Annotated in this window: 72 protein-coding genes, 1 tRNA gene and 7 pseudogenes; 34 read left to right on the forward strand and 46 right to left on the reverse strand. The window is 52.7% G+C overall.

What is annotated here, in order from left to right; genetic code table 11:
- Positions 1–60 precede the first annotated feature (60 nt).
- Positions 61–375, forward strand: a pseudogene (locus CJP72_RS19315) (tyrosine-type recombinase/integrase); the annotation flags it as partial.
- Between the two features lie 340 nt (positions 376–715).
- Here the strand turns inward: CJP72_RS19315 and CJP72_RS19320 are convergent.
- From CJP72_RS19320 to CJP72_RS19335, 4 genes are all read right to left on the reverse strand, one after another.
- A complete protein-coding gene (locus CJP72_RS19320; protein WP_162382950.1) occupies positions 716–1,255 on the reverse strand; it encodes a hypothetical protein in 540 nt (179 codons plus the stop codon).
- A 41-nt stretch (positions 1,256–1,296) separates the two neighbouring features.
- Entirely contained in the window at positions 1,297–1,881 is a 585-nt protein-coding gene (locus CJP72_RS19325) for a recombinase family protein (RefSeq protein WP_162382951.1), read from the reverse strand.
- Between the two features lie 778 nt (positions 1,882–2,659).
- The gene (locus tag CJP72_RS19330; protein WP_162382952.1) at positions 2,660–3,310 is read right to left on the reverse strand and encodes a hypothetical protein; all 651 of its coding nucleotides are present in this window, start codon (positions 3,308–3,310) and stop codon (positions 2,660–2,662) included.
- Between the two features lie 847 nt (positions 3,311–4,157).
- Positions 4,158–4,242 (reverse strand) — tRNA-Leu (locus tag CJP72_RS19335).
- A 293-nt stretch (positions 4,243–4,535) separates the two neighbouring features.
- Between CJP72_RS19335 and CJP72_RS19340 the strand changes: the two genes are divergently transcribed.
- From CJP72_RS19340 to CJP72_RS19355, 4 genes are all read left to right on the forward strand, one after another.
- Positions 4,536–5,549 (forward strand): HNH endonuclease, encoded by a 1,014-nt coding sequence (locus CJP72_RS19340; protein ID WP_162382953.1) that lies wholly within the window; start codon positions 4,536–4,538, stop codon positions 5,547–5,549.
- Positions 5,549–6,130: a class I SAM-dependent methyltransferase gene (locus CJP72_RS19345; protein ID WP_162382954.1), complete on the forward strand. Its 582-nt coding sequence runs from the start codon at positions 5,549–5,551 to the stop codon at positions 6,128–6,130. The genes CJP72_RS19340 and CJP72_RS19345 overlap by 1 nt, the downstream gene beginning before the upstream one ends.
- A gap of 72 nt (positions 6,131–6,202) precedes the next feature.
- Positions 6,203–7,222 (forward strand): NADPH-dependent aldehyde reductase Ahr, encoded by a 1,020-nt coding sequence (gene ahr / locus CJP72_RS19350; RefSeq protein ID WP_162382955.1) that lies wholly within the window; start codon positions 6,203–6,205, stop codon positions 7,220–7,222.
- A 134-nt stretch (positions 7,223–7,356) separates the two neighbouring features.
- Positions 7,357–8,859, forward strand: a complete 1,503-nt coding sequence (locus tag CJP72_RS19355) for a helicase HerA-like C-terminal domain-containing protein (RefSeq protein ID WP_162382956.1) — start codon at positions 7,357–7,359, stop codon at positions 8,857–8,859.
- A gap of 42 nt (positions 8,860–8,901) precedes the next feature.
- On the opposite strand, the gene lptG is transcribed toward CJP72_RS19355, so the two are convergent.
- The 3 genes from lptG to CJP72_RS26130 all read right to left on the reverse strand — a co-directional run bounded on the left by lptG (position 8,902) and on the right by CJP72_RS26130 (position 11,191).
- Complete coding sequence (gene lptG, locus CJP72_RS19360) at positions 8,902–9,984, reverse strand: LPS export ABC transporter permease LptG (RefSeq protein ID WP_162382957.1); 1,083 nt, start codon at positions 9,982–9,984, stop codon at positions 8,902–8,904.
- Positions 9,984–11,084 carry an LPS export ABC transporter permease LptF gene (gene lptF, locus CJP72_RS19365; protein WP_162382958.1) on the reverse strand — a complete coding sequence of 367 codons (1,101 nt, stop codon included), beginning with the start codon at positions 11,082–11,084 and terminating at the stop codon, positions 9,984–9,986. Before lptF ends, lptG begins: the two co-directional genes overlap by 1 nt.
- 62 nt (positions 11,085–11,146) lie before the next feature.
- Entirely contained in the window at positions 11,147–11,191 is a 45-nt protein-coding gene (locus CJP72_RS26130; RefSeq protein ID WP_342212333.1) for a hypothetical protein, read from the reverse strand.
- A 160-nt stretch (positions 11,192–11,351) separates the two neighbouring features.
- Here CJP72_RS26130 and pepA point away from each other — a divergent pair, with 160 nt between their 5' ends.
- The 4 genes from pepA (at position 11,352) to CJP72_RS19385 (ending at position 17,063) form a co-directional block, all read left to right on the forward strand.
- On the forward strand, positions 11,352–12,863 hold the full coding sequence (pepA, locus tag CJP72_RS19370) for a leucyl aminopeptidase (RefSeq protein WP_162382959.1): 1,512 nt from the start codon (positions 11,352–11,354) through the stop codon (positions 12,861–12,863).
- A gap of 222 nt (positions 12,864–13,085) precedes the next feature.
- Positions 13,086–13,529 (forward strand): DNA polymerase III subunit chi, encoded by a 444-nt coding sequence (holC, locus tag CJP72_RS19375; RefSeq protein WP_162382960.1) that lies wholly within the window; start codon positions 13,086–13,088, stop codon positions 13,527–13,529.
- Positions 13,529–16,384, forward strand: a complete 2,856-nt coding sequence (gene valS / locus CJP72_RS19380) for a valine--tRNA ligase (RefSeq protein WP_162382961.1) — start codon at positions 13,529–13,531, stop codon at positions 16,382–16,384. The genes holC and valS overlap by 1 nt, the downstream gene beginning before the upstream one ends.
- Before the next feature lie 175 nt (positions 16,385–16,559).
- Positions 16,560–17,063 (forward strand): GNAT family N-acetyltransferase, encoded by a 504-nt coding sequence (locus tag CJP72_RS19385; protein ID WP_162382962.1) that lies wholly within the window; start codon positions 16,560–16,562, stop codon positions 17,061–17,063.
- Positions 17,064–17,098: 35 nt separating this feature from the next.
- Here CJP72_RS19385 and miaE read toward each other — a convergent pair whose 3' ends face one another.
- On the reverse strand, positions 17,099–17,857 hold the full coding sequence (gene miaE, locus CJP72_RS19390; RefSeq protein ID WP_162382963.1) for a tRNA isopentenyl-2-thiomethyl-A-37 hydroxylase MiaE: 759 nt from the start codon (positions 17,855–17,857) through the stop codon (positions 17,099–17,101).
- Positions 17,858–17,916: 59 nt separating this feature from the next.
- Complete coding sequence (gene rraB, locus CJP72_RS19395) at positions 17,917–18,333, reverse strand: ribonuclease E inhibitor RraB (RefSeq protein WP_162382964.1); 417 nt, start codon at positions 18,331–18,333, stop codon at positions 17,917–17,919.
- A 98-nt stretch (positions 18,334–18,431) separates the two neighbouring features.
- Here rraB and argL point away from each other — a divergent pair, with 98 nt between their 5' ends.
- From argL to CJP72_RS26380, 3 genes and pseudogenes are all read left to right on the forward strand, one after another.
- A complete protein-coding gene (gene argL, locus CJP72_RS26375; protein WP_407649620.1) occupies positions 18,432–18,527 on the forward strand; it encodes a putative translational regulatory protein ArgL in 96 nt (31 codons plus the stop codon).
- Positions 18,497–19,501 (forward strand): ornithine carbamoyltransferase, encoded by a 1,005-nt coding sequence (gene argF, locus CJP72_RS19400; RefSeq protein ID WP_162382965.1) that lies wholly within the window; start codon positions 18,497–18,499, stop codon positions 19,499–19,501. Before argL ends, argF begins: the two co-directional genes overlap by 31 nt.
- A gap of 6 nt (positions 19,502–19,507) precedes the next feature.
- A pseudogene (locus CJP72_RS26380) lies at positions 19,508–19,591 on the forward strand (hypothetical protein); the annotation flags it as partial.
- 10 nt (positions 19,592–19,601) lie between these two features.
- Here the strand turns inward: CJP72_RS26380 and CJP72_RS19405 are convergent.
- Together CJP72_RS19405 and CJP72_RS25630 are read right to left on the reverse strand one after the other, a co-directional pair.
- Positions 19,602–20,054 (reverse strand): YhcH/YjgK/YiaL family protein, encoded by a 453-nt coding sequence (locus CJP72_RS19405; RefSeq protein WP_162383009.1) that lies wholly within the window; start codon positions 20,052–20,054, stop codon positions 19,602–19,604.
- Between the two features lie 191 nt (positions 20,055–20,245).
- Positions 20,246–20,335, reverse strand: a pseudogene (locus CJP72_RS25630) (hypothetical protein); the annotation flags it as partial.
- Between CJP72_RS25630 and pyrL the strand changes: the two are divergent.
- The 5 genes from pyrL to CJP72_RS25875 all read left to right on the forward strand — a co-directional run bounded on the left by pyrL (position 20,315) and on the right by CJP72_RS25875 (position 22,931).
- A complete protein-coding gene (gene pyrL, locus CJP72_RS19410) occupies positions 20,315–20,416 on the forward strand; it encodes a pyr operon leader peptide (RefSeq protein WP_162382966.1) in 102 nt (33 codons plus the stop codon). The pseudogene CJP72_RS25630 and the gene pyrL overlap by 21 nt on opposite strands.
- Positions 20,417–20,451: 35 nt before the next feature.
- Positions 20,452–21,387, forward strand: a complete 936-nt coding sequence (gene pyrB / locus CJP72_RS19415; protein ID WP_162382967.1) for an aspartate carbamoyltransferase — start codon at positions 20,452–20,454, stop codon at positions 21,385–21,387.
- Between the two features lie 11 nt (positions 21,388–21,398).
- Positions 21,399–21,860: an aspartate carbamoyltransferase regulatory subunit gene (gene pyrI / locus CJP72_RS19420; RefSeq protein ID WP_162382968.1), complete on the forward strand. Its 462-nt coding sequence runs from the start codon at positions 21,399–21,401 to the stop codon at positions 21,858–21,860.
- 109 nt (positions 21,861–21,969) lie between these two features.
- Complete coding sequence (gene ridA, locus CJP72_RS19425) at positions 21,970–22,356, forward strand: 2-iminobutanoate/2-iminopropanoate deaminase (RefSeq protein ID WP_000047541.1); 387 nt, start codon at positions 21,970–21,972, stop codon at positions 22,354–22,356.
- 122 nt (positions 22,357–22,478) lie between these two features.
- Positions 22,479–22,931, forward strand: coding sequence for a transposase (locus CJP72_RS25875; protein ID WP_162382969.1), 453 nt, complete (start codon positions 22,479–22,481; stop codon positions 22,929–22,931).
- A gap of 72 nt (positions 22,932–23,003) precedes the next feature.
- On the opposite strand, the gene mgtA is transcribed toward CJP72_RS25875, so the two are convergent.
- Entirely contained in the window at positions 23,004–25,691 is a 2,688-nt protein-coding gene (gene mgtA / locus CJP72_RS19435) for a magnesium-translocating P-type ATPase (RefSeq protein WP_162383010.1), read from the reverse strand.
- Positions 25,692–26,075: 384 nt separating this feature from the next.
- On the opposite strand from mgtA, the gene treR reads away from it, so the two are divergent.
- The 3 genes from treR (at position 26,076) to treC (ending at position 30,291) form a co-directional block, all read left to right on the forward strand.
- A complete protein-coding gene (gene treR, locus CJP72_RS19440) occupies positions 26,076–27,023 on the forward strand; it encodes a trehalose operon repressor TreR (RefSeq protein WP_162382970.1) in 948 nt (315 codons plus the stop codon).
- A gap of 143 nt (positions 27,024–27,166) precedes the next feature.
- A complete protein-coding gene (gene treB, locus CJP72_RS19445) occupies positions 27,167–28,585 on the forward strand; it encodes a PTS trehalose transporter subunit IIBC (RefSeq protein WP_162383011.1) in 1,419 nt (472 codons plus the stop codon).
- 50 nt (positions 28,586–28,635) lie between these two features.
- A complete protein-coding gene (gene treC, locus CJP72_RS19450; protein ID WP_162382971.1) occupies positions 28,636–30,291 on the forward strand; it encodes an alpha,alpha-phosphotrehalase in 1,656 nt (551 codons plus the stop codon).
- A gap of 464 nt (positions 30,292–30,755) precedes the next feature.
- Here treC and CJP72_RS19455 read toward each other — a convergent pair whose 3' ends face one another.
- Genes CJP72_RS19455 through CJP72_RS19475 form a run of 5 tightly spaced genes read right to left on the reverse strand, consistent with a single transcriptional unit; the run spans position 30,756 to position 35,936 of the window.
- Positions 30,756–31,181: an ion channel gene (locus tag CJP72_RS19455; RefSeq protein WP_162382972.1), complete on the reverse strand. Its 426-nt coding sequence runs from the start codon at positions 31,179–31,181 to the stop codon at positions 30,756–30,758.
- 1 nt (position 31,182) lies between these two features.
- Positions 31,183–32,205: a DUF2955 domain-containing protein gene (locus CJP72_RS19460; RefSeq protein WP_162382973.1), complete on the reverse strand. Its 1,023-nt coding sequence runs from the start codon at positions 32,203–32,205 to the stop codon at positions 31,183–31,185.
- An 11-nt stretch (positions 32,206–32,216) separates the two neighbouring features.
- On the reverse strand, positions 32,217–33,311 hold the full coding sequence (locus CJP72_RS19465) for an HlyD family secretion protein (RefSeq protein ID WP_162382974.1): 1,095 nt from the start codon (positions 33,309–33,311) through the stop codon (positions 32,217–32,219).
- Positions 33,308–34,831 (reverse strand): efflux transporter outer membrane subunit, encoded by a 1,524-nt coding sequence (locus CJP72_RS19470; protein WP_162383012.1) that lies wholly within the window; start codon positions 34,829–34,831, stop codon positions 33,308–33,310. Before CJP72_RS19470 ends, CJP72_RS19465 begins: the two co-directional genes overlap by 4 nt.
- Positions 34,821–35,936 carry an AI-2E family transporter gene (locus tag CJP72_RS19475; protein WP_162383013.1) on the reverse strand — a complete coding sequence of 372 codons (1,116 nt, stop codon included), beginning with the start codon at positions 35,934–35,936 and terminating at the stop codon, positions 34,821–34,823. Before CJP72_RS19475 ends, CJP72_RS19470 begins: the two co-directional genes overlap by 11 nt.
- Before the next feature lie 1,055 nt (positions 35,937–36,991).
- Here CJP72_RS19475 and nrdD point away from each other — a divergent pair.
- Positions 36,992–39,130, forward strand: coding sequence for an anaerobic ribonucleoside-triphosphate reductase (gene nrdD, locus CJP72_RS19480; RefSeq protein WP_162382975.1), 2,139 nt, complete (start codon positions 36,992–36,994; stop codon positions 39,128–39,130).
- Between the two features lie 268 nt (positions 39,131–39,398).
- A complete protein-coding gene (nrdG, locus tag CJP72_RS19485) occupies positions 39,399–39,863 on the forward strand; it encodes an anaerobic ribonucleoside-triphosphate reductase-activating protein (RefSeq protein ID WP_162382976.1) in 465 nt (154 codons plus the stop codon).
- Between the two features lie 9 nt (positions 39,864–39,872).
- Here the strand turns inward: nrdG and CJP72_RS19490 are convergent.
- The 5 genes and pseudogenes from CJP72_RS19490 to pmbA form a co-directional block, all read right to left on the reverse strand.
- Positions 39,873–40,156: pseudogene (locus CJP72_RS19490) on the reverse strand (type II toxin-antitoxin system RelE family toxin).
- Positions 40,146–40,388, reverse strand: a complete 243-nt coding sequence (locus tag CJP72_RS19495) for a type II toxin-antitoxin system RelB/DinJ family antitoxin (protein ID WP_162382977.1) — start codon at positions 40,386–40,388, stop codon at positions 40,146–40,148. Before CJP72_RS19495 ends, CJP72_RS19490 begins: the two are co-directional and overlap by 11 nt.
- A 147-nt stretch (positions 40,389–40,535) precedes the next feature.
- A pseudogene (locus CJP72_RS19500) lies at positions 40,536–40,700 on the reverse strand (glycine dehydrogenase); the annotation flags it as partial.
- Positions 40,701–41,113: 413 nt separating this feature from the next.
- Complete coding sequence (gene cybC, locus CJP72_RS19505) at positions 41,114–41,503, reverse strand: cytochrome b562 (protein WP_162382978.1); 390 nt, start codon at positions 41,501–41,503, stop codon at positions 41,114–41,116.
- A 57-nt stretch (positions 41,504–41,560) separates the two neighbouring features.
- Positions 41,561–42,913 carry a metalloprotease PmbA gene (gene pmbA / locus CJP72_RS19510; protein WP_162382979.1) on the reverse strand — a complete coding sequence of 451 codons (1,353 nt, stop codon included), beginning with the start codon at positions 42,911–42,913 and terminating at the stop codon, positions 41,561–41,563.
- A gap of 95 nt (positions 42,914–43,008) precedes the next feature.
- Between pmbA and yjgA the strand changes: the two genes are divergently transcribed.
- Positions 43,009–43,560 (forward strand): ribosome biogenesis factor YjgA, encoded by a 552-nt coding sequence (yjgA, locus tag CJP72_RS19515; protein WP_162382980.1) that lies wholly within the window; start codon positions 43,009–43,011, stop codon positions 43,558–43,560.
- A gap of 40 nt (positions 43,561–43,600) precedes the next feature.
- On the opposite strand, the gene CJP72_RS19520 is transcribed toward yjgA, so the two are convergent.
- The 4 genes from CJP72_RS19520 to mpl form a co-directional block, all read right to left on the reverse strand.
- The gene (locus CJP72_RS19520; RefSeq protein ID WP_162383014.1) at positions 43,601–44,125 is read right to left on the reverse strand and encodes a GNAT family N-acetyltransferase; all 525 of its coding nucleotides are present in this window, start codon (positions 44,123–44,125) and stop codon (positions 43,601–43,603) included.
- 57 nt (positions 44,126–44,182) lie between these two features.
- Positions 44,183–45,526: an APC family permease gene (locus CJP72_RS19525; RefSeq protein ID WP_162382981.1), complete on the reverse strand. Its 1,344-nt coding sequence runs from the start codon at positions 45,524–45,526 to the stop codon at positions 44,183–44,185.
- A 282-nt stretch (positions 45,527–45,808) separates the two neighbouring features.
- Complete coding sequence (locus tag CJP72_RS19530; protein WP_162382982.1) at positions 45,809–47,539, reverse strand: amidohydrolase; 1,731 nt, start codon at positions 47,537–47,539, stop codon at positions 45,809–45,811.
- Between the two features lie 124 nt (positions 47,540–47,663).
- Positions 47,664–49,031 (reverse strand): UDP-N-acetylmuramate:L-alanyl-gamma-D-glutamyl-meso-diaminopimelate ligase, encoded by a 1,368-nt coding sequence (gene mpl / locus CJP72_RS19535; protein WP_162382983.1) that lies wholly within the window; start codon positions 49,029–49,031, stop codon positions 47,664–47,666.
- Between the two features lie 175 nt (positions 49,032–49,206).
- Here mpl and fbp point away from each other — a divergent pair, with 175 nt between their 5' ends.
- Positions 49,207–50,205 carry a class 1 fructose-bisphosphatase gene (fbp, locus tag CJP72_RS19540; protein ID WP_162382984.1) on the forward strand — a complete coding sequence of 333 codons (999 nt, stop codon included), beginning with the start codon at positions 49,207–49,209 and terminating at the stop codon, positions 50,203–50,205.
- 86 nt (positions 50,206–50,291) lie between these two features.
- Here the strand turns inward: fbp and yjfF are convergent, their stop codons facing one another.
- From yjfF to ytfQ, 4 genes are all read right to left on the reverse strand, one after another.
- Positions 50,292–51,284, reverse strand: a complete 993-nt coding sequence (gene yjfF, locus CJP72_RS19545; RefSeq protein WP_162382985.1) for a galactofuranose ABC transporter, permease protein YjfF — start codon at positions 51,282–51,284, stop codon at positions 50,292–50,294.
- Positions 51,271–52,293 (reverse strand): galactofuranose ABC transporter, ATP-binding protein YtfT, encoded by a 1,023-nt coding sequence (gene ytfT, locus CJP72_RS19550; protein WP_162382986.1) that lies wholly within the window; start codon positions 52,291–52,293, stop codon positions 51,271–51,273. The genes yjfF and ytfT overlap by 14 nt, the downstream gene beginning before the upstream one ends.
- Before the next feature lie 13 nt (positions 52,294–52,306).
- Entirely contained in the window at positions 52,307–53,809 is a 1,503-nt protein-coding gene (gene ytfR, locus CJP72_RS19555) for a galactofuranose ABC transporter, ATP-binding protein YtfR (RefSeq protein WP_162382987.1), read from the reverse strand.
- Between the two features lie 143 nt (positions 53,810–53,952).
- Positions 53,953–54,909 carry a galactofuranose ABC transporter substrate-binding protein YtfQ gene (gene ytfQ / locus CJP72_RS19560; protein WP_162382988.1) on the reverse strand — a complete coding sequence of 319 codons (957 nt, stop codon included), beginning with the start codon at positions 54,907–54,909 and terminating at the stop codon, positions 53,953–53,955.
- Between the two features lie 308 nt (positions 54,910–55,217).
- Here ytfQ and ppa point away from each other — a divergent pair, with 308 nt between their 5' ends.
- The gene (ppa, locus tag CJP72_RS19565; protein ID WP_162382989.1) at positions 55,218–55,748 is read left to right on the forward strand and encodes an inorganic diphosphatase; all 531 of its coding nucleotides are present in this window, start codon (positions 55,218–55,220) and stop codon (positions 55,746–55,748) included.
- Between the two features lie 852 nt (positions 55,749–56,600).
- Here ppa and CJP72_RS19570 read toward each other — a convergent pair.
- The 3 genes from CJP72_RS19570 to tamA are packed head-to-tail and all read right to left on the reverse strand — an operon-like array spanning position 56,601 to position 62,457.
- Entirely contained in the window at positions 56,601–56,945 is a 345-nt protein-coding gene (locus tag CJP72_RS19570) for a gamma-glutamylcyclotransferase family protein (RefSeq protein ID WP_162382990.1), read from the reverse strand.
- A gap of 2 nt (positions 56,946–56,947) precedes the next feature.
- Positions 56,948–60,727, reverse strand: a complete 3,780-nt coding sequence (tamB, locus tag CJP72_RS19575) for an autotransporter assembly complex protein TamB (protein ID WP_162382991.1) — start codon at positions 60,725–60,727, stop codon at positions 56,948–56,950.
- Positions 60,724–62,457 (reverse strand): autotransporter assembly complex protein TamA, encoded by a 1,734-nt coding sequence (gene tamA / locus CJP72_RS19580; RefSeq protein WP_162382992.1) that lies wholly within the window; start codon positions 62,455–62,457, stop codon positions 60,724–60,726. The genes tamB and tamA overlap by 4 nt, the downstream gene beginning before the upstream one ends.
- 214 nt (positions 62,458–62,671) lie before the next feature.
- Here tamA and msrA point away from each other — a divergent pair, with 214 nt between their 5' ends.
- Positions 62,672–63,310: a peptide-methionine (S)-S-oxide reductase MsrA gene (gene msrA, locus CJP72_RS19585; RefSeq protein ID WP_162382993.1), complete on the forward strand. Its 639-nt coding sequence runs from the start codon at positions 62,672–62,674 to the stop codon at positions 63,308–63,310.
- A gap of 334 nt (positions 63,311–63,644) precedes the next feature.
- Complete coding sequence (locus CJP72_RS19590; protein WP_162382994.1) at positions 63,645–64,982, forward strand: hemolysin family protein; 1,338 nt, start codon at positions 63,645–63,647, stop codon at positions 64,980–64,982.
- 82 nt (positions 64,983–65,064) lie between these two features.
- On the opposite strand, the gene CJP72_RS19595 is transcribed toward CJP72_RS19590, so the two are convergent.
- A complete protein-coding gene (locus CJP72_RS19595) occupies positions 65,065–65,271 on the reverse strand; it encodes a DUF1107 domain-containing protein (RefSeq protein WP_032616223.1) in 207 nt (68 codons plus the stop codon).
- Between the two features lie 320 nt (positions 65,272–65,591).
- Between CJP72_RS19595 and CJP72_RS19600 the strand changes: the two genes are divergently transcribed.
- Positions 65,592–66,149, forward strand: a complete 558-nt coding sequence (locus CJP72_RS19600) for a YtfJ family protein (RefSeq protein WP_162382995.1) — start codon at positions 65,592–65,594, stop codon at positions 66,147–66,149.
- Here CJP72_RS19600 and cysQ read toward each other — a convergent pair.
- Positions 66,139–66,879 carry a 3'(2'),5'-bisphosphate nucleotidase CysQ gene (cysQ, locus tag CJP72_RS19605; protein WP_162382996.1) on the reverse strand — a complete coding sequence of 247 codons (741 nt, stop codon included), beginning with the start codon at positions 66,877–66,879 and terminating at the stop codon, positions 66,139–66,141. The two genes, CJP72_RS19600 and cysQ, sit on opposite strands and share 11 nt — an antisense overlap.
- 188 nt (positions 66,880–67,067) lie before the next feature.
- Here cysQ and CJP72_RS19610 point away from each other — a divergent pair, with 188 nt between their 5' ends.
- Positions 67,068–69,011 (forward strand): bifunctional 2',3'-cyclic-nucleotide 2'-phosphodiesterase/3'-nucleotidase, encoded by a 1,944-nt coding sequence (locus tag CJP72_RS19610; protein ID WP_162382997.1) that lies wholly within the window; start codon positions 67,068–67,070, stop codon positions 69,009–69,011.
- A gap of 71 nt (positions 69,012–69,082) precedes the next feature.
- Here the strand turns inward: CJP72_RS19610 and CJP72_RS19615 are convergent.
- Positions 69,083–69,166 (reverse strand): annotated as a pseudogene (locus CJP72_RS19615) (winged helix-turn-helix transcriptional regulator); the annotation flags it as partial.
- A gap of 135 nt (positions 69,167–69,301) precedes the next feature.
- On the opposite strand from CJP72_RS19615, the gene CJP72_RS19620 reads away from it, so the two are divergent.
- Both CJP72_RS19620 and CJP72_RS19625 read left to right on the forward strand, forming a co-directional pair.
- Positions 69,302–70,126, forward strand: a complete 825-nt coding sequence (locus tag CJP72_RS19620; protein WP_162382998.1) for an AraC family ligand binding domain-containing protein — start codon at positions 69,302–69,304, stop codon at positions 70,124–70,126.
- Positions 70,127–70,201: 75 nt separating this feature from the next.
- Positions 70,202–71,167 (forward strand): annotated as a pseudogene (locus tag CJP72_RS19625) (DMT family transporter).
- A 66-nt stretch (positions 71,168–71,233) separates the two neighbouring features.
- Here the strand turns inward: CJP72_RS19625 and CJP72_RS19630 are convergent.
- On the reverse strand, positions 71,234–72,805 hold the full coding sequence (locus CJP72_RS19630; protein ID WP_162382999.1) for a methyl-accepting chemotaxis protein: 1,572 nt from the start codon (positions 72,803–72,805) through the stop codon (positions 71,234–71,236).
- Positions 72,806–73,048: 243 nt separating this feature from the next.
- Between CJP72_RS19630 and ytfE the strand changes: the two genes are divergently transcribed.
- Positions 73,049–73,711, forward strand: coding sequence for an iron-sulfur cluster repair protein YtfE (gene ytfE / locus CJP72_RS19635; protein ID WP_162383000.1), 663 nt, complete (start codon positions 73,049–73,051; stop codon positions 73,709–73,711).
- 87 nt (positions 73,712–73,798) lie between these two features.
- Here ytfE and cycA read toward each other — a convergent pair whose 3' ends face one another.
- A complete protein-coding gene (cycA, locus tag CJP72_RS19640) occupies positions 73,799–75,208 on the reverse strand; it encodes a D-serine/D-alanine/glycine transporter (protein ID WP_162383001.1) in 1,410 nt (469 codons plus the stop codon).
- 319 nt (positions 75,209–75,527) lie between these two features.
- Positions 75,528–76,148, reverse strand: a complete 621-nt coding sequence (gene fklB / locus CJP72_RS19645; RefSeq protein WP_162383002.1) for an FKBP-type peptidyl-prolyl cis-trans isomerase — start codon at positions 76,146–76,148, stop codon at positions 75,528–75,530.
- A 219-nt stretch (positions 76,149–76,367) separates the two neighbouring features.
- On the opposite strand from fklB, the gene CJP72_RS19650 reads away from it, so the two are divergent.
- On the forward strand, positions 76,368–77,021 hold the full coding sequence (locus CJP72_RS19650) for an OapA family protein (RefSeq protein ID WP_162383003.1): 654 nt from the start codon (positions 76,368–76,370) through the stop codon (positions 77,019–77,021).
- 41 nt (positions 77,022–77,062) lie between these two features.
- Here the strand turns inward: CJP72_RS19650 and CJP72_RS19655 are convergent, their stop codons facing one another.
- The 6 genes from CJP72_RS19655 to CJP72_RS19680 all read right to left on the reverse strand — a co-directional run bounded on the left by CJP72_RS19655 (position 77,063) and on the right by CJP72_RS19680 (position 80,505).
- On the reverse strand, positions 77,063–77,995 hold the full coding sequence (locus tag CJP72_RS19655; protein ID WP_162383004.1) for a DMT family transporter: 933 nt from the start codon (positions 77,993–77,995) through the stop codon (positions 77,063–77,065).
- 138 nt (positions 77,996–78,133) lie between these two features.
- Positions 78,134–78,583, reverse strand: a complete 450-nt coding sequence (gene rplI, locus CJP72_RS19660; protein WP_162383005.1) for a 50S ribosomal protein L9 — start codon at positions 78,581–78,583, stop codon at positions 78,134–78,136.
- Positions 78,584–78,622: 39 nt separating this feature from the next.
- Positions 78,623–78,850 carry a 30S ribosomal protein S18 gene (rpsR, locus tag CJP72_RS19665; protein WP_002210155.1) on the reverse strand — a complete coding sequence of 76 codons (228 nt, stop codon included), beginning with the start codon at positions 78,848–78,850 and terminating at the stop codon, positions 78,623–78,625.
- Between the two features lie 4 nt (positions 78,851–78,854).
- Positions 78,855–79,169, reverse strand: a complete 315-nt coding sequence (priB, locus tag CJP72_RS19670; protein WP_042321531.1) for a primosomal replication protein N — start codon at positions 79,167–79,169, stop codon at positions 78,855–78,857.
- A gap of 6 nt (positions 79,170–79,175) precedes the next feature.
- Positions 79,176–79,571 carry a 30S ribosomal protein S6 gene (gene rpsF / locus CJP72_RS19675; protein WP_162383006.1) on the reverse strand — a complete coding sequence of 132 codons (396 nt, stop codon included), beginning with the start codon at positions 79,569–79,571 and terminating at the stop codon, positions 79,176–79,178.
- Between the two features lie 169 nt (positions 79,572–79,740).
- Entirely contained in the window at positions 79,741–80,505 is a 765-nt protein-coding gene (locus CJP72_RS19680) for a TSUP family transporter (RefSeq protein ID WP_162383007.1), read from the reverse strand.
- Between the two features lie 302 nt (positions 80,506–80,807).
- Between CJP72_RS19680 and yjfY the strand changes: the two genes are divergently transcribed.
- Entirely contained in the window at positions 80,808–81,083 is a 276-nt protein-coding gene (gene yjfY / locus CJP72_RS19685) for a DUF1471 family protein YjfY (protein ID WP_162383008.1), read from the forward strand.
- 139 nt (positions 81,084–81,222) lie between these two features.
- On the opposite strand, the gene CJP72_RS19690 is transcribed toward yjfY, so the two are convergent.
- Positions 81,223–81,489 (reverse strand): class II aldolase/adducin family protein (locus tag CJP72_RS19690; protein WP_193568802.1); only part of this gene is annotated, 267 nt, incomplete at its 5' end.

Below are 81,489 nucleotides of genomic sequence, written 5' to 3' on the forward strand. Positions count from 1 at the left end.
CGGAACAATTTGAAAACCAGAATCTCGCTTAGGGTTGTGTCCACATTACGTGGGTAAGATCATGATGGCTTCCTGTTCTATCACGCATCCATAACAGACCGTGCAGACGGCAAGCGTTCAACGTGGCATACACAGCGTTTCACGAGGTTTAAGCGGAAAGCATTGGGTGAAGCTGGGAACGAGAAGAAAGTATTCCACTCATTACGCCATGCCTTCGCGCAGCAGCTCGACCGCAACAAAGTACCTGAAGACAGAATAGCTCTATTGATGGGACACGAGCGAGGAAGCACGGAAAGTTTCAAGACATACTCAAAGAATGCCGCATCACCTGTAGAGCTGGCTGGCTACATTGAGTTAATTAACTACGACATTTAGCCAATTCGAAAAAAAGCCCCTACTGCGAGCCTCTCGGCAATGAGACGTTCACAGCAGGGGCTTTTGCGTTGCTCGTGGTTAGGAGGCTGCAAGTTCAGGCTACGCGCTCAGCTAAACAGGGAGCAAGGCACAATCAGCTATTCGTAATCGTTCATTCCTCCTATGGTCAGGGTTTATTCGAGTGATGGGTAAATGATTGATGGAATGGGGGGAAAAGAAGCTGGTGGCTGTGGAAAAGATGATAGGGGATCTATGGCAATGACTGCGATTCAGTGCGCTACGTGCATTCTGATAATCCAGTAGGGTAATTCCCGCCGTACATCCACGTAGCACAACCAATTCAGGCAGCTATTTGTTCAAGGTAATCGAGGCAAGTAGCTTCAATCTCATCATCGTTCACCGCTTCCACTGCTTCCAATCGCTCAAGCCAGAAGTCGATAGACTTGCTTGCTGACATTACGGCATTGGTCACCTGGTGGATGTATTGTTTGCTATAAGACTGGAAGCTTCGTCTGTTCATCCATTCCCCGACATTAGCTGATGAGATTACGGGTAATTCTCTCAACATCTTCATCATCGTTCCACGGTTCATGGGCAATCCAGTGTACTTAGCCGAACCATTCAACCTTGCCGCGCCTGTGACTACATCATTAACCCATGATGGATAATTGCTCAGTAATGAACCTTCGTTGTCTGCATCAAAGTAGCCCAATCCATCCAGTTCAAAGCTCATGTCTTCGGCTGATGCTGGACAACGCCTGAGTAGCCATGTACGGGTGAAAGTGTTGTCCCAGATAATAGGGGGACGGCCTGCTTTCTTCTTTGGTATTTCTGGGTCGTTAGCTGCATCCGGTATTGAATGCAGGTCAATCATTGTCATTCGTTTAACTCCATTTAGGTTATCTGTCCTATGGTCAGGGTTTATTCCGACTTCTCTTTCCAGTGACGTTTAACTGTACTCACGTCCACGCTTAGCGCCTCTGCTACTTTGGATTGTGATAGCCCTTGAGCCTTCAACTCCTGCACTTTCTGGTACGTTTTCACCGCTACAGGACGGCCAATAATCTTGCCCTCTTTTCTCGCTCGAGCTTGCCCTTCCAGTGTACGTTCACGAATACGCGCCTTCTCGAACTCAGCAAATGAAGCGATGAGCTGGAGCATTAACTGCCCTTCTGGTGTGGTTAAATCCTTAACAGGCAAGTCCAGACAAATGAGGTTAACGCCCTTGTCGGTTAAAAGTTTAACGGTCTGCTGTACGTCGATGTTGTCACGGCCTAAGCGGTCGAGCTTGAGCACAACCAGCTTGTCGCCGGGTTCCAGCTTGATGAGCAGCTCTTTGAAGCCGGGACGCTCTACCGCCACAACACCACCTGAAATAGTCTCAGAGATTACACGGTCAGGGCGAACGTCATAGCCAGCCTTGCGCATAGCCAGCACCTGATTCTCAGTATCTTGCTCACCAGTTGAGACACGGCAGTAAGCGAAAGTACGGTTGTTCTGATTCATGGTTACTTCCTTGTCGAAGATGAACGGTGTGCTCATCAAGTGTCATTATCCTATGACACCAGCTCAACAAGTGTCAACCCCCACTTAATAAACCCACATGTGAGACTAAATCACTAAGGGCATTAAACGGTCGTTTGTTGCCACCACCACCAGCAAAGGCAAGGATTGAGAAGATGATAGGGCAAACGCATCAAGTCAGGTAGCATGAAACGCCCCTCGATTGGTTACTTTTTAATTAGTCTGACAGTTATAAGAGAACTTTAAGACCACAAGATCAGGTAGACACGACCAGCTTTCTTCCTTGTATTAACCGTAATTGTAATCAATGAAAGATAAATGAAGGATGAGCATGCTTCTTATCTGACAGTTCCTGCCTGACATCTGACAGACCCGTAAGCTTTACAGGCAGAAACTGTCCGGGACTACAAAATGTCTTAGATGTAATTACTACCAATGACAAACAATAGATGTCACTTACAAGATGTCATAAAGATAGTCCGTTTTATCTGAACCCCTATGGGTAGGGGAAATTATGCACTCACTCACCTCATTGCCTATAGAGAACAACAGGTGACAGCAGGTCTACCCAGCAGGAAAACGAGAGGGATACAGCAAGAAATCAGCAGGCCAACAGCAGGGGGGTACGGGGGGGAGCACGGGGTCACGCAGCTTCTTATAAGCCCCCTCACAGTTTTCTCAAATTTACCGAGAGGTCCCAGTTAGCACATTAACGAGCGTCCTTATCTACTTATTCTATAATGCACTGTGGTCACTCCAATCAACCCCACATCATGCGCTGAATGGCTGCCACGTCTTCCCGTATCAGGTGACTGCGCGATTGCATCGAGAGAAGAAAGTCTTCGTCAAGCTCGCACTCTCGAATCATCTCAACACGCCTGATTCTCACTGTTTTTAGCTCACTGACGAATTCAAGCGCTGACACCTGCGTAGAGCGACAGGCTTCACCATGTCCCTGTGCTTCCATAACCATGCGTGCCGTAAGCGAGGTGGCAATTATGCGACAAAGTGCCAGCTCTAACTCTAAATAACTTTCCAATGCCGTAGCGGAACATTGGCGCTTGCCGTCATTTTGCCCTTCTAGAAACTGAGCATTGAAGCCCCGCGAAAGCAGGCTCACTAATGGCTCTAGCTCACCTACAATAGCGCAGTACCGGTCAATCGTTTCTGCAATTCTCTTTCCTCTCAGGCTGGACAGCTTTGTGCGCGTGCTGAGTACAGTGGCAAGATTTGCGGTCTGCGAAATTGCAGTATCTATGTTGGATTGATCGGTTCCCTGCCCGGCGTTCGCTGTGGCAAGCTCCGTTATCATGGTGAGAGCGATTGCACCAGACAGTAGGCGCTCTACTTCATGGGATAGATGGATGAGCGCTTCAAGTTCGCGGGTTGTAGGCTTCTTTTGCCAGAACATTCGTTATCTTCCTTTATAGTTACTTATGATGCGAGGGCGCCCTAGGTATGCTTCCCACTTGCTTATGTCGATGCCCGGAGCATGTCACCTAACTTCTTGTCTTCATTGTAACTATACAAGAGATAAGAGCGTGGACGATTGATGCTGTAACCCTACACTCTACCCGTGATGATACAAAAAGGGACCAGCAAGCATCTTAACGATACCTACCAGTCTCTAGAGAATAACACCATGTCCACGAGCATCGCTGTAGTACGCCTTATTCACCGTCGCCCGTATGAAGTCATGACGTGCGCCTTGAAGTAATCTGGTCTTCTCCGTATCGCGCCGCCTGCCCCTCTCAGCAGGTCGTTGATAACTTCCGTGCCTTCCAGCTCAACCATGCTCACTACAACCTATTTGTTGTTCAGCAGGAATTTAGGCAATAGAAACCATAAAGCACCAGAATGGGTACTTACAGATAGGCCGTCAGGCATCGTTAGATTGTCGCAGTGATACGGTCAGTGAGTCAGGTACACATTATCGTATGCGTGATACGGGGTAGAGCCAGTTACTTTCCCGAACTGGTTAGGAATCCCATTACTTGCCTGTTTGTCCCGTGCTTAAAGGTCGCCGTTAGCGTCACTGCTTCAAGGAGTGTTTAGAGTCGTTGGCTCGACATTAGCTTCAAATTGATTTACTGATACGTGATTGAGCGTAGCAACTACACGCCGCTATGAGTTAGAATCCTTATTCGCCACTACTAACTACAGCGGCAACTTCAGATACTGTGGGATGTACTTTTCTCCCCTACAAGAAAGACAGATTTACTTGTCTAACTCACGGATTTCTAAGGGAAAAAAGTGATTGGTGCCGAAGGCCGGACTCGAACCGGCACGTATTTCTACGGTTGATTTTGAATCAACTGCGTCTACCGATTTCGCCACTTCGGCACTGAAGAGGTATGCGGAAAACGTTGTGGATTATACCTGTCGCACGCCACCATGCAAGCGTCAGCTAACGATTGTCACTCTAAGTGTCGAAAAAAGCAGCGTCATTCCTGTCCTGATGCTCTCCTTTCCTGGATCCTACTGACCATCTCAAATCAGACAGGATTTTTAACCAGAATCTTCCTCGCAGAAAAAATGCAACTTGATCTGGTCGGTTTACATTTACGATTGTTTGATATGAGATATCGTTACAAAATCTAGTAATAGTCATTGCTAACCGTTCTCAGGACATCGTTATGCGTTTTTATCAGGTTGAGCCCACGCTGGAGAACTACTGGCGTGGGATTATCCTCTTCGGCAAAAATGTTGCTTCCTACAAATTTGCACTAGCCCACGCCTTATACGACCTAAAACCTGACGGTAACGATCTGATCCTGCTGGAGGATTTGGCCGTACCATTCAGTGCCCATTTATGCCGCCATCTGAAACATGCGCCAAAGCAGATTACCTCTCGTAGCAGCCAGTTTATTGCCACTTGCTCACAATTCAATAACGGCGAAATCACCCGCGATGAGCTCACTACAATTTCCGTTCGGCAAGGGTTCAATAATGTCATTGATGCCTTTCATAATGTAAATCAAGGGGAGATCGAGAAACGCTTTTTTATTGATGAACGCAAAACGCATAAGGGCATTCGGCTGACCGAAAACTTCTACTACCTGAGGGAGCGCCAGCAGTACCGGAATCTTAGCTTTGAGACGGACGCACGCTGGAACCTGGTAGAGCAGGCCTGGGCAATGAACATATCCAGTCAGCTTATTAACGTCGAATACGATAGCAACGAGCAAATGCTTTTCAGCAAAAACAATGAGCGTCGCGTGTCCATCTCCAGTTGTCGTGACAGTCTGAACGGTTATCAGAAAGGGCGTTGCTTCTACTGTTTCGCACCCATTGGCTTACAGCCTGGTGACGATAACTTTGCCGATGTCGATCATTTCATCCCCTGGAAAGCACGAGGGCATGTGGCAAATATTGATGGCGTCTGGAATTTGGTGTTAGCCTGCAAGGAATGTAATCGCGGGGAAAAAGGTAAGTTTGCACAACTCCCCTCTGCCAGATTACTTCAGCGTTTGCGGGACAGAAATGAATACTTCATCAGCAGCCATCTTCCTCTGCGTGAAACACTGATTCGCCAGACTGGCGCAACGAAAGCTCTCAGAGAGACATTTCTGAACGACAGCTGGAATGAGGCAATTAAAATACTCTTTCACCAGTGGGAACCCATTGCACAAGGAATGGATACATTTTAATGACAATCGAATATTACCAGCAACACGCACAGAAATTCTTCAGTTCAACAGTTAATGTCGATATGGATTCGCTGTACCTGCCCTTTCTCAAAAACATCCCCGCAGGTGGACGTATTCTGGATGCCGGGTGCGGTTCAGGACGCGACAGTAAGGCATTTTTACAGAAAGGGTACCAGGTTGAAGCCTTCGATGCCTCGCCGGAAATGGTTAACCTGGCCAGTCAATATGCGGAGATCCCCGTTGTACAGATGACATTTAGCGATGTAGACATCGCTGAGCGATTTGATGGCATCTGGTGCTGCGCCTCTTTGCTACACGTTAGTGCAGAAGAGCTACCTGACGTGATGAATAAACTGGTTCGAGCGCTTAAACCCGGTGGGATCTGGTATGTATCATTCAAATATGGTGAAACTGAACGGGTGAAGGATGGCCGTCATTTTACCGATCTCAATGAGCAGAGGCTTGATAAACTGCTCGCGTCGCTAACTGACATCGTTCTTGATAGCCGTTGGAAGACTGTAGATAAGCGCCCCGATCGCGATGAAATGTGGTTAAACGCGATATTGCAGAAAAAACCTTAATCCCCCTTCTGCAAAGCGCCCCTGCCGACCATGCTCTACACTTCCAGTTCAACACCTACCGAGGGAAACACGATGTCCATTATAAAAAGCTATGCCGCAAAAGAGGCGGGCAGCAAACTCGAATTGTATGAATATGATGCCGGTGAACTCAGGCCGGAAGATGTTGAGGTGCAGGTCGACTACTGCGGTATCTGCCATTCCGATCTTTCCATGATCGACAACGAATGGGGATTCTCTCAGTATCCGCTGGTTGCCGGGCATGAAGTGATTGGCCGCGTAGCGGCGCTCGGTAGCGCAGCTCAGGGAAAAGGGTTGCAGGTCGGGCAACGTGTGGGCGTTGGCTGGACTGCTCGCAGCTGCGGGCATTGTGATGCCTGTATCAGCGGTAATCAGATTAACTGTCTGGAAGGAGCCGTAGCCACCATTCTCAACCGTGGTGGTTTTGCTGAGAAGCTGCGGGCAGACTGGCAGTGGGTTATCCCGCTTCCACAGAATATAGATATTGAGTCTGCAGGCCCGCTGTTATGCGGCGGTATCACCGTCTTTAAACCTCTGCTGATGCATCACATCACCGCGACCAGTCGCGTGGGGGTGATCGGTATCGGCGGTCTTGGGCACATCGCCATTAAATTGCTGCACGCGATGGGTTGTGAAGTGACCGCATTCAGCTCGAATCCGTCGAAAGAGCCGGAAGTGCTGGCGATGGGAGCCGATAAGGTAGTGAACAGTCGCGATCCGGAAGCGTTAAATGCGCTCGCAGGCCAGTTTGATCTCATTATCAATACCGTTAACGTCGATCTCGACTGGCAGCCCTATTTCGAAGCTCTGGCCTATGGCGGACATTTCCATACTGTCGGCGCAGTGATGAAGCCGCTACCTGTTCCGGCATTTACGTTGATTGCAGGCGATCGCAGTATCTCCGGTTCGGCAACCGGTACGCCCTATGAACTGCGCAAGCTGATGAAGTTTGCCGGGCGCAGCAAGGTCGCGCCGACCACAGAGTTGTTCCCAATGTCGCAAATCAACGAAGCCATCCAGCATGTTCGCGACGGCAAAGCGCGTTACCGCGTGGTGCTGAAAGCCGACTTCTAATCCCCTCTTACGGGTGGCGTTGCCGCCCGTTTATCCCTGTCGCTTCGGAATCCGCTTCGCAAAGTCAGGAATTTCGCGATGTGGAACGCCCGGTGGTTGCCTATACTCCAGGCAGGATAAATGGAGGAAATCTCATGAGCGCACCTTTATTAATTGCCCGCACGCCAGACACCGAGCTGTTCTTACTGCCAGGCATGGCCAACCGTCACGGGCTGATCACCGGCGCGACGGGGACCGGTAAAACGGTCACGTTGCAAAAGCTGGCCGAATCGCTGTCGGAAATCGGCGTTCCGGTGTTTATGGCGGATGTGAAAGGCGATCTGACGGGCGTTGCGAAAGAGGGGGTAGCCTCGGAAAAACTGCTTACCCGGCTAAACAACATCGGTATCACCGACTGGCAGCCACACGCCAATCCGGTAGTAGCGTGGGATATTTTCGGCGAAAAAGGCCATCCGGTACGGGCGACCATCTCCGATCTCGGGCCGCTACTGCTTGCGCGCCTGCTCAACCTGAATGAGGTCCAGTCCGGCGTACTGGATATTATCTTTCGTATTGCCGATGACCAGGGGCTATTACTGCTGGATTTCAAAGACCTGCGGGCCATTACGCAATACATTGGCGATAACGCCAAATCCTTCCAGAATCAGTACGGCAATATCAGTAGCGCATCGGTCGGGGCTATCCAGCGTGGCCTGCTGACCCTTGAGCAACAGGGCGCGACACACTTCTTTGGCGAGCCCATGCTTGAGATCACAGACTGGATGCGTGTGGACGCCAACGGTAAAGGGATTATCAACATCCTCAGCGCAGAAAAGCTTTACCAGATGCCAAAACTGTATGCCGCCAGCCTGCTCTGGATGCTCTCCGAACTTTATGAGCAGTTGCCGGAAGCGGGCGATCTGGAGAAACCGAAGTTGGTTTTCTTCTTCGATGAGGCGCATCTGTTGTTTAACGATGCGCCACAAGTGCTGCTGGATAAAATCGAACAGGTTATTCGTCTTATCCGCTCAAAAGGCGTCGGCGTCTGGTTCGTCTCACAAAACCCATCCGACATCCCCGACAACGTGCTCGGGCAGTTGGGTAATCGCGTGCAACATGCCCTGCGCGCCTTCACACCGAAAGATCAGAAAGCGGTAAAAACCGCAGCGCAGACAATGCGGGCGAATCCGGCATTTGATACTGAAAAAGCCATTCAGGAGTTGGGTACTGGCGAAGCGCTAATTTCGTTTCTTGATGCTAAAGGCAGTCCGTCGGTGGTGGAACGTGCAATGGTCATTGCGCCCTGCTCGCGTATGGGGCCACTCACCGACGACGAACGTAACGGGTTGATTAATCACTCGGCACTGTACGGCAAGTATGAGGAAGAGGTGGATAGCGAATCCGCATACGAGAGGTTGCAAAAGGGCGTACAGGCCAGCACTGAACAGCAGAACAATCCAACAGTGAAAGGCAAAGAGGTCGCGGTTGACGATGGTATTCTCGGCGGGTTGAAAGACATTCTGTTTGGCAGTACCGGACCACGCGGCGGTAAACGTGATGGTGTCGTGCAGAGTGTTGCCAAAAGCGCGGCACGTCAGGTCACCAATCAAATTATACGCGGGATGTTGGGTAGCTTACTGGGCGGGAGAAAACGCTAAGGTGAGACAAGTGCCCTCCCGTGTCATGGGAGGGCAACAGGATTACGATCTTCGCAGCATCAACCAGAGGCTAATCAGGAAGAACGAGGCGCTCGGCAACAGTGCGCCAATAATCGGCGGAATACCGTAAACCAGCGTCAGTGGACCAAAGATCTGGTCAAGCACGTAGAAGACAAAACCAAAGCTGATACCTGTGACAACACGTGCCCCCATCGGAACGCTACGCAGCGGGCCGAAAATGAACGACAGCGCCATCAGCATCATGACAGCCACAGAGAGCGGCTGGAACACTTTACTCCACATATTGAGCTGGTAGCGTCCGGCGTCCTGACCACTCGATTTCAGATACTTCACGTAGCTGTGTAAACCACTAATGGAGAGCGCATCAGGATCTAACGCGACCACCCCGAGTTTGTCCGGTGTCAGGTTGGTTTTCCAGGTACCGCTCACCGTCTGCGAACCGGTGATTTGTTTCGGATTGGTCAGGTTGGACTCATCGACCTGCGACAGACGCCATACTTTGTTCTCAGCATCAAATTTCGCAGAAGCGGCGTAACGCACCGACTGCAAACGGCGCTGCTCGTTGAAGCCATAGATACTGACCCCACCCAGCTCTGAATCACCTTTAACCCGTTCGATATACACAAAGCTGTTGCCGTCTTTTGCCCACAACCCTTGCTGAGTTGAGAGCAGCGAGCCGCCATACATTTGCTGAGCACGATAGTTACGCGCCATCTGCTCGCCCTGCGGAGCAACCCACTCGCCAATTGCCATCGTCAACAGCACCAGTGGAATAGCTGTTTTCATGACCGACAGCGCCACCTGCATGCGGGTAAAGCCAGAAGCCTGCATCACGACCAGTTCGCTGCGCTGCGCCAGCATCCCCAGCCCCAACAACGCGCCTAACAGCGCCGCCATTGGAAAGAAGATCTGCACATCTTTTGGCGCGCTGAGCAGGGTATATATCCCTGCGCCCATCGCATCGTAGTTCCCCTGCCCGGCTTTTTTCAACTGGTCGACGAACTTGATGATGCCCGAGAGCGATACCAGCATGAATAGCGTCATCATGATGGTAGTGAAAATGGTTTTACCGATATAGCGGTCAAGTACACCAAATGGCTGCATTACACCGCTCCTCTATGCAGAAAACGAGCACGCAGACGGCGTACTGGCACCGTATCCCACAAATTCAGACCAATCGCTAACGCCAGATATGACAGGTTTACCACCCACATCCAGAGAGCCGGATCCAATTTGCCTTTTCCGCCATTGGATTTCAGGGAAGTCTGCACAAGGAAGAACAACAGATACAGCAGCATCGCAGGGAGCATCGACAGGACACGCCCTTGTCGTGGGTTTACCACGCTCAGCGGCACCACCATCAACGCCATCATGAATACGGTAAATACCAGCGTCAGGCGCCAGTGCAGTTCCGCCCTGGCACGATCGGTCTTGGCCGACCACAGCGAGCTCATATCCATCTGATCGGAATCATTGGGATCCAGTGCAACCGCCTGATGCCCGATAATTGCCTGATAGTTCTGGAAATCGGTAATGCGGAAATCACGTAACAACGCGGTCCCTTCGAAGCGTGTTCCCTGATTCAGGGTCACTACCTGAGAACCGTCGCGCATCTGCGTCAAATGCCCAGAATCAGCCACCACCACGGAAGGACGGGCGTTGCCTTTCGGGCGGATTTGCGCAAGAAACACCTCTTTGAAGTCGCTGCCATCAACACTTTCGATAAACAGGACTGAGCTACCATTGGTTGCCTGCTGGAATTGCCCCTGCGCAAGCGCAGCCATACCGGGGTTGGCTTTCGCCTCCGCCAGCACTTCATCCTGATGTCTGGATGATAATGGACCCGCCCACATGACGTTGACCGCAGCGACAATACCAGTAAACAACGCCAGTACCATGGCGGCTTTTACCAAAACGGCTTTGCTCAACCCGCAGGCGTGCATGACCGTAATTTCACTTTCAGTATACAGTTTACCCAGCGTCATCAGCAGCCCGAGAAACAGGCTGAGAGGCAAAATGAGCTGCGCCATTTCAGGCACGCCCAGCCCCAGTAGCGAGAGCACCAGATTTGCCGGAATATCACCGTCAACCGCCGCACCGAGGATCCTCACTAACTTTTGACAAAAGAATATCAAAAGCAAGATGAAAAGGATCGCAAGTTGGCTTTTGAGCGTCTCCCGTACCAGATATCTTATGATTATCACTTTAAATACGCCCGTAAAAACTCGTCTTTTGCAGGATTTTAGCTTGTTTCATGGCTTAAACGTCATTTATTCTCTTGAGTCGTCGAAATCGTCGCTAAGACTATTATACTTAACGGATTCGCCTCTCAGAAATTTGTTCTGACGTGCCAATACCGTAATAACGTTAAGATTAACACGAAGTCACCGCAACAGCGGACATGAGTTACGAAAGCTTGCAATTCTATCCGTAGCCACCGCCGTTGTCTTTAAGAATCAGGAGTGTAGTGCATGGAGTTCAGTGTAAAAAGCGGTAGCCCGGAGAAACAGCGGAGTGCCTGCATCGTCGTGGGCGTCTTTGAACCGCGTCGCCTCTCTCCGATTGCAGAACAGCTCGATAAGATCAGCGACGGGTACATTAGCGCACTGCTGCGCCGTGGCGAACTGGAAGGAAAACCAGGGCAGACGCTATTGTTGCACCATGTACCGAACGTGTTGTCCGAGCGAATTCTCCTTATTGGTTGTGGCAAAGAGCGCGAACTAGATGAGCGCCAGTACAAGCAAGTCATTCAGAAAACTATCAATACTCTGAATGATACTGGCTCAATGGAAGCCGTCTGCTTCCTGACCGAGCTGCACGTCAAAGGTCGTAATAACTACTGGAAAGTGCGTCAGGCGGTCGAGACTGCCAAAGAGACGCTGTACAGCTTCGATCAACTGAAAACCAATAAAAGCGAACCGCGTCGTCCGCTGCGTAAGATGGTCTTCAACGTGCCGACCCGCCGTGAACTGACCAGCGGCGAACGCGCGATCCAGCACGGTCTGGCGATTGCCGCCGGTATCAAAGCGGCAAAAGATCTTGGCAATATGCCGCCGAACATCTGTAACGCCGCGTACCTGGCCTCTCAGGCACGCCAGCTGGCAGACAGCTACAGCAAAAACGTCATCACCCGCGTGATCGGCGAGCAACAGATGAAAGAGCTGGGTATGCACTCTTATCTGGCGGTGGGTCACGGTTCACAAAACGAATCGCTGATGTCTGTTATCGAATACAAAGGCAATCCGTCCGAAGACGTGCGACCGATTGTACTGGTCGGTAAAGGGCTGACGTTTGACTCCGGTGGTATCTCCATCAAACCTGCCGAAGGCATGGACGAGATGAAGTACGACATGTGCGGCGCGGCGGCGGTGTACGGCGTGATGCGGATGGTGGCGGAACTTCAGTTGCCGATTAACGTCATCGGCGTGCTGGCGGGCTGCGAAAACATGCCGGGCGGGCGCGCTTATCGTCCGGGCGACGTGTTAACCACCATGTCCGGTCAGACTGTTGAAGTGCTGAATACCGACGCCGAAGGCCGTCTGGTGCTGTGCGACGTATTAACCTACGTTGAACGTTTTGAGCCAGAAGCGGTGATTGACGTAGCGACCCTGACCGGGGCATGCGTGATTGCTCTGGGCCATCACATTACCGGTTTGATGTCGAACCATAATCCGTTGGCACATGAACTGATTGGCGCGTCCGAACAAGCGGGCGATCGCGCATGGCGTCTGCCGCTGGGCGATGAGTTCCAGGAGCAACTGGAGTCCAACTTTGCCGATATGGCCAACATCGGTGGCCGTCCTGGCGGGGCGATCACTGCAGGTTGCTTCCTGTCGCGCTTTACCCGTAAGTACAACTGGGCACACCTGGACATCGCAGGAACCGCATGGCGCTCCGGCAAAGCGAAAGGCGCAACCGGTCGTCCGGTCGCATTGTTGTCGCAGTTCCTGCTGAACCGCGCGGGTTTTAACGGCGAAGAGTAAGTTTGTTTGCCGGATGGCGCCGCGCTTATCCGGCCTACAAGCCGTAATTTGTCGATGAATGAAATACGATTGTAGGCCTGATAAAACGCGTTAGCGTTGCCATCAGGCGAGGGGTTTATGTCGGATGATGGCATATAGGCCTCATCCGGCCGACTCACGGCATTTGATCGTTTGCCGGGCCATCCGGCTTTGCATTTAAATCCACCACAAGAAGCCCCATATATGAAGAATGCAACGTTCTACCTTCTGGACAACGACACCACCGTCGATGGCTTAAGTGCCGTCGAACAACTGGTGTGCGACGTTGCCGCAGAACGTTGGCGCAGTGGCAAGCGCGTGCTGATTGCCTGTGAAGATGAGCAACAGGCTATTCGTCTGGATGAAGCGCTGTGGGCTAGACCGGCTGACCGTTTTGTGCCACATAATCTGGCGGGTGAAGGCCCGCGAGGCGGCGCGCCGGTTGAAATTGCCTGGCCGCAAAAACGCAACAGCAGCCCGCGAGATATTTTGATCAGCCTGCGAGCAAACTTTGCAGATTTTGCCACCGCTTTCACAGAAGTGATAGACTTCGTTCCTTACGAAGATTCTCTGAAACAACTGGCGCGTGAACGCTACAAAGCCTACCGCGTGGCTGGTTTTAACCTGAATACGGCAACCTGGAAATAATGGAAAAGACATACAACCCGCAAGATATCGAACAGCCGCTTTACGAGCACTGGGAACAGCAGGGCTACTTCAAGCCAAACGGTGATGAAAGTAAAGAATCCTTCTGCATCATGATCCCGCCGCCGAACGTCACCGGCAGTTTGCATATGGGTCACGCCTTCCAGCAAACCATCATGGATACCATGATCCGCTACCAGCGCATGCAGGGTAAAAACACCCTCTGGCAGGCGGGGACCGACCATGCCGGTATCGCCACCCAGATGGTGGTTGAGCGCAAGATTGCCGCTGAAGAAGGTAAAACCCGTCACGATTACGGACGCGACGCGTTCATCGACAAAATCTGGCAGTGGAAAGCGGAATCCGGCGGCACGATCACCCGTCAGATGCGCCGTCTCGGTAACTCCGTGGACTGGGAGCGTGAGCGCTTCACCATGGACGAAGGTCTTTCCAATGCCGTGAAAGAAGTTTTCGTACGCCTCTACAAAGAAGACCTGATTTACCGTGGCAAACGCCTGGTCAACTGGGACCCGAAACTGCGCACCGCCATCTCTGATCTGGAAGTGGAAAACCGCGAGTCCAAAGGCTCAATGTGGCACATCCGCTATCCGCTTGCCGACGGCGCGAAAACCGCAGACGGTAAAGAGTATCTGGTGGTCGCGACGACCCGTCCGGAAACCCTGCTGGGTGATACTGGCGTCGCCGTGAACCCGGAAGATCCGCGTTATAAAGATCTGATTGGCAAATTCGTGGTGCTGCCGCTGGTTAACCGCCGTATCCCGATCGTGGGTGACGAACACGCCGACATGGAAAAAGGCACCGGCTGCGTAAAAATCACTCCGGCGCACGACTTTAACGACTATGAAGTCGGTAAACGTCACGCTCTGCCAATGATCAACATTCTGACCTTTGACGGCGACATCCGTGAAAGCGCTCAGGTGTTCGATACCAAAGGCGAAGAATCTGACGTCTACGCCAGCGATATCCCGGCGGAGTTCCAGAATCTGGAGCGCTTTGCCGCCCGTAAAGCAGTAGTTGCGGCGGTTGATGCTCTCGGCCTGCTGGAAGAGATTAAACCGCATGACCTGACCGTGCCATACGGCGACCGTGGCGGCGTGGTTATCGAACCGATGCTGACCGACCAGTGGTATGTGCGTGCTGACGTACTGGCGAAACCGGCGGTTGAAGCGGTTGAGAATGGCGACATTCAGTTCGTACCGAAGCAGTACGAAAACATGTACTTCTCCTGGATGCGCGATATTCAGGACTGGTGTATCTCTCGTCAACTGTGGTGGGGTCACCGTATCCCGGCATGGTACGACGAAGCCGGTAACGTCTACGTTGGTCGCACCGAAGAAGAAGTGCGTCAGGAAAACAACCTGAGCGCGGACGTTGCGCTGCGTCAGGATGAAGACGTTCTCGACACCTGGTTCTCTTCCGCGCTGTGGACCTTCTCCACCCTCGGTTGGCCGGAAAACACTGACGCCCTGCGCCAGTTCCACCCAACCAGCGTGATGGTTTCTGGTTTCGATATCATCTTCTTCTGGATTGCCCGCATGATCATGATGACCATGCACTTCATCAAAGATGAAAATGGCAAGCCGCAGGTGCCGTTCCATACCGTCTACATGACCGGTCTGATTCGCGATGACGAAGGCCAGAAGATGTCCAAATCCAAGGGCAACGTTATTGACCCGCTGGATATGGTCGACGGGATCTCGCTGGCGGACCTGCTGGAGAAACGTACCGGCAATATGATGCAGCCACAGCTGGCGGAGAAAATCCGTAAGCGCACCGAGAAGCAATTCCCGGACGGCATTGAGCCGCACGGCACCGACGCCCTGCGCTTCACCCTGGCCGCACTGGCCTCTACCGGTCGCGATATCAACTGGGATATGAAGCGTCTGGAAGGCTACCGCAACTTCTGTAACAAGCTGTGGAACGCCAGCCGCTTTGTGCTGATGAACACCGAAGAGCAGGATTGCGGCTTCAACGGCGGCGAAATGACGCTGTCGCTGGCGGACCGGTGGATTCTGGCGGAGTTCAACCAGACCATCAAAGCGTACCGCGAAGCGCTGGATAACTTCCGCTTCGATATCGCTGCGGGCATCCTGTATGAGTTTACCTGGAACCAGTTCTGCGACTGGTATCTGGAGCTGACCAAGCCAGTGATGAACGGCGGTTCTGAATCTGAACTGCGCGGCACCCGCCACACGCTGGTGACGGTACTGGAAGGTCTGCTGCGCCTCGCGCACCCGATCATCCCGTTCATCACGGAAACCATCTGGCAGCGCGTGAAAGTGATTTGCGGCATCACCGCCGATACCATCATGCTGCAACCGTTCCCGCAGTACGATGCGTCTCAGGTTGATGAAGCCGCGGCTTCTGACACCGAATGGCTGAAACAGGCAATCATTGCGGTCCGTAACATCCGTGCGGAAATGAACATCGCCCCAGGCAAACCGCTGGAGCTGCTGCTGCGCGGTTGCAGCCAGGACGCGGAACGTCGTGTGAACGACAACCGCAGCTTCCTGCTGAACCTGGCGCGTCTGGAGAGCATCACCGTGCTGCCAGCCGATGACAAAGGCCCGGTATCGGTCACTAAAATCATCGACGGCGCTGAGCTGCTGATCCCGATGGCTGGCCTCATCAACAAAGACGATGAGCTGGCGCGTCTGGCAAAAGAAGTGGCGAAAATCGAAGGTGAAATTAGCCGTATCGAAAATAAACTGTCCAACGAAGGCTTTGTGGCGCGCGCACCGGAAGCGGTGATCGCCAAAGAGCGTGAGAAACTGGACGGTTATGCGGAAGCGAAAGCGAAACTGATAGAGCAACAAGCGGTTATCGCCGCGCTGTAATCAAATGCCGGGTGGCGCGACGCTTACCCGGCCTACAGTCCGTTGCAATATCAATGCATTGTGCGCTTTATCAGGCGCACAATGCATCCGTTCCTGAATTATCCTCTCTTGCACTCCCCTGCCTTGCGGTGTTATTAACTGCGTATATCCGTCACTATTTATTTCGAGTTTCACTATGAGTGTTATATCTCCGGTCGCGGCGACCCTGCGCCTGATCACCGCAGACGACAATCCCGCAGTGGCCAGCGTCATCCGTCAGGTCTCTGCCGAATACGGCCTGACCGCCGACAAAGGCTATACCGTTGCAGACCCTAATTTGGACGAACTATTCCAGGTTTATAGCCAGCCGGGCGCGGCTTACTGGGTGGTTGAGCAAAACGGGAAAGTCGTGGGCGGCGGCGGCGTTGCGCCGTTAGGTTGTAGCGAGCCGGATATTTGTGAATTGCAGAAGATGTATTTTCTGTCGACGGTGCGCGGCCAGGGGCTGGCGAAAAAGCTGGCGCTTATGGCGCTGGATCATGCCCGCGAGCAGGGCTTCAAGCGCTGCTATCTGGAAACCACCGCGTTTTTGCGCGAAGCCATCGGCCTGTATGAACATTTAGGCTTTGAGCATATCAACGAACCGCTGGGCTGCACCGGTCATGTGGATTGTGAAGTGCGGATGCTGAAAAATCTGTAAATTAGCCCGACGCGGTACGCGTACCGGGCAAGACATTACACCGGTACGCCGCTGTGAAAACGAAACTCGTCATCCGGCGACGTGATTAACGCCGCCTCCACTTCACCAAAGAAACGCACGCGCGGCGTGATATTCGCTGTCGACACCTGCTGCGCCAGCGCCAGGTAATCCTGATAGTGACGCGCTTCTGAACGCAGCAGCGAGAGATAAAACTTCTGTAACGGCTCATCGAGATACGGCGCCAGTGCGGCAAAACGCTCGCAGGATCGCGCTTCGATATACGCCCCGCAAATCAGTTTATCAATCAGCGTCAGCGGTTCGTGAGTACGCACCTCTTTCAGCATCCCTTTAGCATAACGGCTGGCGGTGATCTTCACGTACGGGATCTGGCGCGCAGTCATGGCTTCACGCACCTGCCAGAAGTGATGCAACTCCTCTTTGATCAACAACACCATGCTGTCGATCAACGCCTGCCCCCACGGATCGTCCGTCTGCGGCATCGCGCTTTTGCCGATCTGTTTGTGCAGCTCGACGAAATTTGGTTCCGGCCCTTCGCGGAAGGCAAACGCTTCGTAGGGCTGCAACCAGGCAAGCAGTGCCTCAGCCCCCTGTTTATCCGCAACATATTTACGCACCAGTAGCATCGCCGTTTGCGCCGCTTTTAGCTCGCACACCAGATGGTCGGTCAGCAACAGAGGAAGATTTTTCGGATCGCGGGCTTTATCGAGCCAGGGCTGCGGCGTTGGACATTGCAGAAAAGAAAGAACCGGAGAGAGTATTTGCGGGTAATCCATTGGCAACCTGTCAGTGGGGTACGACAGCAGGCGCTGTCGTACCGAATCGCATCTGGAACTTAGTGACGTACACCGTCATCGTCTTCATCGACGTAGTCTTCATCGTCGCCGTCTTCGCCGTTAGGGTCTTCAAAGTACGTTCCCCAACCGTCGTATTCCACTTCATACTTCTCTGCCAGATTCATCAGTTGCTCTACCTGAGCATCAATGAGTTCGGCGTTCAGCGCACATTCGCTGAGAATATCGCAGCAGATGACCGTGTCGCCTTCTTCCACTTCCAGCTCTTCCGGCTCGGTGACTTCATAGCCCAGCTTGAATGCTTCTACGGCGGCTTTTTCCAGCGTTTCGAAGTCATCTGCGGAAAGATGATGCTCAATGGTGTACAGCGCGTCGGGATCGCTACCATCCTCAAGTAATTCTTCAATAATCAAACGCGTCTCTTCACGCTGCTCTTCCAGTAGTTCCGGGTTTGCCATGGCTGATTCCTCATAATGTCCTGCCGATACTCTTATTGTCACATACCGCTGACATTGCCTCCACCTTTCCAGCAAAGATTTGTTAAACAGGGTTGCAAATGAATAATCATCCATATAAATTGAATTTTAATTCAATAAGTGGTCTTGACCATGTGAGGGAACCATGTCTGCGTTTTATCAGAAGCATTTCTTGAAGTTGCTTGATTTAACCTCCGCTGAACTTACCACTCTGCTGCAGCTCGCAGCGCAGCTGAAAGCCGATAAGAAAAACGGTAACGAGACGCCAAAACTGACCGGTAAAAATATCGCGCTCATCTTCGAAAAAGACTCGACCCGTACCCGTTGCTCTTTCGAAGTTGCCGCATACGATCAAGGTGCCCGCGTGACTTACCTCGGCCCCAGCGGCAGCCAGATTGGTCATAAAGAATCGATCAAAGATACTGCGCGCGTGCTGGGCCGCCTGTACGACGGCATCCAGTATCGCGGCTACGGCCAGGAGATTGTCGAAACGCTGGCAGAATATGCAGGCGTACCGGTGTGGAACGGCCTGACCAATGAATTTCACCCGACGCAACTGCTGGCAGATCTGCTGACCATGCAGGAGCATCTGCCGGGCAAGGCGTTCAATGAAATGACGCTGGTGTATGCAGGCGATGCGCGTAACAACATGGGCAATTCGATGCTGGAAGCAGCAGCATTAACGGGGCTGGATTTACGTCTGGTGGCACCAATGTCCTGCTGGCCGGAAGCGTCCCTGGTGGCAGAATGCAAAGCGATGGCGCAGAAACACGGTGGTAATATCACGCTGACCGAAGAGATTGCGACAGGCGTAAAAGGCGCGGACTTTATCTATACCGATGTGTGGGTGTCGATGGGGGAAGCCAAAGAGAAATGGACAGAACGAATCGCGCTGCTACGTGATTATCAGGTGAATAGCGCAATGATGGCGCAGACCGGTAACCCGCAGGTGAAATTTCTCCACTGCCTGCCTGCATTCCATGATGACCAGACCACACTCGGAAAGAAAATGGCGCAGGAGTATGGTTTGCATGGCGGAATGGAAGTCACCGATGAGGTGTTTGAGTCTGTGGCAAGCATTGTCTTTGATCAGGCGGAAAACCGTATGCACACCATTAAAGCGGTGATGGTGGCGACGTTAAGCCAGTAAGTTGAGTTACCGGATGGCGCTGCGCTTATTCGACCTACGGGCAGTGCGCTCTGTAGGCCGGATAAGGCGTTTACGCCGCCATCCGGCAAATGTGGGAAAATTACGCCACCAGCATTTTCACGACAGCCTTACGTACTGTCGCCGGAGCGCCCACTGCGCACAGCGGCTTATGCACTTCGCCCGGATAAAACACCACGAAATCACCTTCGTTCAGCACAACGGTTTTTTCCTCAATACCTTCGGGTAAAAACGCGATGTCTTTGTCCGCCAGCCAGTCCGTCTCCGGTGCACCCGCAGGTTGCGTACTGAACGTCATCCCTTCTTGTCCCTTTAACACGATCTGAATATCAAGATAGCGGGCATGGAATTCGGCACGGCGCTGCGCAAAGGGTTCCGTCATATCTTCTGAGATCAGGAAAAACAGACGGTTACCATCGATATCATGCTTACCCTTTTCGGTCGCTTCCGTCACATGCGTTTTGATATGCTCAATAGCCTGGCGCAGCTCTTGCGGTAGCCAGGATTGCAGATTGTGGATATTGCCAACGATCATCATACACCCCATTAATTAAAACATTGTTTCATTTTAATGGTTATACGAAAAAAACAACGACCATACCATCGCTATTTCCTCATGTTTTGCGACAGCGCATGTTTTTTGTGACAATCGGCCACCGGGCGCATAACGAATAAGAATTCAATAAAAACGCCACTTCACTCACCTCAATCGTTTTCCTTATCAGAATTGTGCATTAATCGCTTGATCCCATAACGGAGCTGAGTATAATCGCGGACAATTTGCCGGGAGGAAGTATGGTCCAGTGTGTTCGACATTCTGTCTTACCGCGTCTGAAATCAGACGCCGGACTGCCGTTTTTCTTTCCGTTGATCACCAATTCCCAGCCCCTCAATTGAGGGGCTTTTTTTTGCCCAGGCGTCAGGAGATAAACATGGCTAACCCGCTATATCAAAAACACATCATTTCCATAAACGACCTTAGTCGCGATGACCTTAATCTGGTCCTGGCGACGGCGGCGAAATTAAAAACCAACCCGCAGCCGGAGCTGCTGAAGCACAAAGTGATCGCCAGCTGCTTTTTTGAGGCTTCAACCCGTACCCGTTTATCCTTCGAAACCTCAATGCACCGTCTGGGCGCCAGCGTGGTCGGATTCTCCGACAGCAGCAACACCTCTCTGGGTAAAAAGGGCGAGACGCTGGCAGACACCATTTCCGTCATCAGTACCTATGTTGACGCTATCGTCATGCGCCATCCGCAGGAAGGCGCGGCCCGTCTGGCCACCGAGTTTTCCGGTACAGTACCGGTTGTGAATGCGGGTGACGGCTCTAACCAGCATCCGACGCAAACGCTGCTGGATTTGTTCACCATCCAGGAGACACAAGGCCGTCTGGATAACCTGAACATCGCGATGGTCGGCGACCTGAAATATGGCCGTACCGTGCACTCTCTGACGCAGGCGCTGGCAAAGTTTGAAGGTAATCGCTTCTACTTTATCGCCCCGGATGCGCTGGCCATGCCGCAGTACATTCTCGATATGCTTGATGAAAAAGGTATTGCCTGGAGCCTGCATGGCAACTTCGAAGAGGTAATGGCAGAGGTGGATATTCTGTATATGACCCGCGTGCAGAAAGAGCGCCTTGACCCCTCTGAATATGCCAACGTCAAAGCGCAGTTTGTCCTGCGCGCCAGCGACCTGAACGGCGCGCGTGAAAACATGAAGGTTCTGCACCCGCTGCCGCGTATTGATGAGATCACCACCGACGTCGACAAAACGCCACACGCCTGGTACTTCCAGCAGGCGGGGAACGGCATTTTCGCTCGCCAGGCGTTACTGGCACTGGTTCTGAATCGCGATCTGGCACTGTAAGGGGAAAAGAGATGACACACGACAACAAACTTCAGGTTGAAGCAATCAAACGCGGTACCGTGATTGACCACATTCCCGCCCAGGTCGGTTTTAAGCTGCTGACCCTGTTCAAGCTGACCGAAACTGACCAGCGCATCACCATCGGCCTTAATCTGCCGTCGGGTGAAATGGGCCGCAAAGACCTTATCAAAATCGAGAACACGTTCCTGACCGATGAGCAGGTAAACCAACTCTCTCTGTACGCCCCGCAAGCCACGGTGAACCGTATTGACGATTACGACGTTGTGGGTAAATCCCGCCCCAGTCTACCGGAGCGTATTGACAGTGTGCTGGTCTGCCCGAACAGCAACTGCATCAGCCATGCAGAACCGGTTTCTTCCAGTTTTTCAGTGAAAAAACGCGTAGACGACATTGCGCTCAAATGCAAATACTGTGAAAAAGAGTTTTCTCATTATGTGGTGCTCGCCAACTAATTGGGGTTGGTTATGGATTCCCGGCTCCCTATAATAACCGGGAACATGAGGCTGCATCCCTCAAATGGATTGATGCAGCCTCAATTACCGCTGTAAATCAGGAGATATCATGAGCAAAACTATCGCGACGGAAAATGCACCAGCAGCTATCGGCCCATATGTTCAGGGCGTAGACCTGGGCAGCATGATCATCACTTCCGGTCAGATCCCGGTTGATCCAAAAACCGGCAGCGTACCGGAAGACGTGTCAGCTCAGGCGCGTCAGTCGCTGGAAAACGTAAAAGCTATCGTCGAAGCGGCGGGACTGAAAGTTGGCGACATCGTAAAAACCACCGTGTTCGTTAAAGATCTGAACGACTTTGCCACCGTGAACGCCACTTACGAAGCGTTCTTCACCGAGCATAATGCGACCTTCCCGGCGCGTTCCTGCGTTGAAGTGGCGCGTCTGCCGAAAGACGTGAAGATTGAAATCGAAGCGATTGCTGTTCGTCGCTAATCTCCGTCAAAAAATAATCCAGGATTAATGCCTGGATTATTTTCTTGAATTTACATTATTATTGTTATTCAATCAGCAACTGGAAACGGAGACCTATTATTCTTAGCCATGGAGCCCAGACAATGGCAAAAGCACGCTTTACTGAGGAACAAATTGCTGATTTTCTTCATCAGGCTAAAAACGGTGTACCAAACAAAGTATTGTGCGAAAAATATGAATTTAGCATAAGCACGCTCCGACGCTGGCAAGAGTTGCATGCCGAAAGCGTGCGCTGTGAGTTAAAACAAATAGAATCCACTGCATCAATGGTATTTTTGTGCTTCTTCATTGTAGCCATAATAGCTGGACTGGCGTTCCCTGACCTCACCGGTGTGTTAATCATTCCTCCCTTCTTGCTTTACTGTGTTAGCTACATCCGTCGCTTCCGTAAGATATCAGAAAAACATATTAAGGAAGAAAATATTTTCATTTCTCGCTCTGGGAAAGCGGCGAATAATGTATTTTATAATCTTAGCTGGGCATTCATTATTCTTTCTATTTTTTCTCTCGGGTATATTACCACCCATCTTTTTTGAAATATTATCGGCCCTAAGGAGACTTATTTCAGGCCGATATTTATCCAGAAATACCTTAATAGAAGTAAAAAATTACTGCCAGCCGTAACGCCGGCTATAAAATCCCTTCACCCACTGCGTCAGCGTCATATATCCCACCAGAATGGCCACCAGCCACGGGAAATAGCTCAGCGGCAACGCCTGCAATTGCAGATAACTTGCCAGCGGTGAAAACGGTAATGCGATCCCCACAACCATCACCAGTAATGTCATCAGCATTAATGGCCATGCGGCGCGGCTCTGGATAAACGGCACGCGGCGAGTACGGATCATATGCACAATCAATGTTTGCGACAGCAGTCCCACCACAAACCAGCCTGACTGGAACAAGGTTTGCGCTTCCGGCACATTGGCGTGGAAGACCCACCACATTACACAAAACGTCAAAATGTCAAAGATTGAACTGATCGGCCCAAAGAACAGCATAAAGCGCCCAAGATCGGCAGGATTCCAGCGCTGCGGCTTTTGGATCTGCTCATCATCAACGTTATCAAACGGGATGGCCACCTGGGATACATCGTACAGCAGGTTTTGAATCAGTAAATGTAGCGGCAACATGGGCAGAAACGGCAGGAAGGCGCTCGCTACCAGAACGCTGAAGACATTACCGAAGTTAGAACTGGCGGTCATCTTGATGTACTTCAGCATGTTAGAGAAGGTACGCCGTCCCTCAATTACGCCCTCTTCCAACACCATCAGGCTTTTTTCCAGCAAGATGATATCGGCGGTTTCACGGGCAATATCCACCGCGCCATCAACAGAAATACCAATGTCCGCAGCCCGCAATGCTGGCGCATCATTGATACCGTCACCCATAAACCCGACCACATGTCCTTCGCGTTTGAGCAGCGTGACGATGCGCTCTTTGTGCATCGGCGTCAGGCGCGCAAACAGCGTAGTACGCAGCGCCAGCTTCGCCAGTTCATCATCGCTTAGCCCTTCGATATCGCTGCCGATGACCGCTTCCCCCGCATCCAGCCCAACGTCGTGACAGACTTTTGCCGCCACCAGTTCACTGTCTCCGGTGAGGATTTTTACGCTGATCCCGCTGGCTTTCAGCGCATTCAGCGCGGGTGCAGTGGTCTCTTTTGGGGGATCGAGAAACGCGATATAGCCTTCGAGGATCAGGCAGGACTCATCAATACGTTGATAATCCCCTTCACGCGCGGGCAGGTATTTCGTCGCAACTGCCACTACACGTAGTCCCTGTCGGTTCAGGGTATCGGTGACCCGCTTAACCCGCCGCAACATATTGTCATCCAGCGGCACAATCTCTCCGTTGTATCGAACCTGGGTGCAGACAGTGAGGATCTCCTGCAAAGCCCCTTTGCACACCAATTGATGCACACTGGCCTCTTCTGCCACCACCACCGACATCCGGCGGCGTTCAAAATCAAACGGGATTTCGTCAATTTTCTGCCAGCGGCCGGAAAGCTGCCGTGCAGTGGCTTCATCCACACCTTCCAGCACGGCGGTGTCGAGTAAGTTCTTCAGTCCGGTCTGGTAATGGCTGTTCAGCCAGGCGGAATGCAACACGCGTTCGCTGGGTTTTCCCGAGATATCGGTGTGATTCTCCAGCACAATTTTATCCTGCGTTAGCGTGCCGGTTTTATCGGTGCAGAGAATGTCCATCGCGCCGAAGTTCTGGATGGCATCGAGATGTTTGACAATGACCTTCTGCTTTGAAAGCTTCACCGCCCCACGCGCCAGCGTAGAGGTGACAATCATCGGCAGCATCTCCGGCGTTAAGCCAACGGCTACCGACAGCGCAAAAAGCGCCGCTTCCCACCAGTCGCCTTTGGTGTAGCCGTTAATGAGCAGAACAACAGGCGCCATCACCAACATAAAACGAATCAACAGCATACTGACGCGGCTAATGCCTTTTTGAAACGCGTTCTGCTCGCTTTCCTGTTCGGTGACTCTTCCCGCCAATTGACCAAACCAGGTGTTGGCGCCCGTCGCCATGACCATCGCCAGCGCCGTGCCGCTCACCACATTGGTGCCCATAAAACACAGCGTATCGCACTCAAGCGGATTGCTTTGTTGCGGGTCACGCGTTACCGCCACTTTCTCAACAGGCAGCGACTCGCCCGTCAGCGAGGCCTGTGCGACAAACAGATCACGCGCCTGAAAAACGCGCAGGTCCGCCGGGATCATATCGCCGGCCGCCAGTTTGATGATATCGCCCGGCACCAGTTGGTCGATGGGCAGCTCCAGCCAGCCGTTCTTTCCGCTGTCGTTTATCACACGCAGCACCGTCGCCGTATTACTGACCATCGCTTTCAGGGCATCCGCCGCTTTCGTCGAGCGTGCCTCCTGCACAAAATTCAGCAGCGTGGAAATAATGACCATCAGAGCGATCACGCTGGCGGCGAACAGATCCTCCGTGGCATAGGAGATCCCCCCCAAAATGGTGAGCAAAATATTGAACGGGTTGCGATAACACGTCCACAAATGTCGCCACCACGCAGCGGGCTGCTGAGCCGGGAGCTGATTCTCACCGTATTTTTCACGCGCGCACTCAACCTCGGCATGATTCAACCCTTCCGGGTGCGCGTCAAAGGTACGCCAGAGCGCCTCTTCTTCCATCACGGCGACCTTCAGACAGCGCTCGCGTAATGAAGGGGAGATTGGCGTACTGGCCACTGTCTGCGCGTTGGGCAACGGATCACGCTGCACCAGGCGATAAGGCAAATGGCGGTTCAGTCGAACAAAAAGCATACGGGTTAGATTTTTAAACACAGGCAGTCCCTCCGCGCCCTGTAAATCAGGCGCAGAAAATCCGTCAGGCGCGGCAATGCCTTACCTGAGGGTAATGTAAAAAGAGAACAGGGACGTCAGAACGTCACTGTCTTACGCCACCGGTAAGACAGTGAAAAGCAGGCTTACCGGAAAGGAATACGTCGCCCTCGCGAGAGAGGGGTGGGATCAGGATCCATACAGCCTCCGGTAAATGAATGATGCGCAATGCGCAGAAAACCATAAGGTTTGTCTCTATTATGGCGGTATGATAACTGAAGGTGACTAAACCAGACTTTGCCCATTGCCTTTCACCTGAGTAAAGTGATTCCTTTTCAAAGACCAGACGTACCACGGGAAAACAGGATGCAACATCGGCTGACCATTAAAGACATCGCCCGCTTAAGCGGCGTCGGGAAATCAACCGTTTCTCGCGTGCTCAATAACGAAAGCGGAGTGAGCGAACGGACCCGTGAACGCGTCGAAGCGGTGATGAATCAGCACGGATTTTCGCCTTCGCGTTCTGCGCGCGCCATGCGTGGACAGAGCGACAAAGTGGTCGCCATCATCGTCACGCGTCTGGACTCGTTGTCGGAAAACCTCGCGGTACAAACCATGCTTCCCGCCTTTTATGAACAAGGCTATGACCCGATTATGATGGAAAGCCAGTTTTCCCCTGCACTGGTAGAAGAACATCTGGGTATGCTCAGGCGGCGGAACATTGATGGCGTCGTGCTCTTTGGTTTTACCGGTATTAGTGAAGAGACGCTGAATCCCTGGCAGCCTTCTCTGGTTCTGTTGGCCCGTGATGCCAAAGGTTTTGCCTCCGTGTGTTATGACGATGACGGTGCCATTAAAACCCTGATGCAGCGTCTGTACGATCAGGGTCACCGGCATATCAGTTTTCTGGGGGTGCCCCATAACGACATCACCACCGGCAAACGTCGCCATGACGCGTATCTGGCCTTCTGTAAAAAACATAAACTGCATCCCGTTGCGGCTCTGCCAGGTCTTGCCATGAAGCAAGGCTACGATCATGCCGTGGATGTCATCACCCCGGACACCACCGCGCTGGTCTGCGCGACGGATACGCTGGCGTTGGGCGCCAGTAAATATTTGCAGGAACACCGCATTGAGGCACTGCAACTGGCCAGCGTCGGCAATACGCCGCTGATGAAATTTCTCCACCCGGAGATCGTCACCGTCGATCCCGGCTATGCCGAAGCGGGACGACAAGCGGCATTGCAGTTGATCGAGCAGATCAACGGACGCAGCGATCCCCGCCAGATCGTGATCCCCTCCGTCCTCTCCTGAAGGCCATCCAGGTGCTTTTTTGCACGCTAATTTGTGATCTTCGCTGCGTTTCGGGAACGTTCCCATTTTAGAAAATGTAACGAGGATATACTCTTGCGGCAGGTTACTTCACAACACCACTTCATCTGCCACGGGGCTCTATGATGAGTAAAGTTAAACAAGCTGATATCGACCAGCTGATAGCGTTGGTTGGCGGGCGCGATAACATCGCCACGGTAAGCCACTGTATTACTCGCCTGCGCTTTGTCCTCAATCAGCCAGCAAATGCTAAACCGAAAGAAATTGAACAATTACCGATGGTTAAGGGCTGTTTTACCAATGCGGGTCAGTTCCAGGTCGTGATTGGCACCGACGTCGGCGACTACTACAAAGCCCTGCTGGCGACCACCGGGCAGGCGAGCGCCGACAAAGAGCAGGCGAAAAAAGCCGCCCGTCAGAACATGAAATGGCACGAACAGCTGATCTCCCATTTCGCCGAGATCTTCTTCCCTCTGCTGCCAGCATTAATCAGCGGTGGTCTGATCCTCGGTTTTCGTAACGTGATTGGCGATCTGCCGATGAGCAACGGTCAGACGCTGGCGCAGATGCATCCATCGCTGAAAACCCTTTACGACTTCTTGTGGCTTATTGGCGAAGCGATCTTCTTCTATCTGCCGGTAGGGATCTGTTGGTCCGCCGTGAAGAAAATGGGCGGCACGCCAATCCTCGGGATCGTGCTCGGCGTGACGCTGGTTTCTCCCCAACTGATGAATGCCTATCTGCTGGGACAACAGGTTCCGGAGGTGTGGGACTTTGGCATGTTCAGCATTGCAAAAGTGGGCTATCAGGCGCAGGTGATCCCGGCGTTACTGGCAGGTCTCGCGCTCGGATTGATTGAAACACGCCTGAAGCGCATTGTGCCGGACTACCTCTATCTGGTGGTCGTGCCTGTGTGTTCACTGATTCTGGCGGTGTTCCTCGCGCACGCCTTGATCGGTCCGTTTGGTCGCATGATTGGCGACGGCGTGGCGTTCGCCGTGCGTCACCTGATGACCGGCAGCTTCGCCCCCATTGGCGCGGCGCTGTTCGGCTTCCTTTATGCTCCGCTTGTGATAACGGGCGTCCATCAGACGACGCTGGCTATCGACATGCAGATGATTCAGAGCATGGGCGGTACACCCGTCTGGCCACTGATTGCGCTGTCGAATATCGCTCAGGCGTCTGCCGTTGTCGGCATCATTATTTCCAGCCGCAAACACAACGAACGTGAGATTTCCGTTCCTGCCGCGATCTCCGCCTATCTTGGGGTAACTGAACCGGCAATGTACGGCATCAACCTGAAATACCGGTTCCCGATGCTGTGCGCCATGATTGGCTCCGGTCTCGCCGGATTGCTGTGTGGCCTGAACGGCGTCATGGCGAATGGTATCGGCGTCGGCGGCCTGCCGGGAATTCTCTCCATACAACCGAGCTACTGGCAGGTGTTTGGTATGGCGATGGTGGTCGCGATCGTCATTCCAATGGTGCTGACGTCTGTTGTCTATCAGCGCAAGTACCGTCAGGGTACGTTGCAGATCGTCTAATTTTTTTGGGGCGCCGTTGCGCCCCATCGCATTTGTTCCAGGAAAAAATAATGAACACCCTTCCCCACTGGTGGCAAAACGGCGTTATTTACCAGATCTATCCCAGGAGTTTTCAGGACACAACCGGAAGCGGCACGGGCGATTTACGCGGTGTGACGCAGCGCCTCGACTATCTGCAAAAATTGGGGGTAGACGCCATCTGGCTGACGCCGTTCTACCTTTCTCCGCAGATTGATAATGGTTATGACGTAGCCGACTATATGGCGATTGATCCCGCCTATGGCACACTGGATGACTTCGATGAACTGGTTGCGCAGGCCAAAACTCGCGGCATCCGCATTATTCTGGATATGGTGTTTAACCATACGTCGACGCAACACGCCTGGTTTCGCGAAGCGCTCAATAAAGAGAGCCCGTATCGCCAGTTCTACATCTGGCGTGACGGAACGCCAGATGAGCGGCCCAACAACTGGCGCTCAAAGTTTGGCGGTTACGCCTGGGACTGGCACGCCGACAGTGAGCAATATTATCTGCACCTCTTTGCGCCAGAGCAAGCCGACCTGAACTGGGAGAACCCTGCGGTCCGCGCCGAATTGAAAAAAGTCTGCGAATTCTGGGCCGATCGCGGCGTCGATGGCCTGCGTCTGGACGTGGTGAACCTGATTTCAAAAAACCAGGATTTCCCAAACGATCCCGACGGCGATGGTCGCCGTTTTTATACCGACGGCCCGCGTGCGCACGAATTTTTACACGAGATGAATCGCGATGTGTTTACCCCCCGTGGGTTAATGACCGTTGGTGAAATGTCTTCCACTACGCTGGAAAACTGCCAACGCTATGCCGCGCTGGATGGCAGTGAATTGTCGATGACCTTTAACTTTCATCATTTGAAGGTCGATTATCCGAGCGGTGAAAAATGGACACTGGCGAAACCTGATTATGTGGCATTAAAAGCGCTGTTCCGCCACTGGCAGCAGGGGATGCACAACATCGCCTGGAATGCGTTGTTCTGGTGTAATCACGACCAGCCACGCATCGTCTCGCGATTTGGCGATGAAAACGAATATCGGGTTCCGGCCGCGAAAATGCTGGCTATGGTGCTGCATGGTATGCAGGGCACGCCCTACATTTACCAGGGCGAAGAGATCGGGATGACCAATCCCCATTTCACCCGCATCACCGACTACCGTGACGTAGAAAGCCACAACATGTTTGCCGGGCGACTCGCTCAAAACCACGATGCAGATGAACTGCTGGCCATTCTCGCCAGTAAATCGCGCGACAACAGCCGCACGCCAATGCAGTGGGATAGCAGTGAAAATGCCGGTTTCACCCACGGCACGCCGTGGATAAACCTGTGCGATAACGCAGGGGAGATTAACGTCGAGGCGGCGCTGGCGGATAAAAACTCCGTCTTCTATACCTACCAGCAACTGATCGCGCTGCGCAAAAAAGAGCCGATTATCAGTTGGGGAGATTACCAGGATCTGCTACCGAACAGCCCACATTTATGGTGCTATCGTCGTGAATGGCAGGGACAGCAACTGCTGGTGATCGCCAATCTGAGCCCTGAGTTTCAGGACTGGAAACCTGCGCAATTCTGCGGAAACTGGCAGGTTTTGCTGCATAACTACGCTGAGGTTGCCCACCATCCCGGCCCCATGACGCTCCGGCCTTTTGAAGCTGTCTGGTGGTTGTTGAAATAAAAAATGGGATGCAGATATGATGATGCTGGTCAGTTCAGAAATTAGCGAGGACCTGTCACTCTGGTGAAGGGTGACGTTCACCTTATGTCCGCTGCTTCTCTGAAGCCACACTCCCTGTGAACGTGCAAGGGAGGCTCCCCGCCGCCTCCCTTGCAACCCAGGCTCCCGGCAAGGAAAATCGTCGCTTCGCGATACATTCGCCTTATGCCGTCTGCCTTTCGGGTCGGGGTCGAGCCTGCGTCCCTGCAGGCCGCCCCCTCCGCCCGCGTCCCTGCGGGCGGACCCGGTCAGCCGTCAACGTCTCATCGATTTTCGAGCCGGACCGGGTGTCGCTTCAGCATTCTGACTTCCAGTGATTTCCGTTTGGCGGTTTAAACAACAAATTAGGTGGTCAGGTGTGGGGAGAGTCCGGCTGAAAATTGCCGACGTGTTTCCGTAAGGCCAGGGGAACCCGCCTGAACGCGTTATTTCGTTTGCCCGAGCATTTTGCGAATATGGTGCTGTAAGACTGCCAGCATGCTGGCACCAGACAGGCCAATCATCATCGCACCGTTCACTGCCTCGAGTACGCCAAACAACTTCCACTTCGCGCTCATCACGATATCGCCATAACCAAGCGTGGCAAAGTTTACGCCTGAATGGTAAACCGCCTCTTTGAGCGTTGAAAACTCCCCCAGCCACAGGAATAAAATCCCCCACAGCATAATTTGCAGCAGATTGCCCATCAGCACGATGGTAATGATGCCAAATAACGCCAGCACCCCGGCCATCATCCCTTCTCTGTGGTTAAACCGTTTGATGTAAAAACGAATACAGCCAATAGAAACCCACGACTGTAACAGCATATTCAACAGGATGACGGGCATCCCTGTGACTAAAACCAGCAACATATTAATCTCCTGGAGTGGCTTCAACCGCAGGCCGACCACTCGGGCGCCAGCGTTCAAGAATCACAACACATGCCCAACCATAGAGGGCAACCACAACATACAAAGAGCAACGCATCGCAGACGCCAGCCAGACATCTTTGCCCGCCGCACTATCCTGAATGGCGGGGCCAAACAAGATGAGGCAGGTGACCCAGGCATTGCTCCAAAAGGAAGGTGTGAACCGGTTTGCCACCAGCCGCACCATGCGTCGTGCCACCCAAAGGCTGACCAGCGCAAGCCACAGCACCAACATCAAAAGCGAGGGCCAAAGACTTAACCCGAACCACAACACCACGGCTAACAGCGCGCCCATCAGGGTCGACAGCACCAGCTCGCGTCCCACCTGTTTTGCCGCAAGCGTGTTGGTTTGTTGTGCAAGCATCACTGTTTTCATCACCGCCGGGATATAGAACGCGGGATTACTCAATGCCAGCAGCCAGACAGGCAGCACAATCAGCACCGCACGTAAGGCCAGGTAATAGGGCGACTGCGGTGCAACATGCGCTTTTCCCGCCGATTCTGGTGTCGCCTGTGGTGGAAATAAAGCGAGGGCAATCCGGTTAACCACTGTGCCAATGATGATGCCAAGGCCCATCATCTGTGCGATGCCGACGGCGAGCGATTGCTCAATCAGCCCGGCGATGGGAATGATGGCGACCATCATGGTAAGCAACATCGCCTGAGTGCCCTTCCCGGCAAGCCACATCAGCATCAGCTGGTAAAGCAACAGCGCGGTCAACAGCAGCGCGGGCAACGGATAGTGCGTTAACAACGGCACCATCAGCACGCCCCCCATCATGGTTGTCATTAGCACAAGGCCCACGACGATCCCTTTCTTGATGGGTAACGGTTTGCCCTGGCAAAGAACAATCCAGGCCATGATGCACCCCAGATGGGGCATCGGCAGTGCGAGGCTGTAACAGACCAGCGCGGCAATCGCGGTTCCGCAGCTGATCCTCAGTACCGCACGATCTCCGTTATGCATAGCGCAGCACCTTAGTAGATATACGAGAACACGCTCATCAACCGTATGTAGACGCTACCTAAAACGCTCATCAAGCCACTGCCATTCGCGTACACCAGCACATCTGCTTGCCCACCCGCCCGTAAACTGTCGACGGGGGGAAAATCATCTTTCGAGAACGCCACCTTAACGGGGAAACGCTGCGCCTGACGTAACCAATCACGGTTATTGTCGATCGTCGGTAATACTCCTGCTGGCTGGCTTTGCGTGGCACTGATGCCATAGCCAATACTGCGCACCTGCCCTTTATAAATGTGCCCAGGCTGGCTATCGAGCAGAATGGCCACTTCATCGCCAGGCTTCACATTGCCCAGGTTGTTCTCTGTCATGTCCGCACTGATCCAGACATCGTTGATAGCGACCAGAGTCATTACTGGTGCGCCCGCGCCAAGGAACTGGCCCACATCGGTGCGCAAATCCGTCACCAGCCCACGGTTGGTTGCCACAATCACGGTATTTTTCCGGTCAAGTTCCGCTTTACGAACCGCCGACCGCGCACTGAGCAGTTGTGAATTATTGTCCCCTTCAGCCCCCGCCATTTCGGTGGCGCGGCGTACATCCGCTGCCGCTGCCGCCATTTGGCTACGCGCGGTTTCACGCGTCGCTTGTGCCACTTCAAGACGACGGACCGAAATCGTGCCGGGATCTTCGCGGTACAAACGCTCCTGGCGTTCAGCGTCTTTCGCCGCATTCTGGTAAGCGGCTTTCGCGGCTTGCAAACCCGCTTCGGCAGCGGCAATGGCTTCATTGTTTGCCTTGACCGAACTTAATACCGTTTCATAGTCTGAACGCGCCCGTGACAGGGCGATATCGTAAGGCTCAGGATCAAGTTCAAATAACGGATCCCCAGGCGCTACTTGCTGATTGTCGCGCACATAGACTTTTTGAATTTGTCCGGCAACCTCAGAAGAGATAGGAATAACAAACGCCTGAATTCTGGCCTGCGAGGTATAGGGCGTGAGCCGGTCGGCCGCTAAATACCAGCACAGCAGAACCACTATCACGGCGAGGAGACTTATCACGCCGCGACGACTCGCTTGTCCCGCCGGGGATGAGGGTTCGGTCATTGCTTTTTACCTTCTTTGATATCAGTTGCCGCTGGCAGAGGCGCGTCCAGCAGAGGGAGCCAGTCACTCCTCTGGCGTAAATGCGCATCGGTTTGTGAGTCAACCAACGGACGTTGTCGCCCACTTTCCCAACCGCCCCCCAGCGCTTTGTACAGCGTTATCAGGTCGCGCATCAGGGCACCACGACTGTTCACCAGCCGCTCTTGTTGATTGAACAAGGCGCGTTGCGAATCCAGTACCCGTTGGAAATCGGCCATTCCTTCCCGGTATTGCGTATTCGCAATCTCCAGAGAACGGCTCGCCGCCTCACCCGTTTGGGTCAGCAACTCAATTTCGTCGTTGCCATTGGCGTAAGCGATAGCGGCATCATCGACTTCACGGGCAGCCTGAAACACGGTGTCCCGATAGCGTTCATGCAGTTGCAAGAAGCGGGAATCCTGTACCAAAACCTGGTTGCCAAGCCGCCCTTGATCGAGCAAATTCCAGCTAAATGTGGGGCCAGCCGCCCAGGACAGCGTGCTGCTCGTCCCACTACGCGCACTGATTCCCACACTGCCAATCAGTGAAATAGAAGGATAGAGCTCACTTTCTGCCACCCCGATAAGCGCCGACTGGGCAGCCAGTTGCCGTTCGGCAACCCGCACATCAGGCCGACGGCGCAACAGGTCTGCAGGCAACTCAGACACCAACGCCAGATTGCCCTGCGGAATCACTCCGGTATTGCCCGTCATTTCAGGCAATGGGCCAGGTTTACGCGCAAGCAACACACTGAGCGCGTTTTGACTTTGACGTAGGCTGGTTTCCAGTTGCGGGATACTGGAGAGTGTTGACAGATATTGGGTTTTCGCTTGCTGCACGTCGAGCTCAGCACTGTTACCGCTGAGGAACAGGCGCTCGGTAATTTGCAGGCTGCGTTGTTGAATTTCGGCGTTGCTGCGAGTAATTTGCAGCCGTGCTTCTAAGGTGCGGATATTCACATACAGTTGCGCCACTTGTGCCGCCATCAGCACCTGAATATCGTCATACTGCGCGAGGGTCGCAAAGTAACTCGCATCGGCTGACTCTACGCCACGCCGGAATTTACCCCAAAAATCGATCTCCCACCCCAGATTAAAATCGGCGCTATAGCTGGTGGTGTCATTGTAACGGCCATCACGACGTGTGCCGCCCGTTATCACATCACCGGTGCCGACAGTCGCCTGCGGCCCCAGCAGGCTTTCGGCTATTCCCAATTGCGCGCGTGACTCAAGCAAGCGCAAACCGGCAATCTTAACGTCCGGGTTTTTACGCAACGCTTCATTAATAAGGGCGGTTAACGTGGGGTCATTGAGTTGCGTCCACCACTGGTCATAATTTTGTGTGGTGGCTTTGCCGTCCATACTTTTGGTCGTCGCTTGCCACTGGTTCAGCTCCGGGACTTGCGGCGATTGATAGTCCGGCCCCAGGGTGGTACACGCACTCAAGACCAGGCAGGCGCCTCCTGTTAACAGGAAGCGCCCAAAACGACCGTCATTGAGCATCTTTTCCACTCACCGCTCCGCCATCCGGCCCCTGGTTAACCCAGGCCATGAAGATGCGATAGCCGATGGAAAGCAACGTCGCCCCAACGAACATACCGAGAATACCATTGGCTGCCATACCGCCCAGCGCCCCCAACAGCACCACTGGCATCGGAGCATCAACACCGCGCCCCAGCAACAATGGCTTGAGTACGTTATCCGCCATACCGGCAACCAGCAGCAGCACGGTGTAGACAATATTGATAACCGTACCGTGATCGCCTGACATCCACATGATGGCAATCGCGGGTGCTGTTACCAGGATAACGGGCACCTGAGCAATCCCCAAAATCAACGCCAGGACAAAGAAGACGCCAACCGCAGGAATGCCCGCAATCGCCATAACAATACCGGCCAACAGCGCCTGAATGAAGGCAACCCCGATAACACCCATTGCGACAGCACGAATGGTGCTGGTACACAGTTTGGTCAGCGCAAGGCCGCGTTGTGTATCGGTAATACGGATGGCGATATTGTTCGCACTGCGTGCACCTGGAGCCCCCCAGGCCATCATGATACCTGCCACGATGAAGGAGAAGACGAAACCAATTAACCCGCCGCCCATGCTCGCCAGAATGCCCAGAACCTGCTTAGCGATATCTCCCAACTGCGGGCGATAACTGCTGATAAGGCTGGGTAAATCAGTCGAAGCTTTGAGCCACAAGGCGTACACTTTTCCACCGACAACAGGAATAGACTCGATCTTCGCCGGAGGGGGTGAAATAACCAGACTATCGCTTCCCACTTTATCCACAAGGCTGCTTATGCTATCGCCCAGGGAGCTGAGCATGGCAACGGTCGGCGCAACAATCAGCAGCCCCCCCAGTAACACCATGACAGTCGACGCCCTGCCTTGTTTATCTCCCATTCGGATAGCAAAACGCTGATGCAAGGGATACAGCGTGACCGCTAAAATAAGCGCCCACAGCAACATATTCATGAACGGGGAAATGACCGTAAAGCAGAAAGATCCTAGCGCCAGAATTAGCCCTAGTTTGATGAACATATCCAGAAATCTGGCAACCAGTCTTTTTTCAATGACAGTGGATAGTTCGTTATTTTCCATGGTGACGTTATTCCAATTGATGGTAAACACGTAGCTACCCAGACCTTGCACAATAAAAGCAGGCCAACACACAGATAGCGGGTATTACATTAAATAAATGAAGGATATTTAAATAATAAGAATATATTGATTTGACGTTTAATTCGCCTAACTATTTTTATGATAGAACAAACCACCATGCTTGCAAATAATGCAATGTTGAGCATTAACAAATAGTTTAATGAACAAAACAAATGGAAAAACCATTTAATATAATGGTGTTTCGCCATTTCAATAGCACATATAACAAGTAAAACACCAAAAACCCAGAATTAAATTCTGCGCTCCGTAATTTTTCTTTTGATTAACATTTATGTAAGTAGTTGTAATACTTTCGAATTCATTAAAAATATCGCGCAATTTTATCGCAATAGCACTGACAGCCTAACACTCAAAAAAATTTATATGTCAGGAAAAACTTAATTACTTTGGGCTATGTCCCTAAGCGCCAGGACCGTTGTCACCCTTTTTGAAATGAATCTGAGGGCAATAAAGTGACAGAGGAAACATATTTCACTGGAACGTAAATCCGCCGCACTGGCAAAATGACGGCCTTCTTACAACATGAGTATCGCGGCAGCGACAAGTAAGGAAGGAATATCCAGCGCAATCTTCTTTGACAGGAATAATCCGGCAGAAAAAGTGTGGAAACCAATGCGTTCTCTAAGATTTACCTTACTGTTTTTGTTGAATAATTAATCAGAATTTTTCGGAAATAATTTACAAAGGCTGTAGTGCCCGTCCTCTGTACGCTCTGATTTTTACTTTGTCCTACGTCAATAAAATCGTAAACATCCTTGATGCAAATCACTACATATAGAACTTAAAATGCACGCCGACCCAATATGTTGTATTTATCGTCTACAATTGCATCAACCACAACTGACCGTATAGCGCAGCTGTTGTGGATAAAATGGGTCAGGATTGCGGGAAGTCTTTGGATAGAGAGATGAATAAACCAAGGAATGCTTCCCCAGCCTCTGTGGATAACCTGTTCTTATAAATATGGAGTGATCATGACACCGCATGTGATGAAACGTGATGGCTGTAAAGTGTCGTTTAAATCAGAGCGCATCAAAGAAGCCATTCTGCGTGCAGCTAAAGCAGCGGGAGTCGATGACGCAGATTACTGCGCCACCGTCGCAGAAATTGTCAGCAGCCAAATGAATGAGCGCAGTCAGGTCGATATCAACGAAATCCAGACCGCAGTTGAAAACCAACTGATGTCGGGTCCGTACAAACAACTCGCCCGCGCCTATATCGAATATCGCCACGATCGCGATATTCAGCGCGAGAAGCGTGGTCGCCTGAACCAGGAAATCCGCGGTCTGGTCGAGCAAACCAACTCCGCGTTGCTCAACGAAAATGCCAACAAAGACAGTAAAGTGATCCCGACCCAGCGCGATCTGCTGGCCGGTATCGTGGCTAAGCACTATGCGCGTCAGCATCTGCTGCCGCGCGATGTGGTGCAGGCGCATGAGCGTGGTGATATTCACTATCACGATCTCGACTACTCCCCTTTCTTCCCGATGTTCAACTGTATGCTGATCGATCTGAAAGGCATGCTGACGCAGGGCTTTAAGATGGGTAACGCGGAGATCGAACCGCCAAAATCCATCTCCACCGCCACGGCGGTCACCGCGCAGATCATCGCCCAGGTTGCCAGCCATATTTATGGCGGCACCACCATTAACCGTATTGATGAAGTGCTGGCCCCGTTTGTCACCGCCAGCTTCACTAAGCACCGCAAAACCGCTGAAGAGTGGCAAATCCCGGATGCTGACGGCTACGCGCATTCCCGTACCGAGAAAGAGTGCTATGACGCATTCCAGTCTCTGGAATACGAAGTTAACACGCTGCACACCGCCAATGGACAGACGCCGTTCGTGACCTTTGGCTTTGGCCTTGGCACCAGCAGGGAATCTCGTCTGATTCAGCAGTCCATTCTGCGCAACCGTATTGCGGGCCTGGGTAAAAATCGTAAAACCGCGGTATTCCCGAAACTGGTGTTCGCCATTCGTGATGGCCTGAACCACAAGTTTGGCGATCCGAACTACGACATCAAACAGCTGGCGCTGGAGTGCGCAAGCAAACGTATGTACCCGGATATCCTGAACTACGATCAGGTGGTGAAAGTCACCGGTTCGTTCAAAACCCCGATGGGTTGCCGCAGTTTCCTTGGCGTGTGGGAAAACGAGAACGGCGAGCAGGTTCACGACGGGCGTAACAACCTCGGCGTTATCAGCCTCAACCTGCCGCGCATTGCGCTGGAAGCCCACGGTGACGAAGCCACCTTCTGGAAACTGCTGGATGATCGCCTGGTGCTGGCGCGGAAAGCGCTGATGACCCGCATCGCACGCCTGGAAGGCGTGAAAGCGCGCGTTGCGCCCATCCTGTATATGGAAGGTGCCTGCGGCGTGCGTCTGAAAGCGGACGATGACGTTTCTGAAATCTTTAAAAATGGCCGTGCGTCCATCTCACTGGGCTATATCGGTATCCATGAAACCATCAATGCCCTGTTTGGCAACGAGCATCTGTACGACAGCGAAGCGCTTCGTGCCAAAGGCATCGCCATCGTGGAACGCCTGCGTCAGGCTGTCGATCAGTGGAAGAACGAAACGGGTTACGGCTTTAGCCTGTACAGCACGCCGAGTGAAAACCTGTGTGACCGCTTCTGCCGTCTGGATACCGCCGAGTTCGGCGTGATTGCTGGCGTGACGGACAAAGGTTACTACACCAACAGCTTCCACCTCGACGTCGAGAAAAAGGTCAACCCGTACGACAAGATCGATTTTGAAGCGCCGTACCCGCCGCTGGCGAACGGTGGTTTCATTTGCTATGGCGAGTACCCGAACATTCAGCACAACCTGAAAGCCCTGGAAGACGTCTGGGATTACAGCTATCAGCACGTGCCGTATTACGGAACCAACACGCCGATCGACGAATGCTACGAGTGCGGCTATACCGGTGAGTTTGAGTGCACCAGCAAAGGCTTTACCTGCCCGAAATGCGGTAACCACGATGCTGCACGCGTCTCGGTGACTCGTCGCGTATGCGGATATTTAGGCAGTCCGGATGCACGTCCGTTTAACGCCGGTAAGCAGGAAGAAGTGAAACGCCGCGTTAAACATTTGGGTAACGGGCAGATCGGTTAATTTTTTCCGACGATGCCTGCCCCTGGCCGGATAAGACACTTTGCGTCACCATCAGGCATCACATTGTTGCCGGATGGCGGTGAAAACACCTTATCCGGCCTACAGCCTGTAGCCCCTGGCGACAATCCCAACCTATGAGTTTCCTCTAAGCAGTTGGTGTTGTAGCAAGGTGGCAAGCGAGTAAGTCTCGGGGAGCTTACATCAGTAAGTGACCCGGGCGCACGAGAGCAGCCAACGCCGCTACAGCGCCAAATGAGACGAGGAAACAATGAATTATCACCAATACTACCCTGTCGACATCGTCAACGGCCCCGGCACCCGCTGCACCCTGTTTGTTTCGGGCTGCGTCCATGAATGCCCCGGCTGCTACAATAAAAGCACCTGGCGCGTGAACTCGGGTCAGCCATTTACCCAAGAAATGGAAGACAAGATCATTGCCGATCTGAACGACACGCGCATCAAACGCCAGGGCATTTCCCTCTCCGGCGGCGATCCGTTGCATCCGCAAAACGTCCCTGAGATCCTGAAACTGGTGAAACGTATCCACGCCCAGTGTCCGGGTAAAGATATCTGGGTATGGACCGGCTATAAGATTGATGAGCTGGACGCCGCACAAAGGGAGGTTGTAGACCTTATCAATGTGCTGGTAGACGGTAAGTTTGTGCAGGACTTAAAAGACCCGGCGCTGATCTGGCGGGGCAGCAGTAATCAGGTTGTGCATCATTTGCGTTAACCTGGCTCGTCAAAGCCGTTTGTCAGCCTCATGATAAACGGCCGATTTTTCTCTCTTACCGATTGCGATCACGAGTACCACGACCTGTTCTTCCTTCACCTGATAAACTAACCGGTAACCTGAAGACCTGAGCTTAATTCTGTAGCAATCAGGCAGATCATGTCGTCGCGCGGCTTCAATATGTGGGCTTGAAAGCACTTCGACAAGCTTCTTCTTAAACTGTGTTTTTACGGTGTTACCCAGTTTGCTCCATCCTTCAGTGCTCGTGGATCAAACGCCAGTTCATAGCTCATCCAAACTGACCTTAATGCCTTTCTGTGGGTTAGCCAGCCTTTCCCGAACCGTCTGGAGCAGTGCTTCTTCACTGTCGCTAATCGTGACGGTTTTTAACGGCATTCGTCCATTCTCAGCAACATACTGAAATAACAGTCTCACGGCTTCTGTAGGGGTAATATTGAGTTTTTCCAACACGGCATATGCCTCGTTTTTGAGTTTGTCATCCAGACGAACGTTTAATGTGGCCATTATGCCTCCAATAAAAAGAAGAGATGTAATGCATTATAGCATTACATCTGCATTACATTCATTTCTGGAAAACGTCTCTCAAAACCGACTCACACACTCCATCGCCACCGTTTTAAACTCATCAAAGTCCTGACAGGTACAGAGCCTTGCCATGGCGCGAACATGAGACGTCAGCATTTGTTCCTGTACGGCGTTGGGAATGATGTGGCGCTCGCTGAGCAAGGCATACACCTGCGCCAGCATGCGATCGGCCAGTTCGCTAATCTGCGCCACCTGTTCCCCCATGTCGGTCATTACTGCTCCGTTATTCACTCGTCATACCCCATTAATGTCTCTGGGATAAAACTAACGGGGGAGGTTAATCGTTTGTAGCGAGTTATTTTCCACTTCGAAGTGGAAAGACGAGTGGCAGGGGTGATCTGTTCCACAGAAAAGGCGGTTTTGCTGATTTATCGCTGGATTAGTGTGATTTTAATCACGGATATTGCGGCATTTCGGCGCGTCTCCAACGAGAGACGAAAATCGGGAACTGTGACCAAAGAGCGATTTTCAGCAGCCGTATAGAGAAGAATGATGACGAATCCCAGAGAGGCGCGATGCAGAGATCACGCACTTCTCAGGTACGCACATCGTCATAACAGGAAGAGACAGTGGGGGTTCCCCCACAAATCACACGATGATTTTTCACCTGATGTCCCAGTGAGACATCAGGTGATGTGGGAGGATTAACGAAACTTCTTATGGTTCTCGTTGCGCGTGGTTTTCAACGCTTCGGCCGCCGCTTTCGCCTCGCTAACTTTGCCTTCATTCGCCAGCTTAAGCGCACCGTCGATCTGACCTATCAGCGTCTCTAAGCCGTGACGGAAATCTTTCATTTCCGGGCTGTCAGGGGATTTGTTTTCCAGTTTCGGTGGAGTGGCTTTTTGGGCATCCAGCGCGGCGGCACGCATTTTGGTTAACGCATCTTTCAATTCCGTTGCGTTATCCGTTTTCTCGACCACTTTCAAATTATCGTTGAGGATCCCCATGTCATCTTCAAGATCGGCCGCAAACACATTGGCCGAACTCAGCACGAGAGATGACACAGCCAGCATCGCTAACAGGTTTTTACGCATTGCTCACTTCCTTTTTATTATTGAAGTTTATGGCGCGGCAGGTCGCGCCATTTGAGACTACTGCCCGGCGATTTTCATCTCCGGTAACAGCACTGAACCACACTGTATATTGCTACGCATTTCAATATCATTACCCACGGTCACAATATTGCGCCACATCTCTTTTAAGTTACCGGCAATGGTTATCTCGCTCACCGGATACTGAATTTCACCGTTTTCGACCCAGAAGCCCGCCGCGCCACGGGAATAGTCACCGGTAATACCGCTCACGCCTTGCCCCATCAGCTCAGTCACTACCAGACCTGTTCCCATCTGTTTCAGCATCTGCTCAAAACTCAGGCCCTGTCCGGCAATACGCCAGTTGTGAATACCGCCCGCGTGCCCGGTGCTTTTCAGCCCTAATTTGCGCGCCGAATAGTTGGTGAGCAGCCACTGGGTCAGTACGCCATCTTTAACGATATCGCGACGCTCCGTACGCACGCCTTCACTGTCGAACGGTGAAGAGGCCAGCCCTTTCAGCAGGTGCGGATGCTCTTCGATGGTCAACCACTCAGGCAGGATCTGTTTGCCCAGCGAGTCGAGCAGGAAAGTGGACTTGCGATACACCGAGCCGCCTGCAATAGCGCCAACCAGATGGCCAAACAGGCCGGTCGCCACTTCATTGGCGAAGATGACTGGCGCTTTCATGGTGGACAGTTTGCGCGGTGCCAGGCGAGATAAAGTACGACGTGCGCACTCAGCCCCTACCCATTCCGGCGTGTGTAAATCGCCCAGGGCACGGCCGATGGTATACGCGTAATCACGCTCCATTTCGCCATTCTCTTCTGCGATAACACAGCTTGAAAGCGAATGGCGGGTGGAGCAATAACCCTGCAACATGCCGTGGCTGTTGCCAAACACTTTAATGCCGTAGTGGCTGTTAAAGCTGCCGCCTTCGGTATTGGTGATGCGTTTGTCCGCCTGCAGGGAAGCCTGTTCGGCGCGCGCCGCCAGTTCAATGGCTTCATCCGGGGAGACGTCAGCGGGATGGAACAGATCGAGGTCCGGCGCGTCAAAGGCCAGCAGCTCTTTGTCTGCCACGCCAGCACACGGATCCGGTGACGTATAGCGGGCAATATCCAGCGCCGCCTGAACGGTACGCGCAATTGCCTGCGGGCTTAAATCGGTGGATGACGCGCTGCCTTTACGGTTCTGGTGATACACGGTGATGCCCAGAGCGCCATCACTATTGAATTCTACGTTCTCCACTTCACCATAACGGGTGCTCACGCTGATACCGGTCGTCTTACTGACGGCGACTTCCGCACCGTCCGATTTGCCTGACGCTAACTCCAGCGCTGTTGATACCGCTTCTTCCAGAATCTTACGCTGCGCTTCAACTTGTGAGATTACTTTCATCGCAAATGCCATAATGTAGAGAGAGTTTCTCTGAAGTCTAACAGAGAACCGTTTTTCAGTGCGCATCTTAACTGGTAACATTAGCCTCTTTTTTTAAGGAGCCTGACATGACTAAGCAGCCCGAAGACTGGCTCGACGACGTTCCCGGTGATGACATCGAAGACGAAGACGATGAAATTATCTGGGTCAGTAAAAGTGAAATTAAACGTGACGCCGAGGAGTTAAAACGCCTGGGTGTGGAACTGGTGGAATTAGGGAAAAACGCGCTGGATAAAATCCCGCTCGATGCGGACCTGCGCGCAGCCATTGAACTGGCCCAGCGTATTAAAATGGAAGGCCGCCGCCGTCAGTTGCAGTTGATTGGTAAAATGTTGCGTCAACGCGATGTCGATCCGATCCGCCAGGCACTGGATAAGCTGAAGAATCGCCACAACCAACAGGTCGTGCTGTTTCACAAGCTTGAGCAATTGCGCGATCGTCTGATTGTTGAAGGGGATGAGGCGGTCGAGGAAGTGCTGAACCTGTGGCCAAACGCCGATCGTCAGCAACTTCGTTCTCTGATTCGCAATGCCAAAAAAGAGAAAGAAGGTAACAAGCCGCCGAAGTCGGCACGCCAAATCTTCCAGTATCTGCGTGAGCTGGCGGAAAGCGAAGCGTAATTCCGTTCCGGATGCCTCAGCAACGCTGGGGCATTATTTTTTATAGCGCCATAACGCGATGGCATAAATCCGCATTGAAGCGCGCATAGTGCGATGCCGTTATCGGCTCCGGATAACTCAGCACAATGAGCTCATGTCCGGCCATTCCCTGATGATACGCCGGATGCGTATGCGGCCACGGATTGGCAAAAAAACCCATCGATTCGTAAAACCGCAGCCGTTTTTCGGCAATTTCCGTCGTCAGTGGATCAATCTCCAGAATCGTCATCGGCGAACGCGCAAGGATCTGCCCGAGCAGGATTTTGCCATACCCCTGCGAACGTAATGCCCCATCAATCGCCAGATGTTCAACGTAAACGTAGTCGTCAAAGGTCCAGCATCCGCTCAGGCCAATAAACTGCGCCTCTTCAAACCACCCTTCAAGGGCGTAATGCGGGTTGGCAATGGCCTGTTGTTTGGCATGCATCTCCCGTTGTTCGTGCCAGGGGAAAGCCGTCGAGTACAGCGCGTCCAGACGCTGAAAGAGCGTGGATTCTGTCGAGGTTATTTTTTTACAGGTCAGCATATCAGGTGATAAGAAAGTGAATGACAACCCGCGCACCATCGTGCGCGGGAGAGATGATTAATCAATCAGATGAGCGATTTCATCATAATCGACTGACGGCGGCGACTGACGTAAACCGCGCGTCATATACAGCAGCCAGGCAAACCCGCCCGCCAGCCACACAAGGCCCACTTTTAACGCATCCGGCGCCAGGTTCGTCCACAGCCACACCGACATCCCTACGCCCAGTAACGGCAAAAGCCCATAGTGAAACAGCGCGGCAGCGCCACGGCGTTGTTCATTGATCAGGAAGTGCTTGATGACGCTGAGGTTCACAAAGGTAAATGCAACAAGCGCCCCGAAACTGATCATCGAGACGACAAGATCCAGGCTCAACTCCAGCGCCGTCAGGGAAACCAGCGCCACGAAAATAATCGCCCGATACGGGGTATGGAAACGAGAATGCAGATGGAAAAAGATTTTTCTCGGCAATACGCCTTCACGTCCCATGGCATAGAAGATACGCGATACGCCGGTCTGCGCCGTCATGGCAGAGGCATAAACACCGGTCAGGTAAGCCGCCATAAAGAAGTTGTACATCCATTTACCGCCGACTTTTTCCGACACTACCAGGCTTGCGGTATCCTGAACCGGGATCAGCGATTGCCAGTCCGGGTAGATCAAATGCGCGGCATACGACACGGCGATAAAGATAACGCCAGCCAGCAGGACGGTAATGATAATAGCGCGAGGTAATGTCCGTTTCGCATCGTCAGCCTCTTCCGCCATTGTCGCGATAGCGTCAAACCCCAAAAACGCCAGGCAAAGCACCGCCGCACCGGCCAGTAATCCGCCCAAATGCCCACTGTCCACTAACAGAGGACGCAGCAGCGCATCCGGACTCAAATCAGCCTGGCTAAAAGAAAGCGCGATAAACAGCACGATAAAAATTAATTGTGCCGCAATTAATGTGAAATTAACGGATGTCATCAGTCGTACGCCAAGAATATTCAGCAGACTGACCGATATAATAGATGCCAGAACAAAGACAGGCGCCGGGATCGCCGGGAATGCCTCATGCAGGAAGATGCCTAAAACAAGATAATTCAGAATTGGCAGGAATAAATAATCCAGGATCTGCGCCCATCCCACCAAAAATCCCATTCTGCCGCCAAAACTGCGCTGAACATAAGAATAAGCAGAACCGGCCAGCGGTAACGCGCTGGTCATACGGCAGTAACTCAACGCGGTAAACAGAATCGTCGCAATCGTCACCAGATAGGCGATAGGCAGATGCCCTTCACTGAGGACAGTCACCTGTCCGTAGGTGGTAAATACTCCCAGCGGAACCATATACGCCAAACCAAATGCGACCAGGGCCGGTGTTTTAAGCACTCTTCGTAGCTGATGTTTTTGTGGCATTCCCGTATCATCTCCTGGCGCTGTTAAAAGGCACCGTTGAAAGGTTTATTTATAATAAAAAAAAGACCGCGAATTTTTACATATGACCGGGATTTTGAAAAGCATAATAAGCGTTCTATTTATCTAAAATTATTTACTTTAATTTTTTTAATTTATTTCACATGTAAATCTATCGAACGCCGAAAACAAAATGAATTCGACGGTATTTATTCTGCTTATATACAACTTTACAAATAGATAAGCCTGTTTCCATAACAAAAACAGGCTGTTTATTTCACACTATCAGGCGTCCTGCCAAACCACTTTACCGCCGACAACCGTGCGCAGCACCCGCGTTTTGAATAAGGTTTCGGGAGAATGACTGAAGATATCGTCTTTCAGGACAATCAGATCGGCCAGCTTACCCGGTTCGAGAGAACCAATTTCACGATCGCGGGCAATCATGTAGGCAGCATCGATCGTGGCGGATCGCAGCACTTCTGTCAGTGTTAAATTGCGGTCATTATCAAGACGTGGCCCCGCAGGATTGCCTTCGGCATCCCACGCCCGGCGCGTCATGGCAATTTGCAAGTTATACCACTCATCAAGACGATCGATTGGCCAGTCACTGCCATACGCCAGACGCGCGCCAGCATCCAGGAATCGCCCCTGTGGCTCAAGATGCGGGAAACGCGCTTCGCCCAGCATGGCGCGTTCTTCCTCAATCAACACCGCCGGTAATCCCGCCCACTGATAGGAGAGTACCGCCGTAACATCCAGCTCGGCAAAACGGGCATACTGGTGCGCCGCCGCAAGTTCATTGTGCGCAAGACCCGGACGGACGTCTTTCTGCGGCCAGGCCTGACGCATCTCCTGCAACGCATCCAGCGCCATTTCTATCGCCCCTTCCGCCACCGTATGCATATGCGGGTGAACGCCAGTGCGTCCGCACTCGTTGATCAGCGCATTAAATACCTCGGGGGTGAAGTAGAGATCGCCATAGTCTTCTGTCGGCTGCCAGTCAGGTTGCGCATGCGTCCCGCGGTTTTTACGGTAGGGCTGAAGCAGCGATGCGGTCATGGTGGGAGGCTGGAGCACGCCATCAACAAAGAATTTCACATGGCTGACACCAAAACCAGGCGCTGGCTGCCACACGGGATCATTCCAGCGTTGGTTAAAAGCGACAAGTTCATCCAGCGCGCGGGCGGCATCCTGTGGGCCCGCAACGCTGTCCGGCGTAATTTCACGCGCGCCGCACATCCGCAGGGTTAACTCGTCGCTATCACGCAGAGCGGCGAACGCTTTTAACTGCTCTTCGTAAACGCGGGTATCCATGACCGTAGTCACGCCCTGCTGATTCAGGACCCGCTGAACATGACGGGCAATCAGCACACACTGTTCCGGCGTACCGGTTGGAATGCTGTCGAAAGCACGCATGGCTGGCGCATCTTCCAGAATACCGTTTAAGCGCCCCTCTTCATCCCGGCCGATTTTGCCATCTGCCGGAACCGGGGTCTCTTCGGTGATGCCGAGCATCTCCAGCGCACGACTGTTGGCCGCCAGCGTATGGCAGTCATTGGAAAAAAGCACCACCGGGCGGCGCGTGTTCAGCGTATCCAGCGATTGACGGCACATGTCGGCGCCAGCCGGGATCATCGCCTGACGCTGCCACGCACGCACGGATAACCAGTCGTCTTCTTCTTTCAGCGGATCTTCATCAAGGTGCTGCTGGAGAATCGCCAGCGTCCCTTCCACGGTCAGCGCCGCGTAATTCAGATTACAGCCGCGAAGCTGCTTGCCTCCCCAGAATGGATGCATATGACTATCGATAAGTCCCGGCAGAACAACCTTTTTTTCAAGGTCGATCACTTCTGTTTGCGCCCCCGCCAGCGCCAGCAGTTCATGACTGCTGCCAACCGCGGTGATATAGCCTTGTTTGATGGCGATAGCTTCACAGAATTGATCGGACTTATCTGCCGTATAAATTTTACCGTTATGGTAAATCACATCGGGATTCAGGGAGTCAGGCATCATGAAGGGTGTTCCGGGATCCGTTATTCATCGTAAAACGAGTAAAAAAAAGCCTTCGCAACGAGGGCGAAGGAATAAAAAAGGCCAGCAGGATTACGCTGGCCATCGTGACATTACACCCGGTCGATCACTGCTGCGCTTTCGCCGCGAGTTTGTCTAACAATTTTTGATGGATCCCACCGAATCCACCGTTGCTCATCACCAGAATATGGTCGCCTGGCTGGGCGGTTTTCACCACCATATCCGCCAATGTATCCACATCGGCATGCCAGTGAGCAGGCTGTACACACGCTTCTGCGACTTCCGCGACTTGCCACGGAATATGTTGCGGTTGCAGCAGGAACACTTCATCCGCGCGTCCTAACGACGGCGCCAGATCGTCTTTGCAGACGCCCATCTTCATGGTGTTCGAACGCGGTTCCAGTACGGCGATGATCCGCGCAGTGCCGCCCACTTTACCGCGCAGGGCGGCAAGGGTCGCGAGAATGGCCGTTGGATGATGCGCAAAATCATCATACACCGTTACGCCATTGGCCTGCCCGCGCAGTTCCAGACGGCGACGCGCATTGACAAACGATCCCAGCGCGTTAGCCGCATCAGCAGGCAGCACGCCCACGTGACGTGCGGCGGCAATCGCCATCAGCCCGTTGTGCATGTTGTGTTCGCCGACCAGCGCCCACTTCACTTCACCGACTTTCTCACCGTCCAGCCACACTTCCCACTCAGACGCTTCGGTGTTCAGTTTCTTCGCCTGCCAGTGGCCCTGCTCGCCGACCAGTTCCTGTTCACTCCAGCATCCCATCGCCATCGTCTGCTTCAGGTTGATGTCGTTTTCAGGCCAGATGATCTTCCCTTGTCCCGGAACGATACGCACCAGATGGTGGAACTGTTTCTGGATCGCTTTCAGATCGTCAAAGATATCCGCGTGGTCAAACTCAAGGTTATTCAGGATCAGCGTACGTGGGCAGTAGTGAACGAACTTGGAGCGTTTGTCGAAGAACGCGCAGTCGTACTCGTCAGCTTCGATGACGAAGAATTCGCTCTCGCCCAGACGCGCGGAGACCTCAAAGTTGCCCGGCACGCCACCAATCACAAAACCCGGTTTGTAACCGCAAAAGTCCAGAATCCAGGTCGCCATCCCCGCCGTGGTGGTTTTGCCGTGCGTTCCCGCAACCGCCAGCACCCAACGGTCGCGCAGAACAAAATCATGCAGCCACTGTGGGCCAGACATGAAGGGAATGTTTTTTTCCAGCACCGCCTCAACGCACGGATTACCACGGGTCATGGCATTGCCAATGATGACCAGATCCGGCTGTGGGTCGAGCTGGCTGGCATCATACCCTTGAATCAGAGAGATCCCCTGCTTCTCAAGTAAGGTACTCATCGGCGGATACACATTGGCGTCCGAACCCGTTACTTCATGACCGAGCGAGCGCGCCAGCATCGCCAGACCGCCCATGAAAGTGCCACAAATTCCCAAAATATGAATGCGCATACGTCACTATCCTTTTTTAATCTGGGAGCCATTTTACGCACATGTTATGCGACTGAGAAATGTATTTCAGGCGAATCTGTAGTTTGCTGGCGCGATTCACTTGAGCGCAACCCACGTAATATTTGTTAAGATTGCTGCGGTCGCTTTACTCCACATAGATTGCAGGGAAAGTGTTATGAAAACGTTAGGTGAATTTATTGTCGAAAAGCAGCACGAGTTTTCTCATGCTACGGGTGAACTCACTGCTTTGCTGTCGGCGATAAAGCTGGGCGCCAAGATCATCCACCGCGATATCAACAAGGCCGGACTGGTCGATATCCTGGGTGCCAGCGGTGCTGAGAACGTACAGGGCGAGGTTCAACAAAAACTCGACCTGTTCGCGAACGAAAAACTGAAAGCAGCACTGAAGGCGCGGGATATTGTTGCTGGTATCGCCTCTGAAGAAGAAGATGAAATTGTCGTCTTTGAAGGGTGTGAACACGCGAAGTATGTTGTCCTGATGGACCCTCTGGATGGCTCTTCTAACATCGATGTGAACGTCTCTGTCGGTACGATCTTCTCCATTTACCGCCGTGTTACGCCTGTAGGCACACCGGTTACCGAAGAAGATTTCCTGCAACCCGGTAACAAGCAAGTGGCGGCGGGTTATGTCGTTTACGGCTCCTCAACCATGCTGGTCTATACCACCGGTTGCGGCGTACATGCCTTCACCTATGATCCCTCTCTCGGCGTTTTCTGCCTCAGCCAGGAACGTATGCGTTTTCCGGCAAAAGGAAGCACCTATTCCATTAACGAAGGCAACTACATTCGCTTCCCGATGGGTGTGAAGAAATACATCAAATTCTGCCAGGAAGAAGACAAGCCAACACAGCGCCCGTACACCTCGCGTTATATTGGTTCCCTGGTGGCGGATTTCCATCGTAACCTGCTCAAAGGCGGGATCTACCTCTACCCAAGCACCGCCAGCCACCCGGACGGGAAACTGCGCCTGCTGTACGAATGCAACCCAATGGCTTTCCTGGCTGAGCAAGCCGGCGGCAAGGCCAGTGATGGCAAAGAGCGCATTCTGGATATCACCCCGGAAAGCCTGCACCAGCGTCGTTCGTTCTTCGTGGGTAACAACCATATGGTTGAAGACGTCGAACGTTTTATCCGTGAGTTCCCGGACGCGTAATTCCTGTCATTGAAAAGGCCCGATGGCGCTTCGCTTATCGGGCCTGTCTCTGATGTCGAACTGTTGCATTAGCGCCGCCCGGCGCGTTATGGCTTCGTCGCCACGCGCGTTACCACCGCATTCTGCCGATTCTCCCACAACACCGTCAGCGCTCGTTGTAGCGCAATAAAAATAAACAACAAAATACCGATGGCGATTTTCGTCCACCAGGAACTGAGCGTCCCGTCAAAGTTAATGTAGGTTTGAATCAGCCCCTGAATGGCCACGCCGAAGAGTGTGCCTAACACCGTCCCCACGCCGCCGCTCAGCAGCGTACCGCCGATCACCACCGAGGCGATAGCGTCCAGCTCGACGCCAACCCCCGCCAGCGCGTAACCGGCCTGGGTATAGAGAGAGAACACAATGCCAGCAAGCGTCGCCAGTCCGGTCGAGAGCATATAGATGCGAATGGTGGTACTGCGCGTTGAAATCCCCATCAGGTTCGCAGACGTCGCACTCCCGCCGATGGCGTACACCTGATTCCCAAACCGCGTACGATGAGCCAGAAAGATCCCTATCACCACCACCGCCAGCATCAGTAACCCCATCGCGCTCAGACGACCGCCCCCGGGAATTTTCCACGCCAGACTCGAGAGCGTGTCATACACGGGATGGTTGATTGGAATCGACTCTTCAGACACCAGATAGCTGACGCCGCGCAAGAAGAACATCCCCGCGAGGGTAATGATAAACGCCGGGATCTTCAGCGCATCAATCAGCAACCCCATGAATGCCCCAAACGCACAGCCCATCACCAGCACCAGCGGAAAAGCCAACAGCGGCGAAATCCCCCAGTCACCGATGGCTTTCGCCAAAAACACACCGGTGAAGGCGATCACCGAGCCGACGGAGAGATCGATCCCACCGGAGAGGATCACAAAGGTCATCCCGACGGCGATAATCCCTAAGAAGGCGTTATCGGTCAGGATGTTGCAGATCACCCGCGTGGAGGCGAAACCGGGAAACTGTGTCAGGCACCAGAGGTAACCCAGTACAAAAACCCCGAGGGTGATCATTAACGGTAAATTACGTTTTATCATGACCACGCACTCCTTTTATCACACTGATAAAGCGCTGAGACTGCACAATCAGCACGCACAATACGACGATGGCTTTAACGACCTGGTTCATCTCTGGCGGAAAGCCAGACAGTAAAATCCCGGTATTCATCCCCTGGATAATCAACGCGCCTATCACCGAGAGCAGCAGATTAAACCGCCCCCCCATCAGCGATCCGCCGCCAATGACTACCGCCAGAATGGCATCCAGTTCCAGCCATAATCCGGCGTTATTAGCGTCAGCGCCGCGAATGTCGGCGGTAACGATGATACCGGCGATGGCGGCGCACACGCCGCTCAGCACATAGGTGAGCATGACAATAATCCGCGTGTTTACCCCGGCATTTTTGGCGGCCCGGATGTTGATCCCCACGGCTTCAATAAACATCCCCAGCGCAGTTTTGCGGGTTAACAGCCAGAACAACACCAACGTGCACACGGCGATAATGACCGGCGTCGGCAACAGCAGCAGCGAGCCGCTGCCAAACCACGAGAGAGCCGGTACATTGAAGGTCACGATCTGTCCGGAGGTGATCAGTTGCGCGACCCCGCGCCCGGCGACCATCAGAATTAGCGTCGCGACAAACGGCTGGATTTTAAGGATCGCCACCAGAATACCGTTCCACAACCCCGCCAGAACCCCCGTCCCCAACGCTGCAAGCAGAACGACGGGTAAGCTGTGCCCGGCGACCGTCATGGCGGCAGTGGTCGCCCCGGCTATCGCCATCACCGCCCCGACAGAAAGATCGATGCCCCCGGTGGCAATCACCAGCGTCATACCAATCGCCAACAGCGCCACAGGGGCGGCGCGGTTCAGAATATCAATCGGGCTACCGAAGAGTCGGCCATCCTGCAATATCACCTGCCAGAAGTGTGGTGCCACCACGCTATCGACCAGTAGCACCAAGGCTAACGCGACCAGTTGCGGCATCCCCGTCGACCAGCGAAAGCGTTTTTTCGGCGGGGTAGAATGAGGGAGAGATTGAGGCATCACCATGATCTCCTTAGGCCGCAATGGCGTTCATGATCGCCGGTACGGACAGTTCTGCCAGAGGGATCTCCGCCACGTGTTTGCGATCGCGCATGATAATGACGCGATCCGCATACCCCACCAGCTCTTCCAGTTCGGATGAAATCACCAACAACGCCAGACCGTCTGCGCACAGCGTTTCGATCAGGCGGATGATCTCCGCATGTGCGCCAACGTCGATACCGCGCGTGGGTTCATCGAGGATCAGAAACTGCGGTTTGGTCAGTAGCCAGCGCGACAACAGCACTTTTTGCTGATTGCCGCCGGAAAGAAATTCAATCGGTTGATCGGCGCTCGGGGTGCGAATACCCAACTGGCGAATAAAGCGTTCGGCAATGTCATTTTGCTCTTTGCGGGGAATCGGTCGTAGCCAGCCACGCTGCGCCTGTAACGCCAGAACAATATTTTCCCGGACGCTGGCGGCGGCAATAATGCCATCTGTTTTCCTGTCCTCCGGGCAGAAACCGATCCCCAGACACGACGCCTGGTGCGGCGAGCGCAGCGTTTGCTGTTTGCCTTTGAACATCGCGCTGCCGCTGTCTGCGGGTTTGATCCCAAAGATCACCTCTGCGGTTTCCGTACGCCCTGAACCTAAAAGTCCCGCCAGACCGACGATCTCGCCTGGGCGAACTTCCAGATCAAAGGGGGCGATGGTCCCCTTTTTGCCATAGTGTTTAAATACCGCCACCGGTTTGTCACTCAGCAGGGTTCTTCCCGCCCGCTGCAAAGCATGAGTATCTAACTCACGCCCCAGCATCATTTTCACCAGTTCGATCTGCGGGAGTTCGCGCGTTTCACGACAACCGACAAAGCTGCCATTACGCAAGACGGTGATCCGATCGCTGACCTGGTACACCTGGTCGAGAAAATGTGTCACGAAGATCAGGCTGACGCCGCGATCGCGCAGATGGCGCATCAACCCAAACAACATCTCAACTTCCTGGGTATCCAGACTGGCGGTGGGTTCATCAAGGATCAGGACCTTCGCAGAAAGATCGATGGCCCGGCAAATCGCCACAATCTGCTGCATCGCCACCGAAAAGCGGTTGAGCGGCTCGCGCACATCAAGGGAAAATCCATAAGAGGCCATCAACTCGGTGGCGCGCCTTTCCATCTCTTTGCGTCGCAGCAGGCCAAAACGCCGGGGTTCGCGTCCGATAAACAGGTTATCCGCCACCGACATGTTCGGCAGCAGATTCACTTCCTGATAGACCGTACCAATACCCAGTTGCTGGGCATGAGCCGTATTCTTAGGCGAGATAGCCTGGCCTTCCAGCCAGATAGTGCCGCGTTCGGCATGATACACACCGGTCAACGCCTTGATAAGCGTCGATTTCCCGGCGCCGTTTTCCCCCAGCAGCGCCATAATTTCGCCACGACGCAGACTAAAATCGACATTATCCAGCGCTTTGACGCCGGGAAAAAATTTGCTTAATCCCTCTGTACGGAGGATTTCCTGATGTTGTTCGGTGGTCATGGTATTCCTCCGGTACACAGCGCGGCGCCCCGTAGGCCTGGTTCAGCTGGGTTTGTAGGCCGGATAAGACGCTGTGCGTCGCCATCCGGCATTTCAACGCCTGATGGCGCTGCGCTTATCAGGCCTACAGAGAGTGCGCGAACTCAATAACCCATATTTTTCTTCTTCTCTAACTCTTCTTTGGCGGTATCCGGCAGGTAGAGAACCGATTTAGTCACGGTCAGCTTCTCTGGCATGGTGCCGTCTTTCTTATATTTCTCCAGCGCGTCAAACGCAGGCCCCGCCATGTTCGGCGTCAGTTCAACGCTGGCGTTCGCTTCTCCGTCAATCATCGCTTTATAGATATCCGGAACCCCGTCGATAGATCCGGTAAGAATGTCTTTGCCTGGCTTCAGACCGGCTTCTTTAATTGCCTGAATCGCGCCGATCACCATGTCATCGTTGTGGGCGTATACCATGCAGATGTTCTTGCCGTTGTTTTCCGCCTTGATAAAGCTTTCCATCACCTCTTTACCTTTACTGCGGGTAAAGTCGCCAGACTGCGAGCGAATGATTTTGATGTTTGGCGCTTTGGCGATGGCTTCCGCAAACCCTTTCTTGCGGTCTATCGCCACGCTGGCGCCGACCGTCCCCTGCAGTTCAACCACGTTACACGGCTTGCCGTTCACCTCTTTAATCAGCCAGTCGCCAATCAGTTGCCCTTCCAGCACATTGTTGGCGGTGACGGTGGTCATATAGAGAGATTTGTCTTTGACATCAATGGAACGATCAAGCAGAAACACGGGTATCCCGGCATCTTTGACTTCTTTCAACACCGGTTCCCAGCCCGTTGCCACAACCGGCGCGATGAAAATCGCATCCACGCCCTGGGCGACAAATGAACGCACCGCTTTAATTTGGTTTTCTTGTTTTTGCTGGCCATCGGCGATTTTTAGCGTAACGCCGCGTTTCTGAGCTTCACTCTTCGCCACGTTTGTTTCAGCGGCGCGCCAGCCGGATTCAGAGCCGACCTGCGAAAATCCTACGGTTAAAGGGGCGGCCATCGCCATAGACGACATAGCTGCCGAAACTGCTGTAACTAAAAGTAAGCGCTTCCACATAAGTGCGTCCTCGTCGGGTGAGTTATCGTTGATTAACAAACAGTCGCGGAAAAACTATAGACAATCGAACATGCAACGAATTGCGTTGCATCACACTTCAAAAAAGTAAATAAAACGTTAATCACAAGTTTGTAATCGCTTCCATTCACTTATGAAAAATGCAGCTGTGGTTATGGATTTTTCTGTCATGTAAATGCGCTAAAAACAGCGAAGGGGCGTGGACGAATACGAAAACAAGCGAAGACTTTCGCCACGAGTTGGCTATAATACTTGCCACTAGTTTGCCATACATTTTAAAGGAAACAGACATGAGCTTACTCAACGTCCCAGCGGGTAAAGACCTGCCTGAAGATATCTACGTTGTTATCGAGATCCCGGCAAATGCCGATCCGATCAAATACGAAATTGACAAAGAGAGCGGCGCACTGTTCGTTGACCGTTTCATGTCTACCGCGATGTTCTATCCGTGCAACTATGGTTACATCAACCACACCCTGTCCCTGGACGGTGATCCGGTAGACGTTCTGGTCCCGACTCCGTACCCGCTGCAGCCGGGTTCTGTCGTTCGTTGCCGTCCGGTTGGCGTTCTGAAAATGACCGACGAAGCCGGTGAAGATGCGAAACTGGTTGCGGTACCGCACACCAAACTGAGCAAAGAATACGATCACATCAAAGATGTGACCGATCTGCCGGAACTGCTGAAAGCGCAAATCACTCACTTCTTCGAGCACTACAAAGACCTCGAAAAAGGCAAGTGGGTTAAAGTTGACGGTTGGGACAACGCAGAAGCAGCGAAAGCTGAAATCGTGGCTTCCTTCGAGCGCGCTGCGAAGAAGTAATTCTTACCGCGAATATCAAGCCCCGCATGTCGGGGCTTTTTTTATGCCAGAGATAACTGGCTGCTTTTTTGTGATATCCGCCACCTGACATTGAGAACATTCCCATATCATTGTTAACCATAAACGTATCGAAATATAATCAAGCCTATCATATATAGTGGGGATTATTGATTCACCTTTATCATTACTTACATACTGTTATGATCTTCATTGGTTGTTATTTATTATTCAGGACTCGCCATACCATCTAACTCTGGAATATAAAAAGGTGTGATAATCACCACTAGTTATATTATTTCATGGCAGCGAGTTAAGTATATTACGAATTCAAACGTAACAATTTTTCATACTGACACATTTCATTTTTTGTCGATAAAACAAATACATTACATTAAAATTTCGTTTTTAGAGTGTTTTGTCAATACATTTCTGACCGTCGTGTTCATGAGCGTAATACATGCTAAGTTTCTATCTTCAGAACATAAAAATGGGTTACATAAAGGCGTTTGACTGTTACGGCCACGACAGCAAATGGCAGTATCTTTGTATTATGACATTCCAGATTGTCTGGTTTTTGTTTTACTTATGGCTCCCTTATAAAAGCGATTTTGCCCTTCTTATTTTTTTGTTCTTCTTTCTGCCTGTTATCTCAAGCAATACCCGTTGCCTCAACTATTACGGCTATTCGCGAGCGTTATGCCTGATATGGCTCATTGCACCGTACATCATGTTGTTCATCCCTTTATTTTTAAGAAAGCGCCCGGTCGGGAAAGAAGGTTAAACGGCCCATGTGGAGTGTCTGCAGCAAGTCAGCGTAAAAAAACTACGCCACCCGAAGGTGGCGCATTCATCTTAATACTGGTCTTTATCTAACCAGTTACCGCTTTCAATCAACGTTAAACCGTCAACCGAACGTTGGTACCCATACATCCATGCACTTCCGTACGGCGTCTGGATCAACTGACGTGCGTATTCACCGCCCCTGGTGCGCAAGGCATCAAGCTCGGCCAGCGTAGCATTATCAATACGATAAACTTCACCGTGTACCGTCCCGTTTCCCGGAACTGCGCCTGGATAGTGGCCCAGGCTATACAACTGGTAATTATCGATACTGTAGTTGCCCAGCAACTGGGCGTTGGTCATCCAGTGGCTGTTGCCCTGTTTGCGTCGTAAACTGCCGTAGACAAATATTCGCATTGCTAAAACTCGAACTGATAGAGCAAATCCAGTGCCTGATCTACGCCAGACACCGCTTCCAGATATAGCTTGGGCATCAGACGATAACGTAGCGTGAGTGTCGCTAAAGAGTCAAATATACCCACACCATATTTCACCTGTAGACCTGGCAGTACATACCCGCTGACCACAACCTGGGATGAGTCACCCACCCCTTGTGTGTCCAGCGCCAGATTGCTTACGCCAAATGTCTCCCCGATTTTACCCACAACCTGACCACTTTGTGCAACCCCCAGACCAATAAGCATCGATGTCATCGCTGCGCTGTCGTTCTGTTCGCTGTCCAGCCCCTGACCGCGCAACAAATAAGAGAGCGCTTCTTGTTGGGACATCGCCGGGTCAGAGAAGATCTCCGCCTTCGGTTCATCCGCTGTCCCGGTAACACGCACACCGGCTATCACATCGTTTTCGGTCGCCTCTGGATTACGGATGGCTTCGATGTTGAGCAACGGCTGATCCGGAGGACCCGAGAACAACAGTTCGCCTTTGCGCACAATCAAATCCTGACCATAGGCGTGGAAGCGGCCTTCTGGAATGTTGATCTGCCCGTTCAGCCCCAGACCTTGCTTGTCCTGTGCCACTTTCAGATCGCCAGTCAGTCGCGCTTTCAGCCCGAAAGCACTCATACGCACGTTATTACCGACATGGATAGTCAGGTTGCTATTGATCGGAATCGAGGCGCTCTGCGGGTTCTCTGGCTGCAGATTATTGTTGAGCATCACCTCATCGCTGGAGACGCCCACCGCACTTTCCGGCAGATCATGAACGACAATGCGCGCCCACGGCACATCCACCCGACCATCGAGGGTGAACAGACTCGGCGTCGCCTCAAACACCACATCAGGCGAGACATCAAGGCGCACCATCGGCGGTACGGTGATCCGTACCCGGCTGCCTTTCGCCGCGACACGCGCACGCCAGTTGTCTATCTGGCTCCAGTCAGCATCGCCGCTCAGGTTTATTTGCCCTTGCTGCGTACTCACCACCCCTGCAAGCGTTGAACGCGTCCCGTTGAAGTTCATCGAAAGCTGGCTTGGCTGCATATCAAACGGCATAAAGTTCCCGTCGACATCCAGACCGCTGAGCTGCAATCGGCCAAACATTTGCGGGCTTTGCACATCACCGCCTAAACGCAGATTGGCATTCAACATTCCCGCCGCTTTCTCACCCCGCAAGAAAATGGGGTTCACCATCGCCAGATTGAAATTACGAATATTGACGTTGCCGCCAAGATTGCGTCGTCCCTGTGGGTCGGTCACTTGCAGTTGCCCGTCTAACTGACCGTTGTTGGTCAGGCGAATCAACCACCCCAGCTCCGCGCGATTGTTGTGGAGATCGGCAGTCAGGTTCAGCGTTTCAAACGCGACCGGCAGCGGCGCGTCGTTGACGGTCTGCGTCACCTTCACATTACGGCCGTTGAGCGTAATCTGCCCCTGAGGTAATCCTTCTTTGGTGGTGTCCCAGGACACATCGGCCTTGCCGCTAAATACGCCGCTGGCCTGGGTGGTCTCCGGCATAAACGCTTTCAGCATCGCGAGATCAAAACGGTTAAGGTTGACCACCGCCCGCCCTTCTGCGCCCGCATCAATGGTTTGCGGTACGCACAGTTCGGCATTCGGATTCGTCCAGCAGTGCGGTCCAATACTGACTTTCTGTTCCTGATTGCGATAGTCCAGCGCGATGGCGCGGTTCAGAGACCACGGGCCAACCGGCGTCTGAAAGCGTGTATTACTGAGAGCGCCTTTCCAGCGTTCTTCCTTACGGTCAAAGCTTCCCGCCAGATCGAGCTGTCCGGAGACCGGCTCCCCCTGAATCCGCAGTTGCAGTTCATGTTGCTTTTCACTGCCTTTGGCATTCAGCGTTACCAGATTGATATTGACGTCAGGCTGCACGATTCGCTCAACGCGAACGTTGAGGTTTCCGGCGATCTGGTCGGTCGATTTGACATCGCCCTCGACTCGAACCTGCGCCACCGACAGTTCCTGCCAGCGCAGACCGCGTGCCGTGATATCCGCCAGCAGTTGCGGCGCGTCAACAGTACCGCGTACTTTCACTAAACCTTTTGCCGTCCCGCCCAGCCCCGGCAGCGCATTGTCGAGCTCCGGCGCGTCGATGGTGGCGTCAAGATTGAGATCTTTTACCCCCAGCTCCCCTTTCACATCCGCGCTGTTCGGCCCCAGCTCCAGATGCAGTCCCGGAATGATCCACTGTAGGTAGCTGTTCCCCTTCAGTGAACCGTTTACGTTAAGTTTGTTCTGCTTCACGTTACCGGTCAGTTTGAGTTCTGGTACTTCCATCTGCCAGGTTCCACCGTACAGGCTGCCCCGGGTTTTAATCAATCCATTGATCTTAGATGGCCAGTCGGGGATCTCTTTTGCCGTATTGATGCCATCCAGCGTCAGTTCGCCGCGCCAGCTAATGGCCTGCTGCCAGTCAAGCAACGCCTTCAGTTCGGTTTTACCTTCCAGCGCCGCGACGGTGAGTTTATCGAGGTTGATCTGCTGTTCGTTACCTTTCGCATCCAGGGTAATGGTGGCCGAAGGGAGCTCCTGCCCCTTCACTGCCGTACGCATCGACAACGTATAGTCGGTCATCTTGCCGGTGAGCTTGAGTTTAAGATCGTCTGCCTGGAACTGCTTGTCGCCGGTAAACGGCCAGGAAAGTTGCTGGCTGACGATCTCCAGATTGAGCGGTAATCCCGCTTCCCCCAGACGTGTCTGGCCACGCAGCACCATATCGACCGGACCAGAAAGATTAACGCCCAGCTCCAGTTGCTCGCGCAGCGCGCCCCCCACTTTCAGCTTCACCTTTTCGCCTTTGAGCGGGTCGATATTCAGCGTGCTGTTAAGGGTGAAGTCTACCGGCCAGCTATCGCTCAGTTGCGCGCTGCCGGTGGCATTGACACTCCCCTGGCTGGAGTCGATATCCAGCGCATCCAGCTTCATGTTGCCATCGATACTGCTCACCTTCAGCAGCATAGTGTGAACCGTCAGATCGGTATCACCGGTAATACGCAACTGCTCGCCGCGAAATTCTTCGATGTTAAGATTGAGCGGCAAATGCACATCGGTCATTTCCGGCAGCACTGGTCTGGAGAACAGATCTTTCAGTGTCTCGCCCAACGGTTTTTCATTTGGCTGCGGGTTCTGGATCTTCGGATCAACCACCTCTTCCTTCGCGACGTCCGCCACCTTTGGCAAGGCGATGAGCAGCCCCTGAAGCGATGTCGGTTTCAGGGTCAGGGTTTTCTCCTGCCAGTTCAGACCGGAGGTAAAATCCAGTACCGAAACCGTCGTGTCATCAATTTTGAGGTTGATGTTATTAAGCGCCACGCGTGAAAGCGTGATCGGGTAAGGCGTAGAAAGGTTCAGCGGACCGCTGTCCTCTTCTTCTGCCACGGCTTCAGACGGCGGCATTTTTTTACTGTCGATGGCAACGCGAATGTCTTTCAGCGACAGATCGTTAACGCACAGGCTACTGTTCCACAGACAGTCGAGTTTGACGGCCAGATGCACCTCGCCCGCATTCACCGCCACGCCGGGCTGCTCATAGCGAATGTTCTTTAGCGACAGATCACGCCAGCCTCCCGTGACCTGACCAATCTCCAGCCCCGGCACCCAACGATTCGCCGCATTGAAGATCAGATGCAGCCCTGTCGTGGTCCCCACCAGAAACGCCACGGTTCCCAACAGCAGCAGAATAAAAACCAGTACGCCGAGGCTTATTTTCTTCCATAGACTCATAATTCTGGCCCCAGACCGATGTAAAACTGCATACCATTTTCTTCTTTATCGCCGACAGGAGCCGCGATATCGAGCTTGATTGGCCCGACGGGAGATTGCCAGCGTACGCCCACACCTGCGCCCGTTTTGAAGTCGCTTCTGCGAATATCGCTGACCGCTTCGCCGCTATCAACGAACACCGCGCCCCACCATTTTCCGGTGACATTGTATTGGTACTCCAGCGAGCCGGTCGCCAGTTTCGAGGCCCCTTTCAGGTCGCCGTTGCTATCTTCTGGCGAGATAGATTTGTATTTATAGCCACGAATACTGCGATCGCCCCCGGCGAAGAAACGCAAATCCGGCGGCACTTTGTCAAAATCACCCGTTTCTATCCATCCCAGATTGCCGCGCATCACAAAGCGATGGCGATCATACAGGGTGCGTATCCAGACGTTTTGCAACTGAAACACCGAGAAATCCACATCGGAACCCCAGGCGGTATTCGAATAATCAATAGAATAGCGCTGTGAATCCCCCCACGTCGGCATCAACCCACCGCGTGAGCGCGTTCTGCTTATCATCACCCCAGGATACAGCAGCATGGTGGTATTGGTGACTTCCCCTTGGGTAAAGTGGTCGAGGCTCCAGCGCAGATTAATGGCGCGCTGCCAGCCGCTGGAAAGATCCCAATACCGGGAGACGGCGAGCGTGGTGGAGTCTGATTCGGTATCGTTGAGATCCGTACGCTTAAAGCCGCCCTGCACCAGATAATATTGCTCCAGCGGGTTCTTCAGCAGCGGCATTTTATAACTGAAATCCAGCACCTGTTCCGGCGCTGAAATACTGGTGCTGGTCGTCAGGCTGTGGCCGTAAGAGTTCATCCACGGTTTTTTCCACGTGGCTTTCAGGCGCGGCCCAACGTCGGTCGAATAGCCCACACCGGTTTCAATGGTGTTTTCTACGCGCGGCGACACAACGCCTTTCAGCGGCAGGACTTTCGTTTTACGGGCTTTATCGAACTCAGGCGCGACGACCACCGAGTTAAACCATCCGGTGGCTGAAAGACGGCGGTTAAGCTCCGCCAAATCTTTCGACTGGTACTCATCACCTTCTTTAAACGGCACCAGATGCTGCAGATATTCGTCACGAATCTGCGAACCTTCAAACGTGACATGTCCGAAGCGGTAACGTTCGCCACTATCATAGTCGATGTCCCAGAACGCCTGATGACGGTCAAGCGCAATGCCCAACTGGCTCTTATTAAATTCGCTGTCGAAATACCCTTTACGCAGCGCGACGCTGGTTAACGACTTTTTGAAGTTGTCATAGTCACTGTGATCCAGCACGGTTCCCAGCGCCGGCCGCGTTTTCAACAAGGCCAGATAATCTTTATCGGTCCGCGCGCCGCCGCGTAAAATGACCTCAGTGCCGCCAATCAACACTGGCTGACCCGGCGTGACTTTGGCAATCAATACCTGACGCCCTTTCGCCGGAGGCGGACGTAAATCAAATTCAATGGTCGGCTCATAATAGCCCAGCGCTTTTAACCCTTCGCGGATAGCATCATCAACGCGCGCGCGAAAACGCCGGTCTGGCGTGACTTCATCACCCTGAATCGTCGACAGTTGGGCACGGACGTTTTTTTCCAGCGCTCCCGATAAGCCTTCAACCTGTAGACGGACATTCGCGGCGACGGCAGAGCCACTTAAGCACAGCAAGCCGACCCAACATAACTGACGGATATGTGGCACATTTTCTCCTGAATATCCTTTTTTCCTACCCCTGGAAAAAGAACGCTACACCATCCAATGGCTTAACAAAAATTCAACAATAAAGATTGAAAAACAGACAACAACCCAAATATTTCTTATGTTTACTTTAGACACATTCACAATAGTTATTGTGTGCAAAGAAGCGTCTTGTTACAACCTTAAACCAAATGACAGTTTTTGGGAGGACTGCACCATGAGCATATTTGATAAAAAGCATTTGGTTACTCAAGCAGATGCTTTACCCGGACGCAATACCCCGATGCCGGTAGCCACTCTGCATGCGGTAAACGCACACTCTATGACAAATGTGCCTGAAGGGATGGAAATTGCCCTCTTTGCCATGGGCTGTTTTTGGGGCGTTGAGCGTTTATTCTGGCAATTACCGGGGGTATATAGCACGGCGGCGGGGTATACCGGCGGCTATACGCCAAATCCCACCTATCGGGAAGTCTGCTCCGGGCAAACCGGTCATGCCGAAGCCGTCCGGGTGGTCTACGATCCCACAGTTATCCGCTATGAGCAGTTGCTACAGGTCTTTTGGGAGAACCACGACCCGGCGCAGGGTATGCGTCAGGGCAACGATCAGGGAACCCAGTACCGTTCCGCCATCTATCCACTGACGCCGGAACAGGACGCCGCCGCCCACGCCAGTCTGGAACGTTTTCAGGCGGCGATGATCGCAGCCAATGACGATCGCCGCATCACTACCGAGATTAGCCGCGCCACCCCGTTTTACTACGCCGAGGATGACCACCAGCAGTATCTGCACAAAAATCCCTACGGCTACTGCGGCATTGGCGGAATTGGGGTATGCCTGCCGCCAGAGGCATGATGTTTTGACGCCGCCCTGCCGCACCTGATGATCCGACGCGAATCAGGACGCCGGAACTGTCGAAATCTGACCCTCTGGCAGCATTACAGTACCTTACGCTATACTAGCGACTGAAATTACCGGCTCACTTCCTTCGGGCCGGTTTTCAATGTGTATTTCATATGGATTTATACTCTATGGATTTCGGGTTGCAGGAAGGCGGCAAACTCGTGAATCCCCGGGAGCATAGATAACTATGTGACCGGGGTGAATGAGTGCGGCCAACGCACCCGCAGCCTGAAAGACGACGAGTATCAACTCCCTTCCGAGGATCTGGCATAACGCCGGATAAGATATGTTAAACAGTATTTTAATCATTCTCTGCTTGATCGCTGTGAGTGCGTTCTTCTCGATATCCGAGATCTCGCTTGCCGCCTCACGTAAAATTAAACTTAAGTTGTTGGCTGATGAAGGCAACATCAACGCGCAGCGCGTTTTGAAAATGCAGGAAAACCCGGGGATGTTCTTTACCGTGGTGCAAATTGGTCTGAACGCGGTCGCCATTCTCGGCGGTATCGTGGGCGACGCCGCATTTTCTCCGGCATTTCATTCACTGTTCTCTACTTACTTCTCGGCGGAACTTTCCGAGCAACTGAGCTTTATTCTCTCTTTCTCACTGGTCACCGGTCTGTTTATTTTGTTCGCGGATTTAACCCCGAAACGCATCGGTATGATTGCGCCGGAAGCTGTTGCTTTGCGTATCATCAACCCGATGCGCTTCTGCCTGTTCGTGTTTCGCCCGCTGGTGTGGTTCTTCAACGGTCTGGCGAACATGATTTTTCGCATCTTCAAATTGCCGATGGTACGTAAAGACGACATTACCTCTGATGATATCTATGCCGTTGTCGAAGCCGGTGCATTAGCAGGCGTACTGCGTAAACAGGAACATGAATTGATTGAAAACGTGTTCGAACTGGAATCTCGCACCGTGCCCTCTTCCATGACCTCGCGTGAAAACGTGATCTGGTTTGATCTGCATGAAGACGAACAGAGTCTGAAAAACAAAGTGGCGGAGCATCCGCACTCGAAATTTTTGGTTTGTAACGAAGACATCGACCACATCATTGGCTACGTTGACTCAAAAGATCTGCTCAACCGCGTACTGGCGAACCAGAGCATGGCGCTAAACAGCGGCGTCCAGATCCGCAATACGCTCATCGTTCCGGACACATTAACCCTCTCTGAAGCGCTGGAAAGCTTCAAAACCGCGGGCGAAGATTTTGCCGTGATCATGAATGAGTACGCGTTGGTGGTGGGTATTATCACCCTCAATGATGTGATGACGACATTAATGGGCGACCTGGTGGGTCAGGGTCTGGAAGAACAGATTGTCGCGCGTGATGAGAATTCCTGGCTGATTGATGGCGGTACGCCTATCGACGACGTTATGCGCGTGCTGGATATCGACGAATTTCCACAGTCGGGTAACTACGAAACCATTGGCGGCTTTATGATGTTTATGCTGCGAAAAATCCCGAAACGTACCGACTCGGTGAAGTTTTCCGGCTACAAGTTTGAAGTGGTGGATATCGATAACTACCGTATCGATCAGCTGCTGGTCACGCGACTCGGCACGAAACCCACGACGCTGGCGCCGAAACTGCCCGATGCCAAAGAAGAGAGCGCGGCATAAACTGCGCGCCTTAGAAACATCAACGGCTCCTGTTTCAGGAGCCGTTTTTTTATACTGCTTTAACTATCGCATAGCACTTCGGTTAAGCCATCTCAGTTTGCAGACGCATAACCTGACGGTTAACTTCGGACATCACAGAAAAATGCTGTTTGTCCTTCACTTTTGGGACAAGAATCTTACCTTTATCAAACTCAAAAGCGCCGACATCCTTGATATATAACCGTCCACGAAACAGGATCTTCACGTACTTCGCCACCTGCAGCGGGTTGTACCGTTGGAAAATTTTCATTTTGTCTCCTGCTGAGCATTACGCCTTTGCGGTGCCACAATCAGCCCAACTGTTCTAAGGCGCAAATTTTAATGCCATATGACTATAGACTATCTCGACAATGTTTCCAGCGTGTATAAGTTTATTTACCTTTCCATTACACTTATTCAGAATTATCTTTTCACTGATGCGCTGGATTCAGTATAAGCCTTCATTTTTCGCAGGATTTGTGCGCCCGTCCGCAAACTGGCATTGCGCTTGCGGGAAAAAGCATTATTCGCACATATGATTAAATCTCAGACCCAAGTGGTCGGATCACCTGCAAATAATAAGGAAACACCATGACCTTACGTAAGCTTCTGGCGCTCTCATGCCTGTTACTGCCGATGATGGCCTCCGCACAAAACTTCGAAATGCACCAGAGAGTGCAGCCAGTGGGGATCGCAGATCGCGGTGAATTGATTCTTGATAATGATAAGTTTAGCTACAAAAGCTGGAATAGCGCGCAGTTGCCAGGGAAAGTACGCATTCTGCAACACATTGCCGGACGCACTTCAGCCAAAGAGAAAAACGCGGCGCTGATAGAAGCCATCAAAGCGGCGAATCTGCCGCACGACAAATACCAGACCACCACCATCGTCAACACGGATGACGCCATTCCTGGTTCCGGTATGTTCGTGCGCAGTAGCCTTGAGAGTAATAAAAAGCTCTACCCGTGGTCGCAATTTATTGTCGACAGCAACGGTATTGCGCGTAAAACCTGGCAACTGGATGAAGAGAGTTCAGCTATCGCCGTACTCGACAAAGAAGGCCGGATTCAGTGGGCAAAAGATGGCGCATTAACGCAGGAAGAGGTGCAGCAGGTGATCGCCCTGCTGCATACGTTACTCAGTAAATAGAGACCCGGAAGCCGGGGTTGAGGAAGGATTCACGCGGCGTGTAATTCAGAGGTTTACCCTGCCAGTCGTGAACATGCGCCCCGGCAGCAGCGGCAACAGCGTGGCCCGCAGCAGTATCCCAGACGTTAGTGGGACCAAAGCGTGGATACAACTGAGCCTGCCCTTCGGCCACCAGGCAGAACTTGAGAGACGATCCGATCGAGGTGGTCTGGTGTTCGCCCAACTGCTGCAAATACTCTTTCAGTTCGCTGTCTGCATGCGAGCGGCTAATGACCACCAGCGGCGGGCGGGCGTCACGTACCTGAATTTGTTTGCGCGTACCGCACTCTTCTTTCCAGGCTTTTCCTTCTGCCGCACTGTACATCACCTTCATGACGGGTGCGTAAACCACGCCCAATACCGGCTTACCCTTGTCGATCAGCGCGATATTAACGGTGAATTCCCCGTTACGTTTAATGAACTCTTTCGTGCCATCCAGTGGGTCTACCAGCCAGTAACGTTGCCAGTGCTGGCGCACGTCCCAGCTCTGTGGGTCCTCTTCCGAGAGAACCGGAATATCCGGCGTCAGCGCCAGCAATCCTTCGAGTATCACAGCATGCGCGGCAAGATCCGCCGCAGTGACCGGAGAATCATCCTGCTTGCTGGTGATCTCCATCGGTTTGACTCCATCGTAGATTTGCATAATGGCATCACCCGCATTCCGTGCAAGCTGGCATACATGTTCTAACATTCTCCACCTCGTTTGTGGCCGTGGCGTTAACTCGTTGTTTTACTTATACCCTATCGTCAGGGGATCCGCCAACTGTGATAACGAATGCGGTTTTGGCGGGTAAATTCATGGCATGATTCACGATTCTGTAAGCAAGAAGATATAGATACATTTTCTTTTGTGGCTTAGATCTTAAAAGGATGCCCCTGATGATTAAGTTTAGCGCAACGCTCCTGGCCACGCTGATCGCTGCCAGCGTGAATGCGGCGACCGTCGATCTGCGAATCATGGAAACCACTGATTTACATAGCAACATGATGGATTTCGATTATTACAAAGATACCGCGACGGAAAAATTCGGCCTGGTACGCACGGCAAGTTTGATTAATGCCGCCAGAAATGAAGTGAAAAACAGCGTTCTGGTCGATAACGGCGATCTGATCCAGGGAAGTCCGCTAGGGGATTACATGGCGGAAAAAGGGCTGCAAAAAGGCGATATTCACCCTGTCTACAAGGCCTTGAATACGTTGGATTATGCCGTTGGTAACCTTGGCAACCATGAATTCAATTACGGCCTGGATTATCTGCATGCTGCACTGTCTGGTGCAAAATTCCCTTACGTTAACGCCAATATCATCGACGTTAAGACCCAGAAGCCGCTGTTTACCCCTTATCTGATCAAAGAGACTGACGTCATCGATAAGGACGGTAATAAGCAAACACTCAGGATCGGCTATATCGGTTTTGTGCCGCCGCAGATTATGACCTGGGATAAAACCAACCTCAGCGGCAAAGTGACGGTGAATGACATCACCGAAACCGCCCGCAAGTATGTCCCCGAAATGCGCGCCAACGGCGCCGATGTGGTGGTCGTGATTGCACATTCCGGTCTTTCAGCCGATCCGTACCACAGCATGGCGGAAAACTCTGTTTACTACCTCAGCGAAGTTCCGGGCGTGGATACCATTATGTTTGGTCACGCGCATGCCGTCTTCCCGGGCAAAGATTTCGCCAGTATTAAAGGCGCGGATATCGCCAACGGCACCCTTAACGGTGTTCCGGCCGTTATGCCGGGCATGTGGGGCGATCATCTGGGTGTGGTGGATCTGGTGCTTAACAACGACAGCGGGAAATGGCAAGTGACGCAGGCGAAAGCCGAGGCGCGTCCGATTTATGACGCCGCGGCGAAAAAATCGCTGGCAGTGGAAGACCGTAAGTTGGTCGATATTCTGAAAGCCGATCATGACGCCACGCGCAAATTTGTCGGCAAGCCGATTGGCCAATCCGCAGATAACATGTACAGCTATCTGGCGCTGGTACAAGATGACCCGACCGTTCAGGTTGTGAATATGGCGCAGAAAGCCTATGTTGAACACTTTATTCAGGGCGATCCGGATCTGGCCAAACTGCCGGTGCTTTCTGCCGCCGCACCGTTTAAAGTCGGTGGTCGTAAAAACGATCCCGCCAGCTTTGTCGAGGTGGAAAAAGGGCAACTCACCTTCCGTAACGCCGCCGATCTTTACCTTTACCCCAATACCCTAGTGGTCGTAAAAGCCAGCGGCAAAGAGGTGAAAGAGTGGCTGGAATGCTCAGCAGGACAGTTCAATCAGATTGATATCCACAGCAGCAAACCGCAGTCGCTGATTAACTGGGATGGATTCCGCACCTATAACTTCGATGTGATTGATGGGGTCAATTACCAGGTGGATGTTTCGCAGCCCGCCCGCTATGACGGCGAATGCCAGACCGTCAACCCCAATGCTGAACGCATCAAGAATCTGACCTTCAACGGCAAACCGATTGATCCAAACGCGACGTTCCTCGTCGCCACCAATAACTATCGCGCCTACGGTGGTAAGTTTGCGGGCACTGGCGAAAATCATATCGCTTTTGCTGCACCGGATGAGAACCGTGCGGTGCTGGCCGCCTGGATTGGTGCGGAAACAAAGCGCGCGGGTGCAATCTATCCGGCAGCGGACAATAACTGGCGTCTGGCCCCCATCAGCAGTAAGACGGCACTGGATATCCGCTTTGAGACATCCCCGTCCGATAAAGCCGCCGCGTTTATTAAAGAGAAAGGACAGTATCCTCTGAAGAAAGTCGCCACCGATGATATCGGTTTTGCGATTTACCAGGTGGATTTAAGCCAGTAACGCTTTTCATTGCCGGATGGCGACGCCAGAGCGTCTTATCCGGCCTACGGGTCAACGCAATCTGCAGGCCTGTCTACGTGCGGTGGAACCATCGGATACGACACCCGATTGACAAAACCGTCCAGCGCCAGCGCCTGCAAAGATTGCCTCAACAAGGGGGCTGTTCGATGGCAGCCATAACTGACAGAGAGCGTCAAAAGCCTCCTGTTGGTGTTAAAAATTAGTTAATTGCAGTGGCATCCCCGGGGGTCATCTCTGATAATGAAACGATGGCCCAGGGGAGAGACACAGTGCAAGGCGTACCAGAACAGTTTATTGATGAGAAAGACAGCGCCCGTTTTCGCCATCTGGCGCAAATTCCCGGCGTTGAACTTTATCATGCCCACATTTCGCGTTACGCCTTTGAACCCCACACCCATGAAGCGTTTGGTATCGGGGCCATAGAGTCCGGCGCCGAGCGCTTTCGCTATCGCGGTACGCAATATGTTGCCCCCGCTCAATCCGTCGTCACGATGAATCCCGATGAGTTGCATACCGGCGAGGCCGACACGGCCGACGGCTGGCGCTACCGTATGATCTATCTTGAGCCCTACCTGCTGGAAGAGGTGACCGGGATCCGTCACTGGTGGTTTCAGGACGTGATGCGCCACGACCCGTTACGATCGCGTCAAATTTGTACCCATATCCAGGGACTCTGGCACGCAGACGATCCGCTGGCGCAAAAAGGTCTGCTGCTCTCACTTATCGACACGTTCCAGCCCCTGGCGCGTCATGCGCCGACGCTGCGCGAAGGCGCACACCGTTTTGATCGTGTACGTGAGTATCTGCATGATAACTATATGCATTCTGTCACACTGGAGGAGCTGGCGCGCGTCGCGTCGCTAAGCCCCTGGCACTTTCAGCGCCAGTTCAAAGCCCATTTCCACGTGACGCCGCATCAGATGCTGATGGCGATTCGACTGTGGCGGGCAAAGGCGTTTCTCACCCACGGTATGCCCGCAGCAGAGGTGGCAGCAGCCACCGGGTTGACCGATCAATCCCATCTCACCCGGACATTTACGCATCGCTACGGCATCACCCCGGTACGCTACCAAAAGCAGGTGTTCTCCGGCTAATCAGCAATCTCATACAATACGGACGTGGATTCCCTGCCTACACTTCTCACTACGTTCAATAATGTGGATGTAACAATGATTAGCGGTGTGTTGTATGCCCTGCTGGCGGGGCTGATGTGGGGACTGATTTTTGTCGGGCCGTTGATCGTACCGGAATACCCGGCGGTATTGCAGGCGATGGGGCGTTACCTGGCACTGGGGTTGATCGCGTTACCCATTGCCTGGCTTGGCCGCGTGCGGCTTCGCCAGTTGACGCGTAAAGACTGGCTGACTGCGCTGGCGCTAACGATGATGGGCAATCTGATTTATTACTTCTGCCTGGCGAGCGCGATTCAGCGTACCGGAGCCCCCGTCTCAACGATGATCATCGGAACGCTGCCAGTGGTGATCCCGGTATTTGCCAACCTGCTTTATAGCCAGCGTGACGGCAAATTATCCTGGCTACGCTTAACGCCCGCACTGGTGCTGATCGGCATTGGGCTGCTCTGTGTAAACGTTGCATAGCTGGAACAGGGGCTGCCCGATTTTAACGGCTGGCGTTATGGTTCAGGTATCGCTCTGGCGCTGATCTCCGTGGTGTGCTGGGCATGGTATGCACTGCGCAACGCCCGCTGGCTACGTGAAAATCCGGATAAACACCCGATGATGTGGGCAACGGCGCAGGCGCTGGTCACACTGCCGGTTTCTTTGTTGGGGTATGTCGCGGCCTGCCTCTGGCTCAGTGGGCAAACGCCCATGTTTGATCTGCCCTTTGGGCCGCGCCCGGCGGTGTTTCTTTGTCTGATGGTGGCCATCGCGATCTTGTGCTCATGGGTCGGCGCGTTATGCTGGAACGTGGCCAGCCAGCGTTTGCCAACGGTCATCCTCGGCCCCTTGATTGTCTTCGAGACGCTAGCGGGTCTGCTGTACACCTTTATTCTGCGTGAAGAAATGCCCCCACTGCTGACGCTGAGCGGGATTGCATTGCTGGTCATTGGCGTGGTGATTGCGGTGAGAGCGAAACCAGAAAAGCCAGGCATCGTCGCGGTTTCAGAGTCGTGATATTGCCGGATGTCACAGCGTTTATCCGGCCTACTCAGTCACCCCGGGTAGGCCAGAAAAACGTGTTTATGCTACGATTCGGCGCGAAACTTTAAACACGGCAACTGTCTGATTCAGACGCGCCGCCTGCTCTTCTAACGCTGCGGCTGCGGAAGCCGATTCTTCCACCAGCGAGGCGTTCTGCTGCGTCACGCGATCCATCTCTGCAACCGCCTGACCGACTTGATCGATGCCCCGGCTTTGCTCGTCAGATGCGGAAGCAATTTCGCCCATGATGTCGGTGACGCGGGTGACGGCATTCACAATCTCCGCCATCGTTTCACCGGCTTCATTCACCAGCGCCGCACCAGCGCTGACCCGATGACCCGAGTCGTCGATCAACGCTTTAATCTCTTTTGCCGCCTGTGCGCTACGTTGTGCCAGGGTGCGCACTTCACCCGCCACCACGGCGAAACCGCGCCCTTGCTCCCCTGCTCGCGCCGCTTCCACCGCCGCATTCAGCGCCAGAATATTGGTCTGGAATGCAATGCCGTCAATCACACTGGTGATCTGGGCAATTTTGCTGGAACTGGTGGCAATGTCGTCCATAGTACGCACCACCCCATCCACCACCGTTCCGCCTTTCTGCGCCGTCTCAGAGGCATTTCGCGCCAGATTGGTCGCCTGACGCGCATTGTCCGCATTTTGTTTCACGGTCGCGGTAAGCTGCTCCATACTGGCTGCCGTTTCCTCCAGTGATGCCGCCTGTTGTTCTGTTCGTGAAGAGAGATCGTTGCTGCCCGCTGAAATTTCCCCTGCGCCGGTATAGATAGTATCGGCCCCGTCACGCACCACACTGACGGTGTTCGCCAGCGCTTGCTGCATCTCGTGAAGATTGCGCGCCAGCAGCGCCATTTCGTTGCTGCCCTCCGTGTGAATGCTGTGGGTCAGATCGCCTGCCGCAATATGGCGAATGTGCGCCATCACATCATGCAGCGGTTTCAGCAATACACGCTGCATGGCAATCCAACTGATGACGATCACCGCCACGACGGCCAACATAATGAGGGTCATAATCCACAGGATACGCTGATAGTCGTTTTCGTTATCCCGCATCCCTGCATTTGCCAGTTCAGCCTGCGCGGTACGCCACTCATGGTAAACCGCCTGCATGGCCGTCTGTTTTTGCTCGGCATTCTGCCTGAACATCTCTTCCAGCTTGCCTTCAGCCAATAAGAGGTTCATTTTCGCCAGAGTGGCCGAGTAGAGGCCGTATTGCTCTTCCAGCCTGTCAGCCAGTTGTTCATCCAGACCCGGCGTTTCCGGCAAGGCGTAGTAGTTGTCGTAATGGCGCTTTGCCTCTGCCAGCATGCGGTTCGCGGTGCTCACCAGTTCATTCAACTGCCCACCATTGATCTGATTGGCCATGTTACCTTGCAGGCGCAACATACCCCGGTTGAGCGTCACACGCGCCTGGTTCAGGCTGATCCACGCATCGGTAAATTCAGCCACGTTCTGACTGGAAAGCTGTGACACGGTGAAGTTTTGTTTGTCGTGGTTGAGCGCGCCGATAAAAACGCCTGCGGAAATGATCTGCATCGCGCCCAGGGTGAGTAGCACGATAATCAGTAAGGTGATGACTTTGATCCGTTTGAACATCTGTTGCCTTTTCTTATGCAAGGTTGCCTGAGGTCTAACTATCGGCAGTGCCGCCAGCTTATTTAATCCTGTCGTAGGTAGCTCAAGAGGATTTCCATTCTTTTTAATAAGATTCAGCACCTTAAGAGAATAAGAAAAATTCGTGACGAACATCACATTTCATTCTGACTCGAAAGAGGTATATCTTCATCATAAAGATGCATTTAAAATACATCTTATATTTTTGAGCATGAGGTAACAGCTATGTCTTATCGCGATCAACCTTTAGGTGAACTGGCGCTTTCGATCCCTCGCGCTTCGGCGCTGTTTCGTAAGTACGATATGGATTACTGCTGCGGCGGTAAGCAGACGCTGGCACGTGCGGCCGAGCGTAAAGAGCTGGATGTCGACGCTATCGAAGCGCAACTGGCTATGCTTGCTGAACAGCCGATTGAGAAAGACTGGCGTTCCGCAGAACTCACCGAAATCATCGACCATATCATAGTGCGTTATCATGACCGCCACCGTGAGCAACTGCCGGAACTGATTCTGCAGGCGAGCAAAGTCGAACGCGTCCACGCAGATAAACCCAGCGTCCCGAAAGGCCTGGCGAAATACCTGACCATGCTGCACGAAGAGCTTTCCAGCCACATGATGAAAGAAGAGCAGATCCTGTTTCCGATGATCAAGCAGGGAATGGGAAGTCAGGCAATGGGGCCAATCAGCGTGATGGAAAGTGAACACGACGATGCCGGCGAATTGCTGGAAGTGATCAAGCACACCACCAATAACGTCACACCACCGCCGGAAGCCTGCACGACCTGGAAAGCGATGTACAACGGTATTAATGAATTGATCGACGATTTGATGGAACACATCAGTCTGGAGAACAACGTTCTGTTCCCGCGTGCGCTGGCTGGAGAGTAAAAAAATGCCCGGTGGCGCTACCGCTTACCGGGCTTACATTTCGAGTCTTTCCAGGCCGGATACGCGAAGCGCCATCCGGCTAGGGGATTAACGCACGCCAGCCATGCGTTTTTTGCCGATGAACAGCCAGCCAAGACCCAGTGCGATAAACCACAGCGGGGTGACGATCAGCGCCTGACGGGTATCTTCTTCCAGCGTCAGCAGCACCAGCACGAACACGAAGAACGCCATGCACACCCAGCACATCATCTTGCCCCACGGCATCTTGTAAATCGATTTCTCATGCAGATGCGGGCGCTCTTTGCGGTACACCAGATACGAGCACAGAATGATGGTCCAGACGAACATAAACAGAATCGCCGACACGGTCGTGATCATGGTGAATGCACCAATCACGCTCGGGTTAACGTACAGCATCACTACGCCACCCAGCAGGCAGATGCAGGAGAATGTCAGCCCTTTTGCCGGAACAGCACGTTTAGACAGCTTTGCAAACGCACTCGGTGCAACCCCTTCTTGCGCCAGGCCGAATAACATACGGCTGGTGGAGAACACGCCGCTGTTCGCAGAAGATGCGGCGGACGTCAGCACCACAAAGTTAATCAGACTGGCGGCAGCAGGCAGACCGACCAACACAAACAGTTCCACAAACGGACTCTTGGTCGGTACGACCGAACTCCACGGCGTCACCGACATGATGATGATCAGCGCGAAGACGTAGAACATGATGATACGAATCGGAATCGAGTTGATTGCGCGCGGCAGGGATTTCTCCGGATCTTTGGTTTCCGCCGCAGTCGTCCCCACCAGCTCAATGCCCACGAAGGCAAATACCGCTATCTGGAAACCGGCAAAGAAGCCGCTCAAGCCTTTCGGGAACCAGCCGCCGTCATTCCACAGGTGAGTAAACGAGGCTTCGACTCCGGTTGGCGACTGGAAGTGCATCATCACCATCACCAGACCGACAACGATCAGTCCCACAATGGCAACAATCTTGATCATCGCAAACCAGAACTCCATCTCACCGAACATTTTTACGGTGGCGAGGTTTAGGCTCAGCAGCAGAATAATCACCGCCAGCGAGGCCACCCAGTCGGAAAGCCCAGGGAACCAGAATTGCGCATAGGCGGTAATGGCGACGACGTCGGCCATTCCAGTTACCACCCAGCAGAACCAGTAGGTCCAGCCGGTAAAATATCCCGCCCACGGTCCGAGCAGATCAGAGGCGAAATCACTAAAGGATTTGTATTCCAGATTCGAGAGCAGCAATTCTCCCATTGCACGCATCACGAAAAAGAGCATAAAACCGATGATCATATAAACGAAAATGATCGACGGCCCTGCAAGACTGATGGTTTTACCGGACCCCATGAACAAGCCAGTGCCAATAGCGCCGCCGATGGCGATAAGCTGAATATGGCGGTTTGTAAGATTGCGCCGTAGCGACTGTTCAGACGAAGCCTCTTCAACGGCTCCGACTTTTACCTGATCTACCATGTTTTTTTCTTCCTGTACCTGTCTGTGTTGTTAGGCTCTACGGCCTTTAATGTGTCTGTCGTACATCTATGCTACGACGAACCCGTTATCGGGACTCATCGATATTAGGTAAGAATTGGCGGGATGAATACTAAGATTTAAATAAAATGTTAATTTTATGTTTAAAGTGAGTGTCGTATCACTCTAACAACGAGAATGAGTTCACAAAAATACACGCAGATGGCACATTTGCAAGATAAAATATCGACTTCTCGCTAACTATAGGTTTTTCACTCTTTATTCTGCCCCCCTCAGTAAAGAGGGGAACAGAAGTCACTGCTTAGAGAATTTCCAGCAGCTCTACATCGAAGACCAGCGTGCTGAATGGCGGGATGGACGCGCCAGCGCCACGCTCACCGTACGCCAGTTCCTGAGGAATAGTCAGTTCCCATTTGGAGCCGACTGGCATCAACGTCAGTGCTTCGATCCAGCCTGGGATCACGCCGTTTACCGGGAATTCAGCCGGTTCGCCACGCGCAACAGAACTGTCAAACACGGTACCGTCAATCAGTTTGCCGGTGTAATGCACACGTACACGATCGGTACGCGCCGGGATAGCGCCTTCACCCTGGTTGATCACGCGGAATTGCAGGCCGGACTCCGTACTGTTCACGCCCTCTTTCTCACGGTTTTCTTCCAGATATTTCACACCATCAGCGGCCATGGTCTGGAAACGTTCGCGACGCACTGCATCAGCACGTTCGTGGATCTCGCGCAGCGCGCGGTGAACCACATCCACAGGGACTGCCGGGTGTTTGCCTTCCAGCGCATCAGCAATACCAGCCACCAGCGCTTCAGGCAACAGCCCTTCCAGACCAGATTCGCTCAGTTGCTGGCCTACCTGCAAACCAATGCCGTAGCTTGCTTGCGCTTCGATAGTGTCAAAAGTCGGGGTTGCCATCATATTTCCTTTCATCGGATATCAAGAAGCGGGAAGCATATCAGCCACGCTGCATCCGGTAAAACTTTGTCTCGGGAAGAGATGACAAATCGCAGGGAAACATAAACAATAGGTGTATCCCGCGCTGAGGTCACGAAAGCGGGCATTATGACGAACATCATAGCGTTAGCCATCTATACTCTATGATCGAGGAACGATAAGCGGAGCAGGAGGAAAGCCATGCCCGGGCGCTTTGAACTAAAACCAACCCTGGCGAAAATCTGGCATGCACCGGACAATTTTCGCATCATGGATCCACTGCCACCCATGCACCGTCGTGGCATCATCGCCGCAGCTATTGTGCTGGTGATTGGCTTCCTGCTTCCTTCCAATGACACCAGCGAGACGCCAGTCGTCACGCGAAACGCCCAGTTGGATCTCCAGTCGCAGTCGCAACCACCAACGGAAGCTCAGCTTCAGGCACAACTGGTTGCCCCGCAAAATGATCCAGGGCAAGTGGCGCCCGTCGCCCCTGAACCTATTCAGGACGAGCAGCCAGAAGAACCATCGTCGCCACAGGCACAAGCGCCGACACAATCCCAGCCCTTCCAGCCGGATAGCGGGATTGACCAGCAGTGGCGTTCGTATCGTGTAGATTCAGGGAAAACCCTGGCGCAAGTGTTTCGCGATCATGGCCTGCCGCCAACGGATGTCTACGCCATGGCGCAGGCAGAGGGCGCAGGTAAACCGCTCAGCAACCTTAAAGATGGTCAGATAGTCCAGATCCGCCAGAACGCTAACGGTGTGGTCACCGGTTTAACCATTGATACCGGTAATAACCAGCAGGTCCTGTTTACCCGTCAGCCAAACGGTAGTTTTATTCGCGTGCGGTAATGCGTGCCCGGTGGCGCGAACGCTTACCGGGCCTACGATATTCAGACCTTACGAATCTTATTCACCCACCAAATCCCCGAGCACACCAGCACCAGCGCCAGCGCGTATTTCCACTCCAGGATATTTTCACCGAGGAAGGTCGCCGACAGGACCACGCCAGAGACCGGGATCAGAAAATTAAACGGGGCAATCATCCCCACCCGGTTGTATTTGAGCAAAATGCTCCACAGCGCAAAAGCCACTGATGAGAGCAGCGTCAGATAACCCAGGATCGCAACAGAAGAGAGTCCGTGTACGGTCAGTGAGCCACCGCAAGCATAACCGCCAATGACCAGCGCCAGGCCCCCTATCCCTAACTGATAGCCCGTCATGACTGTCGGGTCTACCGTCTGAGAGATACGTTTACCGTAAAGCGTCGCGGCGGAAAGGATAAAAGCGGCCAGAACAACAGAACCATCCCCCAACAGACTAAAACTGAAGTCCATCAGACCGTTGTTGAAGTTGACCACCATCACACCTATAAATCCCAGGATGCAACCGAGCGTTTTGTTGTAGCTGAGTTTGTCATTCTGATAGATAAAGTGAGCCAGCAGCACGCTAAAAAAGGTGCCTGTCGCATTCATGATCGACCCTTTTACGCCCGTCGTGAAGGCGAGGCCGATATAGAAGAAAATATATTGCAGCGACGTTTGTGTCAGCCCCAGCATGGTTAACTGGCCAAACTGTTGTGGACTTAAACGGGCGATAGGTTTTCGCTGCATCAACGCCAGCAACAGCAGTAACAGGCCCGCAAATAAAAACCGGTAGCCAGCAAAAACAATTTTTGAGGGGATATCATCCGTTGCAATCTGGAAGATCTCATACCCGCTCTTTATTGCCGGGTAAGCGCTTCCCCATAGCAAACAACAAAAGGCAGCACTCAGGTAAACAACATTTTTCCGGGCAAACAGAGGCGGCTGGTGGGTAACGTCCATTCCATTATCACTTTGAAATTATGTTTTATTTTTTGATTATCCCGAAAAGGATAAAGAATAGCCAGAGAGAAACCGGGGGAGCTGAAAAGCAAAACGCCGGCACAGGGCCGGCGTTTCGTCGTGGTGATGAGTAATTAATTACTCAGCAACAACGTTTACAACCAGTTTAGCGAAGACTTCGCTGTGAACCTGGAAGTCAACTTCGTGCTCACCAGTGGTACGCAGAACGCCGTTCGGCAGACGAACTTCGCTCTTAGCAACAGCAACGCCAGCTGCAGTAACAGCGTCAGCGATGTCGCGAGTACCGATGGAACCGAACAGTTTGCCTTCGTCGCCTGCTTTAGACGCGATGGTTACGGTTTCCAGTGCGTTGATTGCTTCAGCACGTGCGTTAGCAGCGGCCAGAACGTCAGCCAGTTTGGCTTCCAGTTCAGCGCGGCGCGCTTCGAAGAATTCAACGTTTTTCTTGGTAGCAGGAACAGCTTTACCCTGCGGTACCAGGAAGTTACGAGCGTAGCCCGCTTTAACGTTAACCTGATCACCCAGGCTACCCAGGTTTGCTACTTTATCAAGCAGAATAACTTGCATTACCTTATCCTCTTAAAGTCGTTAATAGACAGCGGCCGATTACTGATGACGATCGGTATACGGCAGCAGGGACAGGTAGCGAGCACGCTTGATGCAGCGAGCCAACTGACGCTGGTATTTTGCACGAGTACCGGTGATACGGCTCGGGACAATTTTACCGCTTTCGGTAATGTAGTTTTTCAACGTTGCGATGTCTTTGTAATCAATCTCAACAACGCCTTCCGCGGTGAAACGGCAGAACTTGCGACGACGGAAATAACGTGCCATATGGCTAGTCTCCAGAATCTATCAATTCAATCTGCTCGGCATGCAGAACCATTTTGCTCAGGCCGTTCTTTGCCTTATGGCAAGAGATGAACCCCTGAACGGTCACTGCGCTACCGACCGTTATACTGTGAGTAATGGCCTGGTTTTCGTGTCCGCTAACAATAACGGGCATTTGACACCACGCCTGCCGGTGAAAACCGGCTTCCTCCTGCACAGAACGATGCTCTAGCACGAACTGGCAATGAGGAATTCCTGATGGGCTGACCTTGCGAAGCGGCGTTCTGCACACTGTGCCAGATAACACCAGACGGTTGGTCATCAGAAATTACTCTTCAGAATCCCCAGCTTCAGCATCATCTGCGGTTTCGTTTGCGAAATCATCGCGACGTTCACGACGCTCGTCTTTCGCTTTAACCATCGGAGATGCTTCGGTAACAGCGTGCTTAGTACGCATTACCATGCTACGGATAACGGCATCGTTGAAGCGGAAGTTTGTTTCCAGCTCATCGATCACTTCCTGCGGCGCTTCAACGTTCATCAGAACGTAGTGAGCTTTGTGCAGTTTGTTGATCGGGTAAGCCAGCTGACGGCGACCCCAGTCTTCCAGACGGTGGATCGTGCCTTCTGCTGCAGTGATTGCACCAGTGTAGCGTTCGATCATACCCGGAACCTGTTCGCTCTGGTCAGGATGGACCATAAAAACGATTTCGTAATGACGCATCGAATTGCTCCTTACGGATTATTCAGCCTCCTGTCTGGGTCAGCCGAGGCCCATGGAGGCAAGGAACGTGTTAAAGGTCGGCTGAAAAATGACGCGTCATAATACTGGCGGCGGTCAGTAAACTCAAGGTGATTGTACGATTATTTATCAGAGCGCCGTGATCGTGCCGTCAGTACATGTCCAGCAACATCTTAGCGCTGATGCAAATAGAGACAATCACGATCATCGGCCTGATGACTTTCTTACCGCGCGTCAGCACAACCGTCGCACCCAGACGAGCGCCAAGAGACTGCCCGGCAAACATCACCAATCCAAGCGACCAAATCATTTTCCCTCCGGCAATGAAGAACATAATGGAGGCAATGTTAGACGCAAGGTTGATGAAATTAGAGTGGATCTGCGCCTTATCGATGCTGTATCCCCACATCAGGATGTAGCAAAGCGTGTAAAACGAACCGGCCCCCGCACCGAGAAACCCATCATAAAATCCGATACCGCCGCCGCAAATCAACGAAAAAAGAAATAGCGATACCTTCTGCCTCTTTTTCGGCTCACTCAGGTTAGGGGCAAAAATGAAATAAATGGCAACAGCGATAATTAACACCGGTAACATCTTTTTCAGCAGCTCAGGCTCGATAAACTGGATCAGCGTTGTCCCTACTGCGGCACCAGCAAAAGCGGATAAAAACACGTACTTATGTTGTTGAACGTTAATATGACCCTGACGCAAAAAATAAATACCCGAGGTGAGTGAACTGCCCAGTGCCTGAAGTTTATTCGTGGCCAATGCATTGGCGGGCGGCAAACCGGAAATCAGCAACGCACCGATAGAGAGAAAACCACCGCCGCCCGAAACCACATTGATAAAGCCCGCTATTAACGCAACCATAAACATGATCGTGAAATAGCTGAAATCCATGAATGATGTATCCATTAGTTTTTGCCTTAATATCATAAAGTTATCTTTATGTTTTCGATCACTATAAGGGGCGAATTTCGGCATTAAAATTGATTATTGCGTAAGTGTTCATTCTTAAAAGACAGGTATTTTTTGAGCGTAACGGCATGCGCAAGTGACTTATAAATGAAGGTGAAAAGAGCAATGCGGTAATTTTTTGAACAACTGCATCAGAAATGGTCGCTATCCCCTTCTCAAGTAGCGATTAGAATTAAATCAGAAGCAATCCATTCACAGGAGATATCGCCGACCAGACACAGCAGTCGAGGAGGTACAGTATGCGAGCCCGTGTTTTGACCTTTCTGGCTGCGCTTTTGCTCAGTGCAAATGTGACGGCAGCCATTAAAATCGATAACCAACAAGCCAGGAATATGGATGATGTGCAGAGCTTAGGCGTGATTTACATTAATCATAACTTCGCCACTGAAAGTGAAGCAGATCAAGCTCTGAACGAAGAAACAGATGCGCAAGGCGCAACGTACTATCACGTGATCCTGATCCGGGAGCCAGGTAGCAACGGTAACATGCATGCCAGCGCAGACATTTATCGCTAGCCATTCAGATACAACCAACGAGAACATTGCCATAGTTTGATTTGCCCCCTCTTCAGGGGGCTTTTTTTGGCACTACCGCCCCGGAATCAGACCAGTAACATCCCCGTGAGGATGGATTCCGGAGCGTTTTCTTTGCGACTTAGTTCTGCCCGTAGTAGGCGTTAGGGCCATGCTTACGCATAAAGTGCTTATTCATCAGGTAGTCATCAATCGGTGTTAACTGCGGGTTAATCCCACGCGCAATCCATGCCATTCGCGCCACCTCTTCCATTACTACGGCGTTATGCACCGCGTCATGAGCGTCTTTCCCCCACGTAAACGGTCCGTGTTGATACACCACAATCCCTGGCGTATGCAGGGGTTCCACATCACCCAGCGTTTCGATAATCACCTTTCCGGTGTTCAG

Origin of the sequence: Citrobacter sp. NCU1 (assembly GCF_010231475.1) — a bacterium.
Lineage (GTDB): Bacteria > Pseudomonadota > Gammaproteobacteria > Enterobacterales > Enterobacteriaceae > Citrobacter_D.

Excerpts from the sequence above, each read along its gene's own strand:
- CJP72_RS19325 (WP_162382951.1), bottom strand. The coding sequence starts at position 1,881 with ATGAATCAGAACAACCGTACTTTCGCTTACTGCCGTGTCTCAACTGGT.
- fbp (WP_162382984.1), top strand. The coding sequence starts at position 49,207 with ATGAAAACGTTAGGTGAATTTATTGTCGAAAAGCAGCACGAGTTTTCT.
- CJP72_RS19630 (WP_162382999.1), bottom strand. The coding sequence starts at position 72,805 with ATGTTCAAACGGATCAAAGTCATCACCTTACTGATTATCGTGCTACTC.
- rraB (WP_162382964.1), bottom strand. The coding sequence starts at position 18,333 with ATGGCAAACCCGGAACTACTGGAAGAGCAGCGTGAAGAGACGCGTTTG.
- cycA (WP_162383001.1), bottom strand. The coding sequence starts at position 75,208 with ATGGTAGATCAGGTAAAAGTCGGAGCCGTTGAAGAGGCTTCGTCTGAA.
- rpsR (WP_002210155.1), bottom strand. The coding sequence starts at position 78,850 with ATGGCACGTTATTTCCGTCGTCGCAAGTTCTGCCGTTTCACCGCGGAA.
- CJP72_RS25875 (WP_162382969.1), top strand. The coding sequence starts at position 22,479 with ATGGCAAAAGCACGCTTTACTGAGGAACAAATTGCTGATTTTCTTCAT.
- rpsF (WP_162383006.1), bottom strand. The coding sequence starts at position 79,571 with ATGCGTCATTACGAAATCGTTTTTATGGTCCATCCTGACCAGAGCGAA.
- mpl (WP_162382983.1), bottom strand. The coding sequence starts at position 49,031 with ATGCGCATTCATATTTTGGGAATTTGTGGCACTTTCATGGGCGGTCTG.
- nrdD (WP_162382975.1), top strand. The coding sequence starts at position 36,992 with ATGACACCGCATGTGATGAAACGTGATGGCTGTAAAGTGTCGTTTAAA.
- CJP72_RS19600 (WP_162382995.1), top strand. The coding sequence starts at position 65,592 with ATGACCTTACGTAAGCTTCTGGCGCTCTCATGCCTGTTACTGCCGATG.
- CJP72_RS19345 (WP_162382954.1), top strand. The coding sequence starts at position 5,549 with ATGACAATCGAATATTACCAGCAACACGCACAGAAATTCTTCAGTTCA.
- treR (WP_162382970.1), top strand. The coding sequence starts at position 26,076 with ATGCAACATCGGCTGACCATTAAAGACATCGCCCGCTTAAGCGGCGTC.
- miaE (WP_162382963.1), bottom strand. The coding sequence starts at position 17,857 with ATGGATTACCCGCAAATACTCTCTCCGGTTCTTTCTTTTCTGCAATGT.
- holC (WP_162382960.1), top strand. The coding sequence starts at position 13,086 with ATGAAGAATGCAACGTTCTACCTTCTGGACAACGACACCACCGTCGAT.
- pyrI (WP_162382968.1), top strand. The coding sequence starts at position 21,399 with ATGACACACGACAACAAACTTCAGGTTGAAGCAATCAAACGCGGTACC.
- CJP72_RS19520 (WP_162383014.1), bottom strand. The coding sequence starts at position 44,125 with ATGCTGACCTGTAAAAAAATAACCTCGACAGAATCCACGCTCTTTCAG.
- cybC (WP_162382978.1), bottom strand. The coding sequence starts at position 41,503 with ATGCGTAAAAACCTGTTAGCGATGCTGGCTGTGTCATCTCTCGTGCTG.
- pyrL (WP_162382966.1), top strand. The coding sequence starts at position 20,315 with ATGGTCCAGTGTGTTCGACATTCTGTCTTACCGCGTCTGAAATCAGAC.
- rplI (WP_162383005.1), bottom strand. The coding sequence starts at position 78,583 with ATGCAAGTTATTCTGCTTGATAAAGTAGCAAACCTGGGTAGCCTGGGT.
- CJP72_RS19460 (WP_162382973.1), bottom strand. The coding sequence starts at position 32,205 with ATGCATAACGGAGATCGTGCGGTACTGAGGATCAGCTGCGGAACCGCG.
- ppa (WP_162382989.1), top strand. The coding sequence starts at position 55,218 with ATGAGCTTACTCAACGTCCCAGCGGGTAAAGACCTGCCTGAAGATATC.
- CJP72_RS19340 (WP_162382953.1), top strand. The coding sequence starts at position 4,536 with ATGCGTTTTTATCAGGTTGAGCCCACGCTGGAGAACTACTGGCGTGGG.
- yjfF (WP_162382985.1), bottom strand. The coding sequence starts at position 51,284 with ATGATAAAACGTAATTTACCGTTAATGATCACCCTCGGGGTTTTTGTA.
- ytfT (WP_162382986.1), bottom strand. The coding sequence starts at position 52,293 with ATGCCTCAATCTCTCCCTCATTCTACCCCGCCGAAAAAACGCTTTCGC.
- CJP72_RS19610 (WP_162382997.1), top strand. The coding sequence starts at position 67,068 with ATGATTAAGTTTAGCGCAACGCTCCTGGCCACGCTGATCGCTGCCAGC.
- CJP72_RS19530 (WP_162382982.1), bottom strand. The coding sequence starts at position 47,539 with ATGATGCCTGACTCCCTGAATCCCGATGTGATTTACCATAACGGTAAA.
- CJP72_RS19455 (WP_162382972.1), bottom strand. The coding sequence starts at position 31,181 with ATGTTGCTGGTTTTAGTCACAGGGATGCCCGTCATCCTGTTGAATATG.
- CJP72_RS19465 (WP_162382974.1), bottom strand. The coding sequence starts at position 33,311 with ATGACCGAACCCTCATCCCCGGCGGGACAAGCGAGTCGTCGCGGCGTG.
- ytfR (WP_162382987.1), bottom strand. The coding sequence starts at position 53,809 with ATGACCACCGAACAACATCAGGAAATCCTCCGTACAGAGGGATTAAGC.
- ytfQ (WP_162382988.1), bottom strand. The coding sequence starts at position 54,909 with ATGTGGAAGCGCTTACTTTTAGTTACAGCAGTTTCGGCAGCTATGTCG.
- fklB (WP_162383002.1), bottom strand. The coding sequence starts at position 76,148 with ATGGCAACCCCGACTTTTGACACTATCGAAGCGCAAGCAAGCTACGGC.
- CJP72_RS19320 (WP_162382950.1), bottom strand. The coding sequence starts at position 1,255 with ATGACAATGATTGACCTGCATTCAATACCGGATGCAGCTAACGACCCA.
- msrA (WP_162382993.1), top strand. The coding sequence starts at position 62,672 with ATGAGCATATTTGATAAAAAGCATTTGGTTACTCAAGCAGATGCTTTA.
- CJP72_RS19570 (WP_162382990.1), bottom strand. The coding sequence starts at position 56,945 with ATGCGAATATTTGTCTACGGCAGTTTACGACGCAAACAGGGCAACAGC.
- pepA (WP_162382959.1), top strand. The coding sequence starts at position 11,352 with ATGGAGTTCAGTGTAAAAAGCGGTAGCCCGGAGAAACAGCGGAGTGCC.
- yjfY (WP_162383008.1), top strand. The coding sequence starts at position 80,808 with ATGCGAGCCCGTGTTTTGACCTTTCTGGCTGCGCTTTTGCTCAGTGCA.
- yjgA (WP_162382980.1), top strand. The coding sequence starts at position 43,009 with ATGACTAAGCAGCCCGAAGACTGGCTCGACGACGTTCCCGGTGATGAC.
- ridA (WP_000047541.1), top strand. The coding sequence starts at position 21,970 with ATGAGCAAAACTATCGCGACGGAAAATGCACCAGCAGCTATCGGCCCA.
- tamB (WP_162382991.1), bottom strand. The coding sequence starts at position 60,727 with ATGAGTCTATGGAAGAAAATAAGCCTCGGCGTACTGGTTTTTATTCTG.
- pyrB (WP_162382967.1), top strand. The coding sequence starts at position 20,452 with ATGGCTAACCCGCTATATCAAAAACACATCATTTCCATAAACGACCTT.
- CJP72_RS19405 (WP_162383009.1), bottom strand. The coding sequence starts at position 20,054 with ATGATCGTTGGCAATATCCACAATCTGCAATCCTGGCTACCGCAAGAG.
- CJP72_RS19525 (WP_162382981.1), bottom strand. The coding sequence starts at position 45,526 with ATGCCACAAAAACATCAGCTACGAAGAGTGCTTAAAACACCGGCCCTG.
- CJP72_RS19680 (WP_162383007.1), bottom strand. The coding sequence starts at position 80,505 with ATGGATACATCATTCATGGATTTCAGCTATTTCACGATCATGTTTATG.
- nrdG (WP_162382976.1), top strand. The coding sequence starts at position 39,399 with ATGAATTATCACCAATACTACCCTGTCGACATCGTCAACGGCCCCGGC.
- lptG (WP_162382957.1), bottom strand. The coding sequence starts at position 9,984 with ATGCAGCCATTTGGTGTACTTGACCGCTATATCGGTAAAACCATTTTC.
- priB (WP_042321531.1), bottom strand. The coding sequence starts at position 79,169 with ATGACCAACCGTCTGGTGTTATCTGGCACAGTGTGCAGAACGCCGCTT.
- CJP72_RS19595 (WP_032616223.1), bottom strand. The coding sequence starts at position 65,271 with ATGAAAATTTTCCAACGGTACAACCCGCTGCAGGTGGCGAAGTACGTG.
- CJP72_RS19330 (WP_162382952.1), bottom strand. The coding sequence starts at position 3,310 with ATGTTCTGGCAAAAGAAGCCTACAACCCGCGAACTTGAAGCGCTCATC.
- CJP72_RS19590 (WP_162382994.1), top strand. The coding sequence starts at position 63,645 with ATGTTAAACAGTATTTTAATCATTCTCTGCTTGATCGCTGTGAGTGCG.
- CJP72_RS19655 (WP_162383004.1), bottom strand. The coding sequence starts at position 77,995 with ATGGACGTTACCCACCAGCCGCCTCTGTTTGCCCGGAAAAATGTTGTT.
- ahr (WP_162382955.1), top strand. The coding sequence starts at position 6,203 with ATGTCCATTATAAAAAGCTATGCCGCAAAAGAGGCGGGCAGCAAACTC.
- argL (WP_407649620.1), top strand. The coding sequence starts at position 18,432 with ATGAATAATCATCCATATAAATTGAATTTTAATTCAATAAGTGGTCTT.
- treC (WP_162382971.1), top strand. The coding sequence starts at position 28,636 with ATGAACACCCTTCCCCACTGGTGGCAAAACGGCGTTATTTACCAGATC.
- CJP72_RS19385 (WP_162382962.1), top strand. The coding sequence starts at position 16,560 with ATGAGTGTTATATCTCCGGTCGCGGCGACCCTGCGCCTGATCACCGCA.
- CJP72_RS19470 (WP_162383012.1), bottom strand. The coding sequence starts at position 34,831 with ATGCTCAATGACGGTCGTTTTGGGCGCTTCCTGTTAACAGGAGGCGCC.
- argF (WP_162382965.1), top strand. The coding sequence starts at position 18,497 with ATGTCTGCGTTTTATCAGAAGCATTTCTTGAAGTTGCTTGATTTAACC.
- CJP72_RS19475 (WP_162383013.1), bottom strand. The coding sequence starts at position 35,936 with ATGGAAAATAACGAACTATCCACTGTCATTGAAAAAAGACTGGTTGCC.
- pmbA (WP_162382979.1), bottom strand. The coding sequence starts at position 42,913 with ATGGCATTTGCGATGAAAGTAATCTCACAAGTTGAAGCGCAGCGTAAG.
- valS (WP_162382961.1), top strand. The coding sequence starts at position 13,529 with ATGGAAAAGACATACAACCCGCAAGATATCGAACAGCCGCTTTACGAG.
- ytfE (WP_162383000.1), top strand. The coding sequence starts at position 73,049 with ATGTCTTATCGCGATCAACCTTTAGGTGAACTGGCGCTTTCGATCCCT.
- cysQ (WP_162382996.1), bottom strand. The coding sequence starts at position 66,879 with ATGTTAGAACATGTATGCCAGCTTGCACGGAATGCGGGTGATGCCATT.
- treB (WP_162383011.1), top strand. The coding sequence starts at position 27,167 with ATGAGTAAAGTTAAACAAGCTGATATCGACCAGCTGATAGCGTTGGTT.
- CJP72_RS19355 (WP_162382956.1), top strand. The coding sequence starts at position 7,357 with ATGAGCGCACCTTTATTAATTGCCCGCACGCCAGACACCGAGCTGTTC.
- CJP72_RS19495 (WP_162382977.1), bottom strand. The coding sequence starts at position 40,388 with ATGGCCACATTAAACGTTCGTCTGGATGACAAACTCAAAAACGAGGCA.
- CJP72_RS19650 (WP_162383003.1), top strand. The coding sequence starts at position 76,368 with ATGCCCGGGCGCTTTGAACTAAAACCAACCCTGGCGAAAATCTGGCAT.
- mgtA (WP_162383010.1), bottom strand. The coding sequence starts at position 25,691 with ATGCTTTTTGTTCGACTGAACCGCCATTTGCCTTATCGCCTGGTGCAG.